Annotated in this window: 103 protein-coding genes and 2 tRNA genes (1 of these 105 only partly in view); 20 read left to right on the top strand and 85 right to left on the bottom strand. The window is 72.5% G+C overall.

Going from position 1 to position 114,239, the window contains the following annotated elements:
* Positions 1-119: 119 nt before the first annotated feature.
* The 13 genes from rpsI to aroA all read right to left on the bottom strand — a co-directional run bounded on the left by rpsI (position 120) and on the right by aroA (position 14,015).
* Positions 120-521: a 30S ribosomal protein S9 gene (rpsI, locus tag IPJ95_09935; GenBank protein MBK7923930.1), complete on the bottom strand. Its 402-nt coding sequence runs from the start codon at positions 519-521 to the stop codon at positions 120-122.
* 2 nt (positions 522-523) lie between these two features.
* Positions 524-973 (bottom strand): 50S ribosomal protein L13, encoded by a 450-nt coding sequence (gene rplM, locus IPJ95_09930; GenBank protein MBK7923929.1) that lies wholly within the window; start codon positions 971-973, stop codon positions 524-526.
* 72 nt (positions 974-1,045) lie between these two features.
* Positions 1,046-1,252, bottom strand: a complete 207-nt coding sequence (locus IPJ95_09925) for a biotin/lipoyl-binding protein (GenBank protein ID MBK7923928.1) — start codon at positions 1,250-1,252, stop codon at positions 1,046-1,048.
* 306 nt (positions 1,253-1,558) lie between these two features.
* On the bottom strand, positions 1,559-2,761 hold the full coding sequence (locus IPJ95_09920) for a class I SAM-dependent RNA methyltransferase (protein ID MBK7923927.1): 1,203 nt from the start codon (positions 2,759-2,761) through the stop codon (positions 1,559-1,561).
* Positions 2,762-2,796: 35 nt separating this feature from the next.
* Positions 2,797-4,299, bottom strand: coding sequence for an acetyl-CoA carboxylase biotin carboxylase subunit (locus tag IPJ95_09915; protein MBK7923926.1), 1,503 nt, complete (start codon positions 4,297-4,299; stop codon positions 2,797-2,799).
* 75 nt (positions 4,300-4,374) lie between these two features.
* Positions 4,375-5,301, bottom strand: a complete 927-nt coding sequence (locus IPJ95_09910; protein ID MBK7923925.1) for a hypothetical protein — start codon at positions 5,299-5,301, stop codon at positions 4,375-4,377.
* A gap of 144 nt (positions 5,302-5,445) precedes the next feature.
* Complete coding sequence (locus IPJ95_09905; GenBank protein MBK7923924.1) at positions 5,446-6,684, bottom strand: hypothetical protein; 1,239 nt, start codon at positions 6,682-6,684, stop codon at positions 5,446-5,448.
* Positions 6,685-6,913: 229 nt separating this feature from the next.
* Positions 6,914-8,473, bottom strand: a complete 1,560-nt coding sequence (locus IPJ95_09900; protein MBK7923923.1) for an acyl-CoA carboxylase subunit beta — start codon at positions 8,471-8,473, stop codon at positions 6,914-6,916.
* A 174-nt stretch (positions 8,474-8,647) separates the two neighbouring features.
* Positions 8,648-9,313, bottom strand: a complete 666-nt coding sequence (locus tag IPJ95_09895; protein MBK7923922.1) for a hypothetical protein — start codon at positions 9,311-9,313, stop codon at positions 8,648-8,650.
* A gap of 56 nt (positions 9,314-9,369) precedes the next feature.
* Positions 9,370-9,774: a prepilin-type cleavage/methylation domain-containing protein gene (locus IPJ95_09890; protein ID MBK7923921.1), complete on the bottom strand. Its 405-nt coding sequence runs from the start codon at positions 9,772-9,774 to the stop codon at positions 9,370-9,372.
* 274 nt (positions 9,775-10,048) lie between these two features.
* Complete coding sequence (locus IPJ95_09885) at positions 10,049-11,644, bottom strand: 30S ribosomal protein S1 (GenBank protein MBK7923920.1); 1,596 nt, start codon at positions 11,642-11,644, stop codon at positions 10,049-10,051.
* A 386-nt stretch (positions 11,645-12,030) separates the two neighbouring features.
* Positions 12,031-12,756: a (d)CMP kinase gene (cmk, locus tag IPJ95_09880; GenBank protein ID MBK7923919.1), complete on the bottom strand. Its 726-nt coding sequence runs from the start codon at positions 12,754-12,756 to the stop codon at positions 12,031-12,033.
* Positions 12,753-14,015: a 3-phosphoshikimate 1-carboxyvinyltransferase gene (gene aroA / locus IPJ95_09875; GenBank protein MBK7923918.1), complete on the bottom strand. Its 1,263-nt coding sequence runs from the start codon at positions 14,013-14,015 to the stop codon at positions 12,753-12,755. The genes cmk and aroA overlap by 4 nt, the downstream gene beginning before the upstream one ends.
* A gap of 161 nt (positions 14,016-14,176) precedes the next feature.
* On the opposite strand from aroA, the gene IPJ95_09870 reads away from it, so the two are divergent.
* Entirely contained in the window at positions 14,177-14,776 is a 600-nt protein-coding gene (locus IPJ95_09870) for a hypothetical protein (GenBank protein ID MBK7923917.1), read from the top strand.
* Positions 14,773-15,240: a prepilin-type N-terminal cleavage/methylation domain-containing protein gene (locus tag IPJ95_09865; protein ID MBK7923916.1), complete on the top strand. Its 468-nt coding sequence runs from the start codon at positions 14,773-14,775 to the stop codon at positions 15,238-15,240. The genes IPJ95_09870 and IPJ95_09865 overlap by 4 nt, the downstream gene beginning before the upstream one ends.
* Positions 15,241-15,255: 15 nt before the next feature.
* Here IPJ95_09865 and IPJ95_09860 read toward each other — a convergent pair whose 3' ends face one another.
* Positions 15,256-16,101: a prephenate dehydrogenase/arogenate dehydrogenase family protein gene (locus IPJ95_09860; protein ID MBK7923915.1), complete on the bottom strand. Its 846-nt coding sequence runs from the start codon at positions 16,099-16,101 to the stop codon at positions 15,256-15,258.
* 145 nt (positions 16,102-16,246) lie between these two features.
* On the opposite strand from IPJ95_09860, the gene IPJ95_09855 reads away from it, so the two are divergent.
* Entirely contained in the window at positions 16,247-18,442 is a 2,196-nt protein-coding gene (locus tag IPJ95_09855) for a type II/IV secretion system protein (GenBank protein MBK7923914.1), read from the top strand.
* Positions 18,443-18,473: 31 nt separating this feature from the next.
* Positions 18,474-18,851, top strand: a complete 378-nt coding sequence (locus IPJ95_09850) for a response regulator (protein MBK7923913.1) — start codon at positions 18,474-18,476, stop codon at positions 18,849-18,851.
* Between the two features lie 9 nt (positions 18,852-18,860).
* Here IPJ95_09850 and nirK read toward each other — a convergent pair whose 3' ends face one another.
* Genes nirK through IPJ95_09815 form a run of 7 tightly spaced genes read right to left on the bottom strand, consistent with a single transcriptional unit; the run spans position 18,861 to position 26,175 of the window.
* Positions 18,861-20,303 carry a nitrite reductase, copper-containing gene (gene nirK, locus IPJ95_09845; protein ID MBK7923912.1) on the bottom strand — a complete coding sequence of 481 codons (1,443 nt, stop codon included), beginning with the start codon at positions 20,301-20,303 and terminating at the stop codon, positions 18,861-18,863.
* Positions 20,304-20,337: 34 nt separating this feature from the next.
* A complete protein-coding gene (locus IPJ95_09840; GenBank protein MBK7923911.1) occupies positions 20,338-22,239 on the bottom strand; it encodes a hypothetical protein in 1,902 nt (633 codons plus the stop codon).
* Between the two features lie 29 nt (positions 22,240-22,268).
* Positions 22,269-23,156, bottom strand: coding sequence for a hypothetical protein (locus IPJ95_09835; protein MBK7923910.1), 888 nt, complete (start codon positions 23,154-23,156; stop codon positions 22,269-22,271).
* Positions 23,153-23,818, bottom strand: a complete 666-nt coding sequence (locus tag IPJ95_09830; GenBank protein MBK7923909.1) for a cytochrome c3 family protein — start codon at positions 23,816-23,818, stop codon at positions 23,153-23,155. The genes IPJ95_09835 and IPJ95_09830 overlap by 4 nt, the downstream gene beginning before the upstream one ends.
* Before the next feature lie 45 nt (positions 23,819-23,863).
* The gene (locus IPJ95_09825) at positions 23,864-24,613 is read right to left on the bottom strand and encodes a cytochrome c3 family protein (GenBank protein ID MBK7923908.1); all 750 of its coding nucleotides are present in this window, start codon (positions 24,611-24,613) and stop codon (positions 23,864-23,866) included.
* Positions 24,614-25,783 (bottom strand): hypothetical protein, encoded by a 1,170-nt coding sequence (locus tag IPJ95_09820; protein ID MBK7923907.1) that lies wholly within the window; start codon positions 25,781-25,783, stop codon positions 24,614-24,616. It lies immediately after the preceding gene.
* Between the two features lie 2 nt (positions 25,784-25,785).
* Positions 25,786-26,175 (bottom strand): cupredoxin domain-containing protein, encoded by a 390-nt coding sequence (locus tag IPJ95_09815; protein ID MBK7923906.1) that lies wholly within the window; start codon positions 26,173-26,175, stop codon positions 25,786-25,788.
* A 436-nt stretch (positions 26,176-26,611) separates the two neighbouring features.
* Here IPJ95_09815 and IPJ95_09810 point away from each other — a divergent pair, with 436 nt between their 5' ends.
* Both IPJ95_09810 and IPJ95_09805 read left to right on the top strand, forming a co-directional pair.
* Positions 26,612-27,154 carry a hypothetical protein gene (locus IPJ95_09810; protein ID MBK7923905.1) on the top strand — a complete coding sequence of 181 codons (543 nt, stop codon included), beginning with the start codon at positions 26,612-26,614 and terminating at the stop codon, positions 27,152-27,154.
* The gene (locus IPJ95_09805) at positions 27,151-27,606 is read left to right on the top strand and encodes a prepilin-type N-terminal cleavage/methylation domain-containing protein (protein ID MBK7923904.1); all 456 of its coding nucleotides are present in this window, start codon (positions 27,151-27,153) and stop codon (positions 27,604-27,606) included. The genes IPJ95_09810 and IPJ95_09805 overlap by 4 nt, the downstream gene beginning before the upstream one ends.
* 64 nt (positions 27,607-27,670) lie before the next feature.
* Here the strand turns inward: IPJ95_09805 and IPJ95_09800 are convergent, their stop codons facing one another.
* Positions 27,671-28,507 (bottom strand): polyphosphate kinase 2 family protein, encoded by an 837-nt coding sequence (locus IPJ95_09800; GenBank protein MBK7923903.1) that lies wholly within the window; start codon positions 28,505-28,507, stop codon positions 27,671-27,673.
* Between the two features lie 159 nt (positions 28,508-28,666).
* Here IPJ95_09800 and IPJ95_09795 point away from each other — a divergent pair, with 159 nt between their 5' ends.
* Positions 28,667-29,131, top strand: coding sequence for a DUF4440 domain-containing protein (locus IPJ95_09795; GenBank protein MBK7923902.1), 465 nt, complete (start codon positions 28,667-28,669; stop codon positions 29,129-29,131).
* Positions 29,132-29,162: 31 nt separating this feature from the next.
* Here the strand turns inward: IPJ95_09795 and IPJ95_09790 are convergent, their stop codons facing one another.
* Both IPJ95_09790 and IPJ95_09785 read right to left on the bottom strand, forming a co-directional pair.
* On the bottom strand, positions 29,163-29,846 hold the full coding sequence (locus IPJ95_09790; GenBank protein MBK7923901.1) for a hypothetical protein: 684 nt from the start codon (positions 29,844-29,846) through the stop codon (positions 29,163-29,165).
* Positions 29,847-30,591: 745 nt separating this feature from the next.
* Positions 30,592-31,944: a DUF839 domain-containing protein gene (locus IPJ95_09785; protein MBK7923900.1), complete on the bottom strand. Its 1,353-nt coding sequence runs from the start codon at positions 31,942-31,944 to the stop codon at positions 30,592-30,594.
* A gap of 346 nt (positions 31,945-32,290) precedes the next feature.
* Between IPJ95_09785 and IPJ95_09780 the strand changes: the two genes are divergently transcribed.
* Positions 32,291-33,694, top strand: a complete 1,404-nt coding sequence (locus IPJ95_09780) for an FAD-dependent oxidoreductase (protein ID MBK7923899.1) — start codon at positions 32,291-32,293, stop codon at positions 33,692-33,694.
* A gap of 41 nt (positions 33,695-33,735) precedes the next feature.
* On the opposite strand, the gene IPJ95_09775 is transcribed toward IPJ95_09780, so the two are convergent.
* Positions 33,736-34,587 carry a hypothetical protein gene (locus tag IPJ95_09775; GenBank protein MBK7923898.1) on the bottom strand — a complete coding sequence of 284 codons (852 nt, stop codon included), beginning with the start codon at positions 34,585-34,587 and terminating at the stop codon, positions 33,736-33,738.
* A 23-nt stretch (positions 34,588-34,610) separates the two neighbouring features.
* Between IPJ95_09775 and IPJ95_09770 the strand changes: the two genes are divergently transcribed.
* Positions 34,611-34,895, top strand: coding sequence for a tyrosine-type recombinase/integrase (locus tag IPJ95_09770; protein MBK7923897.1), 285 nt, complete (start codon positions 34,611-34,613; stop codon positions 34,893-34,895).
* Positions 34,896-34,972: 77 nt separating this feature from the next.
* Here IPJ95_09770 and IPJ95_09765 read toward each other — a convergent pair whose 3' ends face one another.
* The 5 genes from IPJ95_09765 to galK all read right to left on the bottom strand — a co-directional run bounded on the left by IPJ95_09765 (position 34,973) and on the right by galK (position 39,453).
* Positions 34,973-35,821 carry a hypothetical protein gene (locus tag IPJ95_09765; GenBank protein ID MBK7923896.1) on the bottom strand — a complete coding sequence of 283 codons (849 nt, stop codon included), beginning with the start codon at positions 35,819-35,821 and terminating at the stop codon, positions 34,973-34,975.
* 52 nt (positions 35,822-35,873) lie between these two features.
* The gene (locus IPJ95_09760) at positions 35,874-36,281 is read right to left on the bottom strand and encodes a hypothetical protein (protein ID MBK7923895.1); all 408 of its coding nucleotides are present in this window, start codon (positions 36,279-36,281) and stop codon (positions 35,874-35,876) included.
* A gap of 939 nt (positions 36,282-37,220) precedes the next feature.
* Positions 37,221-37,306: transfer RNA gene (locus IPJ95_09755), tRNA-Leu, on the bottom strand.
* Between the two features lie 103 nt (positions 37,307-37,409).
* Positions 37,410-38,288, bottom strand: coding sequence for a DUF2911 domain-containing protein (locus tag IPJ95_09750; GenBank protein ID MBK7923894.1), 879 nt, complete (start codon positions 38,286-38,288; stop codon positions 37,410-37,412).
* Positions 38,289-38,328: 40 nt separating this feature from the next.
* Positions 38,329-39,453: a galactokinase gene (gene galK / locus IPJ95_09745; protein ID MBK7923893.1), complete on the bottom strand. Its 1,125-nt coding sequence runs from the start codon at positions 39,451-39,453 to the stop codon at positions 38,329-38,331.
* Positions 39,454-39,497: 44 nt separating this feature from the next.
* On the opposite strand from galK, the gene IPJ95_09740 reads away from it, so the two are divergent.
* Entirely contained in the window at positions 39,498-41,081 is a 1,584-nt protein-coding gene (locus tag IPJ95_09740) for a hypothetical protein (GenBank protein ID MBK7923892.1), read from the top strand.
* Between the two features lie 4 nt (positions 41,082-41,085).
* Entirely contained in the window at positions 41,086-42,165 is a 1,080-nt protein-coding gene (locus IPJ95_09735; GenBank protein MBK7923891.1) for an AI-2E family transporter, read from the top strand.
* 120 nt (positions 42,166-42,285) lie between these two features.
* Here the strand turns inward: IPJ95_09735 and recN are convergent, their stop codons facing one another.
* From recN to hemW, 42 genes are all read right to left on the bottom strand, one after another.
* Entirely contained in the window at positions 42,286-43,950 is a 1,665-nt protein-coding gene (gene recN, locus IPJ95_09730; protein MBK7923890.1) for a DNA repair protein RecN, read from the bottom strand.
* Positions 43,947-44,816 carry an NAD(+)/NADH kinase gene (locus IPJ95_09725; protein MBK7923889.1) on the bottom strand — a complete coding sequence of 290 codons (870 nt, stop codon included), beginning with the start codon at positions 44,814-44,816 and terminating at the stop codon, positions 43,947-43,949. The genes recN and IPJ95_09725 overlap by 4 nt, the downstream gene beginning before the upstream one ends.
* Positions 44,813-46,711, bottom strand: coding sequence for a 1-deoxy-D-xylulose-5-phosphate synthase (locus IPJ95_09720; GenBank protein ID MBK7923888.1), 1,899 nt, complete (start codon positions 46,709-46,711; stop codon positions 44,813-44,815). The genes IPJ95_09725 and IPJ95_09720 overlap by 4 nt, the downstream gene beginning before the upstream one ends.
* Positions 46,712-46,759: 48 nt before the next feature.
* Entirely contained in the window at positions 46,760-47,692 is a 933-nt protein-coding gene (locus IPJ95_09715) for a polyprenyl synthetase family protein (protein MBK7923887.1), read from the bottom strand.
* Complete coding sequence (gene xseB / locus IPJ95_09710) at positions 47,679-47,924, bottom strand: exodeoxyribonuclease VII small subunit (GenBank protein ID MBK7923886.1); 246 nt, start codon at positions 47,922-47,924, stop codon at positions 47,679-47,681. The genes IPJ95_09715 and xseB overlap by 14 nt, the downstream gene beginning before the upstream one ends.
* Positions 47,921-49,078 carry an exodeoxyribonuclease VII large subunit gene (gene xseA / locus IPJ95_09705; GenBank protein MBK7923885.1) on the bottom strand — a complete coding sequence of 386 codons (1,158 nt, stop codon included), beginning with the start codon at positions 49,076-49,078 and terminating at the stop codon, positions 47,921-47,923. The genes xseB and xseA overlap by 4 nt, the downstream gene beginning before the upstream one ends.
* A 53-nt stretch (positions 49,079-49,131) precedes the next feature.
* Positions 49,132-50,013, bottom strand: coding sequence for a bifunctional methylenetetrahydrofolate dehydrogenase/methenyltetrahydrofolate cyclohydrolase FolD (gene folD / locus IPJ95_09700; protein ID MBK7923884.1), 882 nt, complete (start codon positions 50,011-50,013; stop codon positions 49,132-49,134).
* A complete protein-coding gene (gene rny, locus IPJ95_09695; GenBank protein MBK7923883.1) occupies positions 50,010-51,620 on the bottom strand; it encodes a ribonuclease Y in 1,611 nt (536 codons plus the stop codon). Before rny ends, folD begins: the two co-directional genes overlap by 4 nt.
* A gap of 93 nt (positions 51,621-51,713) precedes the next feature.
* Positions 51,714-52,040 carry a cell division protein ZapA gene (locus tag IPJ95_09690; GenBank protein MBK7923882.1) on the bottom strand — a complete coding sequence of 109 codons (327 nt, stop codon included), beginning with the start codon at positions 52,038-52,040 and terminating at the stop codon, positions 51,714-51,716.
* Positions 52,037-52,348: a hypothetical protein gene (locus tag IPJ95_09685; protein MBK7923881.1), complete on the bottom strand. Its 312-nt coding sequence runs from the start codon at positions 52,346-52,348 to the stop codon at positions 52,037-52,039. The genes IPJ95_09690 and IPJ95_09685 overlap by 4 nt, the downstream gene beginning before the upstream one ends.
* Complete coding sequence (locus tag IPJ95_09680) at positions 52,323-54,698, bottom strand: phenylalanine--tRNA ligase subunit beta (GenBank protein MBK7923880.1); 2,376 nt, start codon at positions 54,696-54,698, stop codon at positions 52,323-52,325. The genes IPJ95_09685 and IPJ95_09680 overlap by 26 nt, the downstream gene beginning before the upstream one ends.
* Positions 54,695-55,870 carry a phenylalanine--tRNA ligase subunit alpha gene (gene pheS / locus IPJ95_09675; protein MBK7923879.1) on the bottom strand — a complete coding sequence of 392 codons (1,176 nt, stop codon included), beginning with the start codon at positions 55,868-55,870 and terminating at the stop codon, positions 54,695-54,697. The genes IPJ95_09680 and pheS overlap by 4 nt, the downstream gene beginning before the upstream one ends.
* Before the next feature lie 84 nt (positions 55,871-55,954).
* Entirely contained in the window at positions 55,955-56,308 is a 354-nt protein-coding gene (gene rplT, locus IPJ95_09670) for a 50S ribosomal protein L20 (protein MBK7923878.1), read from the bottom strand.
* Positions 56,309-56,318: 10 nt separating this feature from the next.
* Positions 56,319-56,513 (bottom strand): 50S ribosomal protein L35, encoded by a 195-nt coding sequence (gene rpmI, locus IPJ95_09665; GenBank protein MBK7923877.1) that lies wholly within the window; start codon positions 56,511-56,513, stop codon positions 56,319-56,321.
* 77 nt (positions 56,514-56,590) lie between these two features.
* Positions 56,591-57,112, bottom strand: coding sequence for a translation initiation factor IF-3 (locus tag IPJ95_09660; GenBank protein MBK7923876.1), 522 nt, complete (start codon positions 57,110-57,112; stop codon positions 56,591-56,593).
* Positions 57,113-57,333: 221 nt separating this feature from the next.
* Positions 57,334-58,227 (bottom strand): MBL fold metallo-hydrolase, encoded by an 894-nt coding sequence (locus IPJ95_09655; GenBank protein MBK7923875.1) that lies wholly within the window; start codon positions 58,225-58,227, stop codon positions 57,334-57,336.
* A 58-nt stretch (positions 58,228-58,285) separates the two neighbouring features.
* A complete protein-coding gene (locus IPJ95_09650; protein MBK7923874.1) occupies positions 58,286-59,110 on the bottom strand; it encodes a hypothetical protein in 825 nt (274 codons plus the stop codon).
* On the bottom strand, positions 59,107-60,339 hold the full coding sequence (locus IPJ95_09645; protein ID MBK7923873.1) for a hypothetical protein: 1,233 nt from the start codon (positions 60,337-60,339) through the stop codon (positions 59,107-59,109). Before IPJ95_09645 ends, IPJ95_09650 begins: the two co-directional genes overlap by 4 nt.
* 101 nt (positions 60,340-60,440) lie before the next feature.
* On the bottom strand, positions 60,441-61,061 hold the full coding sequence (locus IPJ95_09640) for a redox-sensing transcriptional repressor Rex (GenBank protein MBK7923872.1): 621 nt from the start codon (positions 61,059-61,061) through the stop codon (positions 60,441-60,443).
* 18 nt (positions 61,062-61,079) lie between these two features.
* Positions 61,080-61,919, bottom strand: a complete 840-nt coding sequence (gene rsmA / locus IPJ95_09635; GenBank protein ID MBK7923871.1) for a ribosomal RNA small subunit methyltransferase A — start codon at positions 61,917-61,919, stop codon at positions 61,080-61,082.
* Positions 61,920-61,985: 66 nt separating this feature from the next.
* Complete coding sequence (locus IPJ95_09630; protein MBK7923870.1) at positions 61,986-63,500, bottom strand: SpoIIE family protein phosphatase; 1,515 nt, start codon at positions 63,498-63,500, stop codon at positions 61,986-61,988.
* A 50-nt stretch (positions 63,501-63,550) separates the two neighbouring features.
* A complete protein-coding gene (locus IPJ95_09625; GenBank protein ID MBK7923869.1) occupies positions 63,551-64,027 on the bottom strand; it encodes an ATP-binding protein in 477 nt (158 codons plus the stop codon).
* The gene (locus IPJ95_09620; protein ID MBK7923868.1) at positions 64,024-64,365 is read right to left on the bottom strand and encodes an STAS domain-containing protein; all 342 of its coding nucleotides are present in this window, start codon (positions 64,363-64,365) and stop codon (positions 64,024-64,026) included. The genes IPJ95_09625 and IPJ95_09620 overlap by 4 nt, the downstream gene beginning before the upstream one ends.
* Before the next feature lie 22 nt (positions 64,366-64,387).
* Positions 64,388-65,317 (bottom strand): phosphate acetyltransferase, encoded by a 930-nt coding sequence (locus IPJ95_09615; GenBank protein ID MBK7923867.1) that lies wholly within the window; start codon positions 65,315-65,317, stop codon positions 64,388-64,390.
* A complete protein-coding gene (gene coaD, locus IPJ95_09610; protein MBK7923866.1) occupies positions 65,314-65,796 on the bottom strand; it encodes a pantetheine-phosphate adenylyltransferase in 483 nt (160 codons plus the stop codon). Before coaD ends, IPJ95_09615 begins: the two co-directional genes overlap by 4 nt.
* Complete coding sequence (gene rlmJ, locus IPJ95_09605; protein ID MBK7923865.1) at positions 65,793-66,308, bottom strand: 23S rRNA (adenine(2030)-N(6))-methyltransferase RlmJ; 516 nt, start codon at positions 66,306-66,308, stop codon at positions 65,793-65,795. Before rlmJ ends, coaD begins: the two co-directional genes overlap by 4 nt.
* Positions 66,305-68,119 (bottom strand): single-stranded-DNA-specific exonuclease RecJ, encoded by a 1,815-nt coding sequence (recJ, locus tag IPJ95_09600; protein ID MBK7923864.1) that lies wholly within the window; start codon positions 68,117-68,119, stop codon positions 66,305-66,307. Before recJ ends, rlmJ begins: the two co-directional genes overlap by 4 nt.
* Positions 68,112-68,810 (bottom strand): hypothetical protein, encoded by a 699-nt coding sequence (locus tag IPJ95_09595; protein ID MBK7923863.1) that lies wholly within the window; start codon positions 68,808-68,810, stop codon positions 68,112-68,114. Before IPJ95_09595 ends, recJ begins: the two co-directional genes overlap by 8 nt.
* The gene (gene dnaG, locus IPJ95_09590; GenBank protein ID MBK7923862.1) at positions 68,807-70,726 is read right to left on the bottom strand and encodes a DNA primase; all 1,920 of its coding nucleotides are present in this window, start codon (positions 70,724-70,726) and stop codon (positions 68,807-68,809) included. The genes IPJ95_09595 and dnaG overlap by 4 nt, the downstream gene beginning before the upstream one ends.
* Complete coding sequence (locus tag IPJ95_09585) at positions 70,723-73,221, bottom strand: Smr/MutS family protein (GenBank protein ID MBK7923861.1); 2,499 nt, start codon at positions 73,219-73,221, stop codon at positions 70,723-70,725. The genes dnaG and IPJ95_09585 overlap by 4 nt, the downstream gene beginning before the upstream one ends.
* A 56-nt stretch (positions 73,222-73,277) precedes the next feature.
* Positions 73,278-73,478, bottom strand: coding sequence for a 30S ribosomal protein S21 (locus IPJ95_09580; protein ID MBK7923860.1), 201 nt, complete (start codon positions 73,476-73,478; stop codon positions 73,278-73,280).
* A gap of 114 nt (positions 73,479-73,592) precedes the next feature.
* Positions 73,593-75,251, bottom strand: a complete 1,659-nt coding sequence (locus IPJ95_09575) for an OmpA family protein (protein ID MBK7923859.1) — start codon at positions 75,249-75,251, stop codon at positions 73,593-73,595.
* Positions 75,244-75,984: a PspA/IM30 family protein gene (locus IPJ95_09570; GenBank protein ID MBK7923858.1), complete on the bottom strand. Its 741-nt coding sequence runs from the start codon at positions 75,982-75,984 to the stop codon at positions 75,244-75,246. Before IPJ95_09570 ends, IPJ95_09575 begins: the two co-directional genes overlap by 8 nt.
* Before the next feature lie 112 nt (positions 75,985-76,096).
* Positions 76,097-77,815, bottom strand: a complete 1,719-nt coding sequence (locus IPJ95_09565; GenBank protein ID MBK7923857.1) for an ATP-binding protein — start codon at positions 77,813-77,815, stop codon at positions 76,097-76,099.
* Positions 77,812-78,666 carry a hypothetical protein gene (locus IPJ95_09560; protein MBK7923856.1) on the bottom strand — a complete coding sequence of 285 codons (855 nt, stop codon included), beginning with the start codon at positions 78,664-78,666 and terminating at the stop codon, positions 77,812-77,814. The genes IPJ95_09565 and IPJ95_09560 overlap by 4 nt, the downstream gene beginning before the upstream one ends.
* A 3-nt stretch (positions 78,667-78,669) precedes the next feature.
* The gene (locus IPJ95_09555) at positions 78,670-79,020 is read right to left on the bottom strand and encodes a histidine triad nucleotide-binding protein (protein ID MBK7923855.1); all 351 of its coding nucleotides are present in this window, start codon (positions 79,018-79,020) and stop codon (positions 78,670-78,672) included.
* Positions 79,010-79,723, bottom strand: coding sequence for a 16S rRNA (uracil(1498)-N(3))-methyltransferase (locus IPJ95_09550; protein MBK7923854.1), 714 nt, complete (start codon positions 79,721-79,723; stop codon positions 79,010-79,012). Before IPJ95_09550 ends, IPJ95_09555 begins: the two co-directional genes overlap by 11 nt.
* Positions 79,720-80,553 (bottom strand): 50S ribosomal protein L11 methyltransferase, encoded by an 834-nt coding sequence (locus IPJ95_09545; protein ID MBK7923853.1) that lies wholly within the window; start codon positions 80,551-80,553, stop codon positions 79,720-79,722. The genes IPJ95_09550 and IPJ95_09545 overlap by 4 nt, the downstream gene beginning before the upstream one ends.
* The gene (gene dnaJ / locus IPJ95_09540) at positions 80,550-81,677 is read right to left on the bottom strand and encodes a molecular chaperone DnaJ (protein MBK7923852.1); all 1,128 of its coding nucleotides are present in this window, start codon (positions 81,675-81,677) and stop codon (positions 80,550-80,552) included. The genes IPJ95_09545 and dnaJ overlap by 4 nt, the downstream gene beginning before the upstream one ends.
* Entirely contained in the window at positions 81,674-82,708 is a 1,035-nt protein-coding gene (hrcA, locus tag IPJ95_09535; protein ID MBK7923851.1) for a heat-inducible transcription repressor HrcA, read from the bottom strand. The genes dnaJ and hrcA overlap by 4 nt, the downstream gene beginning before the upstream one ends.
* Positions 82,709-82,814: 106 nt before the next feature.
* A complete protein-coding gene (locus IPJ95_09530) occupies positions 82,815-83,528 on the bottom strand; it encodes a TonB family protein (GenBank protein MBK7923850.1) in 714 nt (237 codons plus the stop codon).
* A 65-nt stretch (positions 83,529-83,593) separates the two neighbouring features.
* Positions 83,594-84,727, bottom strand: a complete 1,134-nt coding sequence (hemW, locus tag IPJ95_09525; GenBank protein ID MBK7923849.1) for a radical SAM family heme chaperone HemW — start codon at positions 84,725-84,727, stop codon at positions 83,594-83,596.
* A 156-nt stretch (positions 84,728-84,883) separates the two neighbouring features.
* Between hemW and IPJ95_09520 the strand changes: the two genes are divergently transcribed.
* Entirely contained in the window at positions 84,884-85,552 is a 669-nt protein-coding gene (locus tag IPJ95_09520) for a hypothetical protein (GenBank protein ID MBK7923848.1), read from the top strand.
* Between the two features lie 113 nt (positions 85,553-85,665).
* On the opposite strand, the gene IPJ95_09515 is transcribed toward IPJ95_09520, so the two are convergent.
* From IPJ95_09515 to IPJ95_09495, 5 genes are all read right to left on the bottom strand, one after another.
* Complete coding sequence (locus tag IPJ95_09515; GenBank protein MBK7923847.1) at positions 85,666-90,645, bottom strand: Ig-like domain-containing protein; 4,980 nt, start codon at positions 90,643-90,645, stop codon at positions 85,666-85,668.
* Between the two features lie 126 nt (positions 90,646-90,771).
* Positions 90,772-91,887: a DNA-protecting protein DprA gene (dprA, locus tag IPJ95_09510; GenBank protein ID MBK7923846.1), complete on the bottom strand. Its 1,116-nt coding sequence runs from the start codon at positions 91,885-91,887 to the stop codon at positions 90,772-90,774.
* A complete protein-coding gene (gene obgE / locus IPJ95_09505; GenBank protein ID MBK7923845.1) occupies positions 91,878-92,930 on the bottom strand; it encodes a GTPase ObgE in 1,053 nt (350 codons plus the stop codon). The genes dprA and obgE overlap by 10 nt, the downstream gene beginning before the upstream one ends.
* A gap of 12 nt (positions 92,931-92,942) precedes the next feature.
* The gene (locus IPJ95_09500) at positions 92,943-93,584 is read right to left on the bottom strand and encodes a carboxymuconolactone decarboxylase family protein (protein MBK7923844.1); all 642 of its coding nucleotides are present in this window, start codon (positions 93,582-93,584) and stop codon (positions 92,943-92,945) included.
* A 47-nt stretch (positions 93,585-93,631) separates the two neighbouring features.
* Positions 93,632-94,645, bottom strand: coding sequence for an asparaginase (locus IPJ95_09495; GenBank protein ID MBK7923843.1), 1,014 nt, complete (start codon positions 94,643-94,645; stop codon positions 93,632-93,634).
* A 46-nt stretch (positions 94,646-94,691) separates the two neighbouring features.
* Between IPJ95_09495 and IPJ95_09490 the strand changes: the two genes are divergently transcribed.
* The 8 genes from IPJ95_09490 (at position 94,692) to IPJ95_09455 (ending at position 103,698) form a co-directional block, all read left to right on the top strand.
* Positions 94,692-96,176: a hypothetical protein gene (locus IPJ95_09490; protein ID MBK7923842.1), complete on the top strand. Its 1,485-nt coding sequence runs from the start codon at positions 94,692-94,694 to the stop codon at positions 96,174-96,176.
* 1 nt (position 96,177) lies between these two features.
* The gene (locus IPJ95_09485; protein MBK7923841.1) at positions 96,178-97,170 is read left to right on the top strand and encodes a D-glycero-beta-D-manno-heptose-7-phosphate kinase; all 993 of its coding nucleotides are present in this window, start codon (positions 96,178-96,180) and stop codon (positions 97,168-97,170) included.
* A 98-nt stretch (positions 97,171-97,268) separates the two neighbouring features.
* Positions 97,269-97,342, top strand: a tRNA-Val gene (locus IPJ95_09480).
* Positions 97,343-97,444: 102 nt separating this feature from the next.
* Entirely contained in the window at positions 97,445-98,503 is a 1,059-nt protein-coding gene (locus IPJ95_09475) for an LLM class flavin-dependent oxidoreductase (GenBank protein MBK7923840.1), read from the top strand.
* The gene (locus tag IPJ95_09470) at positions 98,503-99,171 is read left to right on the top strand and encodes a peptidylprolyl isomerase (GenBank protein MBK7923839.1); all 669 of its coding nucleotides are present in this window, start codon (positions 98,503-98,505) and stop codon (positions 99,169-99,171) included. Before IPJ95_09475 ends, IPJ95_09470 begins: the two co-directional genes overlap by 1 nt.
* Before the next feature lie 96 nt (positions 99,172-99,267).
* Positions 99,268-99,603, top strand: a complete 336-nt coding sequence (locus tag IPJ95_09465) for a PadR family transcriptional regulator (GenBank protein ID MBK7923838.1) — start codon at positions 99,268-99,270, stop codon at positions 99,601-99,603.
* A gap of 15 nt (positions 99,604-99,618) precedes the next feature.
* Positions 99,619-102,306: an ABC transporter permease gene (locus IPJ95_09460; protein ID MBK7923837.1), complete on the top strand. Its 2,688-nt coding sequence runs from the start codon at positions 99,619-99,621 to the stop codon at positions 102,304-102,306.
* A gap of 186 nt (positions 102,307-102,492) precedes the next feature.
* Entirely contained in the window at positions 102,493-103,698 is a 1,206-nt protein-coding gene (locus IPJ95_09455; GenBank protein ID MBK7923836.1) for an MFS transporter, read from the top strand.
* Here the strand turns inward: IPJ95_09455 and IPJ95_09450 are convergent.
* The 8 genes from IPJ95_09450 to IPJ95_09415 form a co-directional block, all read right to left on the bottom strand.
* Positions 103,658-104,323 (bottom strand): DNA alkylation repair protein, encoded by a 666-nt coding sequence (locus IPJ95_09450; GenBank protein MBK7923835.1) that lies wholly within the window; start codon positions 104,321-104,323, stop codon positions 103,658-103,660. The two genes, IPJ95_09455 and IPJ95_09450, sit on opposite strands and share 41 nt — an antisense overlap.
* A 79-nt stretch (positions 104,324-104,402) precedes the next feature.
* Positions 104,403-104,900: an SRPBCC family protein gene (locus tag IPJ95_09445; GenBank protein ID MBK7923834.1), complete on the bottom strand. Its 498-nt coding sequence runs from the start codon at positions 104,898-104,900 to the stop codon at positions 104,403-104,405.
* Positions 104,901-104,910: 10 nt separating this feature from the next.
* The gene (locus IPJ95_09440) at positions 104,911-105,288 is read right to left on the bottom strand and encodes a winged helix-turn-helix transcriptional regulator (GenBank protein ID MBK7923833.1); all 378 of its coding nucleotides are present in this window, start codon (positions 105,286-105,288) and stop codon (positions 104,911-104,913) included.
* A gap of 154 nt (positions 105,289-105,442) precedes the next feature.
* Positions 105,443-107,983: a carbohydrate binding family 9 domain-containing protein gene (locus IPJ95_09435; GenBank protein ID MBK7923832.1), complete on the bottom strand. Its 2,541-nt coding sequence runs from the start codon at positions 107,981-107,983 to the stop codon at positions 105,443-105,445.
* 70 nt (positions 107,984-108,053) lie between these two features.
* Positions 108,054-109,394, bottom strand: a complete 1,341-nt coding sequence (locus tag IPJ95_09430) for a HEAT repeat domain-containing protein (protein MBK7923831.1) — start codon at positions 109,392-109,394, stop codon at positions 108,054-108,056.
* 113 nt (positions 109,395-109,507) lie between these two features.
* Positions 109,508-111,511, bottom strand: a complete 2,004-nt coding sequence (locus tag IPJ95_09425) for a HEAT repeat domain-containing protein (GenBank protein ID MBK7923830.1) — start codon at positions 111,509-111,511, stop codon at positions 109,508-109,510.
* A gap of 2 nt (positions 111,512-111,513) precedes the next feature.
* A complete protein-coding gene (locus tag IPJ95_09420; GenBank protein MBK7923829.1) occupies positions 111,514-111,906 on the bottom strand; it encodes a BlaI/MecI/CopY family transcriptional regulator in 393 nt (130 codons plus the stop codon).
* 122 nt (positions 111,907-112,028) lie between these two features.
* A protein-coding gene (locus IPJ95_09415; protein ID MBK7923828.1) for a cation-translocating P-type ATPase crosses the window boundary here: on the bottom strand, positions 112,029-114,239 show its 3' portion. It continues 459 nt past the right edge of the window; 2,211 of the gene's 2,670 nt are visible here — the last part of the coding sequence; its start codon lies beyond the right edge, outside the window; its stop codon occupies positions 112,029-112,031.

Below are 114,239 nucleotides of genomic sequence, written 5' to 3'. Positions count from 1 at the left end.
AGGGTTGATCGTCCGCCGCGTTCATCTCGCCGGCAAACCCCGTTGCCAGGGCACCCTGCCGGCGATCCCGCGACGTGCGTGGTGACGGGCGCGCACCGGGGCGCGCGCCCGGGTAGCGACTAGCGCTTCGAGAACTGGAACCGCTTCCGGGCGCCCGCGCGGCCCGGCTTCTTCCGCTCCACCGCCCGCGGGTCGCGGGTGAGGAGGCCGTTGGCCCGCAGCTTGGCGCGGTGCTGGCCATCGGCCTCGACCAGCGCCCGGGCGATGGCGTGCCGCATGGCGCCCGCCTGCCCCGCCTGCCCACCGCCGTTGACGTGCGCCTTCACGTCGAACGCGCCGAGGGTGTCGGTGGCCGAGAAGGACTGCTGAATGTGCTGCACCAGGGACGGCCGCGGGAAGTAGTCACCGAGCGTGCGCCCGTTGATGTCCCACTTGCCGGTGCCCGGGGTCAGGTACACCCGCGCCACGCTCGTCTTGCGGCGGCCGACGGCCTGCCAGCGAAATTCAGGCTTTCCGCTCATGGTTACTTGGCCTTCGGGGTCACGGAGTACGGCACGGGCTGCTGGGCGGCGTGGGGATGCGACTCCCCGGCGTAGACCTTGAGCTTCGTGCGGAGTTTCTGCTTGGTCAGCGAGTTCTTGGGCAGCATGCCGAACACGGCGTGCTCGATCACCCGCTCCGGGAACTTGCCCTGGAGGATGTTCTTGACCGGGGTGAAGCGCTCGTGGCCCATGTAGCCGGTGTGATGGAAGTGCCGCTTCTGCTCCAGCTTGCGGCCGGTGAGCCGGACCTTCTCGGCGTTCACCACCACCACGAAGTCCCCGCCGTCCATGTGGCGGGTGAACGTGGGCTTGTGCTTGCCCCGGATGAGCTGGGCGACCTGGCTCGCGAGCCGGCCAAGGGGAACGTCGGCCGCGTCCACGACATGCCATTCGTGGGTGATGTCGCTCGGCTTGGCGGAAAATGTGTTCATCGGACAGCGTGCCCCAATGTGAAGTCCTGAAAGCGCACAGACTTGAAAACTAGCCTAGGCAAAGGGGTTAGGTCAAGGCCCGGAGGGTGGGGAGAACTCCACGAGCACCTGTCCCTTGTCCACCGCCACCCCCGGAACCACCCGGATCTCCGCCACCACGCCAGCCGCCGCCGCCCGGAGCTCGTTCTCCATCTTCATGGCTTCCAGCACGATAAGCCCCTGCCCGGGGGCGACCGACTGCCCCGCCACCACCAGGACCCGCACCACCAGCCCGGGCATCGGCGCCTTGAGCTGGACCGCGGCGGCCGGCCCCCCCCCGCCCCCGGTCAGGCTCTGGATGTGCCGGGTTCGCTCGTCCACCACCCGGGCATCCACCCGGGTCCCATGGACCAGCACCCCCCACTCCCCGGGGGCACCGGCATCCGCGGCCAGGGTGAGCGAGGCGCCATCCAGGAGGAGGTGCCGCAGCGGGGTCCCGGGCACCACGGTCAGGTGGGCCACCGCCGGATGGCCATCCACCCGCACCCGCGCCCCGTCCACCTCGACCTCCACCTCCCGCCCCTGCACCGTGACGAAGTACTTCACTCAGCCCTCCAGGACCGCGACGGTCTCGACGTGGGCCGTCTGGGGAAACAGGTCGTAGGCCTGCACTGAGCGCAGCCGGAACCCCGGCGCGTCCTCGGTCGTGGCGCAGAGCACCGCGAGGTCCCGCGCGAGGGTCGCCGGATCGCAGCTGATGTACACCACCCGCCCGGGGTGGGCCGCCCGGATCGCGGCGAGCGCCTCCGGCGCCATCCCCGCCCGCGGCGGGTTGGTGATCACGACCCCGGGGGTCGGCAGGGTCCCGACGACGGCCTCCACCCTGCCCTGGTGCCGGGACACATTGCTTCCGACCGGGCCGCGCGCCGTGGCGTACTCCACAGCCTGCCGATCGAGCTCGACGCTGCTCACCTGCGCACGGCCCGCGAGCAGTGCCTCGGTGGTCTCACCGATCCCGGCATACAGGTCCCAGGCGTGCACCCCGCCGAGCGCACCCAGGGCGGCCACCGCCTCGGCCCGGATGCGGTCGGCCAGGCCGGGATGCACCTGCTCGAAGACCGTCGCCGGCAGGGCGCTCCGGTCGCCGGCCATCACCCGCAGCGCTCCCTGATCCGGCTGCCACCAGATGGTGGCCGCCACCCCGCGGGCGGCCAGCCGCTCCCGCAGGCGCGGCCCGGCGGTCCAGGCCTGGCCCCCCGTCGCCTTGACCACGACGTGCAGGCCCCCCGCGCGGTCTACCCGGAGCACCAGCTGCTGGCTGTCGGCGGGGAGCAGTGGCAGGGCACCGCGCACGGCATCCCAGAGCACCATCAGCTCGGGCCGGGCCAGGTGGCAGCGCTCCAGCGGAAAGACCCGGTCGGGGCGGTCGAGGGGGTGGTAGCCCGCGTGCCGTCGCCCCGGCGCCAGCGCGAGGGTGATCCGGCTGCGGTACTCCCACGCCGCTTCCGCCGGCACCAGCGGTGGCACGCTGACCTCGAGCCGCCCGATCCGGACCAGGGCGTCGGCCACGATCTGCCGCTTGGCCTCGAGCTGTGTGGGGGGGTCGAGGTGCTGCAGCTGGCACCCGCCACAGAGCTCGCGCTCGTAGTGCACGCATCGCGGCGACACGCGACCGGACCCGGGCTCCACCACCTGGGCCACCCTGGCGCGCGCAAAGCGCGCCCGGCCCTCGATGGCCGTCAGTTCCACCAGGTCGCCGGGCGCGGTCCGGGGCACGAAGACCGCGCGCCCGTCCTCCAGCCGCCCCACCCCATCGCCGCCGCCCGCGAGCCGGAGGATGCGGGTCAGCGTAGACCCTCCCGCAATCCCGCCGCCCGCCAGGCGGACTGGCCGGCGGCATCCCCGGCCACCGTGGGCCGCCGGCGCTGGCGCGCCTCCTCCTCGGCGAGCGCCGCCGCCACGGCGATGGCGAGCAGGCGCGCCTCGTCGCGGGGCGGCTCGAGCAGGTCGGGCCGCCGGTCGAGGAACTGGCTGTCGATGGCCGCGCGCCGGAAGTCGGGGTCGTCCAGCAGCCGGAGGTGAAAGGCCTGGTTGGTGGCGACGCCCGTGACCACCAGCTCCTCGAGCGCCCGGCGCATCCGGACCAGCGCCTCGGCGCGGTCCGGGGCCCAGACGATCACCTTCCCGAGCAGCGAGTCGTAATACAGGGTCACTTCATTCCCGGCCTCGAACCCTCCGTCCCAGCGCACGCCGGGCCCCGCCGGGATCCGCAGGTACTCGATCCGCCCGGTCGCCGGCAGGAAGCCGTTCGCGGGATCTTCGCTGGTGATGCGGCACTCGAGCGCCCAGCCCCGGGGGGCCAGCGACCCCGCCGGCAGCCGCATGGGCAGGCCCTGCGCAATCCGCAGCTGCTCCCGGACCAGGTCCACGCCGTAGACCAGCTCGGTCACCGGGTGCTCCACCTGGATGCGGGTGTTCATCTCCAGGAAGTAGAACGACCCATCGGCGGCGAGCAGGAATTCGCAGGTGCCGGCGCCGCGGTAGTCCACGGCGAGGGCGGCGGCCACCGCAGCCTGTCCCATGCGCTCCCGCAGCTCGGGACTCACGGCCGCCGAGGGGGCCTCCTCGACCAGCTTCTGGTGCCGGCGCTGGATGGAGCACTCCCGTTCGCCGAGGTGCACGGTGCGGGCGTGGTCGGAGAGGATCTGGATCTCGACGTGCCGCGGGCGCTCCACATACTTCTCGAGGTAGACGCCCGGATCGCCGAAGGCCTTCAATGCTTCCGAGGCGGCGGCCGTGAGGGCGGCTTCGAGCTCCTCGGCACGATGCACCACGCGCATGCCCTTCCCGCCCCCGCCCGCGGCGGCCTTCACCAGCACCGGGTAGCCGATCTCCAGGGCGGCGCCGATCGCGGCGGCCGGCTCGGTGATCGGCAGGGTGAGGCCGGGCACGATCGGCACCCCCGCCGCCTGCATCCGACGGCGGGCTTCGGTCTTGTCGCCCATGGCGGTGATGGCCGCCGCGGGGGGACCGATCCACACCAGGCCCGCGTCGGTCACCGCCTGGGCAAAGGGCGCCCGCTCGGCCAGGAAGCCGTAGCCCGGGTGCACCGCACCGGCCCCACCCTCCCGCGCCGCGGCCAGCAGGCGGTCGATGCGGAGGTAGCTCTCGCCCGGCGCCGGCGGACCGATGGCGATGGCGTGATCGGCGGCGCGCACGTGCGGGGAGAGGCGGTCGGCCTCGGAGTACACCGCGACCGCCTCGAGTCCCTCCTCGTGGCACGCCCGGATGATCCGGAGCGCGATCTCGCCCCGGTTGGCGACGAGCACGCGATGGAAGCGGGTCATGTGACGCGGGCCGCGCCGGACCGGGAACGGCCGGCGGCTGGCGGGCAACGGCGGGGCTGCATCAGGCGGTGCGGATCAGTCGCGGCAGGCCGAGCGGTGGTGGATACCGAGCGGGAGGAGCAGCGTGGTGCACAGGAGCGGGTTGGCGCGGGCCGCCGCCTGGTACAGCCCGAGGACCTCGCCCTCGACGGCGTTCGGCTGCGCCAGCTCCACCTCGAGGAGGTCCACGATGGACAGGGGCATGGGATCGACCGCCGCAGGCACGCCGGCCACCCGCACCAGCCGGAAGACGGCGGTGGGGACCGGGGGCGCCACCCCGGCGGGCACGCCGGGTGTCAGGCAGATGGGCCGGCGTTGGGCCGCCTCGGCGAGCGCCGAGTCCACCGGCAGCGCCGTCGTGGCGCCGAGGGTCACGAGCATCGCCGCGCGGTAGACGGAGTCGTCGGCGTATTGCTCCGGGAGGAGGAGCAGGAGGTCCGGGCGGGCGCCCTCGCCGAAGACCACCCCCCAGACCGCCGTGGCCTCGAGGTCGGTGCCGGTGACCAGCACGCCACCCACCGGGCAGGAGGCGAGGAGGTTGAGGCCGAGTTCCCGGACGTAGTCCGGCGCCGTGCCACCCTCGGGCGGGAACCCGGCGGCGCGTGCCTGGGCCCAGCCCCTGAGCTCCACGCCGAGCATCATCCGTTCCCGGTCGACGGTGGCGCGCAGCAGGAGCGCGGAATCGGTGGCGCCGCGCAGCGCCTGGTCGAGGGCGGCGCCGGCGAAGTCGAGGAAGAGCGCACCGGCGGGATCGCCAACGTGCCCGCGGTCATGCCACTGCCGGGCATCGAGCAGGTAGAACCAGCCGAGGGCGCGCCATGCGGCGCCGTCATCGGGGGCGGTGGCCAGATAGCGGCCGAGCATCTCGGTGGCCTCGGTGCGGGCACCGGCGCGCGCGAGCTGCATGGCGCGGGGCGCAACCGACGGATCGACCGCGGCCTGACCGAGGAGGTCAGTGGCCACGGAGCAGGCACAGAGTGCCGCAGCGAGGATGCGGGTGGAGGGACAGGCCATCAGGGCGTAAGCTAGGGCGCGGTACGGGGATGCGCTAGGGCAGGAGGCACCGTGGAGCGGGTGGGGGCCCTGCCCCCACCCGCCCCGCGACCCCTAGAAGGCAGCGGCCAGCATCGCGGTGAGGAGCTGGTCCCCGTTGGCTGGCTGTGGATCGAACGCGTCTCCCGACCGGAAGGTGTAGTTCACCTGGAACTGGACGTTCTGGTGGAGGTGGTAGATGCCACCGACGGTGAGCGCCCGGTCCTGGTGGTTGCTCGCGGCGCCGGTATCGCCGTGGCGATACGCCAGCAGCACGCTGCCACGCTCGGGGAGGACGCCGAGTTCGCCGGAGATCGCGAAGGCCTTCCGGGCCCGGGGCCCGCCGTTGAAGACATTGGGATCTTCACCCGCGTCGCTGGCGGCCGAACTGGCGTAGCTGGCGAAGACCCCGAGCGGCATCTTCCCGAGCTGGCCCTGCGCCTGCGCATCCACGGCCCAGGCCTTGGTCGCGAGCGAGGTCACGGTGCCATTCCCGCTGCCATCATCGACCCGGGCCGTGCCGAACCACGCCTGCCCGCCGAAACCCACATCCCACTTCCCGACCTTGGGCAGGAACGCGAGCCGGGCGTAGTTGGCGCGCGGGAGCGGACTCGCGAGCCCGTCGACGGCCGCCAGGTGGATCGGCGACCAGACGCTCAGATTGGCGAAGAAGCGCTGATTGCCGACCACGAACGCCGCGCCCGAGGCCGCGGTGGCTGTCCCGACGTACTGCTGGGCGGAGAAGTCGTTGCGATGCTCCATGAAGCGGATGTTCCGCACCGCGCCGGTGTTCAGCAGCTCGAACCCATACGAGGCGCCGAGCGCATCGGTGGTGTAGGGAATCACCGACGCCTGCACCCGGCCGACTTCATAGCTGAAGGGCATCTTGAAGCTGGCCAGGACCGCGGCGCCCCCCGTGGGCAGCTGCCCCTCCAGGATGAACCCGATGTTCTCGCTGACCCGCCCGGCCAACAGCAGGGCAAACTCATCGGGAAACTGCAGCTCGCCGGAGTTGGTACTGCGCGCGTTGGCCGCGTCATCGCCGTTGGTCTTCTGCAGCCGGAGCTTGAGGAACAGACTGGCGTTGAGTCCTGCGGGCAGCGACAGGCGGGTGCCTTCCACCTTGGCGGAGTTCCCGATCAAGGTGAAGCCGTCCAGCTTGAAGTGGCGGCCGAATTCGTTCAGTGAGGGGAAGTGCTGGCTGTGGCATTGGGAGCAGGCAAAGCCGGTCTGCCTGGCGTAGGCGGGGACCGCTCCGAGCGGCGCAGCCGACAGGAGCACCCCGGCAACGGCCACCAACGGGGACAAACGCATGGACGATTCTCCTGCAATGGGGGGTGAGGTGGAGTCCGACCCCCGGCCTGTCGCGAGGCTGACCGGCACTGCTCATGAATGACGACGGCTGGGGAGGAGGCCGCGAGACGTGATGGAGATCACGGCGGCACGCACAGGATATGGCGCGGATTCATGACTCGTCAATGCCGAGCGGAACGCTCTCCATAGTCAGGCATTCATGAATGACGGGTCAAGCAGATGCGGCGGCCTACAGCGGGAGGTTGCCGTGCTTGCGGGCGGGGTTGCGGTCGCGCTTGGTGGCGAGGGTGCGGAGCGCATCGATCAGGCGGGGCCGGGTGTCGCGCGGATCGATCACGTCGTCGAGGAAGCCGCGGGAGGCGGCGAGGTACGGATTGGCAAAGGTCTCGGTGTACTCGCGGATCCGCCGCGCGGTCTCGCCCTCGCGGTCGGCGGCCTGCTCGATCTCCTTCTTGAACAGGATCTCCACCGCGCCCTTGGGTCCCATCACCGCGATCTCGGCGCTGGGCCAGGCCAGGTTCAGGTCCCCCCGGATGTGCTTGCTGCTCATGACGTCATAGGCCCCGCCATACGCCTTGCGGGTGATGACGGTGAGCTTGGGGACCGTGGCCTCGCAATAGGCGTACAGCAGCTTGGCACCGTGCTTGATGATGCCGCCGTGCTCCTGGGCCACCCCCGGCAGGAAGCCCGGCACGTCCACGAAGGTCACCACCGGGAGATTGAAGCAGTCGCAGAACCGGATGAACCGCGCCGCCTTGAGCGAAGCGGCGATGTCGAGCACGCCGGCCAGCACCGCCGGCTGGTTGGCGACGATCCCGACCGGTCGTCCCCCCAGCCGGGCAAAGCTGGTGATGATGTTCCCGGCGTAGTCCGGCTGGACCTCGAGCAGCGAGTCGCGGTCGGCCACGAGGCGCAGGACCTCGTGCATGTCGTAGGGCTTCGCCGGCGTGTCGGGGATGAGATCGAGCAGCCGCTCCTCGCGCCGGTCCTCCGGGTCGTTCCCGGCGAGGCCGCGCCCGGGCGGCTCCTCGAGGTTGTTCGACGGCAGGTAGGCCAGCAGCGCCCGCACCGCCGCGAGGCAGGCCGGCTCGCTGTCGTGCACGAAGTGCGCGACCCCGCTGGTGCCGCCGTGGACGTCGGCGCCGCCCAGCTGGTCGAAGCTCACGTCCTCGTGGGTGACCGTCTTCACCACGTTGGGCCCGGTCACGAACATGTAGCTCACGCCGCGGACCATGAAGATGAAGTCGGTGATCGCGGGGCTGTACACCGCGCCACCCGCGCAGGGCCCGAGGATCACCGAGAGCTGCGGCACCACGCCGGAGGCCAGGGTGTTGCGGAGGAAGATGTCGGCGTATCCGCCGAGCGAGGCGACCCCCTCCTGGATGCGGGCGCCGCCGGAGTCGTTGAGCCCCACCACGGGCGCCCCGTTCCGCAGGGCCAGGTCCATCACCTTGCAGATCTTCTCGGCGAAGGTCTCGGAGAGGGATCCGCCGAAGACCGTGAAGTCCTGGGAAAACACGTACACCAGCCGGCCGTCCACCCGGCCGTAGCCCGTCACCACGCCATCGCCCGGGACCTGCTGCGCCGCCAGCCCGAAGTCGGTGCAGCGGTGGGTGACGAAGCGATCGAGTTCCACGAAGCTGCCGGGATCGAGCAGCAGGTCGAGTCGCTCACGAGCCGAGAGCTTGCCCTTCTTGTGCTGCTGGGCGAGCCGCTCCGGCCCCCCGCCCTGTTCGGCCTGGGCCTGACGGTGGTGTAGCTGGTCGAGGAGTTCGCGCGGGGTGGGCATGGCGGGGAAGCTACGGCGCGCGGGGAAGGCGGTAAAGGCGGTACGGCGGTACGGCGGTAGGGCGGTAGGGCGGCCCGGCGGCAGCGAGGGAGGTGTGGAGGGGAGGCGCCCCAGGGAAACGAGCGCGGCGGCCGGGGAGGATCCCCGGCCGCCGCGTGCGGGTCCTGCGGGCGATCAGACGGGCGGGCGCGCGATCGGCTCGTAGGGCGTCTTGATCCAGGTGACTTCCGGCGTGTGCTGCAGCCGGATCACGGTCTTGCCCGCCTGGTTCACGTACCAGAAGGCGAACTCGGCCGGCTTGCCCGATTCCTCGTACGTGACCGTGAACAGCGTGGAGTCGGTGACCGCGCGGTACCGCACGTCGGTGATCTTGTGCCAGGTGTAGTCCGGCGACTCGGAGCTGGTGCGGAAGGCGATGCTGCGCTCCCCCAGCTCGAACATGCGGCCGGCGTACTTGCCCGTCCCCGCCTCCCACACCCCGTAGGCGCTCACCAGGTTGGGGGCCTCTTCCGCGCCCCCCAGGGTCCCCATGAGCGGCCGCACCACGAAGACGCCGATCGCGAGCAGGAAGGCCGCCGCGACGACGCCCTTGGGCAGCTGGATGTCCGGCAGCTTGATGCCGGTCCGCTTCTCGATCGCCTCGACCCGCTTCCGCATCTTGGGCGGCAGGCGCATCACCGTGTTCAGCGAGCCGAAGTACTCCCCGAGGCTCCAGGGGGTCGCCAGCTCGCCGTCGGCGATGGAGCGATAGCCGGGAGCGAGCGTGGCCGGCGGCGGCCCCGCAGGCGTCCCGGTGGTGGCCGGGGGGACCTTGGAGGCCGGCGGCGCCGGGGAAGCCACCGGTGATTCGGCGGCGCGAGGTTCAGTAGCGGTCGACATGCGTTCTCCGAGACGGCTCAGTACTTGGATCCGGAACCCAGGAAGCCACCATCATTGGCGCGCACCACGTCATCGAGGCTCGTGCCGGCGTTGAGCGAGACCGCGCTGACGCCGTCGCGGCCCACGCTGTAGAGGTCGTAAGTGGTGTTGATCTGCACCCCGAAGCGGTCGACGCGGGGCGCGCCGCTCGGGAACTTGACGTAGACGTAGACGTTGCCCCACGGATCCATGATGTTCTGCCCCACGCCCGCCAGGTTGTCCGGGAGGGAATCGCGCGAATCGAGCGTGGTCTGGATCGCCTGCAGGTCACCGATCGCCTGCGCCACCCGCGCGGCCTCGGTGACCGCGTGGTACTTGGGGATGGCGACGCTGGCCAGGGAGCTGGCGATCGCGAGCGCGGCCAGCAGCTCGATGATCGTCATGCCCGCTTCGGCGGACCGGCGCGCGCGGCGGCGCGGCGGAAGGGGAGCGTTGTCGGCGTTCAGCATCGGTCGGCACCGTCGAAAGGGACAGCCGATGCTAGAGCAAGGGTCGTGCACATTCGAGAAGTCATTGCCGGACAACCACTTGCACCGGCGCATCGGCGGAACGCCAGACCGATCCTGCCGCACCCTGCACGGCACGGGGCCCCGAAACGGACGCGGGGTCACCTCCTGGAGGTGACCCCGCTGGCCGTCCCGGACCCGCCGCCCCGGCTCAGTCGTCGGCCGGGGACTCGTCGATGATGACCTTCTTGGGCGGGATGATCGGCTCATCGGGGTAGTTCACCACGGCGAGCACGATGCGGTGATGGATCGGATCGACCTCGAGCACCTTGAGGTCGACCGCCTGGCCTTCCTTCACGGCGTCGGCCAGGTTCTCGACATTGGCGATCCCGAGCTGCGACACCGGGACAAAGCCCTCGATGTCGTTGCCCAGGTCAACGACGACGCCCTTGTCCATCAGCCGGGCCACGCGACCGCGGAGCTCGGTGCCGATGGGATAGGTCTCGCCGATGTGGAGCCAGGGATCCTCCTCGGCCTGCTTGAGGCCGAGGGAGATGCGCTTGTTGTCGCCGTCGATGTTGAGGATGACGACGTTGACCGCGTCCCCCTTCTTCACGACCTCCGACGGGTGCTGGACCCGCTTGGTCCAGGACATGTCGGAGATGTGGATCAGGCCGTCGATGCCCGGCTCGATCTCGACGAAGGCCCCGAAGCTGGTCAGGTTGCGGACCTTGCCCTGGATGCGGGTGCCGACCGGGTAGCGGAGCGGCAGCACCGTCCACGGATCCTGCTCGGTCTGCTTCATGCCGAGGGAGATCTTCTCCTCCGACTCGTCGACCTTGAGGACCACGGCCTCGATGGTCTCGCCGATGGAGACGATCTTCGAGGGGTGCCGGACGTTGCGGGTCCAGGACATCTCGGAGATGTGCACCAGGCCCTCGATGCCCGGCTCCAGCTCCACGAAGGCGCCGTAGTTGGTGATCGAGACGACCTTGCCCTGCACCCGGGTGCCGATCGGGTACCGCTCGGCCACCTTCTGCCAGGGGTACGGCTGCAGCTGCTTCATGCCGAGGCTGATGCGCTCGCGCTGCCAGTCGATGTCGAGGATCTTGACCTCGACCTCGCGGCCGATGCCGACCATCTCGGTCGGGTGCGAGACCCGGCCGTAGGACATGTCGGTGATGTGCAGCAGGCCGTCGACGCCGCCCAGGTCGATGAACGCCCCGAAGTCGGTGATGTTCTTGACCACGCCCTTCCGCACCTGGCCCACGGCCAGCTCCTTCATCAGGTGCTCGCGCTTGTGCGCCCGCTCGTTCTCGAGGATCACGCGGCGGCTGACCACGATGTTCCGCCGGCGCTTGTTGAGCTTGATGATCTTGAACTCGTAGCTCTGGCCCAGCAGCTCGTCGATGTTCGGCACCCGGCGGAGCGCGATCTGGCTGCCCGGCAGGAAGGCGTCGACGCCCATCAGGTTCACGACCACGCCGCCCTTGATCTTCTTGACCAGGGTGCCCTGCACCGGCTGGTCGGTCTCGTGGGCCTGCTTGATCTTCTCCCACACCCGCATGAAGTCGGCCTTCTTCTTGGAGAGCACGACCGCGCCCTCCTGGTCCTCGAGGTGCTCGAGGAAGACCTCGACTTCATCGCCCGGGCTGGGGAGTTCCTTGAATTCGTCCAGGGGCACGGAGCCCTCGGACTTGAAGCCGACATCCAGGATGACGGCGCTCTCGGTGATGCGGAGGACCTTCGACTTGACGATCTCGCCCTCGACGATCTGGGACATCGTCCCTTCATACATCGAGAGCATCGCCTCGTACTCGCTCTCGCTGTAATCCTCGTCGTACAGGTCGGCCCGGACCTTGAGGCCGGTGGCGGTGGCGTGCAGGGCGGAGGGGGAAATGGTGGAGGTGTGGGTGCTCACAGCGGGACCTTTACGTGGCCGCGCCGGCCGGGCCGCGGGCAGATGGTGGAGCCCCTCCGGCGGGATCGCCGGGCTGGGGAGCCGGGAAAAATAGCGCGGCGATGGGGGTGGGGACAAGGCTGGGGAAGCGGGAAGCGGGAAGCGGGAAGCGGGAAGCGGGAAGCGGGAAGCGGGAAGCGGGAAGCGGGAAGCGGGAAGCGGGAAGCGGGAAGCGGGAAGCGGGAAGCGGGAAGCGGGAAGCGGGAAGCGGGAGGCCGAGCCGCCGAGCCGCCCTATCGCCCTCCCGCCAGCCGCTCCCGAGCCAGCCGCACGATTTCCGCCACCTGCCCCGCAAAGCTCAGGTCCGTGCCGTCCAAGGGGATGGCATCCGCGGCCATCCGGAGGGGGGCGACGCTGCGGCTGGAATCGGCGGCATCCCGGGCGGTGAGGATCGCGGTCTCCCGGTCCAGGTCGGCGGGGGCCACGGGCTGGCCCCGCTGCCGGAGGCGCCGCTCGGCCCGGGTGCGGGGGGAGGCCGTGAGATACACCTTGAGGTCGGCGTCGGGAAACACGACGGTGCCGATGTCGCGGCCATCGACCACCACCGCCTGCCCCGCCCGGGGCAGCGCCCGGAGCCGCTCGTTCACCCAGGTCCGGATCCCGGGCATCGCCGAGACGGCCGAGACCAGGGCGGTCACTTCCGGGGTGCGGATCGCCTCGTCGGCGGGTTCCCCGTTGAGGTAGACGGCGTAGCCGTGCCCATCATAGTGAAGGGCCAGCCCCCGCCGCTCGGCTTCGCGCAGGATGGCGTCCGCGTCGAGGGGCCCGCCTGGGCGAGCCCCGCACTCGCGGATGGCCACCAGGGTGGCCCCGCGGTAGAGCGCCCCGGAGTCGAGATGGGCAAAGCCCAGCGCCTCCGCCACGGCGTCGGCGGTGCTGGACTTGCCGGAGGCCGCGGGGCCGTCGATGGCGATGATGCCGGCGATGCGGCCGCCCGTCGGCTGGGCGCCCCGGGTCATCCGCGGATGGCCCGGAGCATGGCGGGGAACTCGGGGTAGCTGACGGCGGCGCAGGCCATGTCATCGACCCGGATCTTCGCGCCCGGCACCGTCCCGAGAACGGCGAACGCCATCGCGATGCGATGGTCTCCCTCGGTGACCACCTTGCCGACTGGCGGCCGGTCGCCGCCGGTGACGTGCAGGTCGTCGCCATGGATCTCGGCGGTCCCGCCCACCGCGCGGATGTTGCCGGCGATCAGCGCCAGGCGGTCGCTCTCCTTGACCCGGAGCTCGCCCACCTCGCGGAAGATGGTGGTCCCGCTGGCCCGCGTGGCGAGGCAGGCCAGCATGGGGACCTCGTCGATGAGGCCGGGGATCTCGCCGGGGAGGACCTCGGTGGCGCGCAAGGCGGCGGGCCGGGCGACGAGGTCCCCGACCGGTTCATCGAAGGCCGGCTCCACCCCCTCCTGGTCCACCCGCGCGCCCATCCGTTCCAGCACGCTGAGAAAGCCGATCCGGGTGGGGTTCACGCAGACCCCGCCCAGGCGGAGCTCGCCGCCCTCGGCAAGGATGGCGGCGGCGACCGGAAAGGCCGCCGAGGAGGGGTCGCCCGGCACCTGCATGTCGAAGGGCACCACCTGGCCGGTCGGCCGGAAGTGAACCCATTCCTGCGCCTCGTCCACCTGGTAGCCGAAGGCGCGGAGCAGCCGCTCGGTGTGATCGCGGGAGCGGCCGTGCGGCTCCCGCACCGAGACCGGCACGCCCCCGACGACGCCGGCGAGGAGCAGGCAGCCCTTGATCTGGGCGCTGGAGACCGGCATCTCGTGGCGCAGCGCGGCGAGGACGCCCCCCTTGATGGCGAGCGGCAGGGTGCCCGTGTCGTTCTGCTCGTAGATCGTCGCACCCATCTGGGCGAGTGGGGCGGTGACCCGCCGCATGGGCCGGCGGCGCAGGGAGGCGTCGCCGGTGAGGGAGGCACGGAACGAGTGGCCGGCGAGGAGGCCAAGCATCAGGCGGGTGGTGGTGCCGGAGTTGCCGCAGTTGAGCACCGCCGCGGGCCGGCGCAGCCGGCCGCGGCCGGTGACGGTCACCATGCGGCCCGCACCGAGGGGGGAGATCTCGGCGCCGAGCTGGCGCAGCACCCGCGCGGAGGAGCGGGCATCGAGGCTGGTGAGGAGGCCGCCGATGTGGCTGGTGCCCCGGGCCATGGCGGCGAACAGCAGGGCGCGATGGGAGAGGCTCTTGTCGCCCGGAACCCGGATGGTGCCGCGGACCCGCATGCGTTCCTCGTCGGTGGAAGGGCCCCTCAAGCGGCCGGACGCGACGGCCGATACTGCGGACGACCGGGAGCGTGCCGCGCCCGGGGGCAACGGAGCCACCAACAGTACCGGCTCCCGGGGCCTTCCTCAACCTGGCTTCCCGAGCGAACGAAACGGCGCCGATGCCCGCTCCTGCTGATCCGTCCCGCCCGGGCCTCGATGCCTCGGTCCAGGAGTTCCTGGCCTCGACGGCGGCGAGTCCCGCCCCCGCTCCGCCGAAGCCGGCGGCCTCCCGGCCACCGGCGGCACCCCGCCGGCCGACCGGCCAGCAGGCCCAGGCGCCGGACCGGGGCCTCGAGAACGCCTATGACGAGGTGCTCAAACACGAGGCCGCCAAGCGGCAGTACCGGGACGCCAGCCTGCCGTTGTGGCGGCGCGCGCTGCCGCTCTTGCTCGCCATGGCGCTGCTCGGCACGGCGGCGTGGATCCTGGTGGGGAAGCCGACCTGGCTCTACCCGCCGCCCCCGGCCCTGACCAGTCCCACCCGGGCACCGATGGCGCGCGCCTACATCAAGTCCGCCGCGAACCTGGTCGAGGAGTACCGGGAGCGCACCGGAAAGCTCCCGGCCACGCTGGACGAATTGCAGGTGCCGCTGCCGCAGATGGAATACACCCGGCGCGCAGACGGGAGCTACCTGATCACCACCGCCCTTGGCAATCATGTGTTCGAACTGGAGGGCTCGGTGGAGGGCGTGGCGGAGCTCCGGGAGCGTGCCCGGTGACGCGCAACCGCCGCGGCTTCTCGTTCCTCGAGCTGATCACCGTCGTTGCGGTGCTCGGCATCCTGGTGGGCATTTCGATTCCGCAGTACCAGCAGGTCCGCCGCCGCGCCGACGCCGCGAAGGTGGTGGGGGCGGTGCACGTGGTGCGCCATGCCGCCTACAGCTACAACGAATCCACCCAGGAGTGGCCACCGGCCGCGGCGTTCGGGAGCACGCCGCCGGGCCTCGCCAGTTACCTGCCCAGCGGCTTCTCCCTCACCCAGCCCACGTTCTCGCTGGCGTGGATGTCGCTCGACGTGGTGCAGGACGGGCTTACCCAGACCACCCACACGATCGGCATCTCGGTCCCCGACGGCCTGACCTGCCAGGAGGTGGAGTCGATGCTGGGCGGATCGTCCAACGCCGACGTGACCGCGCTCTGCTGGGCGGGCGGCGGACAGGTGCAGGTGAAGGTGGATCGGTAGGGCGTGGCCGCGAGGTCAGCCGAGGGGGCGGCGGAAGGTGGCGGCGGCGGCGAGGAAGGCCGTCAGTCCGGCGCGGTCATTCGCGGCGACGAGCCGCCGCAGTTCGGCGAGGGCCGCTTCCATCCCCGCGAGCGGGACCTCCATCGCCACGCGATTCTGCAGCAGGATCTCCACCCACATCTCGACCGGGCTCGCCGCCAGGCGGGTGGTGTCCCTGAGGCCGGTGCCGAAGGCGGCCCCGGCGAGCGACGGCTCGCCGCCCAGCGCATGGGCGAGGGCACTGGCCACCGCCTGTGGCAGGTGGCTGGTCCAGGCCAGTCGCGCGTCGTGGGCCACGGCGTCGATCAGCACGGGGTGGGCCCGGAGCACCGTGGCCCAGAAATCCATGACCTCACGCGCGGCGGCATCCCCTTCGGGGCCGGTGGCACAGACGTAGACGACGGCATCGACGAAAAGGTCGGCCCGGGCACCGTCCCAGCCCTGGCGGTGGGTGCCGGCGAAGGGGTGTCCCCCGGCGAAGCGGGCGGCGAGCCCCGCCTGCCGGGCCCGGTCGAGGATGGGCGCCTTGATGCTGGCCACGTCGGTGACGAGGGCGCCGGGGGCCAGGTGGGGGCCGAGGCTGTCGAGGAGACCCAGGATGGCCTCCGGCGGGGCGGCCAGGACCACGAGCTCGGCCCCCTGCACGGCACGCGCCGGGGAGTCGGCCAGGTCGTGCACGGCCTGGGCCTTGAGGGCGCGGACCGCGCTGGCCCGGTCGGGAGTGTAGCCGATCACCCGGGGAATCCCGGCCAGCCGTGACTGCCACGCCACCGAGCCGCCGATGGCGCCCAGGCCCAGCACAGCCAACGAGTTGGGGCGCATACAGTTTCCCGTGGGGACGGCCGATAGTGGGGACGTGGGACAGGGGCGTACTGTGCCGGTGGCCCAATTGTAGTCCGCGGCGACCCGCTCCTCAACCGAACCCGGATGGAACCGGCGCCGATTCCGGCGCGGCGAATGGGGACCGATGATCGAGCACGCGACGCGCGAGCGCACGGCCGATGCCTGGCTGCTGCAGACCCTGGTGGACTCGGGGCTGGTCTCACCGACCCAGCTCGTCGGCGTCCATCCGGGCAGCAGCGTGTGGCAGGCGGTGGTGGACCACGGCCTGGTCACCGACGAGGCGCTGGCCGCCGCCGTGGCCCGGCAGTTCCGGCTCAAGGTGGCCGACCTGGCCGGCGCCGATCCGCGCGCGGCGCGGCTGGTCCCGGAATCGGTGGCCCGCAAGCACCTGGTGCTGCCTCTCTCGGCCACGGAGCGTCACATCGTCCTGGCCGCCGCCGATCCCCGCGACTTCAACGCCGAGCAGGCGATCCGGTTCGTCACCGGCCGGGAGGTCGAGTTCCGGGTGACCGCCCCCGCCGCGCTGCTCGAGAAGATCGACGCCACGTACCGCCCCGAGCGCAGCATCGAGCGGATGCTCGACCGGCTGGAGCCGGCGGAGGTCGAGGCAGCGGTGGAGGAAGGGCTCGAGCCGGACCGGGACCCGGTGCTCGACGCGCCGGTGGCCAAGCTGGTCGACGCGATGATCTGCGAGGCGGTGCGGCAGGGGGCGAGCGACATCCACGCCGAGCCCGAGGATCACGCCACCGTGGTGCGCTACCGGGTGGATGGCGTGCTGCGCGAGGTCATGCGGCTGCCGGGCTCCGCCGGGGCCTCGCTGGTGCGGCGGGCCAAGATCTTCGCCAAGCTCGACGTGACCGACCCGCTCCACCCGCACGACGGCCGCGCGGCCATCCGGGTGGATGGCCAGCACGTGGACCTGCGGGTCTCGACGGTGCCGATCGCGCGGCGGGGCGAGAAGGTGGTCATCCGGATCCTGGACAAGACCAACCTCAAGCAGACCACCGACACCCTGGGGCTGAGCCAGCAGGAGCTCGCGCTGCTCACCGCACTGCTGGGCCACCGCGAAGGCATGATGCTGGTGACCGGGCCCACCGGGAGCGGCAAGACCACCACGCTCTACGCGGCGCTCAACCAGCTCAAGACCGGGCGGGTCAACATCGTGACGGTCGAGGACCCGGTGGAGTACGACCTGGCCGGGATCTCGCAGATCCAGGTCAACGAGGCCCAGGGGCTCACCTTCGCGAGCGCGCTGCGCTCGGTGCTGCGCCAGGACCCCGACATCGTGCTGCTGGGCGAGATCCGCGACCAGGAGACCGCCAAGACCGCCATCCAGGCGGGGCTCTCGGGCCACTTCGTGCTTTCCACCCTGCACACCAATGACGCGCCCGGCGCCATCACCCGCCTGCGCGACATGGGCATCGACAGCTTCAAGGTGGCCTCGGTGCTCAAGGGCGTGCTGGCCCAGCGGCTGGTGCGCCGGGTCTGCGCGCACTGCGCGGTGGAGGTGCCGCTGGCGGATCTCCCCGCCGACGCGCGGCCACCGGAGGACTGGCGGGCCCATCCGCGCGTGGTGCGGGCGGTGGGGTGCAAGCAGTGTGGCGGCACCGGCTACCGGGGCCGGCTCTCGGTGGTGGAGATCATGCCCATCGACAGCGAGGTGGCGCGGCTGATCCACGAGGAGGCCAATCCCGACCAGGTCGCGGCCGCCGCGCGGCGGCTGGGCATGCGGAGCCTGTGGGAGAGCGGCCTGCACCGGATGTGGCAGGGCTTCACCACGCTGGAGGAACTGGTCCGGGTGCTGGGCGAGCGGGTGCAGGACGACGGTTCCACCCTGGCCAACCGCCCCAGCGTGATGCTGGTGCCGGAGCAGGTCCGCGCGGCGATCGCCGCGGCCACGCCCACGCCGGCCCCGCCCGTCGCCACCGGCGCCCCGGCCCCCCCGGCGCAGACCCAGGTGCTGGTGGCCGATGACGACCCGCAGATGCGGCGGCTGGTGCGGGCGGTGCTGGAGCGCGAGGGCATGGCCGTCTCCGAGGCCAACGACGGGCTCGACGCGATCGACCTGGTGGCCCAGCGGCGCTTCGACCTGATCGTGCTCGACATGGACATGCCCCGGCTCGACGGGCTCGGGGTGCTGGAGGAGCTTGGCCATGGCGTGCAGACCAGCCAGATTCCGGTCATCGTGCTCACCGCGCGGTCCGACGAGACCGAGACGCGGGCGCTCGACCTTGGAGCGCAGGACTACCTGATCAAGCCGGTGCGCCCCACGGCGCTGACGGCCCGGGTCCGCGCGGTGCTCCGCCGCATGCAGGCCTGAGCCGCACCGACCGCTACCCCGGGAGCCATGGATGGCGACCATCCTGATCGTCGAGGACAGCCCCGACAACATGAAGCTGTTCCGCACCCTGCTCACGCTGCGCCAGCACGCGGTGACCGGACTGGCGAGCGGCGAGGGGTTGCTGTCGGCCATCGAGCAGGCGCAGCCCGCGCTGGTGCTGATGGACATCCAGCTGCCCGGCAAGGACGGCTTCGCGCTGCTGGAGGAGATCCGCGCCTCGCCGCACCGGGCGCTCCGGGTGGTGGCGTTGACCGCGCACGCCATGGCCGGCGACCGGGAGCGGGCGCTGGCCGCGGGGTTCGATGGCTACATCACCAAGCCCATCGACATCCGGCTCTTTCCCGAGCAGGTGGCGCGGGCGCTGGGCGGCGAGGTGGTGACGACGTAGGCCCGGCGCTCACGGTCCCGGCGGCCGACCGCCGGTCTCGCACCAGGGGCAGAGCCGGATCTGGCTGACCAGCGCGGGCGCCACCACCTTGCCCGCATTCCCCCACTGGCTGTACACGTAGGTGAGCACGTCGGCGACGTTGTCGTCGGTGAGGCGCAGCGCCGGCATGACGGCGTTGTAGGTGCGCCCGTTCACCACCACGGGTCCCTGCAGCCCGTTGAGGACAATGCCCACCGCGCGGCGCAGGTCGGCGTTGAGGAAGTCGGAGCCGGCGAGCGGCGGGAAGGAGCCGGGAATACCGCGGCCGTCGGACTGGTGGCACGCCTGACAGGTCTGGGAGAAGATCCGGCGGCCGGCCTCCACCTGCTCGGCCACGGTCTTGGGGCCGCGCGCGGTATCCCGCACGGCCGGCAGGACCTGCGCGGTGGCCCCCTCGAGCAGGTAGACCTCGTCGCCGGTCCGGCCGGCGTAGAGCGCGGGGGCGGGCGGCCCGTCCACCCGGAGGGTGCCAAGGGCTCCCTTGTTGAAGGCGCGGAAGAGGGCATGGTCGGCGATCGGGTAGGTGCCGGGCACGTCCACGGTGAACTCGACGATGGCGGCGCTCCCGGGGGGCAGCGGGACCGTCTCCACGTTGGTCAGCGGCTGGCTGCTGCCGCCCAGGTACACCCGGTCGAAGGTCTCGCCGCTGATGTGGAACGAGGCGGTGAGGTTGGGGCCGCCATTGCCCACGTAGAGCCGGACGGTCTCCCCCACCGACGCCACGAGCGCCCGCTCCCCGGTGAGCGACCCGACCGCCCCATTGAACACCACGTAGTCAGGCGTCTCGGCGAGCGCCTTCTCCCAGCTGAAGGCGCGGGCGCCCGGCTCCCCGAAGGCGCCGTCGGTGTAGAACTCACCCAGCATCAGGTAGTACTCGCGCCGCGCCGGCGCGAGGCCTCCCGCCGGCTCCACGAGCATCAGGCCGTACATCCCGTTGGCCACGTGCATCCCGACCGGGACGGCGGCGCAGTGGTAGACGAAGAGCCCGGGGTTCCGCGCCTGGAACTCGAAGCTCGTGCTGTGGCCCGGCGCCGTGAACGACACCGCCGCCCCGCCGCCGGGCCCGGTCACCGCGTTGAGGTCGATATTGTGCGGCATCCGGCTGTCGGGGTGGTTGTCGAGGTGGAACTCGACCCGGTCGCCCTCCCGGACGCGGATGAACTGTCCCGGCACCTGGCCGCCGAAGGTCCAGGCGGTGTAGTCCACCCCGTCGGCCAGCTGGTGTTTCACCTCCCGGGTCTCGAGTCGCACGACAACGCGCCCGGGGGGCCGGCGTGCCAGCGCGGGCGGCACCGCCGGGGCATGAGCGAGCACGGCACGGCTCCCACCACCCTGGGCCGCGAGGCCGGCGCCGCCAGGGAGCAACAGCGCCATGAGGGGCCACCAGGCCCGGCCGATGGGGCAAGCAAGCATCCGTCGATCCTCCACGAGGGGAACTGCAGGCCGATCAGAATCGCCGCAGCGCGCGAAAGGTCACGCGCCGCGTCAGGTTGGTGACCACGAACTCCCGCCGGTGCGCCTCGGCGGCGAGGCTGAGCTCCAGCTGGCCCACGGTGGCATCGGCGCCGAGCCGCCCGGAGAGGAACCGCTGGTCCTCGAGCCCGCTCTGGCGCCAGTCGTAGGCTTCGAGCCCCGCCTGCACCCGCAGCCAGTGGACCGGCGAGGCCGACACCGAGACCAGCCCGGACACGGCCCGCACCGTCGTGGGGCCCGCGCGGAGCCGGTTCCAGGTGGCCGAGACGGCGAGGTGCGCGCCGCCGAGCGGGGGCGGCGCGTAGCCGGCCGTCACGCTGTGCTCGGTGGAACGGAGGCCGAAGCGGTCGGTGTCGCGGCGGGATCCCTCGACGTCGACCCGACCTGCCGGGGTCGCGGTCCGGAGGGCCAGCGCGGTGGTGCGGTCGTCGAAGGCGGAGCCGGCGGGCAGGAGCCCGCTGGCCACCGCACCGTGCTCGAGGGTACGCAGCGACCGTCGGTGCCGGAGCGAGAGACCGCGCAGCTGGAAGGTGCCCTCGTACTCCACCCGCCAGGCGTCGCCGCGGGCGCCGGTGGCCGGCGGGAAGTACCGGTAGGTCACCCGCAGGGCGTCCCCCACCTGGATCCGGCCGCTGGGCGGCAGGTCGAGGGTGGTGAAGCGGCCCGCGGTGCTGAGGGTGTAGTCCGTTCCCTCGACGAACACCGTGAGGCCCGCGCCATCGCGCAGCACCAGGCTGCCGGGCACCAGGTCGAGTTCGTCCAGCGTGATGCGACGCGCCACCGGCACCCTGTGCGGCTCGTCCACCACGGGGACGCCCTGCGGCAGCGGCCCCTCGCGGCGCCGGACCTCGCGCCCCACGGCGCCAGAGGCGGTGACGCGCGCCCGGGCCGGCAGCGCGAGCGTGACGCCCGCCCGCGGGGTGAGCGTGGTGTAGGTCTCGCGCGTCGGCCCGGAGGTCCCGGTATGGCGGGCGGCATCCAGCCCGAGCGAGGCCCAGCGGGCCACGCGCAGCTCCGCGCCCCCACCCCACCCCTGCCCCACGGAGCGGCTGCCACCCACGGTGGCGACGCCGTGGCGGTAGAACCAGGTCGTCCCGATCCGGCGGGTGTGCTGCAGCCGCAGCTGCTCGCTCCAGCTGCTGCGCCGGCTGTCCACCAGCCCCTCCTCCTGCTGCCGCTCGACGCTGGAATGGAGCGAGCTGCCCTTGCCCCATCGCAGGGTGTGGCGGCCGGCCAGGGCCAGCGCGTCGAGGGTCCGGCCGGTGATCCGGTCCTCGAAGCGAAAGCGATGGGCCTCGAGGGCGAGCTTGGTGTTGGCGGCCGAGGCCCGCACGGAGGAGACCCGCTGGTCGGTGCGGAAGGCTGAAGCCGTCGGGCCGTTCCGCCATTCGTCAGCGGCATCGCGGCGGAACGCGGCGACATGCAGCGGCAGGTACGGATTCCGCCAGGCGAGGTCGCCACCCAGCTGGGTGGCCGTGCCCTCGCGGCGGGTCCCCAACCCGCCGCTGGCCACCGCGGTGGCCCGGGAGAGGGTGCCGGTGAGGTGCAGCGGGCGGTCCGCGAACAGGCGGCCGACCAGCGCGAGATTGAGCTGGCGGGCCGACAGGGGCCGGGCAAATCCGGACTGGACCCGCTGCTGCAGCGTCGGCTGGAGGGTGGCCGCCCAGGTGAAGAGGCGTTGGTCGACCAGGGTCCCCTGGAAGGGCAGCAGGATCCACTCGCGGAAGTCGCCGGAGGACGCCGCCGGGGTCCCGGCGACGCCGGTGCTGAACCCCTCGGCCGATACGCCGACCTGGCCCTGGCCCGGCGTGAGGCCGACCAGGCCCTGCCCGGCCAGTGGCGCCGGCCCGAGCAGGACCAGCGCCAGCAGGGCCACGGCGGGCCCGCGCGGCCTCCGGGCGGTCCTCACTCCGTCCCGGTGGGGGCCGGGGCGGCGGGCGGCGGCACGTGGCAGCGCTGGCAGGTGCCGATGGTCGCGGCGAAGGCGTCGCGGCCGTTGTGGCACTGGCCGCAGGCCTGCCCCTCCTTGATCATGCGCATGGTCACGGTGTTGGCGCCGGCGCGCGGCTCGAAGAGCTGCATGTGGCACGCCTTGCACCGGAACCGGATGCGGTGGACCCAGTGCGGGAAGCTGGCGGGCGCGAGCGAATCGGTTTGGACCTGGCGGGCGTTGCCGGTGGAATCGCCGGCGCGATGCAGCTGCACCGTCCCCAGGAACTCGGGCTCGGCCCGGTTGGGCGGCATCATGAGCCGGGTGTGGCAGCGCTCGCAGCCGGTGGCCACGGGGAACGAGACCTTGCCGTGGCACTCGGCGCAGAACTTCCCCATGAAGATGTCGCCCATGGTGACCGGGGTGTTCCGATAGGGGAAGATCCGCGGGTGGCACTGCTGGCAGTCGAGCCACTCGGTATGGGTGCTGTGGGGAAAGCGGGCGTCGAAGGTGGTGTCGGGCCCCTGGTAGGTGAAGTCGAACTTGAACTGGAAGCCGGGTTCGGCGGGCGCCGGACGGCCGGGGAGCACCGGCCGCGGGCGGATGACGCCCTCCCGGAGCGCGGCGGCCCAGTCGATGTTGCCCGCCGCGTCACGCGGGAGCATCCCACGCACCGAGTCGGCGTGGAGGCTCAGCTCCGGCGCGGGCCGCACGGAGTCGGCCCCCGCGCCCGCCCGGGCCCCGGCGCGGGCGGCCGGCGCCGCCTGGGCCGGCCGCGGCGGGGGGACATCGAGGACGGTCCCGAGGGCGCTGCGGCAGGCCGCCCCCACGAGGAGGGTGGCGAGGAAGGCGAGGCGCCTCACTTGATGTGACAGGTGGTGCACAGGGCGCTGCTGGTATTCGCCTTCCGCAGGAAGGGCGGGAAGGTCGTGTTGTGCGGATTATGGCAGCTGCCGCACTCCACCCGGCCGCTGTACAACGGGAGCTCGCCGTTGATCCGGTTGCTTGCGTCGGGGGCGTGGAAGGCGGGGTCCGCGGTGGTGGAGTAGGTCACCGAGACCGGGTGGTCGTTGCGCAGGTCGGTGCCGAGGTTGGCGAAGAACTGCCCGCCGTTGGCCGGCATGGTGCCGTTCTTGGGCGCGAGGGTGGTATCGGCATTGGGCCGGTTCACGATCACGTCGAGTCCGATGGTCCCGTCATGGCAGGAAAGACACGCCAGGGAGACGCCCTGCGGGCTGGCGGCCACCTGCATGTCGATCGTCGAGCTCCAGGCGTTGTTGTACATCTGGTAGGCCCCGGTGGCCGGGCCGAAGTTCCGGTTCCACAGTGGCGCGTTGGTGGAGTTGGAGCCACCGTGCGGCGTGTGGCAGTAGACGCACACCTCGCCGTAGTTGGTGAGCTGCGTCGGGTTCGCGGCCGCGCGGGCGCTCATGTTGTGCTTGGAGTTGACCACGTTGTCGGTCTGCGCGGCCAGGCCGGCGGGGAGCAGGGCCAGCACGCAGCACAGCAGGGTGCGGAACGGCATCAGGGGTCTCCTTGGGACGGTGGCCGCCGGGGGCCGGCGGCCGGTTCAGTTCTCGTGGACCGGATCCGGCGGCACCGACACGTGACACGCCAGGCACAGCGCGTTGCCGGTGTTGCTCTGGCGCAGGAAGTAGCGGAACTGCTGGGAGTGGGGCTCGTGGCAGGTCGGGCACTCCACCTTGCCGCCGAACAGCGGCAGCCCGCCCACGGTGTTGCCGATGGCCGGAAGGAACTCCCCGGGGCGCCGGCTGGGGTCGTACAGCACGGAGAAGGGATGCTGCTTGCGCATGTCATCGCGGAACCAGACGCCCTCCCAGTCGATGCCCCCGGCGGGATTGCCCCCCGAGTGGCACCCCTCGCATTCGTCGATCATGTGGTCGGCGGGCGGGGGCCCGGTGTAGCTGTTGGGCAGGTTGACGATGGCGTCGAGTCCCACCGTGCCGCCGTGGCAGGAGAAGCAGGTGCGCGACCGGTCAGCCGGCGAGGGATCCTGGAGCATCTGCTGGCCGCTGTGCTGCGGCATCCGGTAGGCGGCGTTGGGTCGTGGCCGGTTCCACAGCGGCTTGCCGGGCCCGACCGTCCAGTCCGGCCCGCCATGCGGCGTGTGGCAGTAGACGCAGACCTCGCCGTAGTCGCGGATGCGTCCCTGCATCTCCGGCGCCGTGCTGGCGGCCGGCCGGGTGAGGTTGTGGGGCGTCTGGTCCACCGAGGTGCCGAGGGGCCATTGCCCGGCCGCGGCCCGGGGCGCGAGCGCCGTCACCAGGCACAGCAGCACCCCCGCGATGGCGCGCGTCACTCAGCGCCCGCCCGGCGCCGCAGCCTCGGGCTCGGTCGACGCGAGGTACTGGTAGATCTGCACCCGGTTGTTGTACCGGTCGGCCACCAGGATGCGGTCCCGGGCGTCGATGGCAATCCCGATGGGCAGCCAATGCTCGCCCTCGCCGTTCCCGAGCCGCCCGAAGGCCAGCAGGAGCCGCCCCTGGGTGTCGAACACCTGCACGTTGCTGAAGGAGCCATCCACGACGTAGAGGTGACCCTCGCTGTCGACCGCGACCCCCTTGGGCCGCGTGAAGCTGCCGGGCTGGTCTCCGAGCCGCCCCACCTGGCGCAGGAACCGCCCGTCGGGGTCGAAGGCCTGGACCCGGAAGTTGAGCTGGTCGGACACGTACATCGTGCCATCAGGGGCCAGCGCCACCGCCACCGGGTAGCGGAACTCCCCCGGCTCCTTCCCGCGGTTCTGCCAGACGTCACTCAGGTCATCGGGGGTGAAGCCGGCGGGTGCGCCCCCCTCGTGGCCCGGTCGCTCCGCGGCCCGGGCGCCACGACGGGTGTCGCGGCCGGCCAGGGTCCCCTCCGCCTTGCCCACGCGGCCCACCACCTCCCCCGCGCCGTCGAACGCCACCACCTGGTGCAGGTAGCTGTCCACCACCCACGCCCGGTCGCCGGCCACGGCCACGTCCACGGGGTTGAGCAGGTGGGCGGCGCCGCCAAAGGCCCGCACGTAGTGCCCGGACGAATCGAACACGACGACGCGGCGCCGGCCGGCATCGGCCACGTACACGGAGCCGTCCGGGCCCAGACCCAGGCCCATCGGCTTCCCCAGGCCACCGGGCACGTCCTCCCCCAGGAACCGGGCCTTGCGGGCTCCCGGGTCGAACACGATCACCCGCGGCACGGACCCGTTGGTGAGGTAGTAGCGCTCGCCCGGGCCGACCACCACGTCGAAGGGCCGCTGCAGGGCGTAGAGCGCCGTGCCCCGACCGCCCGAGAGCCAGCGCCCCAGCCGCTTGAGGAACGACTCCCTTCGGTTGATGTCCGCCTCCGAGCGGAGCGAGCCGACGTAGCGGATCCGCGCCGTCTCGGGGGCGGCCGGCCATACGATCGCCTGGGACGCCGGCCGCTGGGCCGCCACCGGGGCGGCGAGGCCGAGGACGAGCAGCGGGGCGAGGGTACCGAGGGGGCGCACGGCTACGGCTGCACCGTCAGGGTGCCCTTCATGCCCAGCGCCTCGTGCGGGGTGCACGCGAACTGGTAGGCCCCAGCCGGGAAGCGCCCGTCGATCACCAGGTCGTAGGTCTGCCCGGCCTTGGTCAGGAACGGTCCGGTCTTCGCGACCCCGAGGGTGGCGGCGGGCGGAGCGGCCTTGAAGTCCACATTGTGCGGCATGACGCCGGTCTGGGTGAAGCGCACGGTATCGCCGGCGGTCACCGTGACGCTCGCCGGCTCATAGCGATACTCGGTGGCCGACACGTCCGTCATCTTCACCACGATGACCCTTCCGGCGGGCGGATCGCCGGGGGTGGTCCCGGCGGCCAGGGTCAGGGCACTACCGACCAGCAGGGCGAGCTTGGCAGACATGGGAGCGTCTCCGTCAGGGGGAAGGCGAGGCTGTTGGCCCAGGCAGGTTCGTCTCGTGCCGGCGGCGCCTGGATCGGGAGCACTGCGACAGCGACCGCGCCGGATGTCGGGCTGAGCATTCCGATCGCGACGGCCGACAATGCGACTCGGTTCATGAAGGAGGGATGAACCCGGCAAGAAAATACCTGACGCATCAACTGTATCGCTGCGCAACAGGCCATGTTGCGCAAGAGCGCGCGGCGAACTCACTGGCTGCGTGATGAAGGTCCGACGGCGGGCCAGGCCGGGAGCCGGTGGCGCGGGCATCCTCCAGGGACGGCGAGGCGACGGGCGCCCATGCGGAAGCCCCTGCGCCCGGGAAAGCCGCGCCGGGCTTCCCTCCCGGCCGGGGGCTCCGTCTGGCGCGAAGTCGCCCAAGGCTATATTTCACGTACCCATGGCAGACACCCCGCGGCCCTCAGGCCCTCGCCGCCCCACCGGGTCCACGCCGGCCCCGCCGAGCGCCGACCCGAACGACCGGCAGGCCCTGCTCAAGGCCTATCAGGACGTGGTCCAGGAGCAGAAGGACAAGCACGGCGGACCGAGCGCTCTCCCCGCCGCGCCGCCGTCGAAAGCCCCCTTCTGGATCTTCATGCTCACGCTGGCCGCGGGCCTCACCGCGATTCTGGTCCTGCAGCCCGAGTGGCTCTTTCCGAAGGTGCCCCCCGAGCCGCCCGCCCTGCGGGAAGCCAGCCTCCGGGTGCGGATGTACGTGGAGATCGACCATATCGAGTCGTTCAAGGCCGCGGAGGGTCGCCTGCCGGCCACGCTGCTCGAAGCCAAGGGAGACACCACCGGCCTCACCTACGCCCCCGGCGAAGGGGGCTATTCCCTCACGGGGCGCAACGGCGCCATCAGCCTGACCTACGCCTCGAGCCAGGCGCCCCGGGAGTTCCTCGGCGACAGCTACACCCTGATCAGCCAGCGGAGCGGCAAGTGAGCCACCGGCGCGGCTGGACGATGATCGAGCTGCTGATCGTGATCGTGGTGCTCGGCCTGCTCTCCTCGCTGGCGGCACTCAAGTACATCGACCTCTCCCGCACCGCCTACGCGGCCAAGATCGTGGGAGAGTTCACCACGGTCCGCCTGGCGGCCTACAATTACGAGGCCGACCACAACAACCTGTGGCCCGGCGACCAGGGCCCCGGCATCCCGCCGCCGGAGCTCGACACCTACCTGCCCGATGGCTTCAGCTTCGTGACCCCGACCTATCAGCTCGACTGGGACAACCGCAGCCCGTCGGTGGATCCCTACCAGGTCGCCATCTCGGTGACGACCACCGACGCGCGGCTGATGAACGCGCTGGTGCAGAACCTCGGGAGCAAGGCGCCCTACATGGTCCTGGGCAACCGGCTCACCTATGTGCTGATCGACGCGAACGGGAACTGGTAGGGCGGGATGGCGGCGGGGTGGCAGCGCGCGGGCCGGCCGGGTGGCCGGCCCGTTTCTCGTTGCGCTACTCCTCGATCGTGCGGCGGGCGGTGGTCTCCCGCTCCCACTCGCGCGCGATCTTCATGACCTCCGGATCCACCCGGGGGAAGGCCGGCGCCATCCGCTCCAGGGTGCTGCTCACCACCTGGGCCACCAGCAGGTCGCGGGTCTTCTTCCGGTCGGCCGGCACCAGGTACCAGGGGGCCCACGCGGTGGATGTCTTCTCGAGCACGTCCTCATAGGCCTCGGTGTAGTCATCCCACCGCTTCCGCTCGTCGAGGTCGCCGACCTCGAACTTCCAGTTCTTGAGCGGGTCGTGCAGCCGCTCCAGCAGCCGGTCCTTCTGCTCCTCCCGGGAGATGTGCAGAAAGAACTTGACGATGGTCACCCCGTTCTCCGACAACATCCGTTCGAAATCGTTGATCTGGTCATAGCGCTTCGACCAGACGGCCTTGGGCACCAGCTCGTGGACCCGGACCACGAGGACGTCTTCATAGTGTGAGCGGTTGAAGATGCCGATCGTCCCCTTGGGCGGCACCACCTGATGGACCCGCCAGAGGTAGTCCCGGGCCAGCTCGTAGACCGTGGGCCGCTTGAAGGTGTTGACGACGCAGCCCTGCGAGTTGACCGGCCCGAAGACCTTGCGGGTGAGGCCGTCCTTGCCCGCGGCGTCGCGGCCCTGGAAGACGACCAGCAGGGCCTGCTTCGACTCGGCATACAGCGCCACCTGCTGTTCAACGATCTTCGCGACGATCGGCGCCACCAGCTGCTCGGCCTCCTCACCCTTCGGCTCCCGGTCGTCGATCGCGTTGTCGTCGGTGAGTTGGACCTTGCTGCCAGGCTTGACGGGCTTGAGTGGCATCGGGGAACTCCAGGCGTGGACGGTTGGGCGGCTCAGCGGCTCGGCGGCTCGGCGGCTCGGCGGCTCGGCGGCTCGGCGGCTCGGCGGCTCGGCGGCTCGGCGGCTCGGCGGCTCGCAGAATGGTACCGGACAACCTAACCCACAACCAATGAGGTGAACATGAAGCGGGGGATCACGTCGGCGGTGCTCGCCACCCTGGCCCTGGCCTGCCAGCCAGCCGCCCGTCCGGTGGACCTGACCGCCGCCCGGGCCAGCCTGCTCGCGGTCGACGCGGCCTACGACTCCAGCACCGCCGCGTCCGGGACGGCGGGCTGGGTGGCCTACTACACCGACTCGAGCCGGATGATCGACGCTGCAGGCAACTTCCTCGTGGGGCCTGCGGCGATCGAGAGCTACATGGACCCCATTCTCGGCGACACCACCCGGGCGCTGCGATGGACCCCGGACCACGCCGAGGTCTCCGGCGACGGGACGCTCGGCTACACCTGGGGCCGCTGGACGATGTCGACCCGCGACTCCGCCGGCACGCGGCAGGAGGGTCAGGGCCGGTACATCACCGTCTGGCGCCGGCAGGCCGATGGCCGCTGGAGGGTGGAGGCCGACCTGGGCACGGACACGCAGTAACGCAGCCGCCCGGCGATGGGCGACCCACCCATCAGCGGCCCGGGGCGGCCGTGATCGGGGGCTCGGGGTCCGCGCGGCGGCGGCGGGCGGGCCAGGGGATGTGCCGCGCGTTGTGCCAGGCGGCACGGGCGGCGGGGTCCCGGCGAAACGCGGAGCGCATCACGGCGTCCAGCAGGTGGATGATGTCGAGGAGCTCCGCCGCCCGCGCGGCGAGGCCGGCGGTGGCCTCCACCCGTCGCTGAACGGCGGTCCTCGCCTGACGGCCGAGGCGCTCCCACTCCGCCAGGCCTGCCCGGAGCCGCGCCACATCGTCCGGGAGGAGGCCGACCAGGCGCACGAAGGCCGCGGCGCGGTCGGCCTCGTTGGCCGCGAGGGTGCAGGCGCTCCGGAAGTCCTGTTCATTGGCCCGGAAGGGGGGCATCGGGTACGGGGTGACGTGACCGGGCGCGCGTCGGGCGGCGGCCCGCAACAGGTCGATCACCACGCGGAGTTCGTGCGCCTGCAAGTCGCGCCGGGAGCGATTCCGGGCCCCGGTGGCGGCCAGCCCGGCGCGGCGCCAGTGCAGCAACTCGTGCGCGCAGCGCTCCGCCTCCGCCAGGCAGGCGGCCAGCCGCTCCAGCTGGCGGGGCGCGGCCGCGCAGGCCGCCGGGTGCTGTTCGCAGAAGCCGGACACGCGCCAGCCCACTTCAAGCTTGAACCGGATCCAGCGATGCATGGCCGACGGTCTCCTCTGCCGACGGGTCGGGACGCCGTGCGCCTACGAGGGATGGGAAAGCGAGGACCGTGCCAACCGCGCCGAGCGGGTGGGCCGGACCCGCGCGTGGGCCTGCAGCGGCAGGCGCACGTGGATAAGTCGTGGGCGGGCGACGATAGGTCGCGGCGGGAGCTGTTGTCATGGGACCGGGTGCGCGGGCAGAGCTGCCGAGGGCGCCGGCCGGCCGATCGTGTGTCGCTGCAGGGCCGCCGGCCCCGGCGGACGGCAGCGCCGGCCTCGCGGGAGCGCCTTCCGCCCCGTGGGCAGTTCCAGGGGAGCGATGGTAAGTCATTGGCAATGCGTGGGAAGGCCATTCCGACCGGGCGGCAGTGGCCCCAAGTGCGCCGGCAGCGGCTGCATCCCCGGCGGCGGGGCGGTCTACCGGTCCGGACGGCCCGGGCACTCGAGCGTAAGCACCGGGGGCGCCGACGAAAGCCCGTGCAGCCGCGACAGCCGCACTCCCGGGCGCGTGGGCCGTGCCGGCAGGCGGGTGGGCAAGCACCGCAGCTCGCCCCGCCGCCGGCGCGGGGGCGCCGGCGGCCTGACTGACCCGGTCGTCAGGAGGTGCGGGGGCAGGTGTCCGGCTGGCAGGACGGTCGTGTCCGCGCTCCCGGACACCGCGCAGCGCCCGGCACCCGTCGGCGGGGCCCCCCTCCCCGGGCACCACGGCGCCGCGTGCGCATGGGGCACGCGGCGCCGCGCCGGGCTAGTTCCCGGCCCGGAGGAAGTTCACGTCGCGGAGCCTCTGGATTGCCACCGCGTGGTCGCGGGGATCGCCGCCACCCCGGTGCTGGAGGTTCACGAACAGGGTCTTGTTGGAGAGGCTGAGATAGACCCCGGTCGGCTCGGCGTCGCAGTCGGTGATGGTGAAGAACCGCTCGGCCGGCAGCGCCACGGCGGCGCTGTTCCGGTTGTACGGGGCGAACCAGACGTCGTCGCCCAGGGTCTTGCCGGTGGCGGCGCTCCCGCCCGGATCCTCGGTGATGTAGAGGTTCCCGGCCTTGTCGAGGGCGAGATTGTCCGGGGCAGTGAAGTCGACGGGAGCGTTGACGCCGTTGCGGACGTAGTCGCTCACGAACACCTGACCCTGCGGGCCCGGCTTGAGGTTGATGGCGATCACGCGATTCTCGCCGGTCAGCGCCACGTACAGGATGTTGTTGCCCCGCTGGTCGCTGCCGGTGCTGGTGCCGATCTCGACATCCTCCGGCCGGGAGTAGCCCGTGGCGCCCTTGGCGGCGGCCTCGGCAAGGGAGTTGATCTCGGAGGCGGCGCTGTCGAGCAGCACCCACTGGGCCCAGCCGGTCCGGTCGCCCAGGTCGGTCACGATCTGCAGGGCGTAGAGCTTGCCGCTGGAGAGATCGTTCCGGCGATTGGGCACGAAGCGGTAGATGTAGCCCGGGCCGGTCTCGGAGATGCCGTAGAGGTTGCCCTTGTTGTCGAACCGCAGCCCCTCGTGGGCGCGGGCCCCGACGGCCTGCCGCACCCACGAGGCCCCGGTGGCCGGATCGATCTCATAGACGTGCCCGCCCTCGGCGAGCGGCTGGGTCGGATCCTTGAGGGCCGAGGCGGTGACCTCCTCCGCCGCGATGAGGGTACCCCACGGGGTCCAGGCGATGCCGTCGAAGCGCTCCCAGTCGGCGCGCTCGGCCACGATCGAGGTGAGGCCGGACACCAGGTCGGTCACCGAGACGCCGGCATTGGCGCCGATCTCGTGGGCCCGGTAGAGGAACTGGCCACGGTTCCGGCCGGTCTCGTTCACCGTGTTCATGTCGGGGAGATCGGGGAACCCGGTGCCCTCGAAGGCCACGATGCTGCTGGTGTACCCGGCGGGCAGCACGATCTGCTGGCTGGTGCCGCCAGCGACGCAGGCGGCCGACGTCGGGATCGGGAGGAAGGGCAGGGTCTGGCCGGCGGGGACCTGCGAGAGCACCGGGCCATTCTCAGCGAACGCCGGCGCTCCGGCGCCGGGACCAGGGAGGGTGTCGGGGGAGCAGGCGACGAGGGTCGCCGCCGAGGCGAGGAACGCCCCGACCAGCGAAAGGCGCCGAGGAGTGTGCATGGTGCGGTCTCCATCAGTAAGGGAGGAAGTCGGGAGAGAGACCATGCAGAGTCGGCGACCCGCGTAACGGGGGCGTGGCGGGTCGGATGGTGATCGGGTATCGGTTGAGTCTCTTCGGCCTGGGTGGGGGCCAGGTGCGAGATATCCGAGGGCATTCTCCACTGCCGGGGTGCCTGGGGCGGGTTCCCGGCAGGAGACCGCGGGTGCCGGCGAGCACGCGGCGAGTCTCCGCGTGACCATGGGAGGTGGGCGTGTGCCCGCCCGGAGCACCGGGCGCTTCCTGTGCCCATCGCGCCGCGTCGCTACCTTTTCTGCTCGTCCACTGACCCAGGCTTCCGAGGACCGCATGGCCCGCCCCTCCCCCGCCCCGCACCGTTCCCTCTGGCTCGAGGAGGTGGCCGGTGACGCGCCCGATGCGCCGGCGCTCAGCGGCGCCGCCCGCGCCGACGTGGCGATCGTGGGCGGCGGCTACGTGGGACTGTGGACCGCCCTCCGGATCAAGGCGCTGGAGCCGGCCTGCGACGTGGCGGTGCTGGAGCAGGACATCTGCGGGGGCGGGGCCTCGGGCCGCAACGGCGGCTTCGTGCTGGCCTGGTGGCCCAAGCTCTCCACCCTGGCGGCCCTGCTCGGCGATGCCGAGGCCATCCGCCTGTGCCAGGCGTCGGAAGACGCGATCGACGAGATCGACCAGTTCTGCCGCGCCCACGGCATCGACGCGGACTTCCGCCACGGCGGCTGGCTGTGGACCGCCACCAGCCAGGCCCAGCTGGGCGCCTGGGACGCGGTGCTGCGGATCTGCGCCCGCGCCGGGGTGAGCCCGTACACCGCGCTCGACCCGCGCGAGGTGGCGGCCCGGAGCGGCTCGCCGGTGCACCTGGCCGGGGTGCTGGAGGCCAAGGCCGCGATCGTGCAGCCGGCGGCGCTGGCGCGCGGGCTGCGCCGGGTGGCACTCGCGCGCGGCGTTCGCATCTACGAACACACCCAGGTGCACCGCCTGGGACGCGGGCGACCGGTGCAGCTCGCGACCGCGCGGGGCACCCTCACCGCCGACCGGCTGGTGATCGCCACCAACGCGTGGGCCGCGAGCCTGCGGGAGCTGTGGATGTCCCTTGCGGTCATTTCCAGCGACCTGGTGGCCACCGCGCCGGTGCCCGAGGAACTCGACCGCCTGGGCTGGAACCGCGACCTCTCCATCACCGATTCGCAGACGATGGTGGACTACTACCGGCTGTCCCGCGACGGGCGGGTGGTGTTCGGGAAGGGCGGCTGGACCATCGCCTTTGGAGGGGTGATCCGCGCGGCCTTCGACCGGAGCGCCGCGCGCGCCGCCGAGGTGACCGCCGACCTGCACCGCTACTACCCGAGCCTCCGGGACGTGCCGATCACCCACGACTGGTCGGGGCCGATCGACCGCTCGCCGATGGGCTTCCCGCTCTTCGGCCACCTGGGGGGGCGGGAGCACATCGTCTACGGCGTGGGGTGGAGCGGGAACGGCGTGGGGCCCAGCGTGATCGGCGGGAAGATCCTGGCCAGCCTGGCCCTCGGCCGCCGGGACGAATGGAGCGCGTCGCGGCTGGTGGACTGCCACCAGGGCTACTTCCCCCCCGAGCCGGTGCGCTTCCTCGGCGCCCACCTGGTGCGGGCCGCGGTGGCGCGGCGGGAGCGGGCGGACAACGCCGACCGGACCGCGCACTGGCTGGTGCGGCGGATCGCGGCGCTGGCGCCCGCGGGGCTGGAGGACAAGGAGTAGGCGGCGCGGCGAATGTCACGCCCCAGGCCGCACCGTGGGGGTCACTCCGGCTCGGGCGCGCACTCCCCTTCCCACTCATCACCGTACTCGTCGGTCAGGTGCTCCAGACTCTGTTCCGCTTCGAGCCGGAAGAGCCGGCTGGCGCGCGGGGTGAAGTACCTCGTCCACCGTCCGATGGCCCACTCCTCGCGCAGCGCCGCGTCCGGTTCACCCGCCCCGATCAGCTCCGCCCTGGCGCCCAGCGCATCCGCGGACATCGGGTCCAGCCCGAGTTCCCCGGCCACCGCATTGAGTGCGGCGAGCGGATCGGCCCGCGCCACCTCATACCGCAGCATCGTCGGCGTGGGGCCCTCGATGCGGCCATCCTCGATGGCGCCCAGCGTTCCGAAGTAGGCGCTCACCGCCTCATCCCACAGGTGGGCGCCGTAGCGGACCCAGTCGTAGTCGGCCAGCAGGAGGCCGGGCCGGCCTTCGAGCACCTCGGCGGGATCGGCCCGGAAGCATCGATACAGCTCGGGCATGCGGCTGCCCTCGCCCGGCGTGGCAAGGAAGCGGCGCAGGGCCAGTCCCTCCGCACGGAGTTGCCGGATGGTCCACGCCACGAGGACGTCCCGGCCGTCCCGCAGCACCTGGAACTCCGGCGCCCGGGCGGTACCGGTGCCCGCAACGACGATGCGCCCCAGGTGCGTGGCCCCCGGTTTGCCGCCTGCCGCGCCGTGTGTGGCGGGGGGGGCCGCCGGCTCCAGGGGAGGAGTGGTGCCTGGCGCACGACCGAGCGGCCCCAGGCGATCGGGAGGGTCGGCCACCGTGATGGCCGGATGGAGCGAGACCAGGCGGCCGAGCCAGTCCATCCCACTGCACGGGAAGCCCGCGATCGAGAAGGAAGCCGTCATGGCCTGATCGTACCACCTGGGCGGTGGAACGCCAGCCCCTCGGGCTATGGTCGCGCCGCCATCCGCTCCCCGGGGCTGGCGTGACCGGCTTGGATCGACTGCGGCTGTATGACCTGAGACATTCGAGCGCAACGTTGGGCTTGGACGCGGGCGAGGACCTGAAGACGGTCTCGGAGCGCTTGGGCCACAGCACCATCAAGCTCACCGCCGACACCTACGCCCATGTGCAGGAGAGCATGAAGCGCCGCTCGGCCGATGCGCGCGAGGCGCTGCTGTTCGGCGCCCCGGGCACCGCTGCGGCCCGGTAACACTACCGCCCCGGGGCAGCCTCGCCCGGGGCGGTTGCACGAGAGCGCTGCACACCTACGCAGCTATGGGTCCCGGCTCACTCACCCGGGCCGCAGACGGTCCCTTCGTTGGCCTTGGTCTGCACGACCGTTCCGTTGTACGAGAGTTGGACGGTGCCCGTGGCAGAAGTTGTGAAATAGGTGTCCTTGAAGCTCTGGCCGGCGGCGGGGACGGCCACAGCGAAGGTCTTGCTTTCTGCAGCGCCCACGACCGCATAGGTGACCTTCACCCGAATGTCGCCGGAGTTGCGAATCCGAAACCGATTGCCGCATCGGTAGGACATCGTCAATGCATTCGGAAGCAATGGGGTTGCTGCTGGCTTCCGATAGTAGAGTTGAGCTCGAATGAACCGGGCGGCAGCCTGCACAACTGGCGCAGACGATGCTGACGCCAATTGGGCAAGGGTGGTGCCAATTTCATCGGCCGCGTTGGCGGCAAGCGGCGATGTAGTGAGCGTCGCCTTGAAGCTCGGTTCGCCGGAGAGCTGCCCGGCGCCACCTGAAATAGCCAAGTCAAGCTGCCCGGGTACCGCTACATATGAAGAATCCAAGTAGGTCACCAATACCTGGAGAGCCGCGAGGCGCAGGCGCAAGACGTAGGAGTTACTTGCGGCGATTGGGCGCACCGCAGCAAGTACCCGGCTGTCGCGCAGGTACCTGCTTGCCTCTACAAGTGCGTTCAGCGTGGTATCGTCCGCCGCAAACCCCGCCCATGCCCCGGCCACAATCGATGGGCCAGTGACGCCACACGCCTTCAGACCCGAGATGCCAGAGCGCAGCGTCACAGGCAGGGCAGCTCTCTGGGCGGCAGCCAGACATGCTGCGTGGAGTGAGGAATCGGTGGCTTCCCGCACCTGGGCGGCGGCACCGTGGCTCCAGAAGAACACCCCAACCAGTCCAGCGCAGAAGCGCAATGTGTGCGTCATTGTGACCGGAGGCCTAGTAGTTGTAGATGAAATTGCAGGACGATGATCCGTCATCTGGGACGCGAAACGCATTTCGGATAGGATCGTTGTCGAATGCCGCCGATTGCTGAAGCGCAAGGGCGCCAATCATCGAGGCAGCGTCAAAAGGGTCGCGCACACCATTCTGCAACAATAGTCCTTCGGTTAGTCTTGCGCCGATGGAGTCGACCGACGCCCTGAAGATGGCGACGTGAGAGTCCAGGTTCGTGGGCGGAAAGCCCTCATGCAACTTGATGTCAGGGATGATCGAAATGACGCGCGCCTGACTGCAATGACCAGTGGTTAGCTGGTGTTGCCAGAACTCTGACCCCACGCTAAGAGCAATGCCGTCATATGCAACATCAGCGGCCGTAAGAATAGGAATATCATCGTAGACGGCCAAGCCGTCGTTCGGGCCCCCAACGACAAAGAAGGGATTGCCACCCTGCAGCCTGGACCCCAGCCAGCTCCGACCTAGCAACGTGTCAGAAATAGGGTGCCCAGTCAGTCGATTCTCCGCAGTAACATCTCTCGCAGCCTGATGTTGGGCGAGCTTCGCACTCCAGTCTCGCGGTTGCACGACAATGGCGACCGAGGCTACCTCGGGTGTACCAGCAACAGTCCCGGCTACCGAGACAGTACCACTTACCACTACGGGCCCGCTCCACTGCGTCGAACTAGCCGTGGCCGCGGGCCGAACTACGGGATTGGTCAGCGAGTCACTCGTAAAGGTCCACCCGCTAACTGCTGGAGCCGATCCATCAGTATTCGAGGCAGTACAGGTTACGGACGCCTCGCGGATCGGGGCAATCACATCACACGACAGCTGAAACAAGCCGTCTGGGCTCTGACCTACCCCGCCGCCCGGAGGCGGGCACTGCGGGGATGGGATATCCGGGTTGCAGATGACGGCCCCTGTGTGGCCCGGGCCGGGCCGCTCCTCGGTCGTCGGAGTACAGGCGATCAACGCAGCCGAGGCAAGCAGCAAACTGACCCTGGCCACGTTGGCCAGCACTGATACGCGAGGCGTCATCACGATTCACTCTGATCAAGGAAGAGAGACCGAGTATGGCAAGCCACAGTTGATGAATCGTTGACCCGAGGACACTGCACAGCTTGTAGCGGCGGTGGATAGCCGAAAGGTAGCACCAGCCGCGCCACGCCACCGGCGACTCGGGTCACGGGCTCCCATGGCCCTGCCGGGTCCGCTCAGCCGCCACGGCGGCTACCCCCCAAACCCGGGCCCAACCCGGGCCCAACCAGGCCATCAATGCCAGCGGGCCGCCCCGATCCATCGAGCGGCCCGCCGCGCCTAACCGGATCCGTCCAACGACTTCCAGAATGCTCGGGGAGGGTCTCGAACTCTCACGGGGATTGCTCCCCTAGGGATTTTAAGTCCCTTGCGTCTGCCAGTTTCGCCACCCGAGCGACGACCCAGAAGCTAGTCCGCCGCGCGCGGGGCGAAAGGGGAACGGGCCACGGGGACTGAGCACGCGATGGCAGCAGCCATCGGGCGCCGAACACCCCGTCCCTACCGCGACCCCACGCGCCGCGCCACCGCGGTGGTCGAGTCGACCTGGTCGCGGACGTCGATCCGCACCACCTGGCCATCGCGCCGGATGAACTCGAACAGGAGTGTCGGGTCCACGTCGTAGACGTCGGGGCCCTCGCTCGGGTAGTGCCAGCGCGGGATGAACCAGTCGGGCCGGATGCGCACCATCACGAACGGCATGGTGTCTCCCACCACCCACTGGCCGTACATCGCGCCGTCGTGATGCGTCACCAGGAACGGCTCCGGGGTGGCCGTGTCGCCCGGCGTCACCTCCCGGTACTCGTACCGCCCGAGGTATGGGGCCGCGTCCGCCGCGGAGAGGTCGATCCGGTACCGTGATTCCACCGTGATGCGCACGGCCACCCGGGTGGTGCCCCACTGCATGGCCAGCGTGCCGCCCTGCGGCCGGAGCTCGGGCCACCACCACAGCAGGGCATCGGCGTACGGCGCCTCCACCGTCCGGACCGGGAAGCGATACTGTCCCGCGATCGAGTCGGGCCGGTCCTCGTGGAAGCGGCGGTGCCGCGGGTCGAGGATGAGGGTCCACTCCCCCGACGGGCGCACCACCAGCCACACCGAGTAGCGTCCCTTGCTGACCGGATGGCCGTCCAGGGTGAAGTCCCGCCCGGCATCGAGCGTGGTGGCCCAGTCGGCACCCGGGGTCCACACCTCGCCCCACTTCACCACTCTGCCGAACAGGCCCTCGCGCCCACGCGAGCGGGGCCGCGAGTACTCGAGGGCGAACCGGGCGCCGTCGATGACCTGGGTGACGGTGCCCGGCTCGCTGGCGCGGGACTGGCCGGGGAGGGCGGCGGGGAGGGCGAGGAGGGCGAGACACGCCGAGAGGGGGTGACGCATGCGCGTGAGTTCCGGAGAGGGTTGAAAGAAGGGGGGCGGACTACTTCTCGCTCCGCACGCCGGCCGCCGCCTTGGTGACCCAGGCCGCGGGGAGCCGCCCGAACGCCTCGCGATACTCCGCCTGCACGGCGGTGAGCATCCCGCGTTCGCTGGCCTCGGGAGCCAGCGCGATCACCGCCCCGCCCCAGCCGGCGCCGGTGAGCCGCGCGCCGTAGGCGCCGTGGCGCACCAGCGCGTCGACCAGCAGGTCGGCCTCGGGGCAGCTTGACTGGTAGTCGTCCCGCAGCGAGGCATGGCCCGCCACGAGCAGGGTGCCGGCAGTGACGAGATCCCGCCGGGCGAGCGCCGCGGCGGCGCGGCGGGTCCGGTCGGTCTCGGTGACCACGTGCCGCAGCCGCAGGCTGAACGGCGGGGGCAGCTCGCGCACGAGGGTGGCCAGGTCATCGTACGGGACATCGGCCAGGGTCCGCGGGGCGGGCCCGCGACGCGCCACCAGCTTGAGGGCTTCCTCGCACTCGCGGCGGCGGGTGTTGAGTTCGCCGCCCGTGAGGCGGTGCGCCACGCCGGTCTCGAACACCCACACGCGGCTGGGCAGCGGCACGTGCTCGAGCCGCGCGGTGGCGGTCTCGAACAGCAGCGCGTAGCCGCGCCTGGCGAGGGCGGAGATGGTCTGGTCCATCCGTCCGCACTTGACGCCCACCTCGTCGTGCTCGGCGTGGTAGGCCACCTCCGCCAGCGTCTCGGGAGGCACCCGGCGGCCGGCGAGCCCGGTGAGCGCGCGCGCCACCGACACGGTGAGCGCCGCCGAGCTGGAGAGCCCCGCCCCGATCGGCACCGTGCTGGCCACGGCGAGCTGCGCGCCCCGGGGCGCCAGGCCGGCGCGACCGAGCACGCGGATGACCCCGGCCACGTAGCCGGTCCAGTGGTCGCCCAGGGGCGCCTCCGGATCGAGGGCGTGCACCGTGCCATCCACCGCCGACACCACGCGCCATCCCTCGCCGTGCGCGGCCACGACTGCCGTGCGCCGCTCGATGGCAAGGGGCAGCACCGGGCCCCCGTTGTAGTCGAGGTGTTCGCCGATCAGGTTGACCCGGCCCGGGGCCGACACCAGGACGGTCGGGGCGCTTCCAAACCGCTCCCGAAAGAGCGATGTTGCCTGTCGCACGGGCGACGCCGGTCCGCGTTGCAGACTGTCCTCCCGGAGGTTTCTTGGTTCGGTCCCTGCGGCTGCTCGCCGCGGTCACCCTGCTGTGGCCCACCACCCTCGCCGCCCAGCTCGAACCGCTCGGGGCGCCCAAGGGCACCCTGCGGTTCGACCTCGGCGGCCTGTTCCAGAGCGCCGACCGCACCTTCCTCGACGGCCGGACCCAGGACTACCTCGCCGACTTCGGCGGCTCGGCGTTCGGCGCCAACCGCCTGCCCTTCCTGGCCCCGACCGACTCGGTGCTGCGCCAGGTGCTCGGGCAGTCGGGCTACCGCCTGCATCTCGGCCGCCAGCGGAGTCACGGCCAGCTCACCATCGGCAGCGGCATCATCGGCGGCGCGCTGGGGCTCACGTCGAAGCTGACGCTGTTCGCCCGGGTTCCCCTGGTCACCACCCGGGTGCAGGCCCGGCTGGCGCTCGATTCCACCAGCGCCGACGGCGGGCTCAATCCCGCCCATCCCGCGCTCGGCAACAGCCTGGACCAGGGCCGGGCCACCACGTTCTTCACCACCTTCGACGCCGCGCTCGCCGACCTCGGCGCACGCATCAGCGGGGGAAGCTACGCCGGGAATCCCTCCCTCGATAGCCTCGCGCGCGACATCCAGGCCCGCGCCGCCGTGCTGCGCGACCAGCTCGCCACGATCACCACCGACCCGCTCAGCGCCTCGTACTTCCTGCCCAGCACCACCAGCCCCACCGGCCTGGCGCTGACCAGCCTGATCCGCGGCCTCAGCGACACGCTGGTGACGACGCTCGGCGTGGGCACCGCCCTCACGGACCCGGTGCTGGCCAACAACCGGCTCACCGACGCCGAGTTCGGGGGGTTCCTGACCGACCTGGCCGGGCCCATCGCCGCCTTTCCGCTGGCGGAGTCCAAGATCCAGCGCGCCGGCGACATGGACGTGGGCGCGGTGTACACGCTGATCGACCGGTGGGACCGGCGGGGCGCGCGGCCGGGCGGCCTGCGGCTGGCGGTCACCGGCACCCTCCGGCTCCCGACCGGCCAGCGCGACAACCCCGCGGTGCTGACCGACGTGGGCACCGGGAACGGCCGCTACGAGGCCGGCGTCACCGGCACCGCCGACGTGGGCCGCGGGCGCTGGGGCGCGCGGTTCACCGGGGGCTACACGGTCCGCTTCGCCTCGCTCCGGGTCAAGCGGGTGGCGCTGCCGAGCCAGCCCTACGCGCTCGCGGGGCGGCTGGCCAACATCACCTACAACGCCGGCGACGTGCTGAGCGTCGGCGCCCAGCCCTTCTTCCGGCTGGCGCCGCTGTTCGCCCTCTCGGGCTCGGTGGATTACTGGCGCAGCGGCGCGGACGCGGCGAGCTACTACCGTGCCACGGACGCCATCCCCGGCGTCTCCGCCGGCGACCTCGCCGCCGACTCCCGCCGCAGCGCGCTGGCGCTGGGCATCGGGGTGAGCTACGTGGGCCGCGCCGCGCACGAGTGCGAGCCGCGCCGTCCCTGCGGCCTCCCGATCGATGCCACCTGGCGCTATACCAGCGTGTACGCCGCCACCGGCGGGCGGGTGGAGAAGTTCCGCACCACGCGGCTGGAGATCCGATGGTACCAGCGCCTCTGGCGGTAAGCGGATGAGCGGCCCCGGCGACCGGCCCAGCCTGGCCAACCGGATCCGCACCGCGGAGTTCCGCTCGGTGGCGGTGAGCGGCCTCTTCGTCCTGGCCGTGCTGTACACGCTGCACCTGGCCCGCGACCTCGTCCTGCCGATCGTCCTCGCGATCTTCCTCTCCCTGCTGCTCCTCCCGGTGGTCCGCCTGCTGCGCCGGCTGCGGGTGCCCGCGGCGGCCGCGCCGGCGCTGGTCCTGCTGCTGCTCGTGTCCGGCGGCGCCACGGCGCTCTACAATCTGTGGTCGCCGGCCACCGAATGGGTGGCCCGCGCGCCGCAGGACCTCAAGGTGCTGCAGGGCAAGGTGCGCCGGATCATCCGGTCGGTGGAACAGGTCACCCGCACCGCGGCGCAGGTGGACGAGATCACCGACGTGGCCGGCTCCGACGCGCCACAGGTGGCGCTCAAGCAGCCCAGCCTCTCGGAGACCATCTTCGGCGGGGCGTGGCACCTGCTGGCGGGGGGGCTGGTGGTGCTGGTGCTGGCGTACTTTTTCCTGGCCTCCGGCGACCACTTCCTGCGGAAGCTGCCCCGGGTGATGCCGCGCGAGGAAGCCGACCGCGTCATCGCGATCGTCCAGGAGACCGAGTCGCAGATCTCCCGCTACCTGCTGGCCGTGACGCTCATCAACCTCGGGCTCGGCGTGGTGAGCGGCGTGGTCTTCGCGCTCCTCGGCATGCCCACCCCGGTGCTGCTCGGCGTGCTCGCGGCCACCCTCAACTTCGTGCCCTACGTCGGGCCCATCACCATGGCGGTGCTGCTCGTGATGGTGGCGCTGGTGAGCTTCCCCGAGCCGGGCCAGGCGGTGGCCCCACCGCTGGCCTACCTCGCGCTGCACGCCCTCGAGGCGAACTTCCTCACCCCGCACCTGCTGGGCCGCCGGCTGCCGCTCTCGCCGGTGGTGATCTTCGTCGGCTTCCTGTTCTGGTGGTGGCTGTGGGGCGTGGCCGGCGCCATCCTCGCGGTGCCGATCATGGTGACGATCAAGATCGCCTGCGACCGGACGGAGGGGCTGGGGGAGGTCGGGGAGCTGCTGGGGAGGTAGGGGAACGGGAAACGGGAGGCGTGGAGCGGGAACGGCGGAACTCGGCCTGCCTCGTACTACCGCCACTCCCTCGGGCCCGGGTCGCGGCTGCGCCGCTCCCGAAGGGCCCTCGTCGCCGCCCTACCGCCTTACCGCATCCCCGAGCAGGGCCGCCGCGTGCTGGCGTGCGGTGGCGGCGTCGGCATCGCCGAGCATGCGGGCGATCTCGGTGACGCGGTCCTCGCCGTGGATCTGCTGCACGTCGCTGGTGGCCAGGCCGCGCCGGGCCACCTTGCTCACCACCAGGTGCCGTTCGGCCCGGGCGGCGATCTGCGGCAGGTGGGTGATGACCAGCACCTGCCGGCGCGCGGCCACCTCCGCCAGCGCGGCCCCCACCTCCGCCCCCACCTCGCCGCCGATCCCGGCGTCGATCTCGTCGAAGACCAGCGTCGGCACCTGGTCGTGCCGCGCCAGCACCACCTTGAGGGCGAGCATGATGCGCGAGAGTTCGCCCCCGGAGGCCGCGCGGGCGAGCGCCCGCGGCTCGAGCCCGGCGTTGAGCCGGACCATGAACGTCACGCCCTCCTGCCCCGACGATTCCACCCGCCCCAGCGGCGCCAGCTCCACGTCGAGCTTTCCGCCCGCGAGCCCCAGCTGCGGCAGCAGCCGGGACACTCCACGCGCCAGCCGGGCACCGGCCTCCTTCCGCTTGGCGCTCAGCGCGTCGGCGGCGGCCTGCGCCGCCCCCTCGGCCGCCACCCGGCGCGCCGCCAGCTGGCGCAGGTCGAGGTCGGCGGTGTCGAGCAGGTCGAGCTCGCGCGCGGCCTCGGCACGGGCGGCAAGGACGGCATCGAGGGTGGTGCCGTGCTTCTGCTTGAGCCGGTAGAGCACGTCGCGGCGCCGTTCCACCTCGGTCAGGCGGGCGGGGTCCTCCTCCAGGCCATCGGCGTAGGCCTGGGCCAGCCGGGCCAGCTCGGTGAGCCCGGCGTAGGCGCCGTCGAGCAGCTCGCGCCAGGGGGTGACCGTCGCGTCGATGCGCTCCAGCCCGCCGAGCAGCCGGTCGGCCTGGCCGAGGGCGGGGAGGGTGCCGCCCTCCTCGTCGTCCAGCAGGGCGGCAAGCCGTCGCGCCTGCTCGGCCAGGGTGCCGGCGTGGCCCAGGCGGCGGGCCTCGAGGTCGAGGGCCTCGTCCTCGCCGGCGGCGAGCTTCGCGTCGTCGATCTCCTGCACCACGTGCCGCAGGTAGTCGGCGCGGCGGCGCACCTCGTCGCGCTTCTCGCCGAGGGCGTGCTCTTCCGCGCGGAGCTGGCTCACGCTGCGCCAGGCGTCCTCGAGGGCGGCGCGCTCGGGGAGCGCGCCCGCGAAGGCGTCGAGGATGTCGCGCTGGGCGTCGGGGTGGAGCAGCGACTGGGTCTCGTGCTGGCCGTGGAGGTCCACCACCAGGCTGCCCAGGCGGGCCAGGGTGCCGATGGTGGCCGGGCTGCCGTTCACCCAGGCGCGGGAGCGGCCGTCGGCGCCGATCTCCCGCCGGACCACCAGGCGGCCGTCCTCGGGCTCGAGGCCCAGCTCCTCCAGCCGGCGACGCAGCGTGGCGTCGGCCACCTCGAGGGCGCCCTCGACGGCGGCGCGCTGGGCGCCGGGGCGCACCTGGGTGCTGTCGGCGCGGGCGCCGAGGAGGAGGGCCACCGCGTCCACCAGCATGGACTTGCCGGCCCCGGTCTCGCCGGTGAGGGCGTTGAGGCCGGGGCCGAGCCTGAGGGTGACGTCCGCGATGGTGACGAGGTCCCGGACACGGAGTTCGGTGATCACCGGATCACCTCGCGCTCGGAGAGGTCGCCCCAGTTGAGCTTCTGGCGCATGCGGGTGAAGTACCCGTCGCCGCCGAGCCGGACCAGCAGCACGCAGGTGGTGGCGCGGCGGACGTACACCCGGTCGCCCACGGCCAGGGTGGTGCCCAGCTGGCCGTCGTAGGAGACCAGCAGGTCGTCGGCACCGGGGGAGAGCGGCTCGGTGCAGATGGTGGCGTCGGGCGGCACCACCACCGGGCGCACCGCCAGGGTGTGGGCGCAGACCGGGGTGATGATCATCGCCTCGACGCCGGGGGCCACGATGGGGCCGCCGGCCGAGAGGGAATAGGCGGTGGACCCGGTGGGGCTGGCGATGACCACGCCATCGGCGCTGTAGGGGCCGAGTTCCTCGCCGTCGACGCTCAGCCGGATGCGGACCACGCGGGCCACGCCCGACTTGTGGACGGTCACGTCGTTGAGCGCCAGCTGCTCGGCGCGGACCCCGCCCTCATCGCTGAGGATGGTGGCGTGGAGCGTCAGGCGGCGCTCGAGGACGTAGCGCCCGGTGAGGAGCGCCTCGAAGGCCTCGCGGATCTGTTCGCGGGTGGCGGTGGTGAGGAAACCCACCCGGCCCAGGTTGACGCCGAGGATGGGGACCTCGCGGCCGCGCAGCAGGCGGGCGCCGCGGAGCAAGGTGCCGTCGCCCCCGAAGGTGATGAGGGCGTCGGGAACTTCCTGGTCGAGCAGCGGGCGGACCTCGTCCCACAGGGGGACCAGGCTCGGTTCCGTGAGCAAACGCACGCCGCGAGCCGGGGCGAGGGCCGCCAGCTCGCGGAGCACCGCCTTGAGGTCGGCGTAGCGAGGATTCCCGACGACCCCGAGGTTCATCGCGCCTCGACGCTCTCCTCGCTGTGGAGCGCCCGGAGCCGCCGGGCGATCCCGCCGGCCGAGAGCCCGAACGCCTCGAGCTGCTCGGTGCGCGGCGCCTGCTCCACCAGCTTGTCGGGGATGCCGAGCGCCACCACCCGGACCTCGGGGTTGGTGGTCTGCAGCGTCTCCGCCAGGTAGGCGCCGAAGCCGTTGACGATGGTGCCCTCCTCGACCGTCACGAAGGTGCGGTGCTGCGCCGCGAGCACCTGCAGCATCCCGCTGTCGAGCGGCTTGAGGAAGCGGCAGTTGACCACGGCGGCGTCGATGCCCTCCGCCGCCAGCTGGGTGGCGGCCTGCAGGCTCGGCTCCACCATCGTGCCGACCGCGAGGATGGCCACGTCCTTCCCCTCCCGCAGCAGCTGCCAGGTGCCGTAGGGCACCGCGGCGATCTCGGCGGCGGGGCGCGGCTCGGCGGGCACCTTGTCGCGCGGGTAGCGGAGCGAAAAGGGGCCGTCGGCGTGGGCCAGCGCGGTGCGCAGCAGCCCGATCATCTCGTCGCCATCGCGGGGCGCGGCCACCGTCATCCCGGGCACCGCCAGCATGTAGGCGATGTCGTAGAGCCCCATGTGGGTCTGGCCGTCCTCGCCCACCAGGCCCGCGCGGTCCATGCAGAACGTCACGGGCAGGTGCTGCACCGCGATGTCGTGGATGATGTTGTCGTAGGCCCGCTGCATGAAGGTGCTGTAGATGGCCACCATGGGACGGATCCCCTCGGCGGCCAGCCCGCCCGCGAAGGTGACCGCGTGCCCCTCGGCGATCCCGACGTCGAAGAAGCGCTCCGGCCACTTCTTCTGGAAGATGCTGGTGCCGGTGCCACTCGGCATCGCGGCCGTCACGGCCACCAGCTCGGGGTGCTCGGCCGCGAGCTGGGTGATCGCGTCGCCGAACACCTGGGTCCAGGTGGGCGGGCCGCTGGCCTTCTTCTTGGGCTCGCCGGTCTCGGGATCGTAGGCCGCGAGGCCGTGCCACTTTTCCTTGTTGGCCTCCGCCAGCGCGAAGCCCTTCCCCTTCTCGGTGATGATGTGGATCACCCGGGGGCCGGTCATCGGCTTCACGAAGTGGAAGGTATCGATCAGCTTCTTGAGGTCGTGGCCGTCGATGGGGCCGAAGTACCGGAAGCCGAGCTCCTCGAAGAACATCCCGTCGGAGAAGAGGTTCTTGGCGCTCTCCTCGAGGTTCTTGGCGAACTCCACCACCTCGGGCCCGAAGACCTTGCCCAGCCGGAAGGTCCAGTGCTTGATGTGCTCGCGCAGCCGGTTGGTGGCCGGGCTCGCCGCGATGGTGCCCAGGGTCTTGCTGATGGCGCCCACGTTCGGGGAGATGGACATCCCGTTGTCGTTGACGATCAGGATGACGTCCCGGTCGGAGTGCCCGGCGTTGTTCATCCCCTCGTAGGACAGCCCGCAGGTCAGCGCGCCGTCGCCCACGATGGCCACCACCTTGTTGCTGCCACCCCGGAGGTCCCGGGCGGTGGCCATGCCGAGCGCCGCGGAGACGGCCGTGGCGGCGTGGCCGGCGCCGAAGGCGTCGTGCGCGCTCTCGGAGCGCTTGAGGAAGCCCGAGATGCCGCCGGTCTGGCGCAGGGTCGGGAAGCGGTCGTTGCGGCCGGTGAGCAGCTTCCAGGCGTAGGCCTGGTGCCCCACGTCCCACAGGATCTTGTCGGTGGGGGAATCGAACTCGTACAGCAGCGCGATGGCCAGTTCGACCACGCCCAGGCTCGCCCCGATGTGCCCGCCGGTCTCGGCGCAGCAGTCGATGAGGCGTTCGCGCACCTCCCGCGCCAGCTCGGGGAGCTGGTCCCGGGGGATCTGCTTGAGGTCGGCGGGTGAGGCGATGCCAGCGAGCAGGCTCATACGACGGCTTCCGTGTTCAGGGTTCCGGGCCCGGCGGGCGGCGCCCCTTCAGGATTCCCTTGCCACAATATACTGCGCGAGGGCGGCGAGGGGTCCCGGCGGGATCCCGGCCCCCTCGAGGTGCCGCACCGCCTGGCTGGCCAGGGCCCCGGCCTCGTCGCGGGCCCGCTCCACCCCCAGCAGGCTCACGTACGTGGACTTCTCCAGGGCGACGTCCCGGCCCGCGGTCTTGCCAAGCTGGTCGCTGGTGCCCGTGACGTCCAGTACGTCGTCGGCGATCTGGAAGGCGAGGCCCACCTCCTGGCCGTACGCCGCCAGCGCCTCGACCGCGGCGGGCGGTGCCTCGGCCGCCATGCCGCCCAGCACGCACGCCGCCCGGATCAGCGCGCCGGTCTTGCCCCGGTGCACCGCGATCAGTCCCTCGAGGTCCAGCTGCTTCCGCTCCGCCTCCAGATCCAGCCACTGTCCCCCGACCATCCCCCGGATGCCGCCCGACTCGAACAGCTCCTCCGCCATCCGCCCGAGGGTCGCGGGCGGCAGCAGGAGGTCGCGGGCCGCCTGGGCCAGCACCAGCCCCGCCACCGGGACCAGCAGGAACCCGACCCGGGTGGCGGTGGGCACGTCATAGGCGCGGTGGGTGGTGGGGCGGCCGCGGCGGAGGTCGTCGTCGTCCATGCAGGGCAGGTCGTCGTGCACCAGGGAGTAGGCGTGCACGGTCTCGACGGCGGCCGCCACCGCCGCGATGGCGGGCGAGACCCCGCCCACGGCCCGGTAGGCGTTGATCACCAGGGCGGCGCGGACCCGCTTGCCGGGGGTATTCAGGGCGTAGGCCAGCGCCTCGCCGGTGCGGCCGGGGACGATGGTCTGGATCCGCTCGCTCCAGGCGCCGAGCAGCGCGTCCACCCGCTCGCGCGCCTCGGCCAGGGCCTGGCGCGCCTCGAAGGCGGCCGGCGGCGGCGCGACCGGCTCACTCCCCGGCATCGAGTGCCTCGGTGCGCAGGGAACCCGCGGCGTCCTCCAGCACCTTCTGCACCCGCGCCTCCGCCTGCTGCAGCCGTTCGCGGGCGTTGCGCAGCCGGCCCACCCCCTCCTCGAACAGCGCGAGGGCGCGGTCGAGGTCGCCATCCTCCCGTTCCAGCTGGCGGACGATCTCCTCCAGCCGGCGCAGTTCGTCGGTGAGCGAAGGCGGGACCTCAGGCGTCGGGCTGGTCATGGAGTCGGTTCCACGCGGGCGGCGACCGTACCATCGCTCACCCGCAGGCCGAAGGAAAGCCCGGGCGTGAAATCGGCCCGGCGGCGCAGCACCCGGCCATCGGCGGCCTGCGCCACGCCGTAGCCGCGGTCGAGCACCCGCAGCGGCGAGAGGGCATCGAGCTGGGCCCCGAGGCGTTCGAGGTCGCGGCGGGGACGCTCCAGCCGCCGGGTGAGCGCCGCCTCCAGCCGGTCACCAGTGCGCGCCAGCCGCTCCCCCGCGAGCCGGGTGCCGCGCCCGAGGGCCTGGGCCAGCCGGGTGCCCAGCGCGGCGGCCTGCCGCACCAGGTCGGCGCGGTCCGGCACCGCGAGTTCGGCCGCGGCGGAGGGGGTAGCGGCCCGCACGTCGGCCACCAGGTCGGTCAGCGAGAGGTCGGTCTCGTGCCCGATGGCGGAGATCGTGGGCACATCCACCGCCGCGAGCGCGCGGCACACGGCCTCGCTGTTGAAGACGGCGAGGTCTTCCTTGCCTCCCCCACCCCGCGCCAGGATGCAGAGATCCACCGACTCCAGCCGGTTGACCACGCCCAGCGCCCGCACCACCTCGGCCTCGGCCTCCGCGCCCTGCACCTTGGTGCCGACCACCAGCAGCTGCATGGCGGGCCACCGCTTGCGGGTGACGATGATGATGTCGCGCAGCGCCGCGCCGTCGAGGCTGGTGACCACCGCGATGCGCGCGGGGAGCGGCGGCAGCGGCCGCTTCCGCGCCGGGTCGAACAGCCCGTCCTTCTCGAGCGCGCGCCGCACCCGCTCCAGCGCCAGCTGCGCCTGCCCCACCTGGTCGGTGACGAGCAGCTCGGTCACCGTCAGGCGGAACTCGCCCCGCTCCTCCCACACCGTGGGGGTGCCCCGGAGGAAGACCTGGGTGCCGGGCGCGGGCGGCGTCTTGAGGCGGGACGCGTAGGTCCGCCACATCACGCAGCGTACCTGGGCCTCGGCGTCGCGCAGGGTGAAGTACCAGTGCCCGCTCTGGTAGGCCTTGAGCTCCGAGACCTCCCCCCGGACCCAGAGCGTGCCGATGCTCCCCTCGAGCACCCGGCGCGCCGTGCGGGCGAGCAGCGTGGGCGTCCAGGGGGCGTCGGCGGCCGGGTCGGCGAAGAGATCGGGGGTCGTCATGGGGGAGTTCGGCGGCTCGGCGGCTCGAGGCAACGGCCGAGCCGCCGGGCCGGCTACATCGCCTGCTTCATGGCCTGCAGGGTGTTGGCCATGAGCATGGCGATCGTCATGGGGCCCACCCCCCCGGGCACGGGGGTGATGGCGCTGGCCTTCTCGGCCACCTGGGCGTAGGCCACGTCGCCCACCAGCTTGTAGCCCTTGGGGAGGGAGGGATCATCGACCCGGTTGATGCCCACGTCGATCACCACCGCGCCGGGGCGGACCATGTCGGCCGTGACGAACTCCGCCTTGCCGATGGCGGCCACCACGATGTCGGCGCTGCGCACCACGGCGGGGAGGTCGCGGGTGCGGGAGTGGCAGACGGTCACCGTGGCGTCGCCGCCGGGACCGGTCTGGATGAGCAGGTTGGCCATCGGCTTGCCCACGATGGTGCTGCGCCCGATGACCACCGCGTGCGCACCCCTGGTCTCGATCCCGTTGCGGAGCAGCATCTGGATCACCCCCCACGGGGTGCAGGGCTTGAGCGCGGTCGGGTCCCCGATCACCAGCTTGCCCACGTTCACCGGGTGGAAGCCGTCGACGTCCTTGGCGGGGTTGATCCGGAGCAGGACCTTCTCGGTGTTGATGTGCTTCGGCAGCGGCAGCTGCACCAGGATGCCGTGGATGGTCGGGTCGTTGTTGAGCTGCTCCACGATGGTCAGCAGCTCCTCCTCCGAGGCGGTCTCGGGCCGGGTGACCTTGACCGACACCATCCCGGCCTCGAGGCACGCCTTCTCCTTGCTGCCGACGTAGGCCTTGGAGGCGGGGTTCTCCCCCACGAGCACCACCGCCAGGCCGGGGGCGACGCCCCGCGCCTTGTAGCCGGCCACCTCGAGGGCGACCTCCTGGCGGATGGTCTTTCCCAGGGCCACCCCGTCAATGATGCGTGCACTCATCGGGCAATATCCACGGCTCGGGTTTCACGGATGACGACGACCCGGATCTGGCCCGGGTACTGGAGTTCGTTCTCGATGCGGCGGGCGATCTGGTCGGAGAGACTCACGGCGGCGCCGTCGTCCACCCGGTCGGGGGTGACGATGACCCGGATCTCGCGGCCCGCCTGGATCACGTTCGACTTCTCCACCCCGCTGAACGAGTTGGCGATCTCCTCCAGCTTGGTCAGCCGCTTCACGTAGCTCTCGAAGGCCTCGCGCCGGGCGCCGGGGCGCGCGCCGCTGATGGCGTCGGCGGCCTGCACCAGGACCGACTCCGCGGTCTCGTGGGGCACGTCGTCGTGGTGGGCCTGGATGCAGTTGATGACCAGCGGCTGCTCGCCGTACTTGCGGGCCACCTCCACGCCGAGCTCCACGTGGGTGCCCTCGTGCTCGTGGGTGAGCACCTTGCCCACGTCGTGCAGCAGCGCGCCCCGCTTGGCCAGCTGCACGTCGAGCTTGAGCTCGGCGGCCATCATGCCGGCCAGCCAGGCCACTTCCTTGGAGTGGTCGTAGATGTTCTGGCCGTAGGAGGTGCGGTAGCGCATCCGGCCGATCAGCTTGATCAGCTCCGGGTGCAGCCCATGCACCCCCGTCTCGAAGGCCGCCTTCTCGCCCAGCTCCACCAGTTCCGCCTGCAGCTCCCGGGCGCTCTTGGCCGCCAGCTCCTCGATCCGTCCCGGGTGGATCCGCCCGTCCACGATCAGCGCCTCGAGGGTGCGCCGGGCCACCTCGCGCCGCACCGGGTCGAAGCAGCTGATGATGACGGTGTCGGGGGTGTCGTCGATGATGACGTCCACCCCGGTGGCCTGCTCGAAGGCCCGGATGTTCCGGCCCTCGCGGCCGATGATCCGGCCCTTCATCTCGTCACTGGGCAGCGGCACCGCCGACACGGTGGTCTCGGCGGTGGCCTCCGCGGCCAGCCGCTGCACCGCCAGGGCCACGATCTTCCGGGCGTCCTTCTCCGCCGCGCGCTTGGCCTGCTCCCGGATGTCGCGGCCGATGGCCTGCGCCTGGCTCCGGGCCTCGTCCTCCGCCTTCTGCAGCACCTCGCGGCGGGCTTCCTCGCCGGTCAGCCCGGCCACCCGCTCCAGCTTCTGCCGCTCCTCGCCCAGCAGGCGCTCCAGCTCCCCCTCCCGCTGCTTGAGCTCCGCCTGCTTCTCCTGCTCCCGCTGGCGCAGCTCCCCCTCCTTGCGGCTCACCGCCTGCTCGCGGGCGGAGAAGCCGGATTCCTGCTTGCGGACCTCCTCGAGCTTGCGCTCCAGGGTCTGGTCGCGCTCCTCGGCCCGGCGCTCGAACCGCTCCCACTCCTCCCGGCGCCGCTGGGCCTCCTTGTCGAGGTCCTCGCGCAGCCGGAGGGTTTCCATCTTCCCCTCGAGCACGATCTGGTTGCGGGCCTCGAGGGCCTTGGTGCTGGCGTCGGCCACGAGGGCCTGGGCCTCGGCGCGGGCGGCGGCGAGGGTCCGGGTGGCGCTCTGGCGCTGGGTGCGGCTGTAGATGAGGAAGGCGACGGTGGCAACGACCACACCGGCGGCGAGCCCCTCGACCAGGGGCAGGAGGAATGGCGACATGCGATCTATCTCCACAAGCGCCGGCCCCGGGAGGCGGGCGCTGCATTGAGCCCTGCGCCCCGCGCGCACAGCCGTGCGCGCGGTGAGGATGGCCTACCCCGGAATGCCCTGCGGCCCCGTGGCGCGGCGTCCCCGCTTGGAGGGGGGCAGCAGCCGGGCCAGGTCGTCGGCCATCGCGTTGAGCCGGGCGGAATGCTCCCGGTCGCCGCGGCGGGCCTGGAACAACTCATCGGTGATGGCCAGCGCCGCCAGGATCGCCGCCTTGTGGGTCTCCACCTGCGGCAGCATGTCGCGGATGCGCTTGAGCGCCGCGTCCACGTAGGCGGCCACCTCGCGGGTGTATTCCGGCGGCAGTTCGGAGCGGACGGTGTAGTCCTCGCCCCCGATCGTCACCCGGACGGCGTGCTTCGGCGTGCTCATGCGGCGCCCTCATCGGCTTCCTGCTCGAGGAAGCTCAGGCGGGTGGCGAGGATGCGGAGCTTGTCCCGGGCCGCGTCGATCCGCTCGCGGAGGGCCTGGTTCTCCACCTCGAGGTCGATGACGCGCTGCCGCGCCTGCAGCAGCTCGGGGCCGGCCACCACCCCGCCCTTGCTCCGGGCCTCGGCCAGTTCGGCCTCGGCCTTGAGCGAGCGCCGTCGCCAGGCGGCCAGCTCTTCGCCCACGTGCTGGAGGAGGTCCCCCAGCTCATGGAGCGCGTGCGCGTCAGGACGTTCGTAGCTTTGCGTCAAGCTGTTTCTCCACCGCCTTGAGCACCCGGCCCACCAGCCCGTCGACGTCTTCGTCGCGGACGGTCCGGTCCGGCGCCCGCACGGTCAGGCGCACCTGCACCGCCCGGTGGTCCGGTCCCAGCTGCTCGCTGCGGAACTCACTCACGATGGTCACGTCTTCCAGCAGCGCCCCGCCCGCCTGCCGCACGATCCGCAGCACGTCGGCCACCGCGACCCCGGGGCCCAGCAGGAGGTTGAGGTCCCGCCACGCCGACGGGGTGGTCGGGAGCGCACGGTATCGCGCCGGCGGCGCCGGCACCGCGCTCAGCTCCACCTCCAGCCCGAACACCGGGGCCGCCCAGGCCGGCGGCTCCGCCGCCTGCCGCCGGGCCGAGCCCACCGTCCGGCCCTGGCCGTCGCGCGCGATCCAGCCGGTTGCATCAAGATGCACAGTGGCCGACGGGTTGGCCAGAGCAACCGCCCGTTCGAACAGGGACTTGAGGTCCCACAGATCGAAGTCCGGCACCACCCCGCCCTCCGTCCAGTGGCCCGGATGGCGGGCACCGGTCACCACGGCGGCCACCCGGGTGGTCTCCACCGGCCGTCCGCCGCCCGGCGCCGCCGCGAATCCCGCCCCCACCTCGAACAGCCGGACATCCCGCACCTGCCGGGACCAGTTGGTCTGCACCGCGCGGAGCATGCTCGGGAGCACCGACTCCCGCAGCCACGCCTCCTCGCTGGAGAGCGGGTTGAGCAGCCGGAGCGAGCCCGGGCCGGCGGCGGGGCCCAGCGAGAGGGTCTGGGCCTCGTAGAGGCCCCAGGCCACGAGCCCGTTCCGGACTCGGGTGATGGCCTGGTCGAGCGGCTGGTCGGCCAGGCGGCCCACCCGGTAGGGGCGCAGCTCGACCGGAAAGGTGTCGTACCCGTGCAGCCGCGCGATCTCCTCGATGAGGTCGATCTCGGTGGACAGGTCGGGCCGCCAGCCGGGAAGGTCCACCGCCAGCCGGTGGTCCTCCGGCTTGTTGAGCACGGTGCAGCCGACGGCCACCAGGTACTGCTCGATGGCCGCGACCGGCAGGTCCGCGCCCAGCACCTGGGCCACCCGCGCGGTGCGCAGGAAGACCCGCGGCGGGTTGGACGGCGTGGGCCAGACGTCGGCGGCCTCCTCCACCCGGCCCCCGGCGGTGGCCAGGATGACGGCGGCGCAGCGACGCTGGGCGTCGGGGAGGCCCCAGAGATCCACCCCGCGCTCGAACCGGTAGGAGGCGTCGGTGGAGAGGCCCAGCGCCCGCCGGGTGCGGCGCACCCGCGCCGGCTCGAAGCAGGCGCACTCCAGCAGCAGGTCGGTGGTGGCGGCCGAGACCTCGGTGTTCTCCGCCCCCATCACCCCGGCCACGCCGATGACCCGCTCGGCGTCGGCGATGACGGTCATGTCGGCCGTCAGGGTGCGGGTGACGCCGTCGAGGGTCACCACCGTCTCCCCCGCCCGGGCCCGCCGCGCCACCACCGTGGGCCCGCGCAGTTGCGCCAGGTCGTAGGCGTGCATGGGGTGGTTGAGCTCGAGCATCACGTAATTGGTGGCGTCCACCACGTTGTTGATGCTGCGCACCCCGGCCGCCTCGAGCCGCTCCGCCAGCCAGCGCGGCGAGGGACCCACCGTCACCCCGCGGATCACCACCGCGGTGAACCTCGGGCAGCCCTCGGTGTCGTAGGTGCCGACCGTGACGCCGGAGACCAGCGCCCGCTGGCCCTCGGCGCGCGGCAGGGTGCCCAGCCCCTCGGTCGGGGTCCCGGGCAGGTCCGGGAGCCGGAACGGCACCCCGTAGCTCCACGCCAGCTCGCGCGCGATCCCCTTGTGTCCCAGCAGGTCGGCGCGGTTGGGCGTGACGTCCACGACCAGCCGGTCATCGCCCACCGGCAGCACCTCGAGGAACGGGGTGCCGGGGGCGGCCTCGGTGTCGAGCTCGAGGATGCCATCGTGCTCCTGCCCCAGTCCCAGCTCGCGGGCGGAGCAGAGCATCCCCTCGGACACCTCGCCGCGGATCTTGCGGCGCTCCAGGGTGAGCCCGCCCGGGATGGTCACACCCACCCGGGCAAAGGGGTACTTCTTCCCGGCGGTCACGTTGGGGGCGCCGCACACCACGTGGCGCCGTTCGTCACCGCCGTCGTTCACCAGGCAGACCCGCAGGCGGTCGGCATTGGGATGCGGCGCCACCGACTCGACGTGGCCCACCACGATGGCCTCGAGGCCCGGGTGCAGCGGCTCCACGGCATCCACGGGCGCGCCCAGCGTGGCCAGGCGCCGGACCAGGTCGTCGGCCTCGAGCGGGCGGCGGAGGAACCCCTCCAGCCAGCGGCGGGAGACGTTCATCGGGTCGGCTCGGCGGCTCGGCGGCTCGGCGTGCCGCTGAACTGTTCCAGGAAGCGCATGTCGCTCTCGTACAGCAGGCGGATGTCGGTGATGCCGAAGCGGTTCATGGCGATCCGTCCGGGGCCCATGCCGAAGGCGAAGCCGGTGTACTTCTCCGGGTCGAGGCCGCAGTTGGCCAGCACGTTGGGATGCACCATGCCCGCGCCCAGGATCTCCATCCACCCCGTGCCCTTGCAGGCGGGGCAGCCCGTGCCGCCACACACGCCGCAGCTCACGTCCATCTCCGCCGAGGGCTCGGTGAAGGGGAAGAACGAGGGGCGGAAGCGCACCGCGGTCTTCGCGCCGAAGAACTCCCGGGCAAAGTGGCTCAGCGTGGCCTTGAGGTCCACGAACGAGATGCCCTCGTCCACCACCAGCCCCTCGACCTGCGCAAAGACCGGGGCGTGGGAGGCGTCGAAGGGGTCCTTGCGATACACCCAGCCTGGGATGACCACCCGCACCGGGGGCGGGTCCTGGAGCAGCACGCGGATCTGCACCGGACTGGTGTGCGTGCGGAGCAGCCAGCGGCCCTCGTCACGGGCGCGGCGGTCGGTGGCCTCGCGCCGCTCGCTCGTGTCCTCGATGCCCGAGGTCCGGTTGCGGCGGCGGTCGGTGCCGGCGCGGCGCTCGGGAATGTCGAGGTAGAGCGTGTCGTGCATGTCCATCGCCGGGTGGTCCGGCGGGAAGTTGAGCGCGCCGAAGTTGAACCACTCGGTCTCGATCTCGGGGCCGGTGGCGCGGGCAAAGCCGAGGCCACGGAAGATCGTGACGATCTCCTCGACCACCTGGGTCACCGGGTGCGGCGCGCCGGTCCAGCGGGGCCGACCCGGCATGCCGAGGTCGGTGCCGCGGGCGGCGCGGGTGGCGGCCGCGGCGGCCAGCTCGGCCCGGCGGGCCTCGAAGGCAGCCTCGAGCTCGGCCCGCAGCCGGTTGGCGCGGGCGCCCACGGTGCGCTTGGCCTCGGCGGGCAGGCCGGGGAGGACGGTCTTGAGGAACTCGGTGAGGCGGCCCTGCTTGCGGCCCAGGAGGGCGATGTACTCCGCCTCGAGGTCCGGCTCGGCGAGCGTGGCGACGGCGGGCAGGCGGGCCGCGATCGCGTCGAGTTCCTGGGCGTGGTCAGCGTGGTCGGCCATGGCATCCCGGGGGAGCGGAAGTCACGCGGGGTCACCCACCACTGGCGGGCGACCCCACGGGGTACGGCACGTGTCGGGCTGCCCTCAGACCGCGGCCTTCGCGACCTCGGCGATCTTGGCGAAGGCGTCCATGTCCCGGACGGCGAGATCGGCGAGGACCTTCCGGTTGATCTCCACGCCGGCCTTCTTGAGCGCCGCCATGAAGCCGCTGTAGCTGAAGCCGTGCATCCGGCACGCCGCGTTGATGCGGGTGATCCAGAGCGTGCGGAACTCGCCCTTCTTCTTGCGCCGGTCGCGGTAGGCGTACTGCATGGCCCGCTCGACCGTCTCCTTGGCGGGACGGTAGAGCTTGCTGCGGGCACCGCGCGCGCCCTTGGCGGCGCGCATGATCTTCTTCTTGCGGGCGTGGTGAGCGACGTTGCTCTTGACGCGAGGCATGGTGGCTCCCTTACGCCTGCAGGAGGCGGTTGACGCGCGGGAAGTCGGCCGACGCCACCAGGGCGCCCTTCTTGAGCCGGTTCTTCCGCTTGCGGGTCTTCTTGGTGAGGATGTGGCTGTGGTTGGCGTGCCAGCGCTTGAGCTTCCCGGTGCCGGTCCGGGTGAAGCGCTTCATCGCGGCGCGCTTGGTCTTCTGCTTGGGCATTGCGTTCTCCATCAGCGGGGGGCCACCGGCCCGCCCTGCGTTTCAGCGGCGCACACAGCCGTGCGCGCCTGTGTCGATCACTTGGGGGCCAGCACCATCACCATGTTGCGGCCCTCGAGCTTGGCGTCCTGCTCCACCTTGCCGATATCCGACAGCGTGCCGAAGAAGCGGTCGAGGACGGCCTTGCCGAGCTCGACGTGCGCCAGCTGCCGGCCGCGGTACATCATGGTGACCTTCACCTTGTTGCCTTCCAGCAGGAACTCGCGGGCGTGCCGGCTCTTGAACTCGAAGTCGTGCTCCTCGATGCCGGGACGGACCTTGATTTCCTTCAGGTGGATCACGTGCTGCTTCTTCTTGGCCGCGCGGGCGGCCTTCGCTTCCTCGAACTTGTACTTGCCGTAGTCCATGATCTTGACCACGGGCGGTCGCGCCATCGGCGCCACTTCCACCAGGTCGAGGCCGCGCTCCACCGCGGCGGCCAGCGCCTCCTCGACCGGCAGCACACCCAGCTGCTCGCCTCCGGGACCGATCACCCGGAGAGGACTGATCCGGATCTGCCGATTGATGCGGACCCGGCGCTCACGCTCGTTGGTGGACAGTCTGGCACCCCTCCCGAAAAAGAAAACGGACACCCCGTGAACCCCTGGGTGTCCGGTAACAGCGGGCACGAGCGCCTGGGCGCCCGGCCGAACAATCGCTGCGCACTGGACCCGGTCGCGCCGGCCGAGGCCGGGCTGGGGGTGGGGGGCCTCTCGCCCCCACTTCAAAAACCGGCGGTAAAGCTAGCCCCGGGCGGGGGTTTGGTCAACCGACCACCCCGCTAGGCCCGGACCACCTCCGCCAGCCCCACGCCCTTCCCCTCCTGCACCGCCCGGCCCATCGCCACGTGGGCATCATGCTCGAAAATGAACCACCAGCCCGCCGGCACCGCCTCCGCGAACAGGGCCCGCTTGGACTCCAGGGTCCGCAGCGGCTCCAGGTCGTAGCCCATGATCCAGGCCAGGGGGAGGTGGTGATGGGTGGGGATCACGTCGCCGAGGAAGACCGCGGTCTCCCCGCCGCTCCGCAGCACCAGGCTCTGGTGCCAGGGGATGTGCCCCGGGGTCATCCGGGCCGAGATCCCGGGGAGGATCTCGCCATCGCCCTCGAGCAGCCGCCACCGCCCCGCGGCCGCGACCGGCTCGTAGTTGGGCGGCAGGTAGCTGGCCCGGGTGCGCTCGTTGGTGTGCCGGGCGAACTCGAGCTCGTGGCGCTGCACGACGTACGTGGCGTTCGGGAAGGCCAGGCGGGGGGCCGGCGCGGCGTCCGCCGACCGGGGCGCGTCGAGGGTGGTATTGCCCCCGGCGTGGTCGAAGTGCAGGTGGGTGTTGATGACCCACCGGACCTCCTCCGCCCGATGCCCCGCGGCGCGGAGCGCGTCCTCCAGGCGGGTGGGTCCGGGGTCCCCGCGATTCTCCACCGCGTAGATGTCGAGGAACTTCTGCTCCTCCTTGTTCCCCAGGCCGGTGTCGACCAGCACCAGGCCGTCGGGATGCTCCACCAGCAGGCAGCGCATGGTGAGCGGGATCCGGTTCCGCTCATCCGGGGTGATGTTGCGGGTCCACAGGGGCCGCGCCACCACGCCGAACATCGCCCCGCCATCGAGCCGGACGTCCCCGGCGTCGAGGAGATGGCAGCGCAGGGCGCCGAGCTGGAAGGTGTGGCAGAGCGGCATGCGGTGGAAAGAAGATGGATGAGGGGGACGGGGGAAGGGGTGGCGCGACGTGGGACGGCTACGGCCCGGTGGCTGGCGCACGCTTCCCGCTGCGGGTCAGGCCCTCGAGATCGGCGAGGGTCCGCGCGCCCTGCTCCCGCGCCAGGTCGAGCAGGCGCTCCAGCACCACCGCGGTCACCAGGGCATCGCCGGCGGCGCGGTGGCGGGCCGGGTTCTCGAGCCCGAAATGCAGGCTCAGGCTGTCGAGGCTGCGGGATTCGAGGACGGGCAGGAGCTTGCGCGCCAGCCGCACCGTGCAGAGCGACGGCCCCGACAGGCCCAGCGCGCGGGCGCGGCGCACCTCGGCCGTGAGGAACCCCCAGTCGAAGCGCGCGTTGTGGGCCACGAAAACCCGGCCGGCGAGCGCCGCGATCACGTCATCGGCCACCTGGTCGAAGGTGGGCGCCGAGGCCACCATCCGGTCGGTGATGCCGGTGAGCCCCTGGATGCGGAGGGGAATCGGCACGCCCGGATTGACCAGCGACTCGAACACCAGCTCCCGCCGGGTGCCGTGCACCACCACCACGGCGATGTCGGTGATGCGGTCGGGCCCGCTGGCCCGCATGCCGGTGGTCTCCACGTCGACCACGGCGAAGGCGCACTCCTCCACCAGCGGCGAGCCCTGCACCTCCGCGATGAGCGCCCAGCGACCGTCGTCGAGCTGGCGCACCCGGGGGTCGGCGGAGAAGAGCGCCACCGCCAGCCGCTCCGCCACCGCGCGGGGCGCGCCCGGCATCCCCAGCACCTCCGCGGCGATCCGATCGGCGTCGAGCGGCCCCCCCAGCATCAGCAGCATGGCGCGCTCCACCAGGGTCCGCTCGGGGAAGCTCGCCAGCCCGATCACAGCGCGGCCCGCGCCAGTGGCAGGGTCATGCAGCGGGGGCCGCCCCCGCCCCGCGAGAGCTCGTCGCCGTCGATGGTCACCACCGTGCGGTGCTTGGTGTCGAGCCAGTCGTCGAAGGCCACGAAGTCCACGCTCGAGACCACCCGGAAGCCCGCCTGCTTGAGCGCCTCGATGGTCCCCTCGTTGCGGCGGTAGCTCACCACCACCCCCGGCTTGAGCGCCACGAAGTTGCAGCCGCTGGTCCACTGCTCGCGGTCCTGGGTGGCCCGCCGGCTGCCCCCGGTGAAGACCGGTTCGAGCGGCATCCCGACGTCCTTGAGGGCGGAGAAGAAGTTGGGCATCTCGCGCACCCCGTCCTCGCCCTTCTTCCGGTGCAGCACGGCCAGCCGCTCGGGGCCCAGGAAGTAGGGGGGATACACGGCGCAGAGCTCGCGGTCCAGCTGGGTGAACAGCATGTCCAGGTGGATGGCGGTCGGCTCCTTGGGCATCACCACCACCAGCACGTCGGTGATCCCGGTGCGGGCAAACAGCACCTCACACAGCTTGTCGATGGCCGCGGCGGAGGTGCGCTCGCTGAAGCCCACCAGCAGGAGGTCGGGGCGCAGCAGGTGCAGGTCGCCGCCTTCGAGGGTGTAGTCGCTGCGGCGCTCCTCGGAGCCGTCGTACAGCAGCCCCTCATTGCCCAGCGTGGGGTGATAGGCAAAGAGCGTCTTGATCAGCAGCTCCTCGGTCCAGCGCACCCCATGGCGCATCGAGCCCACCACCGCGTGCCGCCCGATCACCACGCCGATGTCCCGCGGGAAGAAGAGGTTCGGCAGCGGCGGCAGCATGTAGCCGATGGCGTTGAGGGCCCGCCCCACCGCGCCCCCCTCCGCCTCAACACCCTCGATGATGAGCCGGGCCAGCGCCCGCGGCTCCAGCTCGCTCAGCTGCCGGCCCAGGAACTCCGAGGGCACCACGTCGAGGGTGCTGCGGGTGAAGTACTCCCGCGCCTCGGGGCGCTCCAGCGCCTCGGCCAGCAGGTCGGCCACCTGGTACACCGTGGCGAACCGCTGCAGCACCGCCACGAACCGGCGGTGCTCCCGCTGCGCCGGCTCCACCTGGATGATGTCGTCGTAGAGGTAGTCGCCCTTGTTGCCCGGCGTGACGGCGCGCAGCTCCGCTCCCGGCGTGTGCACCAGGACCGACTGCAGCTGCCCGATCTCGGAGGTGATGTGGAGTGAGGCCATGGCCGCCGGGAAGGTAAGGTGGGCGGGGAATTACCGGAAAGGGGAACCAGGCAATGGACGGGCATCCGCGGCCCCGCACGGCACCCGTCGTGGCCAGCCGCCTATCGATTGGTCAGGGCGTAGCTCAGCGTCTCGAGCTCCAGGGCCAGGTTCACCGTCTTGACCACCACGTCGTCGGGGACGCTGAGCTGCACCGGGGCGAAGTTGAGCACCGCCTTCACGCCGACGCTCACGCACCGGTCGGCCACCGCCTGGGCGGCCTCGGCGGGGGTCACGATCACGGCGATGTCCACCGGCTGGCGACGGAACTCGGCCTCGAGCTCACGGATGTCGCGCACGGTCAGGCCATTCCATGCCTTCCCCACCTTGGACAGGTCGGTGTCGAAGATGGCCACGATCTCGAAGCCCCGCTGCAGGAAGCCGCGATACTGGACCAGGGCGCTGCCGATCTTCCCCGCCCCGATCATCGCCACCCGATAGGTGCGCCCCAGCCCGAGGATCTCGCGGAGCTTCTGCACCAGTTCGCCCACCGAATACCCGAGCCCCCGCTTGCCGAAGGACCCGAAGAAGGACAGGTCCTTCCGCACCTGGGCAGACGTCGTCCCGCCCCGGGCCGCGAGGGCCTCGGAGCTCACGGTCTCGGTCCCCTGCTCCTCGAACTCCTCGAGGAAGCGCAGGTAAAGCGAGAGCCGCCGGACGGTGGATTCGGCGATCTTGCGCATCGGCTATTGTGAAATCTTTCACAAATCTAGCCGGTGGGGGCCGGGGGGCGGTAGGGCGGCGGTTCGGCGAGGCGGCCAGGCAGGTCCCACGCACGCGAACAGCCTCGCGAACGTGGAGGGATCGAGTTCCTGCGGCCGCGTGGCGGGTGGAATGCCGGCATACGCCAGCCAGGTGGTGGCGTCCTCCCCCGTGCCGCCCGTCAGCTCCCGGAGGCCGCGCACCAGCTGCTTTCGGCGGAAGCCGAACAGCCCCACCACGAAGCGCCGGAACGCCGCGGTGTCCGCGGGGGGGATCAGCGGCTCGGCCAGGGGGGTGAGCCGCAGGAGGGCCGAGTCGACCTTGGGGGGCGGCCGGAACGCGCCGGCGGGCACGGTGAAGAGTCGCTCCACGTGCGCCACGGCCTGCAGACCGACGCTCAGGGCGCCATAGTCGCCCCCGCCGGGCGCGGCGGCCACCCGATCGGCCACCTCCTTCTGCACCAGGAACACCACCACCCGGGGCCGCGGCGGCGTGAGCGCCTGCTCCAGCAGCGGGGTGGTGATGTTGTAGGGGATGTTCCCGGTGATGCGCACCGGGCCGGGGCCCGCGAGCGCGTGCCAGTCCTCCTCGAGCGCGTCCGCCTCGATGATCGTGATGCCCGGGAACCGCGCGCGCAGGGCCGGGATCAGGTCCCGGTCCTTCTCGATGACCACCAGGCGCCCGGCGCGCCGCGCCAGCTCCGCGGTGAGCCCCCCGGGCCCCGGCCCGATCTCGAGCACGGTGTCGCCCGGCTCGATGCCGACCGCGTCGGCGATCCGGCCCAGGATCCGTGGGTCGTGCAGGAAATGCTGGCCGAAGCGCTTCTTGGCGGGTGGCATCTGGGAAGGGGGAAACGGGAAGCGGGAAACCGGAAACGGGGTCCGGCGCCGTGCGCCGGGCCGCACCTACATCCGCAGCACGAGCAGGGTGCGGTCGTCGGCGGGGTGTGGCGTGGCCTTGTCGGCCTCCTGGAAGATGGCCTTGACGATGGTATCGGGATTGGCCGTGCGGCGGTTGGCGAGCTCGGCCAGGAGGCGCTCCTCGCTGAAGCCTTCCCCGCCCCGCTGGTCCACCAGGCCGTCGGTATAGAGGCACAGGAGGTCGCTGCCCGGGACCCAGGGTACCTGGTGGCGGCGGATGCTGCCGGGCTCGGCCAGCCCGAGCGGCGGCGCGGTGGTGGGCAGGCGCTCGGGGGCGCCGGAGGCGGCCAGCCGGAAGGCGTGCTGGTGCCCCGCGCTGGCGTAGACCAGCCGCCGGTTGGCGGGATCGAGCACGCCGTAGAACACCGACAGGTACATCTCGGTGGAGGCCAGCTCCTCGCCGATGCTCTCGAGCATCGACACCAGCACCTCGTCCGGAGTGGAGCCGGCGTGGGCGTGGATGCCCGCGGCGGCCATCACCAGCGCCATGACCAGCGCCGCGGAGAAGCCGTGTGATGAGACGTCACCCAGCATCACGCCCACCCGGCCGTTGCCGAGGCGGGTGAAGGTGTAGAAGTCACCCCCGACGTTGTCGACCGGGCGGCAGATGGCGGCCACCAGGGCATCGTTCTGCAGCACGCCGGGCGAGGGCAGCAGCTTGAGCTGGAGGTCGTGGGCCAGCTCGAGTTCCCGCTGCAGCCGCTGGCGGCGCAGGTCGCGCTGGACCAGGCGGGCGTTCTCGATGGCGGCGCCGATCTGGTTGGCCACGGCGGAGACCAGCTTGGCATCCGAGGGGGTGAAGCTGTCGCCCAGCAGGCGGTCGGTCAGGTTGATCACCCCGACGCAACGCCCCCCCGCCCCATAGCAGATGGGGATGCTGAGGAAGGCCTGCCCCTTGTAGTTGCGCGGGTCGTGGGAGCCGGGGTTCTGGGCCAGCGGATCGGAGGGATCGAAGACGATGATGCGCTTCTCCCGGAACACCCGCGCCGCCACGGAGTCGCGGTCCTCGACGCCCACCGGCTCGAGGCCGTCGGCGGAGAAGCCCTGGGCGGCCACGTTCCGGAGCAGGCTCGCCTCCTCGTCGTGGACCATGATCGAGGCCCGCCGCGCGCCCACGACTTCGGCCACCTCGTGGACGATTGTCGGTGCGGCCTCCTCGAGCTTGACCGTATGGCCCAGGATCTCGCTGATGGCGTAGAGGAGGTCAATCTCCTTGTAAACGCCGGTGAGCTCCTCCACCACGCCGCCGGTCTCGCGCTCCGCGGTGAGGAACGCGCCGACGATCCCCACCAGCTGGGGCGCGAGTTCGCGCGCCCGGGCCTCGGGGAGGTCGGCGAGCTCCACCCAGAACTCGCGGCTGTCGGGGACGGGGGCCAGCCAGACGCTGCCGGTGGGGGTCGGCACCAGGCCCGCGGTGGCGGGCATCGGGGGGGAGAAGCCGGGGTCGGGTCCGGGACCGAACCGCCGCAGGGCCCGGCCGTCGAATCGCCACAGCCGCACCCGGGCGCCGACCAGCGCGCCGAGGGCGTCCGCGACGGCCTCGAGGCTCGTTAGTGGCGGCGCAGTGTCATGCAGATGGAATTCCCCTGCGCGTTGAACCGGACGTCGTCGACGAGGTTGCGGATCAGGAAGAGCCCGCGCCCGCTGGCCTGCTCCAGCTCCTCCGGCAGCAGGGGGGCGGATACGCTGGACGGATTGAAGCCGGGTCCCTGGTCGGTGATCTCCACCCGGACCAGCTCGGCCCCGAGCTCGGCCTCGACCTGGACGGTCTTGGAGCGGTCTTCCTGGTTGCCGGCGACGATGGCGTTGGCCAGCGCCTCGGCGATGGCCACGCGGAGATTGAAGCGCCGCTTACGGCAGAGCCAGCTGTCGCCGCAACAGTGCCGCACCAGCAGGTCCACCACCTCCTCGATGCAGGCCACGTCGCTCGGCACGGTGAGCGAGACCTGGATCGTGGCCCCCGACGGAGCGGGGACCCGGCGGCGGCGGAGGCAGAGCCGGAGCGACGCCGGCAACGGCGCCGTCACCCGGCGAAGCTCCCGACCGCCCGCTCGGCGGTGTCGCTGATGGCAAAAAGGGTGTCGAGCTTGGTGAGCTCGAACAGAGACCGGAGGTCCTCGTTGAGCCCGGCCAGCCGGAGTTCCCCGCCCTGTTCGCGCACCTTCTTGGAGATCGACACCAGGGCACCCAGCCCGGAGGAGTCGATGTAGCCGGTACGGGAGAAATCGATCACGAAGCGGCGCTCGCCGTGGTCCAGGGCCTCCTGGATCGCGGTCTTGAGCTCCTGCCGGTTGCCGACGATCAGCTGCCCCTCGACCCGGATCAGGTACACCCCACCCGGGTCCTTGCTTGCCGAGAATCCCATGTGATGCCTTCGGTTAGAGCGATCAGGCGTCCTGGCCCTGCAGGGCCACCATGGCGGCCACCTCCACAATATCCTCCGGGCTCGCCCCGCGCGAGAGGTCGCTCATGGGACGGGCCAGACCCTGCAGGAGGGGCCCCAGGGCGGCCGCCCCGGCCAGCCGCTGTACCAATTTGTACCCAATGTTGCCGCTGTCGAGCCCCGGGAACACCAGGATGTTCGCCGCCCCGGCCACCGGGGACCCCGGGGCCTTCCGGGCGGCCACCTCGGGAACGAGGGCGGCATCGGCCTGGAGCTCGCCGTCGGAGGGGATGTCCGGGGCCAGCTCGCGAAACCGGGCGGCGGCCTGGCGCACCCGGGTCACGGTGGCGCTCTCGGCGCTGCCGCGGGTGCTGAACGACAGGAACGCCACCCGGGGCTGGTCCCCGACCAGCCGGGGACGGTCGCGGGCGGCGGCGAGGGCGATCTGGGCCAGGACCTCGGGCTCGGGATCGGGCACCACGGCGCAGTCGGTGAAGGTGAGCACGCGCCCGTCGGGCAGCGCCATGTAGAAACTGGAGCTGACGGTACGGACCCCGGGCGCGGACCCGATCGCCCACAGGGCGGCCCGCAGCACCTCGGCGGTGCTGGCCACCGCCCCCGCGACGCAGGCGTCGGCCTCGCCCAGGGCCACGAGGGAGGCCCCGAACCGGATCGGGTCGGTGGCCAGGTCGAGGGCGTGCACGGCGTCGTGCACCCGGTCGGGACGGCGGTCGCGGAGGTGCTGGGCCACCCGGGCGTAGCGGGGGTCGCGCACCGGGTCGATGGCCCCCGGGCCGATCAGGATCGGGGTGGCGATGCCCTCGTTCGCGAGCCGCGCGGCGGCCGCCTGGACCCGGGGGTCGCCGGCTTCAGGGAGGACGATCCGCGGCCGCCGGGCGGCGGCGCGGCGGAGCAGGTCGGCGCGGAAGGTCACCGGCTGAAGCGGCGGCGGAGCGCCGCGTCGACCACCGGGTGCACCAGGGTGGAGACGTCCCCCCCGTAGCGGGCCACCTCGCGCACCAGGCTCGAGCTCAGGTAGGTGGCGTCCTCGGGGGGTACCAGGAAGACGGTCTCGAGGCCGGGCAGCAGGTGGCGGTTCATCATGGCCATCTGGAACTCGTACTCGAAGTCGCTCACGGCGCGGAGGCCGCGGATGATGAGCGTGGCCCCGGCGTCGCGGGCAAAGTCCACCAGCAGCCCCTCGAAGGTGGCGAAGCTCACCCGGGGCTCCTCGCCCACCACGGCGCGCAGCATGTCGAGCCGCTCCTCCACCGAGAAGAGCGGCTGCTTGGTGGAGTTGCGCGCGATGGCCACGATGACCTGGTCGGCGAGCGCGAGGCTGCGGGTGACCAGGTCGGTGTGGCCGCGCGTGGGCGGATCGAAGGAGCCGGGATAGACGGCGATTCGGGTCATGGCGCGTAGCAGAAGGTGATGGCCGTATCGCCGTAGCGACGGGTGTCGTCGCCCGGCACCGCCGTCTTCGCGGGATGCTCCACCGCCAGAATGCGCGCAAACGGCGTCCGGCGGAAGAGGGCAACCAGCTGCCCGGCGTCGTCCCGGGTGTAGGGCGGGTCGGCGAGGGCCAGGTCGTAGGCGCCCGGCGCCAGCCGGTCGGCGAAGCGCAGCGCGTCGCCACGGTGCACCGTCACCCGGCCCTCGACGCCCAGCGCCTCGATGTTGGCCCGGAGCGCGGCCAGCGACGGGGGATTCAGCTCCACGAAGTCCACCCGGCCGGCGCCGCGCGAGAGCGCCTCGAGCCCGAGCGCGCCGCTGCCGGCGTAGAGGTCGAGCACTCCCGCGCCGGGCAGCGCCTCCTGCAGGATGCTCATCCACGCCTCGCGCACCCGGTCGGCGGTGGGCCGCACCCGCGGGTCGGCGGGGACCGCGAGCCGGCGGCCGCGGAATTCACCCCCGACGATCCTCAAATCGACGGCTCGGCGGCTCGGCGGCCCGATGGCTCGGCCGCTCGGCGGCCCGGCGGCTCGGCCGGCGTGGCTGGCTGGGGGGCTCGCGCCGGGGTGAGCGCCACGATCCGGGCCTGGAGCGAGACGGTGCCCTGGTACTCGTTCTCCTCGAGGCGGAAGGCGCAGTCCACAGGCGCCGGCGGCTGCCCTGGCCCGGCCCAGGGGGCGCGTTCTGCCCAGCCGAAGCCGATCGCCGCCAGCCGCCCACCTCCGGCCGCCAGCGTCCCCTTGAGGTGGCTCCCCCCGACCTTGCGCACCCCCTCGAAGCGCACGCCGCGGGCCCCGAAGACGGGGGTGGGGTTGCCCATGCCGCAGGGCTCGAGGTAGCGGCAGAGCCGCTCCAGCTCCGGGGTCACCGCGCCGAGCTCGAGCACCAGGTCCACCCGCTGCTCGGGGCCGAGGTCGTCCGCGCCGAGGGTGGCGCGGGCCACGCCGGCAAAGCGCTCGCGGAAGGCATCGAGGTGCTGCCGGCGGATGGTGAGCCCGGCGGCCATGTGGTGCCCGCCGAAGCGCTCCAGCAGGTCGCCGCACTGGTGCAGCGCGGCATGCAGGTCGAAGCGCGAGATGCTGCGCCCGCTGCCCTTCCCGACGTCGCCGTCGAGGGCGATCAGGAACGCCGGCCGGCCGTAGCGCTCGACGACTCGCGACGCGACGATCCCGACCACGCCGGGGTGCCAGCCGTCCGCGGCGAGCACCAGGGCGGTGTCGCGGTCGGGATCGCGGTCCCGCTCCACCTGCTGGATGGCCTCCTCGAGGATCCGCTGGTCGAGCCCCTGGCGCTGCACGTTCATCGCCTCGAGCCGGGTGGCGAGCTGCAGCGCCTCGTCCGGATCGTCGGTGAGCAGGAGGCGGATGCCGTCGGCGGCGTCGCCCACCCGGCCGGCGGCGTTGAGGCGCGGCGCCAGCATGAAGCCGACCTGCCCCGCGCGGATGTCCTTGTCGGCCAGGCCGCTCACGCGGATGAGGGCCGCGAGCCCGGGCCACCGGGTCTGCCGGAGCAACCGGAGGCCGTGCCGCACCAGCACGCGGTTCTCGTCCACCAGCGGCACGATGTCGGCGATCGTGGCCAGCGCCACGAGGTCGAGGAAGTGCAGCGGCAGGTTGGCCGGGAGGCCGAGGACCGGGACCAGCGCCTGCACCAGCTTGAAGGCGATGCCGGTGCCGCAGAGCTGGGTGAGCCCCGAGCGGTCGGCCGGCTGCTGCGGGTCGACGATGGCCTCGGCCGCGGGGAGCTCGGCCCCGGGCAGGTGGTGATCGGTGATGACCACGCGGAGGCCGCGCGCGCGCGCCGCCGCCACCGCCGCCACCGCGGTGATGCCGCAGTCACAGGTGAGAATCAGGCCGGCGCCCGCGGCGACGGCGGCCTCGATCCCGGCCTCGCCGAGGTCGTAGCCGTCGCGCAGCCGATGGGGCACGAAGGGGGTGACCCGGGCCCCCGCGGCCCGGAGGGCGCGGGTGAGCACGGCGGTGGCGCACTGGCCGTCCACGTCGTAGTCGCCGTGTACCAGGATGCCGGTGCCGTCGTGCACGGCGCGGCGGATGACCTCCACCGCCGCGGCCATCCCGGCCAGGCTGAGCGGGTCGGCGAGCTGCACGAGCTCGGGCCGCAGGAACCGCCGGGCCTCCCCGGGATCGGTGAGACCGCGCCGGACCAGCAGCGCGGCCAGTGCGGGGCCCACGCCCAGCCCCTCGCCCAGGCTGGCCACCAGCGCCGGCTCCGGCGGCGCGTCCACCCGCCAGCGGAGCGGCGGGACCGGGAAGGCGCTATTCAACGGTTTCGTCGGCGTAGAGAATCACGCCGCAGCTCTCGCATGCGTCGATGAGGGTGCCGGCGCGGATCTGGCTGCGCCGGTTGAGTGGCACCTGGGTGAAGCAGGCGCCGCAGGAGGGCCCGCTGAGCGCGACCACCACGCGCACCGACTTGACCGTGCGGAGCCGCTCATACCGCCCCCGCAGCGCCTTGTTCACCTCGGCGGCCGCGGCCTCGCGGGCGGCCAGCGCCTCGCCCCGGCGCGCCTCGGCGTCGGCCCGGCGGAGGTCGATCTCGCCCCGCGCGACCTTCTGGGCGTCGCGCATCTCGGCCAGGCGGCTGCCCGCCTCGGTGCCCGCGGCCTCGAGCCCGGCGATGATCTCCGCCTGCTTGAGCCACTCCCCCTCTTCCTTGGCCAGGATGGAGCGGGCCAGGTCGAGCTCGGCCATCACGGCCTGGCTCTCCTTCTGGTTGCGGATCTGGTCGAGCCGCGCCTTGCCCCGCTCCTCGAGCTTCCGGTAGTTCTCCAGCTTGCCTTCCATCTCCACCCGCCGCCGGGTGGCATCGGCCACCGCCTTGGCATTCTGGGCCACGGCCTTCTCGCCGTCGGCCAGCTGCAGGTCAAGCGCCTCGACCTCGGCCAGGATGGCGTCGAGGGCCTGGTCGGCCTCGAGCAGGGTACGGTCCTTCGCCTGCAGTTCGAGCAGCTTCAACAGATCTGGGTGCATCGGACGGCCTCGGGGTTGAGCGGGTGATCGGTGATGGAATCTTGAGTCGGCGGCTCGGCGGCCCGGCCTAGCCGGGCGGAGCCGAGCGACGGACGTTGCGTCGCGCCAGCTGGAAGCCCTGGGTGCGGTATTCCTCGGGATAGCGTTCGCGCAGCTCGCGCGCCTGCCGGTCCTTCTCGGCCATGAGCGCGGGCCGCTCGGCATCGCTCGCGCCGCGGATGCGTTCGTTGAGCTGGCGCCAGACCCGGAAGGCGGGCCGGGCCTCGAGCCGGCGCGCCGCGCCGGCAAAGAGGTTGGCCTGCCCCGCCTGGTCGAGCGGCACGTCGGTGCCGGCCACCCGCTCCCACAGCTGGCGCAGCGCGTCGGGGAGCCCGTCGGGGGGCAGCGCCACCCCGGGCTCGCTCAGGCCGAGCAGCACGTCGAACAGCATCCGGTTGGCGGTCGACTCGAACCACTCCGGGTGCAGCTCCTCGTGGGCCCGGTGCCGCCACTCCTCGCTCTGGATCATCAGCCGCAGCAGCTGCACCTCGGTGCGGGCGCCGGAGCGCGGGCCCGCCGGCTCCGCGGTCCGTCGCGGCGGCGGCTCCGCGGCCCGGCGGCCCGGCGGCTCCGCGGGCGGCTTCGGGGCGGGTGGCGACTTCGTGCTCCAGCACCTTCTTGTCCACGCCGGACCGCTCCGAGACCAGCGAGAGGTACAACTCCCGCTGGATCGGGTCGCGGGTGGCGCGGATGGTGGGGAGCAGGCGGTCGAGCGCCTCCCGGCGATGCTCGATCCCGCTGAACCAGCCGCGCCGGTCGAGGATCTGGATCTTCCGCTCCATCACGTCGAGGGCGTCGCGCAGGATGGGCCCGAGCGCCTCCGCCCCGCCCCGCTGCACCAGGGTGTCCGGATCCTCGCCCTCGGGCATGGTGGCCACCCGGACCCGCACCTCATGGCGCAGCAGCTCGTCGGCGGCGCGGAAAGTGGCCTTGAGGCCGGCCATGTCGCTGTCGAGCAGCAGCACGGCCTGCGGGGCGAAGCGCTTGAGCAGCACCGCCTGCTCGGCGGTGAGCGCGGTCCCCAGCGGGGCCACCACGTGCTCGATGCCGGCCATGACCAGCCGCAGCACGTCGAAGTAGCCCTCGACCAGGATGACCGCGCCTTCCTTGCGGATGTGGTTCTTGGCGGCGTGCAGGTTGTACAGCGTGCCGCCCTTGTGGAACACCGGCGACTCGGGGCTGTTGAGGTACTTGGGTTCGCCCGGACCGAGCAGCCGGCCACCGAAGCCCACCACCCGGCCGCGGAGGTCGTGGATGGGGAAGAGCAGCCGGCCGCGGAACCGGGGGATGATCGTGCCGTCCTCGCGCTGGGCCAGGAGGCCAGCCTCGAGCAGCAGCCGGGGATCGAGGCCGAGCTGGGTCATGGCCTGCTGGAAAGCGGCGCCCCGGGGGGCGTAGCCCAGCTCGTAGGGCCCGGCCGCTTCGAGGTCGATGCCGCGGCCGGCGAGGTACTTCCGCGCGCCGGCGGCCTCGGGGTTCTCCGCCAGCTGGCGGACGAACCAGTCGTGCGCCACCGCCACCGCCTGGAACAGCGGTTCGCGCGGGTCGGGCCCCTGCCGGGGGCCGGACTCGGGAATCACCACGCCCACCTTCTTCGCCACCTCGCGCACCGCGGTGGGATAGTCCATGCCGTACTGCTTCATGTACCACGAGAAGATGTCGCCCGCCGCCTTGCAGACGAAGCAGTAGAAGCTCCCCTTCTTGGGGATCACCGCGAAGTTGCGATGCTGCCCACCGTGGAAGGGGCAGGCGCCGCGGTAGTCCGCCCCGGTGCGCTTGAGGTCGACCTTCTCGCCGATGATCGACACCAGGTCGGCGGCGTCGCGCACCTGCTCGATGATCTCGTCGGGGATCATGCTCATCCGGCGAACTCCACCACCGTCACGCCGGTGCCGCCCAGGTTGGCGGGGGCAAAGGCGTGGCTGCGCACCCGGCGGTCGCGGCGGAGCACCTGCTGGACCCGGTCGCGGACCACGCCGGTGCCCTTGCCGTGGATGATCCGCAGGTAGGGCTGCTCGGCGAGGACCGCCGCGTCGAGGGCCGCGAGCACGGTCTGTTCGGCCTCCTCGCCGGTGAGGCCGCGGAGATCGAGCTCGAAGCTCGCGGCGTCGGTGGGCTCGCGGCTCGGCGCCTCGACCCGCCGGCGGCCCGGCGCCTCCGCGAGCGGGGTCAGCGACGCCGGCTCCACCACCAGCTTGAGGGAGCCCACCCGGACCACGGCCTTGCCGTCGCCGCGGACCTCGAGCACGTGGCCGATGGTCCCGCTCTCCATGCGCACCCGGGTCCCGGGCACGAGGGAAGCCGCCGCCGGGCCACCGAGCCGCCGTTCCAGGTCATCCATGGCCCGCACGGCGCCGGCGGCCTCCGCCGCCGCCTGCTCCACGGCGCGCCGCGCCTCGCGGGCGCTCTCGTCCCGCGCCTCGCCCGCCTTGGCGATGGCGGCTTCCACCTTTTCGCGCGCATCGAGCAGGAAGGCGCGGGCCTGCTCGCGCGCCGACTTCTCGGCCTCGCGTTCGCGCTTGCGGAGGGCGGTGTCGCGGATCTCCTGCGCTTCGGCCTGGGCCGCGAGGGCGGCGGTCCGGTCCTCCGCCACCTCCAGCCGGACCCGCAGCTCCTCCTCGCGCAGCGCCAGGGCGCGGTCCCGCGCCTCCACCTGCGCCAGGAGCGCATCGAGCGTGCGCTCGGCGTCGGGCACCTGGGCTTCGGCCTCGGCCAGCACGTCGGCCCGTACCCCGAGCCGCCGCGCGATGGCCAGCCCGTAGGACCGGCCCGGCACCCCCTTGGCGAGCAGGTAGGTGGGCCGGAGCGTGGCGGCGTCGAACTGCAGCGAGGCGTTCACCACGCCCGGCGTGGAGGTGGCGATGCGCTTGAGCGCACCGAGGTGCGTGGTGGCGAGGGTCAGGGCCCCGCGGCGGGTGAGCGACACCAGCGCGGCGGCGGCGAGCGCGGCCCCCTCGGCGGGATCGGTCCCGCTCCCTACTTCGTCCAGCAGCACCAGGGAACCCTCGTCCGCGTCGTCGAGGATCTCGCGCAGCAGCGTGAGGTGGGCGCTGAAGGTGGAGAGGCTGGCGGCGATGGACTGCCGGTCGCCGATGTCGGAGAAGATGCGGCGGCAGACCGGGAGGGTGCTGCCGGGCCCCACCGGCGGGATGATCCCGCTCTGGGCCAGCGCCACGTGCAGCCCGACCGCCTTGAGCAGCACCGACTTTCCGCCGGTGTTGGGGCCGGAGAGGAGGATGGTCCGCTCCCCCTCCGCGATGGTCAGGTCGAAGGGCACCACCACCGGTGGCGCCGCCGAGCGGCCGCTGGCGGGCTCGGAGGCCAGCAGCAGGGGATGGCGGCCACGGACGATGCACAACTCCGCCGGTGCCGTGACCACCACCGGCGCATGGCCATCCACCTCGGCGGCCCACCGGGCCCGCGCCACGAGGTCGTCCACGGCCACGCACATCTGGTGCAGCGCGCGCAGCTCGGCCACGTGGGGACGGAGCCCCTCGCTCAGGTCGCGCAGGACCTTGAGCTCCTCCCGCGTGGCGCGGGCCTCGGCCTCGCGCAGCGCGTTGCCGAGCCCGATCACGGCGGCCGGCTCCAGGTAGAGCGTGGCGCCGCTGGCGGACTCGCCGTGGATGATGCCGTCGGGCCGGGTGCGGAGGTCCCGCGGCACGGGGATGACGTAGCGCCCGTCGCGCAGGGTGACCCCCCCCTCGCCCCCCACGGCGCGGAGGATCACCTCGAGCTTCTGCACCAGCCGCTCGCGCGCAGTCCGGATGTCACTGCGCGCCTCGGCGAGCGCCGGGCTCGCGGTGTCACGGACGCCGCCGTCATCGTCGAGCGCCTGCTCCAGCCGCTTCTCCAGCGGCTTGACCGGGAGCGGCGCCTCGAGCGGCGCCACCTGCGGCGCCTCGGCCGCCACCCGGCGGAGCTCACCCACCACGAGGCGCGCGGCGGTGAGCGTGCGGCGCAGCGCGAGCAGCTCCTGGCCGTCGAGCACGCTGCCGGGAATGCGCAGGCGGCCCAGGATGGCGGTCGCCTCGGGGACCGACTCCGCGACCACCCCCCGGCCGCCGCGGGCCAGCCGCGCCAGCTGGTCGACGCGGACGAGTTCCTCCCGCACCTGGGCGGTGTCGGTGGAGGGACGACGGGCGCGCACGCTGGCGGCGCCCAGCGGGCCGGCAGCGCGCGCGGCGACCTCGTCCAGGACGGCGGGGAACTCGAGGTCGGAGAGCGGGGCCTGCCAGAAATCGGGGCCGTCGGCGGGGCGGGAGGCGGAAAAGTGCCCCGGAAAGGCGGACGGGGTGCCAGCGTCCGTAGACACCAGCACCCCGTCCGGGGTATTCGTCTCGATCTGGTCGGCCATCAGGCCCGCGGTACTCCGCGAGGCGTACGACCGGTCTTCACCACAGCCATGCTGGACTAGACCCGAGGGGTACGCGGATAGGAGCGGCGGCTCTTGCGCTGCGCCGCGTTCTGCTTCCGCTTCCGCTTCTCAGACGGCTTCTCATAGTGGCGGTGCTTACGCAGGTCGGAAAGGATCCCGGCCTTCTCGCACTTTTTCTTGAACCGCTTGAGGGCCCGCTCGAAGCTCTCGTCATCGTGGATGATGACTTCGGACATTACTGGACTCACCCCTCTCCGGTCGCCATTGAAGGCGTATGGTATTGAGAAAGGCGAACTTAGGGGGTCGGAGGGCCAAAGGCAAGGGCGGCCCGAGGGTACCGCCCTCCCGCCCTACTCCAGCGTGAACCACTGCACCTCGACCCGGCGGTTCCCGTCGGCGTCGGGGCCGGCCGGCTCGTCCCATCCGCGCCCCACGATCTCCAGCCGCTTGGGGCTCACGTTGTACTTGGCGATGAGGAGCTTCTGGATCTCCCCGGCCCGGTCGCGGGAGAGCTCCACCGCCTTGAGCGCCATGCGGCGCACCAGGTCCTCGCCGCCGCGCTTGCGGAACTCGTCCACCATGGAGTTGTCCACGTGCCCCCGCAGCAGCACGGTGGAGCCGGGGCTCACCGTGAGCAGCTGCTTGATGGCCTCGAGGTTCCGCAGGTTCTCCGCCTGAGCCTGGTCCAGGCTGGCGGAGTTGGGCTGGAACAGGAAGCGGATGTCCTTGGAGAGCAGCGGGTCATTCTCGAGGCTGCCGCTCGGCCCACCGGCGATGGGCGCGATGGCGATGGTCTCGCCCTTGAACATCCCCGCCTTGTCGAGCGCCGCGAGCGCGGCGCCATCGGCGAAGCGCGAAGGGTCGGCGGGATCCTTGACCAGTTCGCTGCCGTAGGCGAAGACCGCCGACTGGTAGATCCCGCCGAAGCTGCCGGCGGCGTCGATGGCGCCGGAGAAGAAGGCCAGGTTCTCGGGCAGGTTGGAGAGGTGCACCTTCTGGAGCTCCGCCCGGGTCTGGTCGGCGGACCACTTGAACGCCTGCCCCACTACCGCCAGCTGGCTCTCGGGCGTCTGCCGCACCAGCTTGTTTCCCTCGAGGATGCCGCGCACCAGCCCCTCCACGATCTGGGGATGCTGCTGGGCGAAGCCCTCGTTGACCACCAGGACGTCGGCGATGATGAGCAGGTTCTTGTTGCTGGTGAGCAGCCGCGCCGCGCTGCCGCCCCGGGACAGCACCTCGGAGGTCTTGGGTTCCCAGGTGACGGCCCCGGCCAGCCGGTTGCCGCCGCCCTTGAGGTCGGCCAGGAAGAGGTCGCCGGCGGCGAAGCCGTCGTCGGTGTAGACCAGGTTCAGCGTCTCGGGGTTCGGGGCGGCCTCGAGGCCCCCGAGCATGGTGATGCCGAGCCCCGCCTCCTGGGCCAGGTAGCGGATGAAGAAGTCGGTCTCGGTGAACTGGGCCGCCGCGACGACCCTGCCCTTGAGGGCGTTGATCCGCCGGATGTCGCTGCGCACCACGATGCCGTCGGCACCGCGGGAGAAGCCGAGCTGCACCGGCACCTTCACCTTGAACTGCCGGCCATACACCGCCAGCACATCGGTGGTGGTCACGGAGGCGGCGAGCCGCCCGCTGTTGAGGGCGGACCAGCTCTCTTCCTCGCTGATGGCGAGCTTCACCCGGCAGCCGCAGTACTTGGTGAGGAGCGAGGCCGGGTTGGGGGCCAGCCCGCCATTGGCGGCGATGAGTCCGGCGTACCCCGCGTACTCGCTGATCTCGATCAGCACCGTGCTGTCGGCGGGGAGCTGGTAGGCCGCGGCCGGCGCCAGCACCGGCACGGTGGTCTGGACCTCGCTCACCTCGCTGGCGGGCGCGTCGGGGGTGACCCCAGGGATGGACGGGAGGGTCACCGGCTTCCCGCGCAGCATCTGGGCCCCGAACCAGACCAGCCCGCCGATCAGCGCGAGCGAGAGCAGCTTGCCCAGGAAGGTGACCCGCGGCTTCTCGTCAGCCATTGGACGGCCCCATCTCCTTCTGGGCCGATGGCCCCTGTGGCGTGGGGCCGGCCTGGATGCCCTGGCTGGCCAGGAACTCCGCCAGCGCGGCCTGTTCCAGCGCCTTGCTCTCGCCCTCCTTTTCCCGGACCTTGTCCATGTCCACCAGGTCCTTGGCCACGCGGGCCTTGCCGGCCGCCTGCTCGTAGCGCTTCTGCAGCGCCTCGTCCACGGTCTTCATGGTGTCGCCGAGGTCGCCCACCTTGAACGTGGCGTTGCTGAGGGCACCGGCCGCCTCGGCCTGCGCCTCCTTGATCTTCACCTGGTCGAGCTGCTTCTCGAGCCGCTTCACCTTGTCCTCGAACTCCTTCTGGACCACCTTGGCCTGCCGCAGGTTGGCGGTGTACGCCTCCTCGGTCTCGGTCAGCTCGGCGGCGTCGGTGGCGAGGTCGGCCTTGAGCTCCTGGAGCTCGCGGGCCAGCGTCCCCGCCAGCTCCATGTTGCCCGCCTGGTGGTTGGCCAGGATGCGGCGCTGCAGGTCGGCGGTCTTCTGCGTCTTGGCCTTGACCTGCCCCTTGAGCCGCTCGGCCACGCCCGCCATCCGGGCCAGGGCCATGTTGTAGTTGGCCATCTTCTCCCGGAACTCCTGCCGGGCGGCGTCCATCAGCGCTTCGGGATTGGACTCCTCGAGCCCGGAGATGAACAGGCCGAGGAACCCCCTGAACAGCCGACCGACGCGGGCAAACAGGCCCATGATGCCTCCTGAGGTGTGGTCGCCGCCCTCGCGGCGCGATCAAGTATCGGGATGCCCGCCATGACTGTCAAAGGGGCTCCGCTGCGGCCGAGCGGCCGAGCCGCCGAGCCGACTACATGAACCGCCGCAGCTCCTCGATGCGCCGTTCCAGCTCTTCCGGCGCCAGGTCGCGGAACCGCGCCGGCAGGAAGCGGGTGTCGGTGCACTCCTTGACCGCCACCAGGTCCATGTACTCGAGCTTCCGGGTGTTGGCGTTGGGCCGCACGTCCCGGAAGGTGGCGTGCAGGATGTCCTTGAGCGGCGGCCGCGGCTCCGCGGCCAGCTCCCAGGTGCGCAGCCCGCGTACGAACACCCCTTCGATCTCGTTGCCGCCCAGGGTCAGGTCGTCGGGGAGGTCGGGGAGGTCGGCCTCGGTGAGCGGCACCTTGATCTTGCGGGCCACGGCCAGCAGCAGCGCGCGGCGCTCCGCGTCCGTCTCGGGCGGGAAGAGCGGGATGTGCACGTCGAGCCGGCCCTGGCGCTTGAGGTCCACCTCGAGCAGGTCGGGGCGGCTGGTGGCGAAGACCCAGATGATCCGGCCCCGGTTGCGGGTGTCCGACATCTCCTTGGCCAGCATGCCGTAGACCCGGCCGGAGAGGCCGCTGTCGCCGTCGCCCCCCTCGCGCTTGCCGGCGGCCTGGTCGGCCTCGTCGACGAACACCACCACCTGCCCCAGCGCCCGCAGCACGGCGAAGATCTTCTCGAGGTTCGACTCGGTGGCGCCCACCCAGCGGTCGCGGAAGTTCTTGAACACCACGCAGGGAATGCCCAGCTCGCCGGCCCAGCAGGTGACGATGAACGTCTTGCCGGTACCGATCCGGCCGGCGATCAGGTAACCCATGGGGAGGGCGTGCAGCTTGCCGCGGCGGAGGAGTTCGGTGTCCTCGCGCAGCCAGGCGCGGACCGCCTCGAGGCCCGCCACGTGGTCCAGGGTGAAGCCGGATTCGATGAACTCGAGCAGGCCGGCGCACTCCCGCTCGATCGACTCCTTCTTCATGCGGGTGAGCCAGGCGCTGGTGATCCGCTCCCCGTTGCGCAGCGCCAGCGCGAGCACCCGGCGGGCGCCCACCCGTGAGAGGCCGGTCAGCCGGCGCGCCAGCTGCTCCATGGGCACGTCGGAGTTCGCCGCCAGCTCCGGCATGGGACCGGCCACCAGGGCCTGGAGGTACTCCGCCATCTCCGGCTCCCCGGGCAGCGGCACCCGGAGCGCCACGGCGTGCGGGTTGTCCGCCACGAGCTCGTTGAGGTCGTGCAGCTCCTCCGCCAGCAGGACCGTCACGATGTTGGCGTGCAGCACCGACGGGTCGTTGGCCCAGCCGAGCACCTTCACCACGTTGGCGCTGAAGGGGCCCCCGAGGCTCACCGCGTCGCCGCGGGGCACCACGAACTCGGCGAAGTCGATCACCACCGCGATCTTGCGCGCCTGGGCCGCCTTGTCCTGGATGGCCTGCAGGTTGAGCGTGCGCAGCAGGTAGCGGTCGATCAGCTCCAGCGCGGCGCCCGGTTCGCGCAGGTAGCTCTGGGCCTGGGCGGCGTCGCCCAGGGCGCCGCGGAGCCAGTCACCCCAGTCCTCGCCGCCCTTCACCGCGCGGATGCCGCGGCTGCGGTCGTAGCGGAGGATGACGTCGTAGCCCGCGAACATCACCTGGTCGAGGAAGGCCGGGAGGCCCAGCATCTTCCCGTCGTGGGGCACCGCGTCGAAGATGTTGCCGTGGAGCAGGAACTGGGCGCAGGCGCCGGAGCGGAACAGGTCCCGCATCTCGACGGCCCAGGCGGGCAGTGTGGCGGTCATCGGCCTTCCCGGATGGCGATCCGCGCGGCGGCGGGAGGCGGCTCGTCCAGCAGGTCGTCGAGCGAGCCGTACAGCTTCTGCTGGTCGGAGATCCACTGCGAGGCGCCGCCCAGGCTCCCGGTGATCTCGTCGAGGCGGGCCGAGAGGCCATCGGCGTCGGTGGAGAGGGCGGCCTGCTCGCGCAGCAGTTCCACCTGTTCCTGGATCCGCAGGATCTCGGCCTCGAGGAAGTCGAGCTTCTCCCGCCCCTCGCGCCGCTGGGCTACCCGCTGCTCCAGGATCTCCGCCTGGCTGGAGAGGCTCTTCCGCAGGTCCTCGCCCATGGCCGGGTCGGCCAGCCGCGCCCGCACCTCGGCCAGGCGGTGCTCGATCTCCTGGGTCTCGCCCAGGGTGGGCTCCTTGAGCACCCGGCTCATCGCCCGCCGCGCCAGCAGCAGCCGCAGGTACACCCAGATGAGCTTGCTCAGGTTCTCGCTCTGCACCTTCGCGGTGGAGCCGGTGGGGTCCTGCTGGGCAAACTGGTCCAGGATGGTGCGGCAGCGGGAGACGAACGCGACGTACCGGGCCTGGTCGGTGTCGGTCAGGCGCCGGACCATGGCTTCCATCCGCGCCTTCCACTCCGCCTCGCTTCCGTCGGTGGCGCGGCGGTCGATCACCCGCTGGAACCGGCCGTTGCTGGCGAGGCCCAGGAGGTAGGCCAGCTCGAGCCCGGCGCCCACCAGCCAGAAGCCGGGGTTGGTGAGGCCCAGCACGCCGAACGCCGCCAGCCCGATCCAGTTCGGGGCGACGAACATCCCGAACGGCTTGGCGCTGAAGGCGGCCCGCAGGTAGCCGAAGAAGGAGCGCTTCATGCCCTACCCCGGAGGCCAGCCGAGGCGGCGGCCACCGAGCAGGTGCAGGTGCAGGTGGAAGACCGACTGCCCGCCATCGGCGCCGGTGTTGGTCACCAGCCGGTAGCCCCCCTGGTCCAGGCCCAGGTCGGTGGCCACCAGGGCGGCGAAGGCCAGCAGCTTGCCCAGCACCGCCTCGCCCTCGGGTCCCCGGGCGTCGCGGACGGCGCCGTAGTGCGTCGTGGGGATGACCAGGACGTGGGTGGGCGCCTGCGGGGTGAGGTCGTGAAAGGCGACCGCGTCGGCGCTCTTGCGGACGACCTTCGCCGGGATGTCGCCCGCCACGATCCTGCAGAAGATGCAGTCAGCTGCCATGGCCCTCTCGCTGTCGGGATACCCACGCCGCCGTGAGCGCGGCGGTCGCCGCGGTCTCGAACCGCAGAATGTTGGGGCCGAGCCGCACGGGGGAGAAGCCCCCGGCCAGCAGCCGTTCCCGTTCGGCGGCGGTGAAGCCTCCCTCGGGCCCCACCGCCACCGCCAGCGGGCTGGCCCCGCCCGCGACCGGCACGGTCCCGTCCTGGTCGGCCAGCCAGCGGGCCGCGGGGAGGGCCCGGGCCAGAAAGTGCGCCAGATCCTCCGGTGGCGCCACCTCGGGGGCCCAGGCCGCGCCGCACTGCTTGAGCGCCTCGAGGGCCCGGCGCTGGAGCCGTGGCAGGTGATTGGCCCGCACGCCGGTGGCCACGCTGCCGCTCCGCTCGGTGGCCAGCGGCACCACCAGCGTGGCGCCGAGTTCAGCGGCCTTTTCCACCAGCGCGAGGAAGCGTTCCTTGTCACCGGCGCCCACGGCGAGCAACAGGGGCACCGGGGCCGGGAGGCGGTCCACCCGCTCCACCCGGACGGTCGCCTCGCGGCCCTGCCACACCACCGATCCCTGGGCGACGGTCCCCTGCCCGTCCACCAGCCGCACCGGCTCGGCGTCGGCGCCGCGGCGCACCCGCAGGTGGTGAGCTTCCTCCTCCGGGACCGGCGCGAGCGAGCCCGGCGCCAGGTGCCCCGGGGTCACGACCAGGGTGATCACCGCCGGGTGGCCCGGACCGCCCACCACCCTTCGTCCACGATCTCTTCCGCCACCACGAAGCCGCCGTCGCGCAGGGCGGGCCGGAACAGGTCGGCCTCGGCCAGCTCCATGCCGGAGAAGATGGCGGAGCCGCCGGGGGCCAGCGCGTCGCGGATCTCGGGGAGCAGCGCCACGTTCACCAGCCGCAGGATGTTGCTGACCACGACCTGGGCCCGGGGCAGCAGCGGGGTGAGCTGGGCGGCATCGCCCTCCAGAAACTCGACCCGCCCGGTGACGCCGTTGCGGGCCACGTTGTCGGTGGCGATCGGGATGGTCTCGCCATCCACCTCGATGCCGACCGCCTGCACCGCGCCGATCTTCACCGCCGCGATGGACAGGATGCCGCTGCCGCTGCCCAGGTCGAGCACGAAGTCGCCGGGACGGACCACGCGGTCGAGCAGCGCGAGGGCCGAGCGGGTGGAGCCGTGCTCGCCGCTGCCGAAGGCCATCTCCGGGTCCAGCCGCAGCACGATCTCGTCCGGCCCGGGCGCATGGGTGATCCAGCTGGGCACGATGCTGAACCGGCCCACGCGGCGCACACCGAGGCCGGCGCGCCACGCGGTGGTCCAGTCCACGTCGGCCAGTTCCTGCCGGACGCAGTGCACCTCGCTGCCATGGGAGGAGGCGATGGCCTCCTCGAGGGCGAGCGCGCCCGGAAGGTCGAGGGCGAACGAGACCAGCGTCCCGTCCGCCCGCTCTTCGACCGCCTGCCCCGTCTGTTCCACCAGCCAGGTCGCCAGGGCGTCCCGCTGCCCGCTCGGCGCCTGCACCTCGATCGCGAAGTAACTCATGCGCCCAGCGCCTCCTTGAGCTTGGACCAGAAACCGGCGGCGCGCTTGGGGGGCTCGCCCTCGTGGCGGGCCAGCTCGCGGAACAGGCGGCGCTGCTCGTCGGAGAGCTCCTCCGGGGTCCAGACGTGGACCCGGAGGAGGAGGTCGCCGCGGCCCGCCTGTCCCAGGCGCGGCAGCCCCTTGCCCTTGAGCTTGAGGATCGTCCCGCCCTGAGTGCCGGCCGGAATGGTGACGGCCTCGTCGCCGTAGGGCGTCGGGACCTTTACCGCCACGCCGAGCGCCGCCTGGGAAAACGAGACCGGCAGGTCGGAGACCAGGTTGTCGCCGTCGCGCTCGAAGCGCTCGTCGTCCTTGATCTCGATCATCACGAGCAGGTCGCCGGGCGGGGTGTTGCGGGGCCCCACCGCGCCCTGGTTGCGCAGGGTGAGGTAGTTGTTCTCCGAGACCCCGGCGGGGATCTCCACCTGCACGGTCTTGTCGGCGCGCACCCGGCCTTCGCCGCGGCACTCGTCGCAGGGGGTGGCGATCACCAGCCCCTCGCCGGCGCACGTCGGGCACGGGCTCACCGAGACGAACTGGCCGAACATGCTGCGGGCCGCCCGGCGCACCTCGCCGCTGCCGCCGCAGGTTCCGCACTTGGCGGGCCGGGTGCCCTTCCGGGCGCCGGAGCCGTCGCAGGTCTCGCAGCGGTCGAGGGTCTTGAGCTTGATGGTGCGCCGCGCGCCGGTGGCCACCTCGGTGAGCGAGATCTTCACGCTGACCCGGATGTCCTGGCCGCGGCGCGGCTCGGCGCGGCCGCCCTGCCCGAACAGGCCCTCGAAGCCGCCGAAGTCGCGCATGAAGATGTTGAGCGCCTCGGAGAGGTCCACGTGGTGGAACCCGCCGTACCCCGGGCCGCCGGCGTTGCCACCCAGGCCCGCCTTGCCGTAGCGGTCGTAGCGGGCCCGCTTGTCGGGATCCTTGAGGACCTCGTAGGCCTCGGTCAGCTCCTTGAACCGCTCCTCCGCGTCGGGCGAGGGATTGCGGTCGGGGTGCAGCTCCATCGCCTGCTTCCGGTAGGCCTTCTTGATGTCGGCCTCGGAGGCGTCTTTCGCGATCCCCAGCAGGTCGTAGTACTCGCTCACTCCATCAGTCCTTCCACCAGGCGGCTCGTGTGGTCCACGAGTCCGATGATCTTGTCGTAGGGCATGCGGGTCGGCCCGATCACGCCGATGACGCCGGCGAGGTCGCCCGACCGGTAACTCGAGGTCACCAGCGTGAAGCCGGTCAGCCGCGTGTCCGAGTGCTCACCGCCGATGGTGATCGTCAGCCCGCTGGCGCGCCGCGCGGCGAGAGCCTGCTGCAGCATGTCGCGCCGCTCGGTGAGGTCCAGCAGGTCGCGGATCCGTCCGCTGGTGGCGAACTCCGGCTGCCCCGCCAGCATCTGGGCGCTCCCCAGCACCACCGCGTCGGTCCCGGAGGGGAGGCCGAAGATTTCCTCCCCTTCCTCGATGAAGATGTTGAGCAGTTCGCGGTCACCGGGCGTCCGCTCGGCGTCACGCAGCCGCTCGCCGAGCGTGGTGCGGATCTCCTGCAGGGAGAGCCCGGCGAGCCGCTCGTTGAGCGTCTGCGCCACCCGGCCCACGGTGTCGGCGGGCAGGTGGCCGGAGACCTGGACGAAGATGGTCCGCACCGCGCCGCTCTTGAGGTGGAACACCAGGAGGAGCCGCTCGGTGGACACCTGGGTGAGGTCGATCTTCTCGAGCACCACCTGGTCGAACGCCGGCGCCACCGCCACCCCCAGCTCGTTCGTCAGGACGCCCAGCACCTGCGCGGCGCGGCGGAGGATCTCCTCCAGCGCGCTGCGGGCGGTACCAAGCTCCGCGGTGAGCATCCGCTGGTCCTCGCTGCTCGGCGGGGCCAGGCCAGCCAGGTTGTTGACGTACCAGCGGTAGGCCCGGTCAGTCGGGATCCGGCCCGCGGAGGTATGCGGATGGTAGAGGTAGCCCTTCTCCTCGAGCTCGCCCATCGTGTTGCGGATGGTGGCCGAGGAGACACCCAGCGGGAAGCGCTGGGCGATGGTCTGGCTCCCCGCGGGCTCCGCAGTCTCGATGTAGACCTGGATGACCGCCTCGAGGACGCGGATCTCCCGGTCGGACAGGCCGTCGGCTGACATGGGGGGTAATCTAGTGCCGGTAGGGCGGTTAGGGCGATTGGGCGGCTCGGCGGCTCGGCGGCTCGGCGGCTCGGCGGCTCCGCCCTCTCACCTCGCGCCCCCAAGGCTATTCCCCCAGACGGAACGCCGCCGCCTGCTGTACCAGCACCCGCACCGGCAGTCCGCGGTACTCGCCCGGCCGGTAGCGGCAGCTCGCGGACAGCACCCCTTCCTTCGCCGCCGCTCCGAAGGCCGGGTGGCTGCTGCTCGCGATCCGGACCGAGGCGGAGTCCACCCGCCCGTCCAGCCCCACCACGAACTGCAGCACCGCCCGCCCGCCCACGCCCATCGACCGGAGCGCCGCCGGGTACGCCCCGAGGCACCGCGCGTCCGGTACCAGCTCCGGAGCACGATCGGCCTCGGACGGGAGCATGACGTCGCCGAGGCTCGGGGCAGCGCCGGCGCCGGGAAGTCCGGGGAGGAGTTCTCCCCCGCCTCGGAGGGCGCCGGCCAGGGTCTTGGGATCGACCGGCGGCCCGACGGGCACCGCCGGGAGGTCCGTCGGGGACAGGGTCGGCACCGTAATCGTGGGGAGGTCGGGCGTCGGGAGGGCCGGCACCGGAGTGGCCACCACCGGCCCCGGGCTGGCGGTGGCGGCCGGGCGCGGGGGCAGCTCGAAGATGACGTCGACCGCGATGGGCCGTGGCTCGGGTGCCCGAGCCGGGCTGCGGGTGGCCCCGATGGCGCCCAGCACCAGGCCGGTGTGCAGCACGAACGAGAAGACCGACTGACGGCCCAGCGCGCCGGGCCGGCGGCGGGACTCGATGAGCTCGCTGAACATCGTCACGCTCCGTGAAGGGGACGCTCCCATCATCGGGGCCGACGATTGCAGGGGCCCTCAGCTCCTCATGACAAATCGGTGACGCGGGGGTGAGGAATCGCGGCGGCCTGGGCCACGAGCGCATCGAGCCGGAGCCAGCCCTCGCCCGTCAGGCAGGCCCGCCCGCCTTCGGTGCGGGCCCAGCCGTGATCGGTCCAGAGTTGCACAAGTGATCCGGGCAGCCGCCCTTCCGCGACGCCGCCGTCCGTGCGGAGCCCGAGGTAGAGGTCCTCCACTCGCAGCGCCTCCGCGTCGAGCCACTCCTCGGCCGCCACGGTCGGCGCGCCGGCTTCGACGGCGGCGCTCCACGCCGCCCACTCGCGGAGATTCCACCATCGGCGCTGGCCCACCGCGCTGTGTGCGGAGGGGCCGAGGCCGAGGTAGGGCGCCCGCCGCCAGTACGCACGGTTGTGGACCGCCTCCCGGCCGGGGAGGCCGTAGTTGGACACTTCATAGTGGTGGAATCCGGCGCCGGTCAGGCGCTCCCGCGCCGCCAGGAATTCAGTGGCATACCGCTCGTCCGGGGAGGGAAGCGCACTGCCACGGGCCACCCAGCGACCCAGGGGCGTGTGGGATTCGACGGTGAGCCCGTAGAGCGACAGGTGGTCGGGGGCGAGTTCGAGGGCGCGCTCCAGGTCGACCGCCCAGTCGCGGCCCAGCGCCTCGGGCAGCGCGTAGATCAGGTCGAGGGAGAGGTTGGTGATCCCTGCGGCCCGGAGGGCCCGCACCGCCCCCGGCACCTGCTCAGCCACGTGGGTCCGGTGCATCCATGACAGGACCCCGGGATCGAAGGATTGCACCCCCAGCGACACCCGATTGACCCCAGCGGCGGCCCAGGCGGCGGCCGACGCGGGCGTGACGTCGTCGGGATTGGCCTCGAGGGTCACCTCCGCGCCGGACACGAGCGGCCGTTCGGCCCGGAGGGCCGCGAGGAGGCGGGAAAGCTCGGCCGGCTCGAGCCGCGAGGGCGTGCCGCCGCCAAGGTAGATGGTCGCGAGGGGCGCCGCGGACGGGAACCGGTCAGACCCGGCCCAGCCGCGCCACTCCCGGAGCAGCTGGTCCACGAAGCGCCGGGAAGGCACGTCCCGGCGGACCGCGATGGCGAAGTCGCAGTAGCTGCAGCGGCGGGCGCAGAAGGGGACGTGGAGGTAGAGGTGCATGGGTGGCGGCTCGGCGGCTCAAGTCCGAAAGTAATCGTGGAGGGGTGGCCAAGTTGACAGCCCATCGGCGGGAGCGCATCCTACCTGCGGTTCCCGGGGCGCTCTGTCCCCACGCCAGTCCCACGCCAAGGGGGTTCCGTGTTTCGCTTGACGTCCGTGCGCCAGCGCCTGGCCGCGGCGGCGCTGCTGTTCGCCGCGACGGTCCCGTCGGTCCTCACCGCCCAGAACAAGTTCTCCATCACCCCCTGGGTGGGCAGCTACTTCTCCCTCGCCGACTTCTACAACGATGACTTCGACCTGACCGTCATCGGCGGCACCGGCACCTCCAACATCACGGTCTCCCAGGAAAACACCGCGATGTTCGGCCTGCGGATCACCCTGCCGGTCAGCGCCACGATCGCCGCCGAGGGCTCGTTCGGCTACGCGAGCAGCAACGTGCGGTTCGTGATCGAGGACCCGAACCAGAACGGCGGGTTCGACTTCGCCACCACCGACAAGGGCAGCGTCATGATCGGCAGCCTCCGGGCCGTCATCAAGCCGCGCCGCAGCAACCTGAGCCTCGTGCTCGGCGGCATCGTGGTCCACCACGGCGGCAGCTTCTGGGATGGCCCGGGCCTCGACGGCAAGCTGACCAGCTTCGGCGGGGTGGCGGGCATCGGCCTGCGCGCCAACGTCACGCCGCGGTTCCCGATCGACATCCGCGCCGAGGCCAACCTCTACCAGTTCGACCCCGACAAGGGCGACGACGCGAGCCTGGGCTTCTACCCCGGCAAGATGCAGTCGGACCTGGTCTTCAGCGTCGGCGTGCCGATCGGCGGGCGGTAGACGGCGGGGCGGTAGGGCGGTAAGGCGGTAGACGCCGCATGCTGCCGAAATAGAACGGGCGGCGCTCCACGGTGGAGCGCCGCCCGTTCTCGTGCCGCCGAGCCGCCCGGCTGCTACTGCCCGGTGACGGGCCCCGGCGTGGACCGGGGCGCGGTACCGCCATCGCCCAGCTGTCCACGATCGTTCCGGCCCCAGCACTGGGCCTCGCCGCCGCGGGCCATCCCGCAGCTGGTGCCGTCGCTGGCGGAGATGGAGCTGAAGGGCCCGCCCGCGACCGCCACCGGCTTGTTGCGGTCGGTCTTGGAGCCGTCGCCGAGCTGCCCGGAGCGGTTCTCGCCCCAGCAGTACACCTCGCCGCCGCTGGCCAGGCCACAACTGTGATTGGCGCCGAGGGCCAGGTCGGTGAAGCCCTGGCCGCCGCTCACGGCCACCGGGCTGGGGCGGTCGCTCTTGGAACCATCGCCCACCTGGCCGCTTTCGTTGGCGCCCCAGCAGTACGTCTTGCCCGCGGTGGTGATGCCGCAGCTGTGCTTGCCGCCCGACGCCACCCGGCTGAACTTGAGCCCGCCGGAGACGTCGATCGGCTCGCTCTGCTGCTCCAGGCCACCGAACCCGAGCTGGCCGGAGAAGCCATCGCCCCAGCAGTAGGCCTGGCCCCCGGCGGTGACGGCGCAGGTGTGATTGCCCCCGGCGCTGATCTGCACGAAGCTCTGCCCGCCCCGCACCGCCACCGGCTTCTTGCGGTCGCTGGTGCTACCATCGCCCAGCTGGCCCTCCCGGCCGCGGCCCCAGCAGTACGCCTTGCCGCCGGCCAGGCCGCAGGTATGGGTGGCGCCCGCGGAGAGCACGGAGAAGCCGGGGTCGCCGGTGACGGTCACCGCGCCGGCGCTGGTGGTGGTGCTGCCATCCCCCAGCTGGCCCGACTTGTTGTCCCCCCAGCAGATGGTGCGCCCACCCGCGAGGGCGCAGGCGTGCGCCCGGCCCACGGCCAGGCCACTCGCGCCGCTGGTACCCTCGATGGCCACCAGTCCCGTCTGCCCCGCGCCCCAGCAGACGGCGCCATTCCCCGAGGTGATGCCGCAGGAGAAGCCGCCCCCCGCCTCGACAGCCCGCCGGGGCAGCAGCGCGGTGGCGCCGCCGGCGGCGGGCGCGGGGCCGGGCGCGACCGGCGGCGGCACCACCACCACCGGCGCGGCGGTCACGGTGATCCGCTCGCTCGCCACCTTGCCATCGGCCTCGGCCCGGATCTCGGCGGTGCCCGGCGCCACGCCGGTGATCAGGCCGGTGCCGCTGACGGTGGCCACCTGGGGCGCGCTCGAACTCCACGAGATGCCGCGATCGGTGAGCGGGCGGCCACGCGCGTCGCGGGCCGCAGCGGTCCAGGTCGTGGCCTCGCCCACCTTGAGGCTCCTCCCGCTGGCGGTCAGCGCCACGGCGGCCACCGGCACCACGGCATCGGTCACGGTGACGACCGCGCTCGCCGACTTGCCCTCGGCGGTGGCGGTGATCGTGGCCTTGCCCTTGGCCAGACCACTGACCACGCCGGCGTCGGAGACCTTCGCCACCCGCGTGTCGCTCGACTTCCACTGCACCGCCCGGTCGGCCAGCGGATTGCGGCGGGCATCGAGGAGGCTGGCCGCGAGCGGCGCGTCGGCGCCGGTCTCGAGCGCGAGGGCGGCAGGCGAGAGCGACATGCTCGCCACCGGCGCAGGCGGTTCCGGCCGCGCCGGCTCGGGCTTGGCCGGCTCCGGCTTGACCGGCTCCGGGATGGCCACCGGCGGCGGCCTCGGCGCCGAGACGGTGATCCTCCCCCCGGCGCTCTTGCCTTCGCTGCTGGCGGTGATCGTGGCGGTGCCCGCGCCCATGGCCGAGACCAGGCCGCTGGAGGAGACCAGTGCCACGTCGGGAGCGTCGGTGCTCCACACCACGGTGCGGTCATTGAGCACGAAGCCCCGGGTATCCTTGGCGGTGGCGGTGAGCTGCGCCGTCTGGCCCACCTCGAGCGTCCGCCCCGCGCCCCCGAGGAGCACGCTCGCCACCTGCGCGGGGAGGTCGCTGGTGGGTTCGGCCACGGTCACGGTCGCGGTGCCGCTCTTCCCCTCGCTGGTGGCGGTGATGGTGGCGCTGCCGGCCTTGCGGCCGGTGACGGCACCGAGCCCGGACACATCCACCACCGCCGGATCGCTCGAGCTCCACGTCACGGCGCGGCCCTGGATCTCGTTCCCATCGGCGTCCGTGAGCACCGCGGCGAACTGCGCCGTGCGCCCGACCGCCACCTCGGTGGCCTCCCCGTTGATGGTCACGCTCGCCACCGCCGCATCGGCGGTGGGCAGCAGCACGGGGGCGGGCGGAATCTCCTCGCCAGCCTTGGGCCGCAGCACCGCGAAGGCCACCGCCACCACCACCGCGAGCCCCACCACCGCACCGATGAGCTTGCCCTTGCCGCCGGAGGACGGCTCGGCGGACCGCCGGCCCGTCGGCTCGACGGCAGGCGGGGGGCTCGGCGGCTGGACGGCTCGACGGCTGGCCGGCTCGGCGGCGGGCGGCGGGACGACCTCGGTCTTCGCCTCGGGCGTCGGCGCTGGCGGCGGGGGCGGCGCCTTCTTCTCGGGCGCCGGCTTCGGCTCCACCGGGGGCGGCAGGACCTCGGTCTTGACCTCTGCCACCGGAGGCGCGGGGATGGTCACCGCGAACTCGGCCTTCCGGCCCTCGATGGTGGCGGTGATGGTCACCGCGCCGGGCGCCCGGGCGGTGACGGTGCCGTCCTTCGCCACGCTGGCCAGCTGACTGGCGCCGCTGGTCCACTGCACCTCGCGGCCCGTCAGGACATGACCCTTCGCGTCCTTCGCCACGGCCTTGAGCGCGAGGGTGCCGCCGACGGCGAGGGGACCCGCCTTGCCCTCGATGCTCATCGACGCCACCGGCACGGGCAGGACCGTCACCGGCACGGTCCACAACTTGCCCTCGACCTCCGCGGTGATCTTGGCCGTGCCCGGCGCCATCCCGGTGATGCTGCCGTCCTTGTTCGCGATCACGATGGCCGGCGAGGACGAACTCCACTTGACCTCGCGGCCGCTGAGCAGGTGGCCGCGGGCATCCTTGGCCTGGGCCACGAGCATCGCCTTGTCGCCCGCGATGAGCGGCTCCGGCGGCGCAATGGTCACCGACGCGACGGCGGCCGCGGTGACCTTGACCTTGACCGACGCGTGCTGCGACTCGGCGGTGGCGGTGACCTCGACCACCCCCTCCGCCACGCCGGTCACCACCCCCGCCGCACTGACGGTCGCGAGCTTCTCGTCGGCCGAGCGCCAGGCCACGATCCGGTCGGTGAGCGCCTTGCCGTGCCGGTCCAGGAGCGCGGCGGCGAGGGGCACCGTCTCGCCGGCGCGCACCGCCGGGGCATCCGGCGTGACGCGCACCTTGGCGACCGGCGCCGGCGTCACCCACACCCGCGCGCTCCCCTTCACCCCTTCGGCCTCCGCGACGATCTCCACCACGCCCTCGCGGGCGGCGACCACGTGCCCCTTGGCGCCGGGGGTCACCACCCCCTGCGGGCTCATGCTCCACTCCACCTCGCGGTCGTGCAGCGACACGCCATGCTGGTCCTTGATCACCACCGTGAGGCCCAGTTCGTCGCCGATGGCGAGGCGTGCCTCTTCCGGCTCGATGACGACCGACCCGACCGGCACCCGGGTCACCGCCACCTGGGCCGCGCCGCTCACGCCCTCGGTGGTGGCGGTGATGGTGGCCGTGCCGGGCGCCATGGCCGTGACCAGGCCGGTCGGGGACACCGTGGCGATGGCCGGCGCGCTCGAGGCCCAGCTCACCGGCACCCCCGCCGCCGTGCCGCCGGTGGTGCGCGGGTTGGCGGTGAGCTGCATGCTGTCGCCGACGTGCAGGTCGCTCCGGCCCGGGGCCACCGAGATGCTGAGCACCCGCGGCGTCGGCATGGGGACCGGGATCGGGGTGGTGGCCGCCTCGACCACCTGCCGGGTCTTGGCCGGCGGCACCGGGCTGGTGGGTGGCGGCGGGACCTGCCGGAGGATCTCGCTGGTGCTGCCCTTCCGGGCCAGGGCCACCAGCTGCAGGCGCACCGGGTCGTCGTGGGTGAGGGCGTGACCGCCGATGGCCTGGGCCGCCTCCTCCATCGAGCCGTAGCGCTTGTCGGGCGCCTTCTCGAGCATCCGCATGACCGCCTGCGCCAGCTCCGGCGGGCAGTCGGGGCGCTTGTCGCCGAGCGGCTTCGGGGTCTCGTGGAAGTGGGCGAACATGATCGCCATCGCCGAGTCGCCCTCGAAGGGCTGGTGCCCGGTGAGCATCTCGTACGCCACGACGCCGAGCGAGTACTGGTCCGACTTGCCGGTGATGTCCTTGGCCGCGCACTGCTCCGGGCTCATGTACGACGGGGTGCCCACGGCGATGCCGGTCATCGTCAGGCCCCGGTTCTCCGCCACCTTGGCGATACCGAAGTCGGTGACGACCGACCAGCCCTCCTCGTCGATCATGATGTTGGCCGGCTTGATGTCCCGGTGCACGATCCCGTGCCGGTGGGCGTAGCCCAGCGCGCCGGTGACCTGCTGCAGGATGGCCTTGACCATCGCCACCGGCATCGGGCCGATGTCCTTGATGATCTGTTCCAGCGAGCGGCCGGCGATGAACTTCATCACGAAGAAGAGCGACTTGCCGGCGCTCTTCACGGTGTAGATCGGGATGATGTTCGGGTGGGACAGGTTGGCGGCGGTCCGCGCCTCGCGCTTGAAGCGCTCGGTCATCCCCTCGCCCATGAGCAGGAGCGCCGGGGCCATGACCTTCACCGCCACCTTGCGGTCGAGGGCGATGTCGTGCGCCAGGTACACCGTGGCCATGCCGCCGCGGCCCAGTTCCCGGAGGATCTCGTACTCGCCGATGGTGGCCTGCTTGAGCATCTCGAGCGCGAGCGACTGCGCCTCGTCCTCCTGGGCCGCCGGCATCATGGCCGTGGCCACGCTGCCCTGCTCGCCGGACACGTCCAGCCCGCACTCCATGCAGAAGCGCGCGCCAGCCGAAATCGGCTTGCCGCAACGGGGACAGGTTGCGCCGGTGGTCGAGGTCATCGGGCTCGGAAGTCTAGGGGCTGGCCCAATTTAGCCGGGAAACTGGAAACGGGAAACCGGACCGGGGGCCCGCCCTGCTCCGTGGGCCCGCGCCGCCGGCGCGAGGGTGCAATCCGCACCACCTCCTTACTGGTTGGTCAGGGCAAGGCGGCCGGCCCGGGGGGCCAGCAGGCCGCGGAGTTCCAGGGTGGTGATCAGGCTCAGGAGACGGGCCGCCGGCAGGTCGGAACGGGCCACCAGGTCGTCGAGCCCCAGGGGGCCGGCGGCCAGGAGCTGGTAGATCGAGGCCTCCTCCGGGGTGAGGCCGGGCGGGGGAGCGGCAGGCCGGGCCACCCCACCTTCCCCGGCCGGCGCCGCCGCCGCACCGAGCTCGGGGTAGTGCCGCAGCAGGTCGGCGATCTCCAGCAGCGGCTCGGCCCCATCGCGCAGCAGCCGGTTGGTCCCGACCGACGTGGGGCTGGTGATATTGCCGGGCACCACCATGACGTCCCGCCCCTGCTCCAGCGCCATCGCCACCGTGATGAGCGTGCCCGACCCGGCGGCCGCCTCGATGACCAGCGTTACCCGGGCCAGCCCGCTGATCAGCCGGTTGCGGCGCGGGAAGCTGCCCGCCATCGGCTTGTCGCCCGGGGGGAACTCGGTGAGCAGCAGGCCACGCTCCTCCACCCGCTGGTAGAGGGTCCGGTTGGCGGCGGGATACACCACCCCGAGCCCGTTCCCCAGTACACCGAGCGTCAGGCCGCCCGCGTCGAGCGCGGCCGTCTGGGCCACGGCATCGAGGCCGCGGGCCATCCCGCTCACCACCACCAGGCCAGCCGCCGCCGCCGCGCCCGCGATGTTCCGTCCCACCTCGCCACCGTACGCCGAGTGGTCCCGGCTGCCGACCACCGCGACCGCCGGCCGGCCCAGCAACGAGAGGTCTCCCTGGGCAAAGAGCACGCCCGGGGGGTCGGGAATGGTCCGCAGCTCCGTGGGGTACTCCGGGTCATCGCGCAGCAGGCAGCGGGCCCCCATCGCCTCGACCCGCGCCAGCACTGCGGCGCCCGCGGCGATGCTGGCCTGCCCGATGGCGGTGGCCGCGGCGGGGGAGATGCTCGGCACGGAGCAGAGAAACGCAAACGGCGCCGCGAGGGCGCCGTGGGCTGTCTGGCAGGCGGTGAGCAGCGCCGTGAGCCGCTGCGGACCGATGCCGGGGGTGAGGGCCAGCGCAACGTACGCGGCCCGTTCGTCGCTCAGGGCCACGCCTCGCCCTCGTCGCCCTCCCACAGCGGCTCGTCTACCCGGGGGCTCGTGGCCTCCGCGGCGCGGGCGGCCTCGACCGCCTTCCAGAGGTATGCCTTGAGATCCTCCACGCCCTCGCCGGCCACCGACGAGAACGCGACCATCCCGATGGCCCCAGGGGTCTCGAGCACCGGCAGCTCGGCATCGGCGGGGAGGAGGTCGCGCTTGGAGAGCAGGACCAGGTGCGGCTTCGCGAACAGCACCTCGCTGTAGGCCCGGAGCTCGCCCCGCAGCAGGTCGTAGGTGGCCTGCGGGTCGGGGGCGTCGAGCGGCACCATCACCGCCAGCACCCGCGTCCGCTCCACATGGCGCAGGAACTGGAGGCCCAGCCCCTTCCCCTCGTGCGCGCCCTCGATGATGCCGGGAATGTCGGCCACCACGAAGGTGCGGCTGTCCGACAGCCCCACCACGCCGAGGTTGGGCTCGAGGGTGGTGAAGGGATAGTCGGCGATCTTGGGCCGGGCGGCGGAGATGACCGAGAGCAGGGTGCTCTTGCCCGCGTTCGGCTCCCCGACCAGGCCGACGTCCGCGATCAGCTTGAGGGTGAGCTCGAGCTGCCGCTCCTCGCCCTCCTCGCCCGGCTCCCACTCGCGCGGCGCGCGATGGGTGGAGGTGGTGAAGCGGGCGTTGCCGCGCCCGCCCCGGCCCCCCTTGGCCACCAGCAGCGTCTCGCCGGCGTGCAACACCTCGCCCATCGGCTCGCCGGTCTCGGCGTTGCGCGCCACGGTGCCGGGGGGCACCGGGAGGAAGAGGTCGTCGCCGGTGGCGCCGGTCATGTTCTTGCCCTTGCCATGGACGCCGCGTTCCGCCTTCCACACGGTGCGGTAGCGGTAGTCCAGGAGGGTGGCGAGGTTGGCGTCGGCCTTGAGGTAGACGGAGCCGCCGCCGCCGCCGTCGCCGCCGTCGGGCCCCCCCTTGGGCTTGTACTTGAAGCGCGCGAAGGACGCGGCCCCGGAGCCCCCGGTGCCCGCGCTGACGCGGATGGTGACGAGATCAACGAACATGGGGTCCCCGGGTCACTCCTCGGGTTCCCAGCCTTCCCGCACCGTCTGCCACAGTTCCTTCACTTTCTTCCACTGGTCATAGGACAACAGGGGGTTCACCACCGACAGCACGGCCTCGACCTGGCCGAAGGTGGCGCCGGCGTGGAGCGAGCCACGGAGGTGCGAATGCAGCTGCCGGGGCGCCTCGAGCACCGCGGTCTGCGCCACGGTGCACAGCTCCCGCCGGAGCAGGTCGAGCCCCGGCCGGCCCATGGTCCGGCCGTAGCCCTCGATGATCATCCACTGATCGAGCGCCGGGTGCAGTTCCTTCACGTTTTCCCGCAGGCGCTTGTAGTTGGCGCCGTAGACGATGCCGCAGGTCTCCTCGCCGCGGACGGTCCACTGCGGCAGCTGCCGGTAGTCGCCGTCCGGGTCGCTGGGCGGCGCCGGCACCCGGCTCACCTTGCGCCAGATGGTGAAGGCAATGAGCGTGCGCGGATACCCCACCATCAGCACCGACTGGAGCAGCAGTTCCTCGACCCACGGGACCGGCACCTGGGCGCTCTTGCACGCCGCGGCGCCCTGGCGCAGCTCCGGTTCGAAGCCCTGCGCGATGGCCGCCGCGAAGCGGACCAGGGTCAGCGTCGGTTCGTCCAGGTGATCCTGCCGTGCCATGAGTCTAGCGTCCTCCCCTGCCGGGTCCGTACCGCCGGAACGCACCGCTAGTCCGGAAACCGCAGCGCGCCGGTGGCCCGCAGCGTCCCCGTGACGGCGCCGCGGGTGTTGTGGATCGGAATCTCGGCGTGGCGATCCACCGCCGCCCCGAGCCCCGCCGGGTCGAACCCGAGCGGGAGGCGTTCCGCCAGCGCGCGGAGCACGCCGAGGAGCGCGGGCCCCAGGCTCAGCATGTCGCCATCTTCCACCTTGAGCGCCACCCCCAGCCCCGGGCCCGGAAGCGCGGCGCAGTAGACGCCGTCCGCCCCGAGCTTGGCGATCACCGCGCCCCGCGCCGCGAGGCCGAGGTCGGTGCACAGCCTGTTCCGGCCCCCGATCATCTCCGGGAACCCGGCCATGGCCTCCCGGAGTCGGCGGGCCGCCGGTTCCCCCGAGGTGCCGAACCGAGCATAGGCCAGCGCCATCGCCGCCAACGGCAGCCCGAACGACACGACCGTGCAGCCGTCCACGCCCTGGACGATCCGGTCCTCGGCGAGGCCGGTCCACCGCGCCACCTCCGCCAGGATCCGCTGCTGCAGCGGATGCTCCGTCCGTTCATACCCCGCCACCGGCCAGCCGCGCGCCCGCGCCATGGCCACCATGGCGGTGTGCTTGCCGGAGCAGTTGCTCCAGCGCGGCGTCATCGTGATGCCGTGGCGGAGCACCTGCTCCGCGACCGCCGGCGAGAGCGGCGGATGCGGGCCGCAAGCCAGCGCCTCCTCGCCGATCCCCACCTTCCTGAGCATGCCGTCAACCACCTCGAGGTGGGCCGGCTCGCTCGAATGGGAGGCGCAGGCGAGGGCCAGCTCGCGGGCCGTGAAGCCCACCCGGTCGGCCACGCCGTCGGCCACCATCGGCATGGCCTGGAACGGCTTGGCCGCCGAGCGCCAGAAGGCCACCAGCGCCGGGTCGCCATGTTCGGCCACCAGGCGGCCCTGCGCGTCCACCACCGCCACCGAGACCCGGTGCACCGATTCCGCGATGCCGCCGCGGGTGGCCTCGAGCCGGAAGGGGGTGGGCATGGGGGAGCAAAATAGCGGAGCGGGAAGGAATCCGTATCTTTGGGCCATGCCACTCCCGTCGCGCCTGGTGATCGCGCTCACCGGACTTGCCGCCCTGCCGCTCGCGGCCCAGTCCACGCCGTATGTCGCGCTCGATGATCCGCACCGTCCCGCCTTCGAGCACCTGGTGACCCGCGGCGAGGTGGACGACCCCTCCCCCCAGCGCCGCCCCTTCCACCGGCGGGACGCCCTGCTGGCCCTGGACAGCGCGGCGGCGCGCGGCACGCTCCGCGACACCGCGCTCGCCGGCCGGCTCCGCGCCGCCTGGGCCGAGGATACCGTCGAGGCCCGCTGGGAGGTGGGGGTGGCCGCGGGCGGCCAGGGCTACACCGATGCCCGCCGCGACCTGCTGCACCCGGCCGGCCCCGAGGGCATCCGCCCGCTGGCCCAGCTGCGCGTGGAAGCGCACTACGGCCCGGTGGTGCTGGTGACCCGCCCCACCCTCGAGCCGCGGGTGGCCAGGGACCCCGACTGGTCGGGCCGGCACAACCTCAAGGTCACGGGCCGTCACCCCGAGGCCTACCTCGCGCTCCAGTTCCGGTACGGCGAGCTGTTCTACGGGCAACAGGAACAGGACTGGGGGCCGGCACTCTTTCCCGGCATCGGCGTGAGCAACGCCGCCTACCCGCGGCCCGCCCTGGGCCTCACCCTCGGTACCGCGCGGCTGGGCCTCACGGCGCAGGCCACCACGCTCGAGGACGCCACCGACAGCAGCGGCGCCACCATCAACCGGTACTTCTTCCTCCACCGCCTGCACGCGCGCGTCGGCCGGCGGCTGGAACTCGGGCTGTGGGAGACCACCGTGCTGGCCGGACCGGGACGCAGCTTCGGGCCGCGGTTCCGCAATCCCGTCACGCTGCTGCTGCTGGCCAACGAGTACGGCCTGGGCGATGACGGCAACATCATGCTCGGCGCGGACGTCACCTGGCGGGTGGGGGCGGTGCGGCTCCTCGCCCAGCTGGGGCTCGACGACTTCCAGTACCAGCCGGGCACGGCGCCCAACCGCTACGCCTTCGCCCTGCAGGCGGAGGGACCGCTGGGCCGGGCGCTGGCCTGGCGGGCCGGCTACTCCCAGGCGTCGAGCCTCGCCTTCCGGACCGGGCGCCCCTTCGAGGCGTTCACCGAGGAGGGGGTGGGACTCGGGCGCAACTTTGCCGATAATGACCAGGTGACCGTGACGGTGAGTGCCCCGGTGGCGGGATGGATGGTCTCGCCCGAGCTGACCCTGCTCCGCCAGGGCGAGGGGCGGATCAACGACCCCTGGCCCACGGGGCAGGCCCTCGCCGACACGCCGACCCTCTTCCTGGGGACGGTGGAACGCACCTGGCGCGCCGCCCTGGACGTGAGCGGGCGGCACGGCCCGCTGGCGCTGCACCTCAACGCCGGGGTCCACCGCCTCCAGAACGCCGATCACGTCGAGGGGCGCCGCCGCACCGAATTCGTCGCGCGGCTGCAGGCCACCCTGGGCACCCGCTGGCAAGGACGCCTCTAGCATGCCGACCTCCGCGCTCCCTCGCCCCCGCCTCACCGCCCTGCTGGAGCAGATGCGCGGCCGCCGCGTGGTGGTCGTCGGCGACGCGATGCTCGACCGCTACCTCCTCGGCGACACCGAGCGGATCTCGCCCGAGGCGCCGGTGCCGGTGGTGAGCGTCACCGAGCGGCGGCTGGCGCTGGGTGGCGCGGCCAACGTCGCGGCGAATGTGGCGGCGCTCGGCGGCCAGGCCCAGCTGGTGGCGGTGGTGGGCGCCGATCGCGACGGCGAGGCGCTGCGCGGCGAGCTGGGGCGCCTGGGGATCGATGACCGGTTCCTCCTGGCCCTCCCCGATCGCCCCACCACGACCAAGACCCGCGTAGTGGCCCGCGGGCAGCAGGTGGTGCGCATCGACGAGGAAGACGCGGGCGAGCTCGCCGCCGAGACCGCCGCGCGGCTGGCCACGCTGGCCACCGAGGCCATCGCCCAGGCCGACGCGGTGCTGCTCGAGGACTACGACAAGGGCGTGCTCCACCCCCGGGTCATCGCCGCCACGATGCAGGCGGCCGCGGCGCGCGGACTGCCCACCGTGGTGGATCCCAAGTTCCGTTCCTTCTTCGCGTATCGCGGCGCGACGGTGTTCAAGCCCAACCGGCGGGAACTCGGCGCGGCGATCCCGGGCATCGACCTGAGTTCGGCGCGGGCGCTGGTCGAGGCGGTGGGGCGCCTGCAGGTGGAGAACCTCCTGCTCACCCTGGGGGCCGGCGGGATGGTGCTGGTGAACCGCGATGCGGGGGTGCCACCGCACCTGATCGAAAGTGAGGCGCGCGAGGTGTACGACGTCTCGGGCGCCGGGGACACCGTCACCGCGTGGGTCGGGACGGCGTTGGCGGCGAAGGCCACGCCGATCGAGGCGGCGGAGGTCGCCAACATCGCCGCGGGGGTGGAGGTGGCCAAGCGCGGCGTGGCCACGGTCTCGCCGGCCGAGGTGCTGGCGGCGCACCGGGGCGCGTAGGGTGGCCGAGAGGGGGCACCGCGCGGCACCGGGGGTTGCCTTAACACCGTGCCATGGTGTAGGTTATCGGCCCCCAAGGCACCGGGGAGCCCCATCACGGGCGATTAGCTCAGCTGGTTAGAGCGCGCGCCTCACATGCGCGAGGTCGGGGGTTCGAGCCCCTCATCGCCCATCGCAGACTGTCGAGCAGCTCCCCGGCGCCAGGTCGGGGGGCTGTTCTGCTTCCGGACGGCGACGCCCACCGTCCCCCAAGGCGTTCGGCAAGGAACCGCACATGGCACCACCCCTCGAGTTCGGGCTCGACACCTTCGGTGACGTCACCCGTGGTGCCGATGGTCATCTCCTCCCCCACGCCCAGGTCCTCCGGCACGTGGTCGAGGAGGCGGTGCTCGCCGACCAGGTCGGCGTGGACTTCATCGGGCTCGGCGAACACCACCGCCCCGACTTCGCCATCTCCTCGCCCGAGATGGTGCTCGCCACGATCGCGGGACGCACCACCCGCCTCCGGCTCGGCTCCGCCGTCACCGTGCTCGGCTCCGACGACCCGGTGCGCGTGTTCCAGCGCTTCTCCACGCTCAACGCCACCTCCGGCGGCCGGGCCGAAGTGATCCTGGGCCGGGGATCGTTCACGGAGTCGTTCCCCCTGTTCGGGTTCGACACGGGGCAGTACGAGACGCTGTTCGAGGAGCGGCTCGACCTCTACGCCCGGATCCTGGAGCAGGACCGGACCGGCACGCCGCTCACCTGGCGGGGCACCACCCGCGCGCCGCTCGCGGGCCAGCGGGTCTATCCCCCCACGGAGGGCGGGACGCTGCGCACCTGGGTGGGCGTGGGCGGGAGCCCGCAGTCGGTGGTGCGCGCCGCGCGCCACGGCTTCCCGCTCATGCTCGCCATCATCGGGGGCGACCCGCGGCGCTTTGCGCCCTACGTGGCGCTGTACCACCGCTCCCTCGCGGAGCAGGGCCGGGAGCCGCTCCCGGTGGGGGTGCACTCGCCGGGCTACGTCGGCGAGAGCGATGCCCAGGCGCGCGCCGACTACTGGCCGGGGTACCAGGGGCTCATGAACACGATCGGCCGGGAGCGCGGCTGGCCGCCTGTCACCCGTGACCAGTTCGAGCGCGAGGTCGAGTCGGGCTCGCTCTACGTCGGCTCGGCGGAGACCGTGGCGCGCCGCGTCGCGGCCACCGTGCAGGCGCTCGGCCTGGCGCGGTTCCAGATGAAGTACAGTTCGGGCCCGCTGGCCCACGAGAAGCTGCTGGGCAGCATCGAGCGCTACGGCCGCGAGGTGCTGCCGCGGGTGCGGGCGCTGCTCGACGCCGCGCCGGCGCCGTGATGGCGCCCCTCCCCGCCCGCGTGGATATTCCCCCGGGCAGTCCCTCACCCCTCACCCGGACCAATCCCGTGCCAGCGATTGCCACGCGCCTCCTGCCCTCGCTCGCGCTCCTGCCGCTGCTCCTCGGCGCCACCGCGCCGCTCCCGGGCCAGACCTACGCGGTGGGGCGGATCCGCACCCCGCAGGGCGAGATCCGCTTCCTGCTCGACGACCGCACCCCGGCGCACAAGGCGAGCTTCCTCCGCCTGGCGGCGGCGCACTACTGGGACTCGCTCACCTTCAACCGCGTGATCCCCAACTTCGTCGCCCAGGGGGGCTGCCCCGACACCCCCGAGGGATTCTCGCACTTCCCGGACCTGCTGGCGCCGGAATTCCACGACAGCCTGCGCCACGTCTACGGCGCCGTCGGCGCGGGGCGCGACGACAATCCCGGCAAGGTCGACCCGGGGTGCCAGTTCTACATCGTGGCCAACCCGGCCGGGCTCAAGCGGCTCGACGGGAACTACACGGTGTTCGGCCAGGTGTTCACGGGCATGGACGTGGTGGAACGGATCGTGGCCGCGCCGCGCGACTCCACCGACACGCCGCACACGCCGATCCCGCTGACCGTGGACGTGGTGCGGATGACCGCGGCGGAGCTGGGACGGTACGGGGTGCGCCGGCCCTAACCCGGCGCCCGGCCGCCCCCCTCCCCGGCTTGACGAAACCTCCCGCCGGCCCCACCGTATACCTAGCTAGATATGCATAGCTAGAACGGGGAGCACATGGCGCGGCCGAAGAACGACATCCTCCAGGGCACCCTCGCCCTGCTCGTCCTCAAGTGCCTGGCCGCCCAGGGCCGGCTGCACGGATACGCGATCACCGCCCATATCCAGCGGGTGTCGGACGACCTGCTCCGGGTGGAGGAGGGATCGCTGTATCCCGCGCTGCACCGCATGGAGCAGCAGGGATGGGTCAAGGCCGAGTGGGGCATCACCGAGAAGAACCGGGAGGCGCGCTTCTACGGCCTCACGGCGCTGGGCCGCAAGCAGCTTGCGGTCGAGGAAGAGAGCTGGCAGCGCCTGACCACCGGCGTCAACCGCGTCCTTCGCCTGGCCTGAGCCCGGGAGCACCCCATGAGCTGGCTCGCCCGACTGCAGAACCTCGTCCGCTCCGCCCGCCACGGCCGGGACCTGGACCGGGAGCTCGATTTCCACCTGGCCGAACTGGCGGACACCCTCGAGGCGCGCGGCCTGCCGCGGGCCGAGGCGGAGCGGGCCGCCCGGCGGCAGTTCGGGCATCGTGCCGGGGTGCGTGAGGCGACCCGTGAGGTCGACATCGTGGCGTGGCTCGGGACCCTGAGCCAGGACCTCCGCTACGCGGTGCGCGGGCTGCGCGCCTCCCCGGGGTTCACGCTGACCGTGATGCTCTCCCTCGGTCTGGGCATCGGCGCCAACACCGCGATCTTCAGCCTCTTCAACGCCCTCCTGCTGCGCTCCCTGCCCGTGACCGAGCCGCAGGCGCTGGTCCAGGTCACCCGCGGGGAGACCGGCGGCGCGGAGTTCACCAACCCGATCTGGGAGGCGCTGCGGCGCGAGCAGGACATTTTCAGCGGCATCCTGGCCTTCTCATATACGCCGTTCAACCTGGCCAGCAGCGGCGAGGCCCGGCATGTCCCCGGCAACTTCGTCGGCGGCGACTTCTTTCCCGCGCTCGGGGTGCGGCCGGCGGCGGGCCGGCTGCTCTCCGGGGCAGACGACTATCGTGGCTGCCCCGCCCTGGCCGTGCTCGGGCACGGCTTCTGGCAATCCGAGTACGGCGGCGATCCGGGGGTCATCGGGCGCACGCTGACGCTCGAGGGCCGCGGCTTCGAAGTGATCGGTGTGGCGCAGGCCGGATTCTTCGGGGTGGAGGTGGGGCGGTCGGTGCAGGTGTACGTGCCGCTGTGCGCCGAGGCCATCATCCAGGGAACCAACTCGGGGCTTGACGTCCGGGCGTACTGGTTCCTGACGATCCTCGGGCGCCCCCGGCCGGGGCTCACGGCGGCCGACGTGGATGGCCGGCTGGCGGCGCTCTCACCCGGGATCTTTGCCGCGACGGCGCCCACTGACTGGGATGGGGACAACCTGCGCAGCTACCGGGAGAGCCGGCTCCAGGCGGTCCCGGCCGCCACCGGCGTCTCGGAGATGCGGCTGACCTACCGGCCGGCGCTCCTGATGCTCATGGGGGTGGTGGCGCTGGTCCTGCTGATTGCCTGCGCCAACGTCGCCAACCTGCTGCTCGCCCGGGGCGCCGCGCGGCGCCACGAGATCGCGATGCGGCTGGCCCTCGGCGCGAGCCGCGGCCGCCTCATCCGGCAGGCCCTCACCGAGAGCCTGCTGCTTGCGCTGCTCGGAGCGGCGCTGGGCGTCTGCTTTGCCCGGTGGAGCAGCACCCTGCTGGTGCGCATGCTGTCCACCCGTGGCGGAGGGGTGTGGCTCGACCTCTCGCCCGACCTCCGCCTGCTGGGATTCACCGCCGGGATCGCGGTGCTCACCGGACTCCTGTTCGGCCTGATCCCGGCGTGGCGAGCCACCCGGGTCGACCCGCAAGGCGCGATGCGCGCCGGGGGCCGCGGTGTGGTGGCCGGCGGATCGGCCCGACTGACGCTCGGCAAGGGGCTGGTGCTGGCCCAGGTGGCGCTCTCGCTGGTGCTGGTGAGCGGCGCCGCCCTCCTGCTCGGCACCTTCCGCACCCTGGCCACCGTCGATCCCGGCTTCGAGCGGGAGGGACGGCTGGCGGTCAACCTCAACCTGATCGCCGGCGGATATGGCGATGCCCAGCGCATCGCCCTCGAGCGCCAGGTCCTGGAACGCCTCCGCCTCGTGCCCGGCGTGCAGGAGGCGGGGTCGGTCATGGTGCTGCCCGTCTCGGGGGCCGGATGGAACGGGGGCGTCTTCCGCCCCGGACGGCCGGAGCCGACCGAGTGGCAGCAGCGGGTGAGCTACTTCAATCGCGTCAGTCGCGGCTACTTCTCTGCCAGCGGCACGCGCCTCGTCGCGGGCCGGGACTTCGGCCCGGACGACGTGGCGGGCGGACCGACCGCCGTGATCGTCAACCAGGCCATGGCGTCGAAGTTCTTCCCCGGCGAGTCGCCGATCGGTCAGTCCCTGCTGCTGGAGACGGGCCCGGACCCGCGGCTCGCGGTGACGGTGGTGGGGGTCGTGGAGGACGCCAAGTACCGGAACCTGCGGGAGGCGCCGGAGCCGATCGTCTACTCCGCCCTGGAACAGGCGACCGATCCCTCGTGGGCCATCACCTACATCCTCAAGACCGACGGCGCCCCCGACGCGCTGGTCCCCAGTGTGCGGGCCGCGATCGCGGAGGTCGATCCGCGGGCCTCGTTCTCCGCCTTCACGGTCGAGAGCCAGGTGGCTCGCTCACTGGCACGGGAACGCCTGCTGGCCACGCTCGCGGGCTTCTTCGGCGGCCTCGCGCTGGTACTGGCCCTGGTGGGGTTGTACGGCATCATGGCGTACAACGTGGCGCGGCGCCGCAACGAGATCGGCATCCGGCTCGCGCTCGGGGCCGAGCGGCAGCGCGTGCTGCGCATGATCGTGGGGGAGGTCGGCCGGCTGGTGGTGCCCGGCCTGGCCCTGGGGCTGGCGGGGGCGCTGGCCGGCGGCCGCCTAGTCGAGAGCTTCCTGTATGGCGTGCGCCCCGGCGACCCCGCCACCCTCGGGGCCACCCTGGCACTGGTCCTCTTCGTGGCCCTCGCTGCCGGGGCGATCCCCGCCTGGCGCGCGGCGCGGATGGATCCGATGACCGCGCTGCGGGAGGACTAGCGCGCCGCGGCCCCGACCGGCTTGCCGAGGGCCAGCGACCGGACCACCTTGCACCCAGTCGCCGCCGACCCCGACCTCCAGCCGAGCCCCGTGGCCCCTCCCCCGCAGCCCGATCGCTCCTCCGCCCAGCCCTGGCGCTGGATCCCCACGCTCTACTTCAGCCAGGGGCTGCCATACGTCGTGGTGATGACGCTGGCAGTGGTGCTGTACAAGAACCTCGGCATCTCCAACACCGAGATCGCCCTCTACACGAGCTGGCTCTACCTCCCGTGGGTCATCAAGCCGCTGTGGAGCCCGCTGGTCGACCTGCTGGGCACCAAGCGCCGCTGGGTGATCGTGCTGCAGTTCGTCATCGGCGCGGCGCTCGCGACGGTGGCGCTGGCGCTCCCGGCCCCCCAGTTCCTGCGGCTCACCCTCGCGGTGTTCTGGCTGATGGCGTTCGCGTCGGCCACCCACGACATCGCCGCCGACGGCTTCTACCTGCTGGCGCTGCCGCCGCACACCCAGGCCGCCTTCGTGGGGGTGCGCAGCACCTTCTACCGCCTGGCGATGATCGCGGGCCAGGGCGGCCTGGTATACCTGGCCGGCCGGCTGCAGGCGCAGACCGGCAGCGTGGTGACGGCGTGGGTGACGGTCTTCGCGGTGCTGGCGGCGGTCTTCGCGGCGGCGGGGCTCTACCACCTCTGGGCGCTCCCCGAGCCGGCGGCCGACCGGCCCGTGTCGCGGGGCCAGGCGTTCGGCGCCGACTTCGCGGAGGTCTTCGCCGCCTTCTTCCGGCAGCCCGGAATCGGGCGCATCCTCGCGTTCCTGCTGCTCTATCGCTTCGCCGAGGCCCAGCTGCTCAAGCTGGTGACGCCGTTCCTGCTCGACGCCCGGGAGGTCGGGGGGCTCGGGCTGCGGACGGAAGACGTGGGGATCGCGTACGGCACGGTGGGCGTGAGCGCGCTGGTGCTGGGCGGGCTGCTCGGCGGCTGGGTCATCTCGCGCGCGGGACTGCGGCGGGTCCTGTGGCCGCTCATGCTCTGCATGCACCTGCCCAACCTGGTGTTCGTGGCGCTGGCCACCTGGCAGCCGGCGGGGCTGGGGCTCGTGAGCGGCGCGATCGCGCTGGAGCAGTTCGGCTACGGCTTCGGGTTTACCGCGTACCTGGTCTACATGCTGATGGTGGCCGGCGGCGCCGACGGCACCCGGGTGCACAAGGCGGCCCACTACGCGATCTGCACCGGCTTCATGGCGCTCGGGATGATGCTGCCGGGGATGTGGGCCGGGTGGCTCCAGGGCCGGCTGGGCTACGTCGCGTTCTTCATCTGGGCCTGCGTGGCCACGCTGCCCTCATTCGTGGCGGCGGCGTTCATCCACGTCGAGCCGGGGTTCGGGCGGCAGCAGCGCTGACCCGCGTGCGCCGCCGCGCCAGCGCGGCCCGCACCTTCGGGCTGGTGAGTTCCCGCACGGCGTCCTTCCCCACCCATCGCGACGACGGCTCCGCCGCCTGCCCCAGCCGCCGGGCCACCGTCAGGGCAGCCTCGTGCAGTGCGGCGTTGCGCCGGCCGATACTCCGCAGCGCCCAGCTCACGCCCTTCTGTACCATCGGGCGCTCGTCCGTGGCGCCCCGCTCGATCAGCGAGAGGAAGGCAAGGAAGCGGCGATCGGGCGCGGCCTTGTCGTGCAGTGCCAGGCAGGCCAGCAGCACGAAGCCGCCGCGCCGGACCAGCTCGTGCCGCGAGCCCGCCCACGCCTTCGCCCGCCCCCACGCCAGCGGCGTGCGATCCCACAGCTTGAAGCAGACGGTGTCGCAGTCCCCCCAGTTCTCGAAGCTCGCCGCCCAGGCGTCCATCTCGCGGACCGTCACCCGGGCCGGGTCGCCCACCAGGGCGGCCAGCAGCCGTGCCTCGTACCACCCGCTCTTCCACAGGCTCCGTGCCAGGGCGTGATCCACGCCGAGCTGCCGGGCCAGCGTGAGCAGCGTCCCCATCGGCACGCCGTACGCGCGCGTCGCCACGATGCCGTAGCGCGCCATGCCCTTGCGGGTGGCCGCGGTGCCCCGGCGCTCGAGCAGCGCCAGGACCGCCGCGACGTCCCGGCTCGCCGTGGCCACGCTACGGCTTCCCGGCCGCCATCTGGATCAGCAGCTGGTCGAGGCGGTCGTAGCCGGCCGCCATCCCGGTTTCCATCCCTGACCGGAGCGCCACGTCCCGCGCCTCCTTCGACTCGTACCGCACCGTGATGGTGAGCGTCGTCTGCCCCCCGCGCTCCACCAGCTCCATCGTGTCCACCGCCTCGCCGGGATACCAGGCGTCGTCGAACCGCTCCGTGGTCACGATCCGCTCCGGCGGCACCATCTCCAGCACCGTGCCACCCATCCCCATCTCCGTCCCCTGCTGGTTGCGCCAGACGTAGCGGTACGGCTGGCCCGCCAGCTGGGGAAACTCGCAGACCGGCATGGTCCACCCCGGCGGGCCGAGCAGCCACTGCCGGATGAGCTCCGGGGTGCGCAGGGCCTCGAAGACCAGGTGCCGTGGCGCATCGAATTCGCGCACGATCACGATCTCGAGGTCGTTGGGTGTGCTCACCTGCAGGGTCCGGGGTTGTGACACGGGGGCCTCCTCAGCGCGCGGGGCGGGTATGGTGTGGATCCATCGCCTTCATCTCAGCGAGCAGGGCATCGAGCCGCTGGAAGTTGCCTTCCCAGATCCGGCGGTACCGCTCGAGCCATTCGTTGGCCTCGGCCAACGGCCGGGCCTCCAGCCGCCGGGGCCGGCGCTGCGCCGCCCGCCCCCGTGACACCAGCCCCGCGCGCTCCAGCACCTTGAGGTGCTTGGAGATCGCCGGCTGGCTCATGGCAAACGGCTCGGCCAGTTCCGAGACCGAGGCCTCGCCCCGCGCCAGCCGGGCCAGGATCGCACGGCGGGTGGGGTCGGCCAGCGCCATGAACGTGGCGTCGAGGCGATCGGGGGCCGGAGTCCGGCGCAGGGAGACGTTCATAACCTTTTGGTTATATACGAGAGATGCCCGCGGCCGTCAAGGGCCGGAATCCAGTCCCGGGGTGTCGGGGAGCGGCCGTCGGACCGAGGGGAAGCCGTGTCCGGCGCCGCCACCCGGCCAGCGAAGCCCCGGCCGGGAAGCGGCGCGCCCGCGGCTACCGCGAGAACCAGTAGGAGAGCTTGACCAGGAAGGTGTCGTTGGCGCGGCGGCTGAAGAGGTCGCCGAGGTCGCCGCCGAAGGACTCCCGCCCCTGCTCCGGCGCGAAGCCCTCGCGCCCCTGGCTCCAGACCACGAAGAGGGTGGAGCCGGGCCGGTACTCCCAGCGGAAGACCACGTTGGAGCGGAACTGCTGGAAGTTGAAGCCACCCGGGTCGCTGGTGACGGTGGTGTCGCCGTAGGGCTGGTACCGGTCGGCGTACCGCGCCGCCCGGGCCCGCGCGACCTCCCGCACCCGGCTGTAGCTGCCCTTGGTGATGAACGGCGAGGCATAGACCTGCAGCGAGGTGGTGGGGCTGAAGGTGTAGCCGAGCCGCCAGGTGAGGCTGAGCGTGCGCTGCTGCAGGTGCGCGAAGGTGTAGTGCGCCACGCCGGAGGAGTCCGCGAAGGTCCCGAAGTACTGCAGGTCATCCCGGTTGCGGCGCCAGTTGGCGGCGAGCGAGGTGCTGAACCGGGAGCTCACCTTGAGGGCGAGCTCCGGCTGGAGGCTGAGCGACTCCGACCGTCCGCCGTCGCCCCGGTTGTAGTTGACCCACATGAATGGCACCAGCGCCTTGCGATCGTCCCCCTCGATGCCGCCCCAGGGGGAGATGTACGGATCCTGCCGGATGGCCGGGCCGCCACGGGCACACCGGTCGCAGAAGGTGTGGCCGCCCACCTGGCCCCAGGTGCCGCCCAGGTGCAGCCACCACCGGTTGGTGAGCTGGGTGTGCACGTTGGTGTTGAAGGCCATTTCCGTGGGCAGTCCCGCGGCGCTCCAGTACTCCCAGTTGTTGAAGTTCCAGCGCAGCTGCTGGAAGACCCGGTTGGGCGTGCGCCAGGCCAGGTTGGCCCAGGAGGTCCAGGCCTGCTGGTCGGCCTGCCTGAGGAAGCCCACGTCATTGATCTCGAAACCCGGGGTCCGGCGCTGGTAGGCGGTCTCGAAGACCAGCCGCCGGCCGCCGACCTTGGCGAAACGCAGCTCCAGGTTCGTGCCGGAGAGCGCGGTCCGGGTGGAGTCGAAGGTGAGCGGCCCGTCGGGGCGCTGGTACAGGTGCACCGGGTCGCGCTGGGTGGCGGCGATGGCCGCGCGGCTGCCGCTCACCCGGCTGGCGGCGAGGGACCCGGATACCTCGAAGCGGCCCGAGAAGCGGTGCCGGGCATCGAGCCCCCCGCTGTACGCGCTCCGGTGCAGGTACGGCTCGCTCTCGGTGTCGAGGGCCCGGTTCACCGCGGTGAGCATGAAGCCCACGCTGCCGGCCCCCTGGCGATAGTCCTGGTTGCCCCGCAGCACGGCGTAGTTGGTGGTCGGCTCGAGGGTGCTGCTGCCGGGCCCCTCCACCCGGTCGGTGACGGCATCGAGCAGCCCGAGCGAGAACCCGCCGGGCAGGCGGCCGGTCACCTTGGCGGCGCCGAGGATCCGGGTGGAGGTCGCGGAGCCGGCGTCGCCGAACACCTCGGCGAGCTGCGGCGACCGTCCGATGCGCCGCGAGTAGAACAGCCCCTCCCCGGTGCGGCAGTCCACCACCACCACGCAGTTCACGTTGAAGGCGAAGGTGCCCTTCCCCTCCACGAAGAACGGCCGCCGCTCCCCGAAGAAGGTCTCGAAGGCGCCCAGGTTGAGCTCCGAGGGATCGGCTTCCACCTGGCCAAAGTCGGGGTTGATGGTGGCATTGAGGAAGATGTTCGACGCCAGCCGGTAGCGCAGGTCGCCCCCGACGGTGAACTGCTGGTCGCGGTCGTGGGTGGCGGATCCCGGCAGCTCCACGTTCTTGGTCACCAGGTAGGGCGTGAGCTCGGCCCGCCCCGGGCTCTCCAGGCCGGTGAGCCCGGTGAGCTCGCCGAACTGCGAGGTGATGCCTGACGTCGATGGCCGGTACAGCGGCCAGGTGACCGTGGCGGTGTACCGCTGGATGACGCGCCAGATCAGGACACCGAAGGTGCCGTCACCCCGGGTGGAGAAGCGCAGCTGGGAGAGCGGGATGCGGTACTCCGCCGTCCAGCCCAGGGAATCGATGCGGGTGGCCACGTCCCACACCGCGTCCCAGGCCACGTCCTCGTCGCCATCATTGTAGAGGGCGTAGTCGGACTTGACCCCCGCCGGGTTCACCGAGAACTCGAACCCGGTGCGCCGGTCATGGTAGGAGTCGATCATGAGCGTGACGTGATCCGACGCCGTCTGGTCGTCCCGGCGCGACAGCAGGCTGATGAGGCTGTCGGGGTGCGGGTCGTGGGAGCGGACAAAGGCGTAGAGATAGCGGGCATCGTACGCCAGCCGCGCCTCGGTGCGGAACCGCGGCGGCGCCCCCTCCGTGGGGCGCGACTCCAGGAACTGGTCGATGACCGGCGTGGCCCGCCACAGCGCGTCGCTGTCGCGGCCGTCGAGCACCGGGGGCTCGGCGGCGAGGGTGGCGCGCACCGAGGTCGGCGAGGGCAGCGCGGGCGGTGGGCTCACCGCCTCCGCCTGCACCACCAGGAAGAGACCGAACAGGTTCAGCATGAGGGGGCCCCGAGGGGACTGGTTTCGCTGTTGGACAACCGGACCGATCCGAGGGTTGCGTCCGCCGCGCTCAGGGGAACGGGCGCGGCCGCGGCTGGGGCCAGGGCCACGGGTCCACCCCGCTCCGGCCCGCGATCCCGCGGATCGCCGCCTCACGCACCTGTGGGTCGGCCGACTGCAGCAGCTCGGTCAGCCGCTCCGACCGTTCCCCCGAGTGGATCAGCGCCCGGACCTCTGCCTTGCGTGCGCGCGGGTCCTGCTCGCGGCCCAGGGCGGCGCGGAGCGCCGGGATGGCCGCGCCATCGCCGATCTCCGAGAGGGCCCACGCCGCCTTGAGCCGCAGGTCGCCGTCGCCATCGCCGAGCGCGTCGAGCAGCCCCTTCGGCGCCGCGCGCAGGTCAAGCTGCCCCAGCGCCCAGGCCGCCGTGCGCCGGACCCGCACGCTGCGGTCGGTGGCGAGCACCTGGCCGAGGTCATCGCCAGCGGCAGCGCTGCCGCGCTGGCCCAGCGCCCAGACCGCCGTCTCGCGTACCGCCTCTTCCGTGTCGCCCCGCGCGGCGGCACGCAGCGCGGGCCCGGCCGCGGAGGCCTCCATCGCGCCAAGCGCCCACGCGCACATCTCGCGCACCGCCGCGTCCGCGTCGCCGCGCAGCGCCGTGGCGAGCGCCGCCGCCGCGTCGTCCGCGGAGAGCTGGCCCAAGGCCCACGCCGCGGTGCGGCGGACCGAGGCGACGTCGTCCTCCCGCAGCACCCGCAGCAGCGCCGGCACCGCGCTGCTGGAGTCGAGGTGGCCGAGGGCACCCGCGGCCGCCTCCCGGACCAGGGGCGCGCGATCGCCCAGGCGGCCCGTCACCGGACGCACGGCCCGCCCGTCGCCGATGCGGCCCAGCGCCCACGCGACATTGGCCCGGACCCCGGCGGCGCCATCGCCAAGCCCCCGCAGCAGCGCCTCCACCGCCCCCCGTTCGCCCCCCATGCCGAGCCCGTACGCCGCCACGGCGCGGAGGGCCGAGTCCGGCGCGGCGAGCCGCTCCACCAGCCCGGGCACCGCCTGCGCCCCCTCCTGCTGTGCCAGGAGCCGCACGGCGATCTCCCGCACGCAGGCGTCGCCCGTGGAGAGCCGCTCCAGCAGGAAGCGCAGGTCGTCCGCCGGAAGCGCGTCACCGCGACTCCACCGGCCGCGCCAGATCGCCGGCCGCGGCAACGGGGAGGCCGGCGGCTCCGCCGCCGAGCCCCACCCGGAGGCGAGCACGCCCCGGGCGGCGAGCGCGCAGACCGCCGGCGGGGCGCCCTGCGCCGCGGTGAGCAGGTCGCGGAGCCCGGGTGTCGGCTCCGGCGCGCGGGGTGACTGAATGCTGGGCGGCGTCAGCAGCGCGAACGCGGCGAGGCCGATGGCGATCATACGCGGCATGGGAACTCCAGGTGACAGGGTCGCTGGACTGTTGATTTTTCAGCACTGCCGGACACGGGACCGGGGCGCGGCGCGACCCCGGCGGTCACGCCACGCCCCCGCGCGCGCGTAGCTCAGGGAAAGGGCCGCGGCATCGGGCGGGGCCAGGGCCACGGCCCGCCGGCGCCGCCGCCGGCGAGTGCCGTGATCGCCACCACCCGCACCGCCGAGTCCGTCGACGTCACCATCCGCTGCAGCACCTCCACCGAGGCCTCGCCCATGGCGCCGAGGGCCCGCAGCAGCCCCTCCTGCACCTCGGGATCGGTTTCCTTCTGGAAGGCGGCGTCGATGGCGCCGATGCTGCCCGCGTCGTGGATGGCGTACAGCGCCCACGCAGTGGAGAGCCGCACGTTGCGGTCCGGGTCGCCCAGCCCCCGAAGGAGGGCGGCGGGTGCACGCTCCGGCCCGCACGACCCGATGGCCCAGGCGGCCACCTCGCGCACCGCGGCATCGGCGTCGCCCAGTGCGCCGGTGAGGGCCTCGACCGTCGACGCCTCGCGCACCGAGCCCGCGGACCAGACGGCGGTGGCCCGGGTGCGAGGGCTGCGCGCGCCACGGATGGCGCCCGCGAGGGCGGCGGCCGCCGCCGGGCTGCGGCGGGCGCTGGCGAGCGCCCACGCCGCCATCTCACGCACCGCCTCGTCGGGGTCGCGGGCCAGCGCGGCGGTGAGGGCGTCCACCGCCACCTCGAGCCGGGCATAGCGCTGCAGCCCCCACGCGGCCACCCGTCGCACCTCGCCGCTCTTGTCGGTCTGGAGCGTGCGCGCGAGCACCGTGGCGCGCTCATCATCCGCCGTCGCGACGGCTGCGCCCTCGCCGCCTGGCGCGGGGTCGGGCCGCGGCTGGGGATCCGGCGCGGGCCGGGAATCGGGCCGCGGCACGGGCCGCGGGGCAGCACGCGGCTCCACGCGTCCACTCCTGGTGCGGCCGAGTTCCACCCGGAGGCCGGTATCGCCCGGCGTGGCCGGTGGCTGTGCGGTGACCCCCGCGGCCGGCACCGGAGCGCGGCGCGGCGCCGGCGCGGCGGCGCCCACCAGCAGCGCCAGCCCCGCCACGGACCCGGCCAGGGAGAGCGTGGCCCAGCGTCCGGGCCCGCGACGCTGCAGCTCCGGATTGAGGATCGCGAGCATGCGACCCTCGAACTCGCGACGATGCGCCATGGCCAGTGCCACCGCCGGCGTGCGGTGATCCCGCACGCAGCTGACGATCTCGAGCAGGTGCTCCGCGTACTCGCTGGGCCGGGCGCCGAAGACCAGGGCCAGGTCGTCGCAGGCGCGCTCGCTCTCGGCGCGCAGCTGCCGGGCGGCGGTCCACACCAGCGGATGGAACCAGTAGAGGGCGCAGGCCACCCGGCTCAGGGTGTGGCCCACGAGGTCGCGTCGGCGGACGTGCCCCAGCTCATGGATGAGCACTGCGCTCCTGCGCGCGGGAGTCCACCCCTCGCTCTCCGCCGGGAGTACGATGCGCGCGGTCCACAGCCCGGCCGCAAAGGGCATCTTCACCTCGTCGCTCTCCAGCAGCTGGGGCGCGGCCTCGAGTCCCAGCCGGTCGGCGATCTCGAACAGCGGCGCCTGCCAGTCGGGCTGCGCCAGCCGCCGGGCCCGCCGCACGATGCGGCGCACCGACCAGGCCCCGTAGGCGAGGCGGCCCAGCAGCGCCAGCGCCCCCGCGGCCCAGAGCAGGACGAGCATGGCGCCGACGGACAGCCGTGGCGAGGCCGCGTCTCGGACGGCGGAGGGCGCCGCGGCCGGACCGGCGCCGAGCGGCGTGGCGGAGGGCGGCGTGACCCCTGGCACGGCCTCGGCGGGCACGGACGAGGTGAAGCCGGCGGCAGGCAGGACCCGGACCGGGAGCGGGCTCCACACCGCCACCGGCGGCAGGAGGAGCAGCGCCGCCAGGGCCGCGAGCCACACCAGATGCCGTGATCCGGCGGAGGCGCGGGGCATGGCGCGCGTCGTCGCCAGCGCGGCGCCCAACACCAGGGTCAGCTTGAGGAGCATCACCACGGCCGCGAACAGTTCCGGGGAGGCGGCCAGCGCGCCGGTGAGGGCATCGGTCGGCGAGAGGGTCGTGGCCATGGTCACTCCTCGCCCTGGCGGGCGCGCCGGATCTTCTCGCGCAGCCGGGCGAGCTCGGCCTCGCTCACGTCGGCGTCGGAGAGGCGGAGCAGCGCCGTCACGGCCTGCTCGGTGGAACCCGCGAAGTAGGTCCGGACCACGTGCGCCAGCACGTCGTCCCGCGCCTTGTCGGTCGGCTTGGCGGGGAAGTACACGTAGCGCGGCCCGTCCTCCCGGTACCCGATCAGCTTCTTCTCCCCCAGGATCCGGAGGATGGACCGGACCGCGGAATAGGTCGGCGGGTCGGGCAGCGCCTGCAGGATGTCGGTCACGGTGGCCTCCCCGCGACGGTGCAGGACTTCCATGACCTGCCGCTCGCGACGGCTCAGGTCCTCGGTGACGGGGCGCTTGACCATGACGGACGGCTCTCCGCGACAGGACGGAATCCGGGCAGGGCCGCAGCCCTGCTGAGAAATCAGCACTGCTGATAATTCAACATACCGCGCCGGATGTCAAGCCTCGGCCGCGGCGCCCGCCGTCAGGTGGCGGGAGCGGGCGGTCCGCGATAGAGGCGCCCGCGGCGCACCAGCCACTTCTCGCCCTCCACCGCGACGCACACCACCGCCGAGAGCAGCAGGCAGAGCACCAGCTCCCCCGCGTCGAGCGGCTGGGTGCGGAAGATCGCGGCGGCGCCGGGGTGGTAGATGGTGGCGAGCTGCAGGGTGACCGTGAGCAGGACCGCGCCCAGCAGCGGACGATTGCTGGCCAGCCCGAGCCGCGCCAGGGACTCCCGTTCGGAGCGGATGGCGAGGACGTGCCCCATCTGGGAGAGGGCCAGGACCGTGAAGGTCATGGTCTGCCAGTGGGCGGCGCCGTGGTGCCAGGCCCAGGCCTGGGTGGCGACCGTCACCCCCGCCATGAGGAGCCCGACCCACACCACGTGCTGCCACAGCCCGTGGGCGAAGATGCTCTCCGCCGGCGGGCGCGGCGGCCGCCGGACGATGTCGGGCTCGGCCGGCTCGGCCGCGAGGGCGAGGCCGGGGAGGCCGTCGGTCACGAGGTTGATCCACAGCAGGTGGATCGGCAGCAGCGGAATCGGGAGGCCCACCAGCGGCGCCAGCAGCAGGGTCCACACCTCCGCCGCGTTGCAGGTCACGGCGTAGCGGACGAACTTGCGGATGTTGTCGTAGATCCGCCGCCCCTCCCGCACCGCGCCCACGATCGTGGCGAAGTTGTCGTCCAGCAGCACCAGGTGGGCCGCCTCCCGGGCCACGTCGGTGCCCCCCCGCCCCATCGCCACCCCGATGTCCGCCCGGCGGAGCGCGGGCGCGTCGTTGATGCCGTCGCCCGTCATCGCCACGCACTCGCCCCGCGCCTGCAGCGCCCGGACGATGGCGATCTTCTGCTCCGGCTCCACCCGCGCGTACACCCGGACCGTGGCGACCCGCCGCCCCAGCTCCTCCGGGGGCAGCGCCGCGAGCTCCGCCCCGGTGCAGACCTCGCCGCCGGGCTCCAGGATGCCCAGCCGGGCGCCGATGCTGCGCGCCGTGACCGGATGGTCGCCCGTGATCATCACTACCGTGATCCCGGCCGTGCGGCAGGTGGCCACGGCCGCCGCCGCCTCGGCACGGGGCGGATCGAGCAGGCCCACGAGCCCGAGGAATGTCTGGCCGGTCTCGAGCCGGTCGAGCAGCACGTGCGCGGGCGGTTCGGCAAACCGGCGCATCGCCACGGCGATGACCCGGAGCCCCGTGGCGGCCATCGCCGCCGCCTGCTGCAGCACCTCCCCGGCCTCGAGCGGGGCCGCCGCCCCCGAGCGCCACCGGCTGGTGCACCCCGAGAGCACCCGCTCCGGCGAGCCCTTGGTGCAGGCCACGAGGCCGGTGCCGGATTCGTGCAGCGTGGTCATCCGCGCCCGCTCGGAGGTAAAGGGGAGTTCCGCGAGCCGAGGCCGGGCCCGGGCCATCGCGGCGGGGTCCCCGCCCGCCTGGCGCACCAGTTCGAGCAGCGCCACCTCGAGCGGGTCGCCGACCATGGTTCCCGACTCCGCCAGGTGCACGTCATGGCACAGCGCCAGCACCTCGAGCAGCGCGGGCCAGGCGCCCTCGCCGGGTACCGCGGGCGCACCGGTGGAGTGCGCGTCGTCCACCCAGCAGCGTTCCACCTCCATGCGGTTCTCGGTGAGGGTGCCGGTCTTGTCCGAGCAGATGACGGTGACCGAGCCGAGCGTCTCGACGGCGGGCAGGTGCCGGACCAGGGCGTGCGCCCGGATCATCCGGCGGGCGCCAAGGGCCAGCGCCACCGTGACCACGGCGGGGAGGGCCTCGGGAATCGCGGCGACCGCCAGGCTCACGGCGGTGAGCAGCATCGGCAGGGGCGCCTCGCCCCGGAGCAGGCCGAGCAGCAGGACCAGCACACAGATGGCCAGGGCGGCCGCCGCCAGGCGCTGCCCCAGGCGGGTGAGCCGGAGCTGCAGCGGGGTGCGCACGCCGGTCTCCTGCGCCAGCAGCGCCGCGATCCGTCCGAGCTCGGTGCCCGCCCCTGTGGCCACCACCAGCCCGGCGCCGCGTCCATGCACCACGGCGGTGCCGCGGAACGCCAGGTTGCGGCGGTCGCCGAGGGGCGCCGCGGCGTCCGGGAGCGCGGGGACGGCCTTCTCCACCGGCGTGGCTTCGCCGGTGAGGGCCGCCTCCTCGATCCGCAGGTGCACCGCTTCCGTCAGGCGGAGGTCCGCCGGGACCAGGTTGCC

Source organism: Gemmatimonadota bacterium (genome assembly GCA_016713785.1).
Taxonomy (GTDB): domain Bacteria; phylum Gemmatimonadota; class Gemmatimonadetes; order Gemmatimonadales; family GWC2-71-9; genus JADJOM01.
This window is presented reverse-complemented; position numbering and strand designations above follow the sequence as displayed.

Coding starts and splice junctions, on each gene's coding strand:
- IPJ95_09830 (MBK7923909.1), bottom strand. CDS start 23,818: ATGCCGTTCCGCACCCTGCTGTGCTGCGTGCTGGCCCTGCTCCCCGCC.
- IPJ95_09555 (MBK7923855.1), bottom strand. CDS start 79,020: ATGGCAGCTGACTGCATCTTCTGCAGGATCGTGGCGGGCGACATCCCG.
- IPJ95_09545 (MBK7923853.1), bottom strand. CDS start 80,553: ATGAGTTACTTCGCGATCGAGGTGCAGGCGCCGAGCGGGCAGCGGGAC.
- IPJ95_09795 (MBK7923902.1), top strand. CDS start 28,667: ATGAAGCGGGGGATCACGTCGGCGGTGCTCGCCACCCTGGCCCTGGCC.
- IPJ95_09495 (MBK7923843.1), bottom strand. CDS start 94,645: ATGCCCACCCCCTTCCGGCTCGAGGCCACCCGCGGCGGCATCGCGGAA.
- IPJ95_09620 (MBK7923868.1), bottom strand. CDS start 64,365: ATGGGATTCTCGGCAAGCAAGGACCCGGGTGGGGTGTACCTGATCCGG.
- IPJ95_09570 (MBK7923858.1), bottom strand. CDS start 75,984: ATGGGCCTGTTTGCCCGCGTCGGTCGGCTGTTCAGGGGGTTCCTCGGC.
- IPJ95_09645 (MBK7923873.1), bottom strand. CDS start 60,339: ATGGCCTCACTCCACATCACCTCCGAGATCGGGCAGCTGCAGTCGGTC.
- IPJ95_09515 (MBK7923847.1), bottom strand. CDS start 90,645: ATGACCTCGACCACCGGCGCAACCTGTCCCCGTTGCGGCAAGCCGATT.
- IPJ95_09855 (MBK7923914.1), top strand. CDS start 16,247: ATGATCGAGCACGCGACGCGCGAGCGCACGGCCGATGCCTGGCTGCTG.
- IPJ95_09915 (MBK7923926.1), bottom strand. CDS start 4,299: ATGACCCGCTTCCATCGCGTGCTCGTCGCCAACCGGGGCGAGATCGCG.
- IPJ95_09790 (MBK7923901.1), bottom strand. CDS start 29,846: ATGCATCGCTGGATCCGGTTCAAGCTTGAAGTGGGCTGGCGCGTGTCC.
- obgE (MBK7923845.1), bottom strand. CDS start 92,930: ATGTTCGTTGATCTCGTCACCATCCGCGTCAGCGCGGGCACCGGGGGC.
- IPJ95_09475 (MBK7923840.1), top strand. CDS start 97,445: ATGGCACCACCCCTCGAGTTCGGGCTCGACACCTTCGGTGACGTCACC.
- IPJ95_09640 (MBK7923872.1), bottom strand. CDS start 61,061: ATGCGCAAGATCGCCGAATCCACCGTCCGGCGGCTCTCGCTTTACCTG.
- rplT (MBK7923878.1), bottom strand. CDS start 56,308: ATGCCTCGCGTCAAGAGCAACGTCGCTCACCACGCCCGCAAGAAGAAG.
- IPJ95_09800 (MBK7923903.1), bottom strand. CDS start 28,507: ATGCCACTCAAGCCCGTCAAGCCTGGCAGCAAGGTCCAACTCACCGAC.
- rny (MBK7923883.1), bottom strand. CDS start 51,620: ATGTCGCCATTCCTCCTGCCCCTGGTCGAGGGGCTCGCCGCCGGTGTG.
- rsmA (MBK7923871.1), bottom strand. CDS start 61,919: ATGCCACCCGCCAAGAAGCGCTTCGGCCAGCATTTCCTGCACGACCCA.
- IPJ95_09470 (MBK7923839.1), top strand. CDS start 98,503: ATGGCGCCCCTCCCCGCCCGCGTGGATATTCCCCCGGGCAGTCCCTCA.
- aroA (MBK7923918.1), bottom strand. CDS start 14,015: ATGCGGGTCCGCGGCACCATCCGGGTTCCGGGCGACAAGAGCCTCTCC.
- IPJ95_09420 (MBK7923829.1), bottom strand. CDS start 111,906: ATGGTCAAGCGCCCCGTCACCGAGGACCTGAGCCGTCGCGAGCGGCAG.
- pheS (MBK7923879.1), bottom strand. CDS start 55,870: ATGGCCGACCACGCTGACCACGCCCAGGAACTCGACGCGATCGCGGCC.
- xseB (MBK7923886.1), bottom strand. CDS start 47,924: ATGACCAGCCCGACGCCTGAGGTCCCGCCTTCGCTCACCGACGAACTG.
- IPJ95_09720 (MBK7923888.1), bottom strand. CDS start 46,711: ATGAGCCTGCTCGCTGGCATCGCCTCACCCGCCGACCTCAAGCAGATC.
- IPJ95_09900 (MBK7923923.1), bottom strand. CDS start 8,473: ATGCCCACCCCGCGCGAACTCCTCGACCAGCTACACCACCGTCAGGCC.
- IPJ95_09655 (MBK7923875.1), bottom strand. CDS start 58,227: ATGCCGCTCTGCCACACCTTCCAGCTCGGCGCCCTGCGCTGCCATCTC.
- IPJ95_09430 (MBK7923831.1), bottom strand. CDS start 109,394: ATGCCGCGTATGATCGCCATCGGCCTCGCCGCGTTCGCGCTGCTGACG.
- hrcA (MBK7923851.1), bottom strand. CDS start 82,708: ATGTCAGCCGACGGCCTGTCCGACCGGGAGATCCGCGTCCTCGAGGCG.
- IPJ95_09455 (MBK7923836.1), top strand. CDS start 102,493: ATGACGCTGGCAGTGGTGCTGTACAAGAACCTCGGCATCTCCAACACC.
- IPJ95_09580 (MBK7923860.1), bottom strand. CDS start 73,478: ATGTCCGAAGTCATCATCCACGATGACGAGAGCTTCGAGCGGGCCCTC.
- IPJ95_09750 (MBK7923894.1), bottom strand. CDS start 38,288: ATGCGTCACCCCCTCTCGGCGTGTCTCGCCCTCCTCGCCCTCCCCGCC.
- xseA (MBK7923885.1), bottom strand. CDS start 49,078: ATGACGACCCCCGATCTCTTCGCCGACCCGGCCGCCGACGCCCCCTGG.
- IPJ95_09690 (MBK7923882.1), bottom strand. CDS start 52,040: ATGAGCACGCCGAAGCACGCCGTCCGGGTGACGATCGGGGGCGAGGAC.
- nirK (MBK7923912.1), bottom strand. CDS start 20,303: ATGCTTGCTTGCCCCATCGGCCGGGCCTGGTGGCCCCTCATGGCGCTG.
- IPJ95_09785 (MBK7923900.1), bottom strand. CDS start 31,944: ATGCACACTCCTCGGCGCCTTTCGCTGGTCGGGGCGTTCCTCGCCTCG.
- rpmI (MBK7923877.1), bottom strand. CDS start 56,513: ATGCCCAAGCAGAAGACCAAGCGCGCCGCGATGAAGCGCTTCACCCGG.
- dnaG (MBK7923862.1), bottom strand. CDS start 70,726: ATGAGCATGATCCCCGACGAGATCATCGAGCAGGTGCGCGACGCCGCC.
- IPJ95_09440 (MBK7923833.1), bottom strand. CDS start 105,288: ATGAACGTCTCCCTGCGCCGGACTCCGGCCCCCGATCGCCTCGACGCC.
- IPJ95_09565 (MBK7923857.1), bottom strand. CDS start 77,815: ATGACCGCCACACTGCCCGCCTGGGCCGTCGAGATGCGGGACCTGTTC.
- IPJ95_09575 (MBK7923859.1), bottom strand. CDS start 75,251: ATGGCTGACGAGAAGCCGCGGGTCACCTTCCTGGGCAAGCTGCTCTCG.
- rplM (MBK7923929.1), bottom strand. CDS start 973: ATGAACACATTTTCCGCCAAGCCGAGCGACATCACCCACGAATGGCAT.
- IPJ95_09780 (MBK7923899.1), top strand. CDS start 32,291: ATGGCCCGCCCCTCCCCCGCCCCGCACCGTTCCCTCTGGCTCGAGGAG.
- rpsI (MBK7923930.1), bottom strand. CDS start 521: ATGAGCGGAAAGCCTGAATTTCGCTGGCAGGCCGTCGGCCGCCGCAAG.
- IPJ95_09435 (MBK7923832.1), bottom strand. CDS start 107,983: ATGCTGAACCTGTTCGGTCTCTTCCTGGTGGTGCAGGCGGAGGCGGTG.
- IPJ95_09715 (MBK7923887.1), bottom strand. CDS start 47,692: ATGCCGGGGAGTGAGCCGGTCGCGCCGCCGCCGGCCGCCTTCGAGGCG.
- cmk (MBK7923919.1), bottom strand. CDS start 12,756: ATGACCCGGGGCGCCCAGCCGACGGGCGGCCGCATCGCCGGCATCATC.
- coaD (MBK7923866.1), bottom strand. CDS start 65,796: ATGACCCGAATCGCCGTCTATCCCGGCTCCTTCGATCCGCCCACGCGC.
- IPJ95_09465 (MBK7923838.1), top strand. CDS start 99,268: ATGGCGCGGCCGAAGAACGACATCCTCCAGGGCACCCTCGCCCTGCTC.
- IPJ95_09735 (MBK7923891.1), top strand. CDS start 41,086: ATGAGCGGCCCCGGCGACCGGCCCAGCCTGGCCAACCGGATCCGCACC.
- IPJ95_09490 (MBK7923842.1), top strand. CDS start 94,692: ATGCCACTCCCGTCGCGCCTGGTGATCGCGCTCACCGGACTTGCCGCC.
- IPJ95_09680 (MBK7923880.1), bottom strand. CDS start 54,698: ATGAACGTCTCCCGCCGCTGGCTGGAGGGGTTCCTCCGCCGCCCGCTC.
- IPJ95_09890 (MBK7923921.1), bottom strand. CDS start 9,774: ATGACGATCATCGAGCTGCTGGCCGCGCTCGCGATCGCCAGCTCCCTG.
- IPJ95_09810 (MBK7923905.1), top strand. CDS start 26,612: ATGGCAGACACCCCGCGGCCCTCAGGCCCTCGCCGCCCCACCGGGTCC.
- hemW (MBK7923849.1), bottom strand. CDS start 84,727: ATGCACCTCTACCTCCACGTCCCCTTCTGCGCCCGCCGCTGCAGCTAC.
- IPJ95_09585 (MBK7923861.1), bottom strand. CDS start 73,221: ATGGCCGACCAGATCGAGACGAATACCCCGGACGGGGTGCTGGTGTCT.
- IPJ95_09425 (MBK7923830.1), bottom strand. CDS start 111,511: ATGGCCACGACCCTCTCGCCGACCGATGCCCTCACCGGCGCGCTGGCC.
- IPJ95_09725 (MBK7923889.1), bottom strand. CDS start 44,816: ATGAACCTCGGGGTCGTCGGGAATCCTCGCTACGCCGACCTCAAGGCG.
- IPJ95_09485 (MBK7923841.1), top strand. CDS start 96,178: ATGCCGACCTCCGCGCTCCCTCGCCCCCGCCTCACCGCCCTGCTGGAG.
- IPJ95_09925 (MBK7923928.1), bottom strand. CDS start 1,252: ATGCCCGGGCTGGTGGTGCGGGTCCTGGTGGTGGCGGGGCAGTCGGTC.
- IPJ95_09560 (MBK7923856.1), bottom strand. CDS start 78,666: ATGAAGCGCTCCTTCTTCGGCTACCTGCGGGCCGCCTTCAGCGCCAAG.
- IPJ95_09460 (MBK7923837.1), top strand. CDS start 99,619: ATGAGCTGGCTCGCCCGACTGCAGAACCTCGTCCGCTCCGCCCGCCAC.
- IPJ95_09885 (MBK7923920.1), bottom strand. CDS start 11,644: ATGCTCTCGATGTATGAAGGGACGATGTCCCAGATCGTCGAGGGCGAG.
- IPJ95_09450 (MBK7923835.1), bottom strand. CDS start 104,323: ATGGCGCGCTACGGCATCGTGGCGACGCGCGCGTACGGCGTGCCGATG.
- IPJ95_09850 (MBK7923913.1), top strand. CDS start 18,474: ATGGCGACCATCCTGATCGTCGAGGACAGCCCCGACAACATGAAGCTG.
- IPJ95_09815 (MBK7923906.1), bottom strand. CDS start 26,175: ATGTCTGCCAAGCTCGCCCTGCTGGTCGGTAGTGCCCTGACCCTGGCC.
- IPJ95_09775 (MBK7923898.1), bottom strand. CDS start 34,587: ATGACGGCTTCCTTCTCGATCGCGGGCTTCCCGTGCAGTGGGATGGAC.
- IPJ95_09870 (MBK7923917.1), top strand. CDS start 14,177: ATGCCCGCTCCTGCTGATCCGTCCCGCCCGGGCCTCGATGCCTCGGTC.
- IPJ95_09905 (MBK7923924.1), bottom strand. CDS start 6,684: ATGCGTTTGTCCCCGTTGGTGGCCGTTGCCGGGGTGCTCCTGTCGGCT.
- folD (MBK7923884.1), bottom strand. CDS start 50,013: ATGAGTGCACGCATCATTGACGGGGTGGCCCTGGGAAAGACCATCCGC.
- IPJ95_09530 (MBK7923850.1), bottom strand. CDS start 83,528: ATGTTCAGCGAGCTCATCGAGTCCCGCCGCCGGCCCGGCGCGCTGGGC.
- IPJ95_09500 (MBK7923844.1), bottom strand. CDS start 93,584: ATGGCACGGCAGGATCACCTGGACGAACCGACGCTGACCCTGGTCCGC.
- IPJ95_09860 (MBK7923915.1), bottom strand. CDS start 16,101: ATGCGCCCCAACTCGTTGGCTGTGCTGGGCCTGGGCGCCATCGGCGGC.